Origin of the sequence: Flavicella sediminum (assembly GCF_006381105.1) — a bacterium.
GTDB lineage: Bacteria > Bacteroidota > Bacteroidia > Flavobacteriales > Flavobacteriaceae > Flavicella > Flavicella sediminum.
Window position 1 is genome coordinate 115,344 of sequence record NZ_VDET01000016.1, and the last position, 89,156, is coordinate 204,499.

93 protein-coding genes and 1 pseudogene (1 of these 94 only partly in view) are annotated in these 89,156 nt (G+C 32.7%); 38 read left to right on the plus strand and 56 right to left on the minus strand.

Going from position 1 to position 89,156, the window contains the following annotated elements:
* Nucleotides 1-665: the 5' portion of a hypothetical protein gene (locus FGM02_RS14260; protein ID WP_139959166.1), read on the minus strand. 244 nt of this gene lie to the left of the window's left edge; the window shows 665 of its 909 coding nt (coding positions 1-665); it begins with the start codon at nt 663-665; the stop codon falls past the left edge of the window.
* Nucleotides 666-4,697: a phage tail tape measure protein gene (locus FGM02_RS14265; RefSeq protein ID WP_139959167.1), complete on the minus strand. Its 4,032-nt coding sequence runs from the start codon at nt 4,695-4,697 to the stop codon at nt 666-668. It abuts the gene before it with no gap.
* A 178-nt stretch (nt 4,698-4,875) separates the two neighbouring features.
* Here FGM02_RS14265 and FGM02_RS14270 point away from each other — a divergent pair, with 178 nt between their 5' ends.
* Entirely contained in the window at nt 4,876-5,466 is a 591-nt protein-coding gene (locus tag FGM02_RS14270) for a hypothetical protein (protein ID WP_139959168.1), read from the plus strand.
* Here the strand turns inward: FGM02_RS14270 and FGM02_RS14275 are convergent.
* The 13 genes from FGM02_RS14275 to FGM02_RS14330 form a co-directional block, all read right to left on the minus strand.
* Nucleotides 5,450-6,085: a thymidylate synthase gene (locus FGM02_RS14275; protein ID WP_139959169.1), complete on the minus strand. Its 636-nt coding sequence runs from the start codon at nt 6,083-6,085 to the stop codon at nt 5,450-5,452. The two genes, FGM02_RS14270 and FGM02_RS14275, sit on opposite strands and share 17 nt — an antisense overlap.
* Before the next feature lie 157 nt (nt 6,086-6,242).
* Nucleotides 6,243-6,788: a hypothetical protein gene (locus FGM02_RS14280; RefSeq protein ID WP_139959170.1), complete on the minus strand. Its 546-nt coding sequence runs from the start codon at nt 6,786-6,788 to the stop codon at nt 6,243-6,245.
* Entirely contained in the window at nt 6,785-6,913 is a 129-nt protein-coding gene (locus FGM02_RS18325) for a hypothetical protein (protein ID WP_262711123.1), read from the minus strand. The genes FGM02_RS14280 and FGM02_RS18325 overlap by 4 nt, the downstream gene beginning before the upstream one ends.
* A 68-nt stretch (nt 6,914-6,981) precedes the next feature.
* Nucleotides 6,982-7,425 (minus strand): hypothetical protein, encoded by a 444-nt coding sequence (locus tag FGM02_RS14285; RefSeq protein ID WP_139959171.1) that lies wholly within the window; start codon nt 7,423-7,425, stop codon nt 6,982-6,984.
* Nucleotides 7,426-7,495: 70 nt separating this feature from the next.
* Entirely contained in the window at nt 7,496-8,008 is a 513-nt protein-coding gene (locus FGM02_RS14290; RefSeq protein ID WP_139959172.1) for a hypothetical protein, read from the minus strand.
* A 3-nt stretch (nt 8,009-8,011) separates the two neighbouring features.
* Nucleotides 8,012-8,455, minus strand: coding sequence for a hypothetical protein (locus FGM02_RS14295; protein WP_139959173.1), 444 nt, complete (start codon nt 8,453-8,455; stop codon nt 8,012-8,014).
* Entirely contained in the window at nt 8,439-8,864 is a 426-nt protein-coding gene (locus FGM02_RS14300; RefSeq protein WP_208021520.1) for a hypothetical protein, read from the minus strand. Before FGM02_RS14300 ends, FGM02_RS14295 begins: the two co-directional genes overlap by 17 nt.
* Nucleotides 8,852-9,151, minus strand: coding sequence for a hypothetical protein (locus tag FGM02_RS14305; RefSeq protein ID WP_139959174.1), 300 nt, complete (start codon nt 9,149-9,151; stop codon nt 8,852-8,854). Before FGM02_RS14305 ends, FGM02_RS14300 begins: the two co-directional genes overlap by 13 nt.
* Nucleotides 9,145-9,468, minus strand: coding sequence for a DUF6706 family protein (locus FGM02_RS14310; protein WP_139959175.1), 324 nt, complete (start codon nt 9,466-9,468; stop codon nt 9,145-9,147). Before FGM02_RS14310 ends, FGM02_RS14305 begins: the two co-directional genes overlap by 7 nt.
* 3 nt (nt 9,469-9,471) lie before the next feature.
* Nucleotides 9,472-10,569, minus strand: a complete 1,098-nt coding sequence (locus FGM02_RS14315; RefSeq protein ID WP_139959176.1) for a major capsid protein — start codon at nt 10,567-10,569, stop codon at nt 9,472-9,474.
* Between the two features lie 28 nt (nt 10,570-10,597).
* On the minus strand, nt 10,598-11,128 hold the full coding sequence (locus FGM02_RS14320) for a hypothetical protein (RefSeq protein WP_139959177.1): 531 nt from the start codon (nt 11,126-11,128) through the stop codon (nt 10,598-10,600).
* 18 nt (nt 11,129-11,146) lie between these two features.
* Nucleotides 11,147-11,737 carry a DUF4355 domain-containing protein gene (locus tag FGM02_RS14325; protein ID WP_139959178.1) on the minus strand — a complete coding sequence of 197 codons (591 nt, stop codon included), beginning with the start codon at nt 11,735-11,737 and terminating at the stop codon, nt 11,147-11,149.
* Nucleotides 11,738-11,981: 244 nt separating this feature from the next.
* Entirely contained in the window at nt 11,982-12,245 is a 264-nt protein-coding gene (locus FGM02_RS14330) for a hypothetical protein (RefSeq protein ID WP_208021521.1), read from the minus strand.
* An 88-nt stretch (nt 12,246-12,333) separates the two neighbouring features.
* Here FGM02_RS14330 and FGM02_RS14335 point away from each other — a divergent pair, with 88 nt between their 5' ends.
* Nucleotides 12,334-12,516 (plus strand): hypothetical protein, encoded by a 183-nt coding sequence (locus FGM02_RS14335; RefSeq protein ID WP_139959180.1) that lies wholly within the window; start codon nt 12,334-12,336, stop codon nt 12,514-12,516.
* 1 nt (nt 12,517) lies between these two features.
* On the opposite strand, the gene FGM02_RS14340 is transcribed toward FGM02_RS14335, so the two are convergent.
* Genes FGM02_RS14340 through FGM02_RS14365 form a run of 6 tightly spaced genes read right to left on the minus strand, consistent with a single transcriptional unit; the run spans nt 12,518 to nt 18,400 of the window.
* On the minus strand, nt 12,518-14,344 hold the full coding sequence (locus tag FGM02_RS14340) for a hypothetical protein (RefSeq protein ID WP_139959181.1): 1,827 nt from the start codon (nt 14,342-14,344) through the stop codon (nt 12,518-12,520).
* A 40-nt stretch (nt 14,345-14,384) separates the two neighbouring features.
* Entirely contained in the window at nt 14,385-14,639 is a 255-nt protein-coding gene (locus tag FGM02_RS14345) for a hypothetical protein (RefSeq protein WP_139959182.1), read from the minus strand.
* A gap of 33 nt (nt 14,640-14,672) precedes the next feature.
* Nucleotides 14,673-16,067, minus strand: a complete 1,395-nt coding sequence (locus tag FGM02_RS14350; RefSeq protein WP_139959183.1) for a phage portal protein — start codon at nt 16,065-16,067, stop codon at nt 14,673-14,675.
* Between the two features lie 3 nt (nt 16,068-16,070).
* Nucleotides 16,071-16,373 (minus strand): hypothetical protein, encoded by a 303-nt coding sequence (locus FGM02_RS14355; protein ID WP_139959184.1) that lies wholly within the window; start codon nt 16,371-16,373, stop codon nt 16,071-16,073.
* A gap of 10 nt (nt 16,374-16,383) precedes the next feature.
* Nucleotides 16,384-17,880 carry a terminase large subunit domain-containing protein gene (locus FGM02_RS14360; RefSeq protein ID WP_139959185.1) on the minus strand — a complete coding sequence of 499 codons (1,497 nt, stop codon included), beginning with the start codon at nt 17,878-17,880 and terminating at the stop codon, nt 16,384-16,386.
* Nucleotides 17,867-18,400: a terminase small subunit gene (locus FGM02_RS14365; protein WP_166461188.1), complete on the minus strand. Its 534-nt coding sequence runs from the start codon at nt 18,398-18,400 to the stop codon at nt 17,867-17,869. Before FGM02_RS14365 ends, FGM02_RS14360 begins: the two co-directional genes overlap by 14 nt.
* 437 nt (nt 18,401-18,837) lie before the next feature.
* Between FGM02_RS14365 and FGM02_RS14370 the strand changes: the two genes are divergently transcribed.
* On the plus strand, nt 18,838-19,086 hold the full coding sequence (locus tag FGM02_RS14370) for a hypothetical protein (RefSeq protein ID WP_139959187.1): 249 nt from the start codon (nt 18,838-18,840) through the stop codon (nt 19,084-19,086).
* Between the two features lie 70 nt (nt 19,087-19,156).
* Here the strand turns inward: FGM02_RS14370 and FGM02_RS14375 are convergent, their stop codons facing one another.
* A complete protein-coding gene (locus FGM02_RS14375) occupies nt 19,157-19,828 on the minus strand; it encodes a vWA domain-containing protein (protein WP_139959188.1) in 672 nt (223 codons plus the stop codon).
* A 297-nt stretch (nt 19,829-20,125) separates the two neighbouring features.
* Between FGM02_RS14375 and FGM02_RS14380 the strand changes: the two genes are divergently transcribed.
* The gene (locus tag FGM02_RS14380) at nt 20,126-20,557 is read left to right on the plus strand and encodes a hypothetical protein (protein ID WP_139959189.1); all 432 of its coding nucleotides are present in this window, start codon (nt 20,126-20,128) and stop codon (nt 20,555-20,557) included.
* 1,563 nt (nt 20,558-22,120) lie between these two features.
* Here the strand turns inward: FGM02_RS14380 and FGM02_RS14385 are convergent.
* The 22 genes and pseudogenes from FGM02_RS14385 to FGM02_RS18085 all read right to left on the minus strand — a co-directional run bounded on the left by FGM02_RS14385 (nt 22,121) and on the right by FGM02_RS18085 (nt 33,503).
* Nucleotides 22,121-22,468, minus strand: a complete 348-nt coding sequence (locus FGM02_RS14385; protein WP_139959190.1) for an ASCH domain-containing protein — start codon at nt 22,466-22,468, stop codon at nt 22,121-22,123.
* A 212-nt stretch (nt 22,469-22,680) separates the two neighbouring features.
* Nucleotides 22,681-22,803 (minus strand): hypothetical protein, encoded by a 123-nt coding sequence (locus FGM02_RS18330; protein ID WP_262711124.1) that lies wholly within the window; start codon nt 22,801-22,803, stop codon nt 22,681-22,683.
* Between the two features lie 25 nt (nt 22,804-22,828).
* The gene (locus FGM02_RS18075; protein ID WP_166461189.1) at nt 22,829-22,993 is read right to left on the minus strand and encodes a hypothetical protein; all 165 of its coding nucleotides are present in this window, start codon (nt 22,991-22,993) and stop codon (nt 22,829-22,831) included.
* 12 nt (nt 22,994-23,005) lie between these two features.
* Entirely contained in the window at nt 23,006-23,326 is a 321-nt protein-coding gene (locus tag FGM02_RS14390; protein WP_139959191.1) for a hypothetical protein, read from the minus strand.
* Nucleotides 23,323-23,808, minus strand: a pseudogene (locus tag FGM02_RS14395) (PcfJ domain-containing protein); the annotation flags it as partial. The pseudogene FGM02_RS14395 and the gene FGM02_RS14390, both read right to left, overlap by 4 nt.
* Nucleotides 23,809-23,820: 12 nt before the next feature.
* Nucleotides 23,821-24,621: a hydrogenase maturation nickel metallochaperone HypA gene (locus tag FGM02_RS14400; RefSeq protein ID WP_139959193.1), complete on the minus strand. Its 801-nt coding sequence runs from the start codon at nt 24,619-24,621 to the stop codon at nt 23,821-23,823.
* Between the two features lie 6 nt (nt 24,622-24,627).
* The gene (locus FGM02_RS14405) at nt 24,628-25,056 is read right to left on the minus strand and encodes a PcfK-like family protein (RefSeq protein WP_139959194.1); all 429 of its coding nucleotides are present in this window, start codon (nt 25,054-25,056) and stop codon (nt 24,628-24,630) included.
* Nucleotides 25,057-25,077: 21 nt separating this feature from the next.
* The gene (locus FGM02_RS14410) at nt 25,078-25,860 is read right to left on the minus strand and encodes a P-loop NTPase family protein (protein ID WP_139959195.1); all 783 of its coding nucleotides are present in this window, start codon (nt 25,858-25,860) and stop codon (nt 25,078-25,080) included.
* On the minus strand, nt 25,853-26,629 hold the full coding sequence (locus FGM02_RS14415; RefSeq protein WP_139959196.1) for a Lin1244/Lin1753 domain-containing protein: 777 nt from the start codon (nt 26,627-26,629) through the stop codon (nt 25,853-25,855). Before FGM02_RS14415 ends, FGM02_RS14410 begins: the two co-directional genes overlap by 8 nt.
* Nucleotides 26,630-26,800, minus strand: a complete 171-nt coding sequence (locus tag FGM02_RS18080; protein WP_166461190.1) for a hypothetical protein — start codon at nt 26,798-26,800, stop codon at nt 26,630-26,632.
* Nucleotides 26,800-27,054, minus strand: a complete 255-nt coding sequence (locus FGM02_RS14420; protein WP_139959197.1) for a hypothetical protein — start codon at nt 27,052-27,054, stop codon at nt 26,800-26,802. The genes FGM02_RS18080 and FGM02_RS14420 overlap by 1 nt, the downstream gene beginning before the upstream one ends.
* Nucleotides 27,055-27,384, minus strand: a complete 330-nt coding sequence (locus tag FGM02_RS14425) for an HNH endonuclease (RefSeq protein WP_208021522.1) — start codon at nt 27,382-27,384, stop codon at nt 27,055-27,057.
* Nucleotides 27,353-27,934 (minus strand): hypothetical protein, encoded by a 582-nt coding sequence (locus FGM02_RS14430; RefSeq protein ID WP_139959198.1) that lies wholly within the window; start codon nt 27,932-27,934, stop codon nt 27,353-27,355. Before FGM02_RS14430 ends, FGM02_RS14425 begins: the two co-directional genes overlap by 32 nt.
* Nucleotides 27,935-27,990: 56 nt before the next feature.
* Complete coding sequence (locus tag FGM02_RS14435; RefSeq protein WP_139959199.1) at nt 27,991-28,728, minus strand: MBL fold metallo-hydrolase; 738 nt, start codon at nt 28,726-28,728, stop codon at nt 27,991-27,993.
* Nucleotides 28,729-28,740: 12 nt separating this feature from the next.
* A complete protein-coding gene (locus FGM02_RS14440; RefSeq protein ID WP_139959200.1) occupies nt 28,741-29,610 on the minus strand; it encodes a recombinase RecT in 870 nt (289 codons plus the stop codon).
* Between the two features lie 25 nt (nt 29,611-29,635).
* The gene (locus tag FGM02_RS14445; protein WP_139959201.1) at nt 29,636-31,594 is read right to left on the minus strand and encodes an AAA family ATPase; all 1,959 of its coding nucleotides are present in this window, start codon (nt 31,592-31,594) and stop codon (nt 29,636-29,638) included.
* Between the two features lie 66 nt (nt 31,595-31,660).
* On the minus strand, nt 31,661-31,843 hold the full coding sequence (locus tag FGM02_RS14450; protein ID WP_139959202.1) for a hypothetical protein: 183 nt from the start codon (nt 31,841-31,843) through the stop codon (nt 31,661-31,663).
* 489 nt (nt 31,844-32,332) lie between these two features.
* The gene (locus FGM02_RS14455) at nt 32,333-32,539 is read right to left on the minus strand and encodes a hypothetical protein (protein WP_139959203.1); all 207 of its coding nucleotides are present in this window, start codon (nt 32,537-32,539) and stop codon (nt 32,333-32,335) included.
* Nucleotide 32,540: 1 nt separating this feature from the next.
* On the minus strand, nt 32,541-32,750 hold the full coding sequence (locus FGM02_RS14460; protein WP_139959204.1) for a hypothetical protein: 210 nt from the start codon (nt 32,748-32,750) through the stop codon (nt 32,541-32,543).
* Nucleotides 32,743-33,069 (minus strand): helix-turn-helix transcriptional regulator, encoded by a 327-nt coding sequence (locus tag FGM02_RS14465; RefSeq protein ID WP_166461191.1) that lies wholly within the window; start codon nt 33,067-33,069, stop codon nt 32,743-32,745. The genes FGM02_RS14460 and FGM02_RS14465 overlap by 8 nt, the downstream gene beginning before the upstream one ends.
* Nucleotides 33,069-33,350: a hypothetical protein gene (locus tag FGM02_RS14470; protein ID WP_139959206.1), complete on the minus strand. Its 282-nt coding sequence runs from the start codon at nt 33,348-33,350 to the stop codon at nt 33,069-33,071. Before FGM02_RS14470 ends, FGM02_RS14465 begins: the two co-directional genes overlap by 1 nt.
* Before the next feature lie 3 nt (nt 33,351-33,353).
* Complete coding sequence (locus FGM02_RS18085) at nt 33,354-33,503, minus strand: hypothetical protein (protein WP_166461192.1); 150 nt, start codon at nt 33,501-33,503, stop codon at nt 33,354-33,356.
* A 151-nt stretch (nt 33,504-33,654) separates the two neighbouring features.
* On the opposite strand from FGM02_RS18085, the gene FGM02_RS14475 reads away from it, so the two are divergent.
* From FGM02_RS14475 to FGM02_RS14530, 12 genes are all read left to right on the plus strand, one after another.
* Nucleotides 33,655-34,404 carry an XRE family transcriptional regulator gene (locus FGM02_RS14475; RefSeq protein ID WP_262711125.1) on the plus strand — a complete coding sequence of 250 codons (750 nt, stop codon included), beginning with the start codon at nt 33,655-33,657 and terminating at the stop codon, nt 34,402-34,404.
* 22 nt (nt 34,405-34,426) lie between these two features.
* Complete coding sequence (locus FGM02_RS14480; RefSeq protein WP_139959208.1) at nt 34,427-34,738, plus strand: hypothetical protein; 312 nt, start codon at nt 34,427-34,429, stop codon at nt 34,736-34,738.
* 116 nt (nt 34,739-34,854) lie between these two features.
* Nucleotides 34,855-35,520: a hypothetical protein gene (locus tag FGM02_RS14485; protein WP_139959209.1), complete on the plus strand. Its 666-nt coding sequence runs from the start codon at nt 34,855-34,857 to the stop codon at nt 35,518-35,520.
* Between the two features lie 8 nt (nt 35,521-35,528).
* The gene (locus FGM02_RS14490; RefSeq protein ID WP_139959210.1) at nt 35,529-35,996 is read left to right on the plus strand and encodes a hypothetical protein; all 468 of its coding nucleotides are present in this window, start codon (nt 35,529-35,531) and stop codon (nt 35,994-35,996) included.
* Between the two features lie 464 nt (nt 35,997-36,460).
* A complete protein-coding gene (locus tag FGM02_RS14495; protein WP_139959211.1) occupies nt 36,461-37,255 on the plus strand; it encodes a cell division protein in 795 nt (264 codons plus the stop codon).
* 105 nt (nt 37,256-37,360) lie between these two features.
* Nucleotides 37,361-38,086 carry a hypothetical protein gene (locus FGM02_RS14500; protein ID WP_139959212.1) on the plus strand — a complete coding sequence of 242 codons (726 nt, stop codon included), beginning with the start codon at nt 37,361-37,363 and terminating at the stop codon, nt 38,084-38,086.
* Nucleotides 38,087-38,168: 82 nt separating this feature from the next.
* Nucleotides 38,169-39,194: an HNH endonuclease family protein gene (locus tag FGM02_RS14505; protein WP_139959213.1), complete on the plus strand. Its 1,026-nt coding sequence runs from the start codon at nt 38,169-38,171 to the stop codon at nt 39,192-39,194.
* Nucleotides 39,194-39,559 carry an HIT family protein gene (locus tag FGM02_RS14510; RefSeq protein WP_139959214.1) on the plus strand — a complete coding sequence of 122 codons (366 nt, stop codon included), beginning with the start codon at nt 39,194-39,196 and terminating at the stop codon, nt 39,557-39,559. The genes FGM02_RS14505 and FGM02_RS14510 overlap by 1 nt, the downstream gene beginning before the upstream one ends.
* Nucleotides 39,560-39,622: 63 nt before the next feature.
* The gene (locus tag FGM02_RS14515) at nt 39,623-40,816 is read left to right on the plus strand and encodes a hypothetical protein (RefSeq protein WP_139959215.1); all 1,194 of its coding nucleotides are present in this window, start codon (nt 39,623-39,625) and stop codon (nt 40,814-40,816) included.
* Nucleotides 40,817-41,379: 563 nt separating this feature from the next.
* Nucleotides 41,380-43,041: a UxaA family hydrolase gene (locus tag FGM02_RS14520; RefSeq protein WP_139959216.1), complete on the plus strand. Its 1,662-nt coding sequence runs from the start codon at nt 41,380-41,382 to the stop codon at nt 43,039-43,041.
* Between the two features lie 38 nt (nt 43,042-43,079).
* Nucleotides 43,080-43,859 carry an SDR family NAD(P)-dependent oxidoreductase gene (locus FGM02_RS14525; protein ID WP_139959217.1) on the plus strand — a complete coding sequence of 260 codons (780 nt, stop codon included), beginning with the start codon at nt 43,080-43,082 and terminating at the stop codon, nt 43,857-43,859.
* Between the two features lie 15 nt (nt 43,860-43,874).
* Nucleotides 43,875-44,729 (plus strand): fumarylacetoacetate hydrolase family protein, encoded by an 855-nt coding sequence (locus FGM02_RS14530; protein ID WP_139959218.1) that lies wholly within the window; start codon nt 43,875-43,877, stop codon nt 44,727-44,729.
* Nucleotides 44,730-44,906: 177 nt separating this feature from the next.
* On the opposite strand, the gene FGM02_RS14535 is transcribed toward FGM02_RS14530, so the two are convergent.
* The 8 genes from FGM02_RS14535 to FGM02_RS14565 all read right to left on the minus strand — a co-directional run bounded on the left by FGM02_RS14535 (nt 44,907) and on the right by FGM02_RS14565 (nt 53,310).
* Nucleotides 44,907-45,494: a LutC/YkgG family protein gene (locus FGM02_RS14535; RefSeq protein WP_166461194.1), complete on the minus strand. Its 588-nt coding sequence runs from the start codon at nt 45,492-45,494 to the stop codon at nt 44,907-44,909.
* Complete coding sequence (locus FGM02_RS14540) at nt 45,487-46,854, minus strand: lactate utilization protein B (protein WP_139959220.1); 1,368 nt, start codon at nt 46,852-46,854, stop codon at nt 45,487-45,489. Before FGM02_RS14540 ends, FGM02_RS14535 begins: the two co-directional genes overlap by 8 nt.
* Before the next feature lie 13 nt (nt 46,855-46,867).
* On the minus strand, nt 46,868-47,605 hold the full coding sequence (locus FGM02_RS14545; protein ID WP_139959221.1) for a (Fe-S)-binding protein: 738 nt from the start codon (nt 47,603-47,605) through the stop codon (nt 46,868-46,870).
* Nucleotides 47,606-47,795: 190 nt separating this feature from the next.
* Complete coding sequence (locus FGM02_RS14550; protein WP_139959222.1) at nt 47,796-48,659, minus strand: AraC family transcriptional regulator; 864 nt, start codon at nt 48,657-48,659, stop codon at nt 47,796-47,798.
* A 236-nt stretch (nt 48,660-48,895) separates the two neighbouring features.
* Complete coding sequence (locus FGM02_RS18090; protein ID WP_166461195.1) at nt 48,896-49,060, minus strand: hypothetical protein; 165 nt, start codon at nt 49,058-49,060, stop codon at nt 48,896-48,898.
* Nucleotides 49,061-49,166: 106 nt separating this feature from the next.
* On the minus strand, nt 49,167-50,465 hold the full coding sequence (gene fucP, locus FGM02_RS14555) for an L-fucose:H+ symporter permease (protein ID WP_139959223.1): 1,299 nt from the start codon (nt 50,463-50,465) through the stop codon (nt 49,167-49,169).
* Nucleotides 50,466-50,563: 98 nt separating this feature from the next.
* Entirely contained in the window at nt 50,564-52,003 is a 1,440-nt protein-coding gene (gene aldA, locus FGM02_RS14560) for an aldehyde dehydrogenase (RefSeq protein ID WP_139959224.1), read from the minus strand.
* Between the two features lie 407 nt (nt 52,004-52,410).
* Entirely contained in the window at nt 52,411-53,310 is a 900-nt protein-coding gene (locus FGM02_RS14565; protein WP_139959225.1) for an AraC family transcriptional regulator, read from the minus strand.
* Nucleotides 53,311-53,413: 103 nt separating this feature from the next.
* On the opposite strand from FGM02_RS14565, the gene rhaD reads away from it, so the two are divergent.
* From rhaD to FGM02_RS14650, 17 genes are all read left to right on the plus strand, one after another.
* Nucleotides 53,414-54,211: a rhamnulose-1-phosphate aldolase gene (rhaD, locus tag FGM02_RS14570; protein ID WP_139959226.1), complete on the plus strand. Its 798-nt coding sequence runs from the start codon at nt 53,414-53,416 to the stop codon at nt 54,209-54,211.
* 19 nt (nt 54,212-54,230) lie between these two features.
* On the plus strand, nt 54,231-56,018 hold the full coding sequence (locus FGM02_RS14575) for an L-fucose isomerase (RefSeq protein ID WP_139959227.1): 1,788 nt from the start codon (nt 54,231-54,233) through the stop codon (nt 56,016-56,018).
* Nucleotides 56,019-56,071: 53 nt separating this feature from the next.
* Nucleotides 56,072-57,388, plus strand: a complete 1,317-nt coding sequence (locus FGM02_RS14580; protein ID WP_139959228.1) for an FGGY family carbohydrate kinase — start codon at nt 56,072-56,074, stop codon at nt 57,386-57,388.
* A 24-nt stretch (nt 57,389-57,412) separates the two neighbouring features.
* Nucleotides 57,413-58,414, plus strand: coding sequence for a class 1 fructose-bisphosphatase (gene fbp, locus FGM02_RS14585; RefSeq protein ID WP_139959229.1), 1,002 nt, complete (start codon nt 57,413-57,415; stop codon nt 58,412-58,414).
* Between the two features lie 97 nt (nt 58,415-58,511).
* Nucleotides 58,512-62,657 (plus strand): hybrid sensor histidine kinase/response regulator transcription factor, encoded by a 4,146-nt coding sequence (locus tag FGM02_RS14590; protein WP_139959230.1) that lies wholly within the window; start codon nt 58,512-58,514, stop codon nt 62,655-62,657.
* 403 nt (nt 62,658-63,060) lie between these two features.
* The gene (locus FGM02_RS14595) at nt 63,061-63,870 is read left to right on the plus strand and encodes a T9SS type A sorting domain-containing protein (protein ID WP_139959231.1); all 810 of its coding nucleotides are present in this window, start codon (nt 63,061-63,063) and stop codon (nt 63,868-63,870) included.
* A gap of 308 nt (nt 63,871-64,178) precedes the next feature.
* Nucleotides 64,179-64,553 carry a hypothetical protein gene (locus FGM02_RS14600; RefSeq protein ID WP_139959232.1) on the plus strand — a complete coding sequence of 125 codons (375 nt, stop codon included), beginning with the start codon at nt 64,179-64,181 and terminating at the stop codon, nt 64,551-64,553.
* A gap of 210 nt (nt 64,554-64,763) precedes the next feature.
* The gene (locus tag FGM02_RS14605) at nt 64,764-65,588 is read left to right on the plus strand and encodes a T9SS type A sorting domain-containing protein (RefSeq protein ID WP_166461196.1); all 825 of its coding nucleotides are present in this window, start codon (nt 64,764-64,766) and stop codon (nt 65,586-65,588) included.
* Between the two features lie 184 nt (nt 65,589-65,772).
* Nucleotides 65,773-67,989, plus strand: a complete 2,217-nt coding sequence (locus tag FGM02_RS14610; RefSeq protein WP_139959234.1) for a T9SS type A sorting domain-containing protein — start codon at nt 65,773-65,775, stop codon at nt 67,987-67,989.
* A 384-nt stretch (nt 67,990-68,373) separates the two neighbouring features.
* Nucleotides 68,374-69,768, plus strand: coding sequence for a T9SS type A sorting domain-containing protein (locus FGM02_RS14615; protein ID WP_139959235.1), 1,395 nt, complete (start codon nt 68,374-68,376; stop codon nt 69,766-69,768).
* Nucleotides 69,769-70,013: 245 nt separating this feature from the next.
* The gene (locus tag FGM02_RS14620) at nt 70,014-72,425 is read left to right on the plus strand and encodes a TonB-dependent receptor (protein ID WP_139959236.1); all 2,412 of its coding nucleotides are present in this window, start codon (nt 70,014-70,016) and stop codon (nt 72,423-72,425) included.
* Nucleotides 72,426-72,430: 5 nt separating this feature from the next.
* Nucleotides 72,431-73,237, plus strand: coding sequence for a DUF4249 family protein (locus tag FGM02_RS14625; RefSeq protein ID WP_139959237.1), 807 nt, complete (start codon nt 72,431-72,433; stop codon nt 73,235-73,237).
* A gap of 92 nt (nt 73,238-73,329) precedes the next feature.
* A complete protein-coding gene (locus FGM02_RS14630) occupies nt 73,330-74,574 on the plus strand; it encodes an efflux RND transporter periplasmic adaptor subunit (protein WP_139959238.1) in 1,245 nt (414 codons plus the stop codon).
* Nucleotides 74,575-74,577: 3 nt separating this feature from the next.
* Nucleotides 74,578-75,948, plus strand: coding sequence for an ABC transporter permease (locus tag FGM02_RS14635; protein WP_139959239.1), 1,371 nt, complete (start codon nt 74,578-74,580; stop codon nt 75,946-75,948).
* A gap of 10 nt (nt 75,949-75,958) precedes the next feature.
* Nucleotides 75,959-77,419, plus strand: coding sequence for a TolC family protein (locus tag FGM02_RS14640; RefSeq protein WP_139959240.1), 1,461 nt, complete (start codon nt 75,959-75,961; stop codon nt 77,417-77,419).
* A gap of 79 nt (nt 77,420-77,498) precedes the next feature.
* Entirely contained in the window at nt 77,499-78,311 is an 813-nt protein-coding gene (murQ, locus tag FGM02_RS14645) for an N-acetylmuramic acid 6-phosphate etherase (RefSeq protein ID WP_139959241.1), read from the plus strand.
* A complete protein-coding gene (locus FGM02_RS14650; RefSeq protein ID WP_139959242.1) occupies nt 78,308-78,529 on the plus strand; it encodes a DUF6095 family protein in 222 nt (73 codons plus the stop codon). The genes murQ and FGM02_RS14650 overlap by 4 nt, the downstream gene beginning before the upstream one ends.
* 2 nt (nt 78,530-78,531) lie before the next feature.
* On the opposite strand, the gene FGM02_RS14655 is transcribed toward FGM02_RS14650, so the two are convergent.
* Entirely contained in the window at nt 78,532-79,026 is a 495-nt protein-coding gene (locus tag FGM02_RS14655; RefSeq protein ID WP_139959243.1) for a DinB family protein, read from the minus strand.
* A gap of 205 nt (nt 79,027-79,231) precedes the next feature.
* Here FGM02_RS14655 and FGM02_RS14660 point away from each other — a divergent pair, with 205 nt between their 5' ends.
* Genes FGM02_RS14660 through FGM02_RS14680 form a run of 5 tightly spaced genes read left to right on the plus strand, consistent with a single transcriptional unit; the run spans nt 79,232 to nt 84,874 of the window.
* Nucleotides 79,232-79,918, plus strand: a complete 687-nt coding sequence (locus tag FGM02_RS14660; RefSeq protein ID WP_139959244.1) for an ABC transporter ATP-binding protein — start codon at nt 79,232-79,234, stop codon at nt 79,916-79,918.
* A gap of 2 nt (nt 79,919-79,920) precedes the next feature.
* Complete coding sequence (locus FGM02_RS14665) at nt 79,921-81,150, plus strand: ABC transporter permease (protein ID WP_139959245.1); 1,230 nt, start codon at nt 79,921-79,923, stop codon at nt 81,148-81,150.
* Nucleotides 81,147-82,385: an ABC transporter permease gene (locus tag FGM02_RS14670; RefSeq protein ID WP_208021523.1), complete on the plus strand. Its 1,239-nt coding sequence runs from the start codon at nt 81,147-81,149 to the stop codon at nt 82,383-82,385. The genes FGM02_RS14665 and FGM02_RS14670 overlap by 4 nt, the downstream gene beginning before the upstream one ends.
* 26 nt (nt 82,386-82,411) lie before the next feature.
* Nucleotides 82,412-83,530 (plus strand): efflux RND transporter periplasmic adaptor subunit, encoded by a 1,119-nt coding sequence (locus FGM02_RS14675; protein ID WP_139959246.1) that lies wholly within the window; start codon nt 82,412-82,414, stop codon nt 83,528-83,530.
* A 24-nt stretch (nt 83,531-83,554) separates the two neighbouring features.
* Nucleotides 83,555-84,874: a TolC family protein gene (locus FGM02_RS14680; protein WP_139959247.1), complete on the plus strand. Its 1,320-nt coding sequence runs from the start codon at nt 83,555-83,557 to the stop codon at nt 84,872-84,874.
* A gap of 47 nt (nt 84,875-84,921) precedes the next feature.
* Here the strand turns inward: FGM02_RS14680 and FGM02_RS14685 are convergent, their stop codons facing one another.
* The 3 genes from FGM02_RS14685 to FGM02_RS14700 form a co-directional block, all read right to left on the minus strand.
* On the minus strand, nt 84,922-85,860 hold the full coding sequence (locus tag FGM02_RS14685) for a LamG domain-containing protein (protein ID WP_139959248.1): 939 nt from the start codon (nt 85,858-85,860) through the stop codon (nt 84,922-84,924).
* A gap of 544 nt (nt 85,861-86,404) precedes the next feature.
* Nucleotides 86,405-88,561 carry a peptidase domain-containing ABC transporter gene (locus FGM02_RS14690; protein ID WP_139959249.1) on the minus strand — a complete coding sequence of 719 codons (2,157 nt, stop codon included), beginning with the start codon at nt 88,559-88,561 and terminating at the stop codon, nt 86,405-86,407.
* Nucleotides 88,562-88,717: 156 nt separating this feature from the next.
* Nucleotides 88,718-89,156: peroxiredoxin family protein (locus FGM02_RS14700; RefSeq protein ID WP_139959250.1), on the minus strand; the 439-nt coding region annotated here is incomplete at its 5' end.

Genomic DNA, 89,156 nt, shown 5'->3' on the forward strand with positions numbered 1-89,156 from the left:
TGAAATTGGGCTATTCCTGTTTTTAGATCAGAAAAGGAATCGTGAATAAAAACCAAATCAACATGGACTTTTTGCAGATCTTCTTTTGTTAGTTCAAACCCTTCTTTTCCATAAACTGAAAAGTTTTGTTTTTTTGTTCCTGGTCTATTTAAGTTTTTGTCTGTTTTCTTAACCAAGGCACCAAAGCTTTTAAACGGAATTCCATTTAGGCCAAGCTCGTTGTATTGATTTCCTGTTGGAAGTACCTCATTAGGAACTGCCGCAACAGGCTCACGAAAAGGGATCATAACTTTGCACCAACCTTCAGACAAATAATCAACATTGATTTCTTCTTTTACATAAACCTCAAAAGTTCCATATGGCGTTTCAAAATCCACCAAATCGGTAAAAGCATTTATTACTTTGTAAAATGCTTTCAAACGATAAACTGCACTTGATCTATCAGCTGATTTCAATAATGCATAAAACTTAATATCTCTACCTTCAAACATAATTTCACTTGCCGCAACATAAGGCTCAACACCGTGTTGATCTGGCCATGAATGAAATGTTTTTCCCATACGTTTTGGCATGTCCAAAACACCTGTTACAGCAATGTTACTGTTTGGTGCTTGACTTGCTATAAAACCATAGTCTGAAAGTAATATGTCGTTTAATTTATACATCTAAATATGCCCCATATCCCGAGCTGATTGACTAGGTGTTGTGTTCACTATTAAAGTTTCAGTTTTAGAAATAAGCGTATCAAGTCTAGACACTGTATTGGCCGTATTAATCACTATCTGCGAAAGATGCCTTTCACTATCTTTTGCATACGAATTGGATACAGAATACGCTACAGCTTCTTGCTCCGCTAACGCCAGTAATCTTTTTGTATAATCATTTTGCCCCCTAAACAAACCCTCTAAAACACTTCCTGTTTCTTCTGTAATTTCTCTTCTTACTGAACCTGTTAGCCCTTTTTGTTCGCTACTTCCAAAATCAAGACCTAAATCTTCTGTTGTTTTTTTAATTGCTTCCCAATATTGTTCAGTCTTTTTTGCATTTTCTTCAGTCCAAGCTCTTAATTCCGCCAAATCTTGGTCCGTAAAATCAGCAACCCCAACACCTGCTTGAAGTGCTTCCAACTTTTTTTGCTCTCGCTCTAAACTTCTTTTTAACTCCGCAATTCTTTCCTTTTCTACTAAAACTTCTTGCTTTGTCTTTCTAGATGGAGTGTTCTCCCATTCGTAAACAGAACTTTCGTATTCTTCCTTTATCGCCCTTACTTTTTCTTCTTGGTCGAGTGCCAAGGAAGCATCGGTATCATAGAGCTCTGCAAATTTGTCGAGAAACTCCTTCGATAGCGGCTCGAGGTGTTCCTTCTTAAAAGTTTCAAGAATGGCATTTCCAACAATATCTTCAAAAGCATTAGCAAACGATTCTATTGCACTTTCACCATCCTTTAAGCCTTCAAAAATATTATCCGCAAAAGTATCTCTAGTTGTTGATGTGATAAAAGCATCATACTCTTCTTTTAACTCAATTATTTCTTGTTTAGCAGCGTCTGCATCAGCTTGAAATTGTTCCAGTTTGGCTTGATCCGTTCCACTTCCTGTTCCTTTTTTACCAACCTTAATTCCAAAAACCTTAACAGCTTTTCTCGCTTTACTTTCAGCTTCTTGAGCTGCTTTTAATTTCTCCTCTTTTTCCTTTATACTGTTTATATAATTGAGCTTTTCTTTAGCCTGGTTTACTCCTACTGTGTTTTTTATGTTATTGGAAATCTGAATAGAAATTTTTTCTAATTCTTTAATAGCTTCCTCAAATTTTTCTGTATCAGAAACTACTTCCACGGTTAAAGCACTGTTTAAAACAGCTAAACTTCCTCCAACAATATCTCCACTTGCAATTCTCCCAACACCATCAGCAACACCCGACAATTGCCCTAATAATTCAGCTACACCTTCTTCTCCAAATTTGGAAAATAAACTTTGAGCATCCCCTAAAGCTGAAGAAACTAAACTCATTTGATTTGCCAGCTCTTCACCGAATGACTTAGCTATTCCGGTAACATTATTCTCTAATTGTTTAATCTCATTTTGTGTTGCTACACTGGCTTTTCCTCCAGAGACAGCAGCTTCCTTTTTTGCCTTTTCTTTTGCTGTTTTTAACCTTGCTTCAGCTATTTTCTTTTCATCTCGTAACTTTTTAAGTCCCAACAGGCTTAAAAAATCATAATTGTTTTCTTCTATTTTAATAAGTTTCTCACCAACACCTTTAGCTTGATCCAATTCTTCTTTCTTGAATTGAACTTTAATAGCAAGTTTTTCACGTTCTATTTCATTAGTACTCGATGCTAATTCTTTTTCTAATTGTAGAAGTTCACCATTTAGCGTTTTGACTGATTTCACATAATCAACATATTGTGTAGAATCTATTTCAACCGCTCCTTTAACCACCCCTTCTATTGCTCCTTCTTTTACCCTGGTACCTGCTCCTGCTTCTAAGTAAAGTAGTTTTTCAGCCGTTGTTTTCGCTGCTTCTAACTTTTTATTTAGATACTCTTGATAGCTCGAATACTGAAGATTTAAACCTTCTTTATATTTTTTTGCATCCGTTTCAAAACCATTATGAACGAGTTTTTCATAAGAATCATATGCTTCTTTTTTCTTTGCTAAAGACTCCTTCAGTTTATCAGTATCCAAAAGATTAGTTTTTGGATCTTCACCTCGCTCAACCAATTCAATTCTTTCCTTAGCAAATTTTCTAGCTGCAACTTGTACTTCTGACAAATCAGAAATAGCTTTATCCTTATTTAAGAATTTATCGAATATTGATTTATCCTTTGCATAATCAACAGAACTTATTTGGAATATTTCTTTTTTAGTTTTTTCTATTTCCTCTAAAATTACAGTTCGTTTATTCGAAGCATCAACCAATAATTGATTTGAAGAACCTTTAAAAAGTTTTATGAAATTTTCATCACTTGATGATAGAATTTCTTTGACCACATTGTCAATATCAGTTCTCATTTCATATAAGGATAGTTTCAATTTATCCCTTTCTTTTTTTCCTCTTTCTATTGCTTTTTCAAAAGTATTCTTCAAAAACGAGTTCACATTTCCTTCAATAGCATCATTGGAAAAACCAGGAATACTAATTGTCCCTCCAATTCCTTTGGTTCTAAAAATATCAGAATTGTAATTGGTTAGAATTTCTTTAACCTTCTTGCCTTTTTCGATTACATCTTCTTGACTCGAAAGGACCTCTTGCAATTGATCTCTTACTGGATCATATTCATTCCCTTGAAAATCTCCTATCTGAAATTCGACAATATCTTGATTCAGCTTGTTTTTAAATTCTAAAATACCTTTTATCGCGTCTTGATATAACTTTTGATGCTCGGCAATATCTTCTTCTTTTTCTGCTATAATTTTTCTTTCAGCAATTAAAGTATTGTATTGATTTATATTATCTGATAAAACTTTATAAGCTTCAGCCTCATTATTAACTCCCTCAACTAATGACGGACTAATAGATTTTAACTCTTTAACAATCTCAATTCTCTCCTCTGCAGATGAGTTTGCATCATTGTATTTAAGAAACAAACTATTTACTGTTACCGCCTCTTTTTCAATTGACTTTATCGAATCATCAACAGATTCTATAATAGAATTCAAATCTCTAGCAATGCTAGTGCTCATTTTCAAAACAGAATTACCAATTCCAATTGTACTAGCTTTAATTCTATTTCCAAATATCTTCCACTGATTCTCATGATCATTCAACATTATATCGGCAGCTCTCTGAGTTGCTCCCAAAGTATTGTTATAAGTTTTCAAATCTGCTTTTGCTGATCTGGCATTTTTTCCAGAAACAGCCAAAATTGCTTGTACCGCTTCAATAGATCCAACTTGCTTCTTTATTGCTGTTTGACTTCCATTCATTTCATCAAACAATGCGCTCATGTTTTGTTGAAATGTTTTAGTACCATCTAACTTACCTGCCTCACTTAAACCAACTATTGCTGCCCTAATTTGTGTCATAGCTTGAGCCGTAGGAACACCTTGTTTGGTTAGTGTCGCAACAGTACTCAAAATCTCATTTAATGGAATATTTGAAGCCGCTGCAATTGGAGCTACTTGAGAAATATAAGCGGCCAATTCGGTAAACGTTGTTTTACCTAATTTCACAGTGTTAAAAAGCGCATCAGAAACTTCCTCTGATTTTTCCGCCTCTATTTTATATGCGTTTAAAACAGTTGTCAGACCATCGGCTGCTGTTATAGTATCGGTAACACCAGCAACTGCCGCCTTAGATGCAACCTCTAATAATTCTAATCCTTTTGCTCCATCATAGCCAGCTGAAACAATTTGGTAATAAGCGTTCGCTAATTCTTTAGGTTCATCTGGACTTATTTTAGACAATGAGAAAACGTCTTCCGAAATTCCCTTAAAATTAGCTTGAGTTGCAACCGAAATAGTTTCAACTTCTTTCATGGCATGCTCAAACTCACTTGCTAGTCTGTATGCATCATTTGCTATTAATGTAAAGGCAGCTGCAGCTCCAATTGCTAAAGCAGCAAAAGGATTTATTTTGGAAATATCAGTCGCCATGGATTGAATAATCCCAACTCCCTCTTCCTTTCCTTTAAGAAGTCCTGAATTATCTAATCCAGTTGAAAAAAACAATGAATTTTCACCCTGTACTGCCATCTAAAACGCTTTAGAATAAAAGTACTTTCACAAGTCTCTTAAAAGAAGTATTTTAGATGTCCAATCCCGTAGTGTCATTTATTTTATGTACTCACTTTCGTTTACTAAAAACAAGTCCAAGAACTTCAAAATCGCTTTAGATTTCGCTAAAGAATTGAACTGTGTTATAAAGGGAGAATTGATTACAATTAATATTCCTGAAGAATCTATCATTAATGCATACGCTATGATTAGAACACTGTTTGGTTTCATCCAAAATTGGAAAGGAACAAAGGCTACTTTTAGAGGTAAAGAAGTTCATCCATATCAATTTATATTGCACGCTCATCAAACTGGTGAATGCGCTTCTATTACTAATTATGACAAAAAAAATTGCCTTACTAACCGATCTTCTGTCGGTTGGTCCTGCAAAAAATTAGATAACATTTATTATGATTTAACCGGTAATGGAAATTATAAGACCAATGGAAAATATTGGTACAATTACGGTTACTTTAAGGGCAAAAAATGGATTATAGACAAACAACAATTGGCTATAAAACTAATGAATCAGGTTTCTTTAAAAGGACTTGATCTTTGCCCACACTTTGACCAGAATAATTTAAGACACGCCATTGAAAATTTGCCTGAATTTATTATTCCAGATGATATTACTTTTAAAATTTTCTATGAGGAAAAATATATCAAAGGAGAAAAAATAATGGTGCCTAATAATATTAGACACCAAACGAATAATTTTAGTAAATTAATCTCTACACATTCAAATTAAACTTGATGTTTTCACCTCTTAAAAGTCTTTTTGTGTTTGTAATATTATTTTGATAAATATGTACATTTCCTAGCATTAGAGTAATACTTTTTAAGGGTAAATTTATCTGCCTAGATATTAAATATAAATGATAAATATCTGAGGGCAATCCCAATGAAGCATCACTACTTCTTTGATATGCCGTCAACACTAACTTATTATTTTCTATCTGAAACTGGATTAAAGAAAGACAGGGTTGCTGATTAGTTTTTGCATCATTTGCTCCTAAAAACAAAACATAATTTTTAGATGTTCTTTTCTCCGAATTTACTTTTTCAATTAATTGAGGTAACTGTTCAAAATAAGTAGGATAACTATTCACTAAAATCGAACCACAATAATCCCACCAAGTGACACCTATTTTATTGTATTCTTCAATATTTCTTTCCCCTAAAATAAATAGTTCCAACTCACTCTTCAACTTATTTCTAGCCAAAGGATGCCCCTCTAAAATATCTAGTAAATCAATTGGTTTTAATTCTAATTTTTGATTGTGCAAATACTTTATTCCTCCTTTGTTATTTTGTTGGCTCTTTCCTTTTTCTAAAATTTTCGTAAGAATTTCGTGATATTTATTCATGTGCTTTTATGATATTAATTATTATATTTGGCCCTCTGACTACTTACTACAAAACCACACAAGCAATCGAAGGTATTTTCCTCCAGCAGCCTGTGTGGTTCTTGTTTAAAAAGTGGTCAGAGATTTTTTAAAGCTGGGGGATTTTTATCCCCCTCTACTATTTCTTGATTTCTATAGCTCCTTCTTGCAAAACAACAAAATCAGATTCTTTGCAAGAAACCGTAACATTGTCCCAAGCTTCAATTCTAGAATACCCTTTGCCTATTATAATTGATTCATTAAAACCTTCCGCCATACAACCGTTCACAGTTGTTTTAGCTTGATCATATAGCTTTACGAATGTAGTATCATAACATTTAGATTCTGATTGCTCAAACTGTACAATTAAACTATGTCCGGAAACTTCAGCTTCTGCTGATCCAAAAAGAATTGCTCTTTTGTTTTTGATAATAACCTTGTCCTTTAAGTAAATATTGTGAGCTGCTAATTCTTCAATCGTAAAATTATTTAGTAAATATTTCGATGAAATTACTTTAGTTTGAATAAGCCATTCCATATTATCAAACATAAGTTCCCAAACCTCTTGTTCATTATAAGTTTCATGCAGCTTTTTAATTTTCAACCAAAACTGAGCACACAATAAATCCGGATTTTCAGACATCTTTTTTAATACTTGGTAAACTCCTAAAAATGCTTCTTTCATTTTGCTTTTCCTAAAATTGTAAATAAATCATTCTTTGCTCCTTCCTTTTCTTTCTTCTTTTCCGTTCTCGACTTAGGAATTGAAGCTGATAACATTAATCCATTCTGAAACGAGATTTCGTACATTACTTCTTTGAATGAAAACCCGAAATGGGTACAAAGCCCACCAATATGAGCAAACGGATTAAACCTATCTATTTCTTCTTGGTCATCATCATCGGATTTGAGTCTTTTGCAATTTGGAAACAACTCAAAAAAAAACCAGGATTACACTTTACAGCGATCTCTTGAATTATTTGTTTTAGCTCAATTAGTTCAACATTTTTTCTAATAAAATCAACGTACCAATCTGGAAAATTTATTTCTTCATGAGCTAAGACTGAAATAACCTGAGCTATTTCCGTCTGAAAACTTGTAATTAATTTTAGATCAACTTCCTTTGAAAAAACATCATCCTGAACATTCCCAAGAATATCTGCACACAAGCCCAGTACATAAGGTGTAGGTGGTTTAATAGTAAAAGAGATTTCTTTTTTCTTCTTTATTTTGCTTGGAAGCATGGAATTATTCCTTACCGATATTTTATAAGTTGTCGGTTTCCGAATGAATGCTTGAATTAAGGCTTGTTCTTTACTCATAAGCTATATTCAAAAAAGCGTGTTGCGCACAATGTCAACACGCTCTTTAATTATTTAATAACTTCTATAACTATAGATCTTCTACTGTGTAAGGACTACCCTCCACACCTGATGCTGTTACTGGGATGTTTGCCGTAAAAGTAATATCTACAGCTGGCAATGCATTTTTGGTAATATTTCCTTGAACTTTAGCTTCAGCATGAGCATAAGGAATTGTAATGACTCTCGTTTTTCCATTGTTTGGAAGCGAGGTCAGCACCAATGACAAATAAATGCTTGATTTTTTCTTTGGGGCCGAATATTTATCATCCGCAAAAGTTCCTCCCATAAGCATTGGATATTCACTTAACGGAACACCTAACAATCTTAGTTTCACTGAAGCTGGAGTAGTTTCCCCATCAACAGTTAGATAGTTTTCGTTATTTTCTGTTTTTAAAATTTCTGTTGCTGTTACTTCCCCTTCGAAACTAACAGAATTTACTTCAACGTCTTTGAATTCTACTAAAGCTGCACTCACAACACCGTCACCAGGTACTCCAATTTCAACTTTACCAACTCCTAAAATATTATCTGCTTTTGACATAATTTATAATGTTTGATATTTTAATTTAATATTTAAAAAATGTGTATTCTCTCTTTCTTGATCTTTCAAAATGACTCCTGGAGAATCAATTTCAAAAAACACGTAGCTATGATCTTCAAACAAACTTTGCTCTTGGCCATTTACAATCATGGTAATATCATAATCAACCGCTTTTTTATTATCTAACAAGGGAAGAATGATATTTGACAACTCTTCAAACCTTTTGGTGTTTGCTAATCCCGATTTCAAATCCTTTAAGTACAAATTCACGTTTAAAACCCCTCTCTGAAGATAATCACCTCCAATAGTTAAAACGTTTATTGTAATATCTTCAAGACCTTTTTTGGGCGCTTCTACTTTGTAAATACTCCCACTAATAGAACTTCTAACTACTTCGACATTCAATAAGTTTCTAGCTGCATTAATAATGTTAAAGACTGATTTCATTCCATATAGATTTTAATTCACTTGCTTCAGGTTCTGAGCCTGAAATAACATCATAGCCTTTCGCTTCTACATATCTTGAGTATTCCATTCCGGCAACTCCTATTAAAACAAATCCTGAAGGATAGAGATCAGACAATTTAGCAGCTACTTCCTTCCCTTTCGAGCTTCCATCATTGCTTCTTTCAAAATTCTCCTCAACAACAACTCCATCTTTTAAAATAATGTAACCAATCGAAGCTCTAAGATTCCCTGTTCTATCTCTGTAAGTATTAAGCAACCTAGCTTTGTTTACAAACTCCTCTCCCAAATACCTCAAAGTCTCCAAAGCTTTCCATTCAGCTCTTTCATTAAGCTGATCAAAAGCATTCAGAATACGAGAATTCTTAAAAACTGCGTCTATTCCACCCATATTTCACAATGTCTTTGGTATGGAAATATTTGAACTACCGTTAATTCTTTTCCTTCATACCTTAAATAATGTCCATCCTTTTCAAATGGACCAATATCAAATAATGGTGTAAAAAACTTTGCTGAATAGTCAAGCTTTTTATTTCCTTCATTTGGTTCATATCTTCCAATAATTGGAATTTCGACAGGCTCTATCTCAACCGCATCTCCATGAGCATCAAGCTGAGTTCCTTTTTCGTTTTCAGCTGTCTTTATTACCAGTATTGCAGAATGTGGATATCTTACCATGGGCTTACTGATTCAATACTTCCTTGAGTATCTTTTAAATCATACAACTTATCATCACCATGTTTAGTGTAAATCTTGATTGCCAAATCTTTCAATAACTCTCTGGGATAAGTGACCGACAAACTTCCTTCTTGAAAATCAGGACTTGTCATTGCCTCCACATACAAATCAGCAGTTACCAATTCAATTTGTTTCAAAGAACTAGAAACATAATTGTCCGCCCCATTTAAGGAGCGGTCAATTAATGCTTTGTCAACCGTAACACTTGGAAACGATTGAAATAATGCCTTAGCTAATATGACATCTTTGTTCGTCATCTATTAGGCCCAAGTTGTTTTCAACGTGTTCAATTGATAAATTGATTCAACGTCATTTAAAACTGGTAAAGCATAAGACTGAACAGATGTGAACTCTGCCAAAGGCTCGTTTGTAGAAAACTTAGACAACAACATAATATCATCTGCTTTCTCATATACAACTCCTGCAACCGGTCTTCTTTCTTCTGCACAAGTACCATAAGCTAAATCTCCAACTTCCATAGAATTTAACAAAGTAACCTTGCCTTCCTCCCATGGAGTGATAGCCGTTTTCTTACCATTTTTCTCTATTTGAACGCTAGAATCCACAATAACAATCTGCATTCCATAATCCTCCAGCATAAACATATTTGCTTTTGACAAAGAAGGGACTATCGTATTTGATCCTGCTAAATTTAAATAAGCAGCATACCTTTCTAAAACCTGGGCTGTTTTCTTGAATTGATTGAAAGAAGTTGGAGACATTAAAATATACTTTAATTTGTCTCCTTTTTTTCTCGCTTTAGTTTGAATTGCTTCTATATCATCCAATGGCTTAGCGGTTGCTGAAGTCTCCCATTTGACAGAAGCTCCTCCTCTATTGGCTGAAGGAATAGCAAACTCCAATCTATTTGTTGTTCCGGTATTATTTTCTGAAGTAATAGAAATTGTACCTGTAGACAAGGCTTGTAGTGCTAATATCTCTAGTCTGGCATGTATTCCATGAATACATTTTTTAACATCTCCAAAAAGTAGTTTTACCACTTCCTTAGTACTTGTACCTCCTGAATCCAAAGCAATCATAGTATCTATGTTGTTCATTTCAGATTCTCTTAGAGACAATTTCATCCCCATTTTTGGAATATCTCCTTCAGACTTAGATATACTATCTCTTTTCTTTAAAGGCAACGGAGAGTCAACAGCAACAACATCGGCAGCAGAAATAGAACCACGACCAATTAAAGATTCAAACTTTAATGTTGGTTCGTACTTCTTTTTAAACAGAGCTTTGTAAAAGTACTCTGGTTCCCCTTTTTTATCATCTATTTTTGTTACTAGTGCTGTTACTAAACCTTTGAAGTATTTCTTCACAAACACTGGAAATAATGATCCTATTTTCATCTATTATTCTTTTATAAATTGTTAATTATTACTCTTGATAGAATCTAATCAATGGCAATGCTGTTTTCACATCAGCATTAATTGGATTTACCAAAGCCGCTTCATTTACTGTTCCTCGAACCATAATACCAACTGAAGGATCTTCAACTGTTTTTGTTCCCAAAACAACACCAACTGCTTTGTCTCCATCATTTACAATTGCCTGATCAGCTGTAACTGCTGTACCGATAGCAACATCTGTAGTTACTGAATCAAAATTTTCATCAGTTGTATCAATTGAAGTAATTGTTCCAGACAACACTTCATCACCTACTCTTAAGTAGTGCCCTTTTTTGAACTTCACAACCTTTACACTGTCTGCAGCATCTTCAAATACTACTCCACTAGAAAGCGGTTTGTAGTCTGGGTCAATGAAAACTACCGGCGTTCCTGCCTGTACTTCTTCAGCTACCAAACCAGCAACGTTTAAAGTCTTTCCTCCTGGAATCCCTTCTAAATTACTAACGATCACTATCGAATCATTTGGATAAGTGATGTCTGTGGTTTTTATTCCTGACATTTGTCTTTATTTTTTAGTTTATAAATCGTCTACAATGTCTGCTAACTCTTGTTCGCTCGCTCCTTCACCAGATCCCCCCATCGGAAATGGACCTCCAACACCACTTGAAGCCACAATTCCTTGTTTAACTTCTGTAAAAACTGATTCCACTCCTTCAATCTGATCCTCTAAAGATGTTTCACTTTCAAAATCAAAATGTTTAATAAAAGCTTTTGGGATTTTTTTACCTTCCAACAGTTTTTCGGCTGTTTTAGTTTTCTTAGATAATGCTTCAGCTGCATCTCTTTTCTTATTGGTTTCTTCCATTTCCCTCACTTTCTTCTCCAAAGGAGTTTCTTCTTTTGGGGCTTTTCCTTTTTCTACAAAATCCCATTGATCTTTCAAATTATCTTCTCTTTTTTGAGTAGCTGCAGTCACCTTTCGGTCAAATTCGCTTTTGAAATTTGGGTTCTGTAAAACTTCATCTAAGGTTGTTGGTAATTTCAATTCAAGTTTATCCGAGATACCCTTGAAAGGTTCGGCAATAACTGCCTTGAATTCTTCTGAGTCCTCAGTTAGCCCTGCCGATAACAGTGCAGCGCTGAGTGCTGCTAATAATTCTGGATTCATGCTACTATGATTTAGTTTGACATTTATATTAACTCAAATGTAAACTCGCAGCATAGGAAAATAAAGGGATTGCAAGGCGCTATCCCGTAGTGTCGTTTATTTACTATAGATTATTCTTTCTAGTGTTCTTTTATTACTAAAGACTAAAAAATCAGACAATTCATTTAAAATCTGTTGTCGATTTATTCCTGGATTTATTTTTTCTTCCCTTTCAATATAACGCTTAACAAACTTTCGTCTATTATCAATTTTTACTGGATCTCTTTGCATTGTTAAATATTATTGATTCCGTTGTTTTCTCAGATAGAAACAAGAAATTATTAGACAATTCGTTTATAATTGTATCAATATCGCACTCTTGAAATTCAACCAAGAACCAGCTTACAAACAAATCTCTTTTTGCTGTAGCCTTGGAAGGCAATCTAATCCCTTGATCACTTACATACCGCTTAAAAGCCTTCATGACCGTTAGTTGGCGCTCAAAAATCTTATCCGACATTGAATTCATTCGTTTTTTTTGTATTTTTGTGTTTATGACTGATGTACAACCTATTAAGAAAAATATCTTCGCATTTAATCCTACTAAACAGGAGTTGATGTACATCTTTGACGTCTATATTTCTCAAGAGGAATACGAACTTAGCACCTCTAAAAATCTTGACAATTATTATATCTGTGTATTGGCTCAAAAACGAAAAGACACAGCTACATTTGACAAGTATTTTGACCTGCTTAGCATTGAATCCAAAAGGAATTTCGAAAGAACTTTTAGTCATTAGTTTACCTATTTATAATTTTAATAAAATACTCTGGATCCTCATTGAAATTATGAACGGTTCTTATATAATCAGTTACATTGTTATCTTTTAAATACTTGACTAATATATCGTGAATGTCTTCATATGGCAAAGTCTGAATACGATCCTTAAAAAATGCCAACGTTTTCTGTTCATCAATTCCAAACTTATTCAACGTATATCTAAAATTTGATAATAGATTAGAATACCCATATCCTTCCTCTATCACCTTAGTTTTATGGATAGCCTTTCCTCCTAATTTTGAAATGAAGTCATCATAAGTATGCCGTGCACAAAACTGATTAATGATTTCCATCGATACGGTTCTTTGATGGTTTTTACGCCTAACATTTGCCCATCCTCTAGCTTGAGAATGTCTTAACTCATGCCACATCGCTTCAAGTGCATATTCTTGGTTAAAAGTAAAGTCCCCTTTATTTTTTATCGTGGTTAATGCTTCTCTAAAGTCTTCCAATGGACTAAATGTATCTCCTTTAGAATTCATTCTAAAAGTCCCTTTCCTTATTCCAATCGAGTTTCCATCTTCTATTGCATACGTCCCCGTTCTAGTATTATATGACCTAGAGTTGTGCATCAAGCCTCTAAAACTTTTTGAAAAACTCACCTTCTTCAATCCTCCATTAAAATTCTCTGGGAATTCTTTCGCAAACTCAAACAAAGTATTTTTCACAGATTTATCATTAAACTCTTTTACGTTTTTAATGAACTTACTTGTATTAGTTTCTAATGGTGCTTCAATCTTTTTAGGAATTACAGCTTTAGGCTTAGGTTTAAGTTTAACCGCTTTCTTAGTAGATCTGGCAGCTTCCTTTTTTAGATTAGCTCCTAAATACTTTGGATTGTCTGAATAAAAATAAGGCTTAGATTTTTTAATTTTATCAAGATTTCCTGCCAAAAACTTAATCGCCTTACTTGGTATTTTGGTAACTTGATACCTACCATCAATCTTACCAGTATTCATGTATGAAATAAACTTATCCTTTGGCAATCGGATAGTAGTTGTGAAACACAGGCAGTTTGGATGCCACCCTGTAAACTTGAAATCCTTTGGATATTTTCCTTGCAATTCATCACAAATATCATAAACTAAATGAGAATTTGAAAGATTGACTTTTACTCCAACTACAAAAGGCATTTGTTGAACTCTTAAAAAATCAGCTGTTCGATAGGCTATATTCGTTTCATTTCTTGAAAGTCTTAATGCATTCTTATAACTAGATCTATAAACGCCTTTTCCTGGGTGATAGTTCTTAGCCGGATTACTCAAAATTAGCTTCCCTGTTTCTTTATCTCGAATTCTTCGGTATCTTCTATTTGGTTCTTTAAGATATTGTTTCAAATCACTTGCCATTTTCACAGCAGAACGCCCCTCAATCACACCAGACGAAAGCAAAGATTCCAATTGACTTTTTGTTTGACTATTCAAATTCCAAACCCTATCACTAAGCTTAAATCCTCCTGCAGTTCTAGTTTTAAAAGCTTCGAGGGCAGCTGTATTCCTTAACATCAATCCATCAGAAGAAACACCGGTACCTTTTAAATAATCTTTTGTTTCTGCATCACTAGCGGCATTAGCAAGGTTCCAGGAACTTTCAATATTGTTACCAATTAGCTTGTGAAGTTTTTCACCATGGGAAGCAATAATCTTATCAATTTCTTTTTCAACCGAGCTGTTCCCTAACCATATCCCTGTAGTTTTTTTAAGCTTGTATCTTTTCAATGCAGCAGCAAGCTGTACCGATGTAATTCGATACAATTTATCCATTGACTTGTCTTGATCAAGCAGCATATTTAAAAGCTTAGTATGATACAGGGACTTTGACATTTAATTAGTTCTTTTTTGATTTTGGGAGATACTTTACGCAGTCTTGTTTAAACTTCTTAAAAGTGGTTCCACCATCAGTGAAAATGATATTCTCCTTTTTCCCTATTCTCTCTACCAATCGAAACCAGTTTCCACTTCCTTCAGCTATCATTTTTGATTTTCCAACTTCACGAATTGTTTCAGCAATTGGAAAATTACTCTTCACAACTACCTTTGCATCTTTAACAATTACCTCTTTAACTTCTTTTGAATTTTCCATTTTGATTTAGAGTTTTTTAATTATCAATTATTATTAAGGCTCAACCACTTCTCCAAGCGAACTTGAACTCTCCTTGTTTATTTTAGAAATCTCTTCAGCAGCATCCTTTACTAATCCACTTTTACTAGCAGCCGTTTCCTTACTAATAAATGGCATACCTCCCGCAGCTTCTGAAAGCATAGAGATGAGCTCTACAATGTTATCCGGTAATATTGATGTAAACTCCACACTTGCTTTAAATCCTTCAAACGTTGATGCTTTTCCATCAACAGAAACTTCAGTTATTCCCTGAACAATCAAAGAAATAATTCTACCGATTGCAGTTGAATAATCACCTTCACTCCATTTAGCTTTTAATATTGGAGCCATGAACATAAATTTGGCTGCTGTTCCAGAAGCTACGTTTCCAGCACCCATTAAATTATTTAAAGAAAGATCTGGTGTATCTGTCAAGCTATGAATCATCGTCTCAGAAATTTCAGCTTCCAATTTGATTGCTTCAGGAGCATGATCCCATGTTAAATATTCCGCATTTCCCGATTGAATTAGTTTTCCATCCTTGTATTCTTGAGGAATTTTAATTGCCTTTCCTTGATCCTGTTTATCCGGCATACTTTCAACCTTTCCAAACAACTTAACTATGGGTGAAGAAAAATAATCATTGGTATCACAGAATTTCGATAGGTTCATTTCAAAACGATCAATCAATTCTTTAACATCAAACCATTCGGGCTCATCTTGTGACATATAGACAACAGGAATCTTTTTAAATAGATTTGCAGCTGGAGGTTCTGTATCAACCCAACCGTCAGAGCCTTTGTGTTTTTTATAGGTATATTCTTTTGTAAAGACCCATTTATTTTCTTGTTTTTTACCTTCAGTATTTACAGAAGAAAAGGACCAAACAAACGCTATCAAATCTCCAAATTCATCAAAAGTTGGTGCATAAGAGCCATTCTTACTGTTATACAGCCGAATCTTTACTGTTTTTTTAGTTTTACCGTCAATTTCTTTGTCTTGAGGAAAAAAGAAGAAAACCGCTTCCGTTTCTGATTTAACCGTTTCACAAAACTTTTGCAATAAATTATCTACTTTGTTATCATCCCATACATCCTTCACCAGATTAAGTGCCTCCTCATTTTCAGAAGTTAAGTTTACAGGTGAACCAAATAAAAAAGCTGCTGCAGAACGGACAATTTTCTTTTGAAACTGCAATGGAATTTTGGCAACAACTACAGTTTTTGCTTTATCACCTTTCCCTATAGATTTGTCTTGTCTTAATCCAACTTGGTTCCTTCCTGCAATCTTTCTGTTTCCTTTATATTCATCAACATATTCAGAAACCTTATCTTTCTTTTTAGCTTCTAAAACATCTATTGCCTTATCAAAGTCTGATATAATTAAGGCTTTTAAATCCTCGTAAATCATGATTTATTTTTGCTTTATTTCGTTAATTCTTTTATTTACTAATTCTATGTAATTATTGAATCCTTTGACTCCATCAACACAAATTGCTTTTTTAAGATTTAGGTAATGATTGATAATTGAACCATCCTTTAACTCCATTTTAGGGAGCTCATTTGCTTTTGATCGCACAATTTGTCTGATTTTACACTTTCTACCATGCAGCTTAACAGTAGTGCCCTTAATTTTGGCCCATGTAGTTTCTACCTGAATAATCAAGGCTTCCTCTGCTTCTCTTTTTTTGCGTTCTTTTCTCGTTTCTGTATTCATTATGTATAGTTTAAAATCCTAATGCGCTTGCTGATTCTGTAGTTTCTGATATAATTACTTTACCGGTTAACTCGAATATTTCCCGTTCTATAAAAGCATCAAATAAATCAGGAGATTCACCTTTGTTTAATTTTTTCATATCGCTTTTGGGAAGGATTCTCAGTTTCCCATCATCATCATTCTTGAATTTCTTAATAGATTTTCTTTCCTGCATCAATCGTTGACGAATGGTTGCTTTGTTATCGTACATTCGATTTGCAACTTCTTCAATGATATATATCCCCCCATTGCTCACTCTATCGGCTGACTTGTAATAGCATTGAGTTTTTAAATTTGCATAGTTCTCTCCGTTTTTAGCTGTTGATCCATTCTTAAACTCAATTGAACCTTCAATAAACCCATCAACAAAACCACCTACTCCATCATTATCAAATGTGATATTGGAATTCGGAACACCATGCTTATCTTTTAGAGTGTTAATTGCATCTATGACCTCTTTTCCATTTGACTTGTCAACAACCAAGACATCAATAATGATAAAACCATCCCATACCCAAAGAATCATTTTATCACTTCCTTTTAAAGCTATATCGGCTGTTATGTATTTCGAACCTCCTTTTACATGAGTATTGGTAAAAACATCTCTAAACTTGTAGTAATCGTACAAATCCTTATCATCCAATCTTATTTTCCAGTTTCCATCCAATAGTTGAGCTTTTGTATCTTCATCCTGTGCTAAAAGATTGGCCAAATATTCAGGGTTGCTTTCTAATAATTTTTTATTACCATAAATATCACCACTAATAAAAGTGATAGACTTTACCATAGACCTTGGATCTATATCAGTTTTAGCAATAATAGGCTCAAGTAAATACATAGCTTTCTTTATTACTTCATCTGGAGAATTTCCCCAAATGTATGTATCACCATCCCTCATGAAATAACGTAAAACTCCTTCCCTTTCTGGAATCGGAAATCCTGTCTCCTGGTCAATCCACCAACTAATCAAATCAGCTACCCAGCTGTCAGGATCCGGATTGCAAGTTGCCCTCACATATGGTTTAACTCCACAAGTAGATCTGTTCCTAGAGAGCATGTAAAAAAACATTGTACTTGAAAAGTGTGTTAACTCATCGAATCCAATAAATGGAATCTGAGCTCCTTGCCAATCATAAATGTTTTTTTCATACTCCAAATGATTGAACTTTAAACGGGAACCACTTGAATAAGTCCATGAAGAATTCGTTTCTTTTGGAGTGGCATCCAATAAAGAATATAAAGACATAGAAGTATCCCATAAACCACCTTGAGCCTTAATTTGGGGGCTTGTTCTTCTAAAAATAACACCTCCAAAGTCAGAATTGTCTTTATGTCGAATAGGTTCAAGCAACAGTGAAAAGGTTTTCCCAACTCCTGCAGCTCCTCCTCCAATGACAATATCAGCTGGACTAGCCAACGCCATCATTTGATACCCTTCTTGTGGTTTTATGACGTTAACCTCTTCCATTGTCAGGTATTTCAAATATCGTTACAGCAGAAGTGCTTTTTTGCTTATTGTCCTTCTCATAGCCTCCTAGGTGTTTCATTAACTCAATAAGATTTGCTCTTCTACTTGAAAGCTTCACTTTCTTTGTGTTACCAATTACAACATCATTATGTCGAATTTCATCTGAATCAATACCTTCAATGACAAGTCGTACATCTTTAGGTATTTCTTTTATGGGCTTTAGGGATCCATCATCATTGTACAAATCGGCAATATCAAACCTTGCCATCTTAGCTAACAAGGAAACACACTCATCAATGGTAATCTTGTTTCTTTCCTGGATCTCTTTCTGTAAATCAGAAATGTAAAGAAGAATGTTGGGTTTTGTAAGGTTCTCACAACCAATAGACCTAGCTGTTTTTTCAGAATAACCGGCTCTAATAGCCGCCTGTGTCGCGTTCTGATCAACAACGTATTCTTCGCAAAATCTCTTTTGCTTCCCTCTTAGATTGTAAGTTGTTTTTGTTGATGTTTCCTTCAATTCCCCTTTAGAAATTTGAACTAAGACAAAAGTCTACCATTTCAGGCAGTGTCTTTTTTCGGAAATTTCACGTTTGTTTCTCCTGTGATCTGGATAGCTTATTGCTGAAGTTCCTAATTTAATCTAAGCTTAGGTAGGCCGAGAACTAGCGTTCTGAATAAGAAGTAAATATACGATTATTCGCAATCAGAACAAAAAAAGCAAGAGTTTATGGCTCTTGCTTTAAACGTAGTTCTAGATGTCACTCGAGAATCGTTACTACAAGCTAATCAAAAAAGTTCATCTACTAGAGACGTCTTTACCCCCATCACTTGCAAGGGTTGGTAAATTCTTATTGAACTTATTTAATCTGATACAAATATAAAAAGTTTTGGATTAACTTCATTTTACTACAATAATTGGCAAGACTCAATTCAATTAGGTTTTAATTTTGCTGAATGAAATACACTCAACATTTTAAAACCATGAAAGTCGCTAAGGGAGTTCCTATACTCTCATTTGACCAACATAGTAGGTACTTTAACATTGTTGCCATTGAGTTTCATATTGACCAATTAGAAAAATTGAATCTACATTCTGCAACTATATTTAAACACATAGAATCCTACAAAAATAAATTGGCCCACATTACTAAAGGGTTGGAACCTGAAGAATTACTCCAGGAACTTGTGGAGCTTTCGGAATAAAAAAAGCAGCCTTATTTCGACTGCTTTATATAGATTATTTTCTAAAATCTTATTGAACAACTCTCATTGCTTATGGAGTATGTTTTTTCACAAAATTGAATATAAAATCAACAACTCCTAACTGTGCAACATTAAGCTTACAGTATTTGCCATCAGTAACACCATTGGTTTCGTTAGTTATTATCGTGGCCTGATTACCAGTACCTGGATCGCCAAGATATTTATGATTTAATCTATTAGTAGGTGCCATACTAAACGCACAAACAAAAACATTTGTATGTAGCAATGCATTATACGTACTTAATGTGTCACATGTCGTTGAGTTAATGGTAATTGGATCATGCCCTGGTTCGTCTCCAAACCAGCAAATAATTCTTGTAGCACCTGGACGCCACCCTGAAACAGTTCTATCAGCTAATTGTGTAAGAGCATAGAGCTGACCTTCTGGTCTATCTTTACCTCCTTTTGGGATTAATTTGTTTACAGAACTTTGTAAATTAGTTGTGTTGTCTGTTATTTGTTCAAGGACAACAAAAGGATCATAATCAGTACTATCCTTGTAATAAGAAACTCCAACTTGTGCATCCCACTCTGTTGATGTTAAAAGGGCTGTATACGCACTAATAAAGTTTGCTTTTACATCATCGATTGCAGTTTTCATACTTCCTGTACAATCAGCCAAAAGCATTATGTCTACTTTAAACCCACTACCTGAACCAATATTTAAATGTGGTCTTTTCATAACTTTTTTTTTCATTTTTCTACTCTATTTAAAACTGGCTTTTCGAATTCCGCCATTGTAACAAAAACTAATACCCGATAAACAATCAAATACTTTGTTTTGGCTACTTCTCAAATATCTAACGATTCTATGAGTTTTACTAGAGTATAAATACTGCTTTTAGGAAAAGAAACCCTAAAATTTCTTGAGATCTAAAAAAGCAGGTCTTTATACTTGCTCGATAGTAAGGAGATTAAAAACTCCCTTAATCTAGGTATTGTCGCCTTGTACCATATAAAATATATTTGCGAAAAAAATATGAAATTAAATTTCATCAAAAACAGCATAGGACTATTTTTATTAAGTATGTTATTATGTGCTGTGGATTGTTCAGATTTACCGGAACATACATACACCCTTAAAAACGATAGTGAAAAGACAATTAGAATTAAGTCTTTTAAATCTGATATTCTCGATAATGAAATTAACTTGGAAAAAGGGGAGATTTATATTAGGAAAGTTAAAAATCAAACGGTAAATTTTTCTAATATTTTTTCATCAACACTTTTACAAAGTATTGATTCTTTAGTAGTAATTTACGATGAAACAAAAATGAATAGTTTTGTTTCTTCCAACGAGGACATAAGAAATCCAATTGGTCACTTTAATAGAGATAATGATATTATTACATTTATTTTCACCGAAGAAGATTATAATAATGCTATAAATTGTGAAGGGAATTGTGAATAAAATAAAAATTATAATACTCATTTTGTTATCCATTACATACAGTGGATGCTCAACCGATTGTTGCATCTATAAGACAACTGCAAAAATTTATTTGATAAATGAAAGTTCCTCTGTTGTTAAGTCTTCAGATAGTCGTTGTTTTGACTATGAGATACAGCCTGGAGAAACTATTATTCATGAAGAGTCATTTGAAAATGAATATTCAAGTAAACCAAGTATTGAAAATTATCAACCCTTTCCAACATGTTATCTTTTTTACTATTTAGCTAATTCAAAATGTGAAACTACGCTAACGGATTTAAATAGTTATGAGGATGTAAAGGAAATATCTGATTTAAATTTTGAACTTACCTTTCGTTTTACAGACGAGAAAATGAACCTTGCTCAACCATGTAATTAATAATAAATAAGTACATTTTCTAAAAGCTTATTGAAAAATAGCAGTTAAGCATCTTTTTAATTACAATTTGTGTAAATTCTTAATTAAATGAACGAGCATTACTACTTCTGGACTTTTTTGTATTGAAATTCAATTGTAATTTGTTTAGATCAATAAGTTTTAGTTCAATTTACTTCTCGATTTCTTTCTCTAGAAACAATCAAACACTTGACTTACAGTAAAATATATTTTTTGTTGAAAACTATTCTGTTTTAGTAGGGCACTAAACTTACATAGTGTTAAAAATTGAATTAAATTTGAAAATAATTAACAAAATAATTTATTTTAATTAAAATTTAAACTATGGGTAAAAAAGCCAAGAAAAAATTAGCTAAAAAGTTAAACAATTGCTACAAAGGATTACTGCTCCTTATGAACAACCCAATAATCATATCACTATATGGTTATTTCACTATCAAGTAATTATCTTAATAACCTGGACTGGTCTAAGAGTTCAGGTTATTTACTTTACAAAGATATATCTTTTTTACAATACACAAAGTTTTTTTGTGTTTTTTTATTTATTTTTTGATCACGAAATAAACATACATAAAATTATAGTTAATTTATAACTGATACAATTTCATTTCCTTTCATAATATTTATTTTCCTCAGACTTATAAAATATATTAATTCACTCGAAATGCATTAAAAAAGTTAATTTATAAATATTGAAAAAAATGCTATCCATCAATAAAATAATGAATAGCTTTGCTTGAAATATTTTTTACTATATAGTAAAAAGTACATCTTCAACTAGGTTTATTGAAGAGCTTAAACATAATCTAATCGTTTATATAAATCTTAGATTTAAAACCAACAAACTATGAAGTTAATATATTTCTTAGTTGCTGTAATCATACTAGTAGCAATGTTTATACTAGCAGATTATCAAGAAGTTAATATTGAATTCATTGACCTGATAAAGGTTCAAGGAATAAGATAAAGATTTCTACTAAAAATCACTCTCAAATGAGGGTGATTTTTTTCTCATAATAGACGAAAAAAAACATTTAATAAAAGGAAACTTGCTACTTATTCACTTTTACTAGCCAATAACGCAAATCAACACCAATTGACTGTTTTTAGATTTTTCTAAATTCATAGCGCTATTGACTTTTGTTTTACAAGTTTAACGTATTAACCCAAATGACTGCTCCTTGTGGGTGTTTATATGGAATAGGTTTATCATATCGTTTGGCATCTGATAATATCCAAGGGTATTTCCATTTTTTGAGTAGTTCAGTATCTTCAACTTTATGCTTCTCAAAATATTTATTATTTGGCTTTATTGGTATGTGTGAACAGCCAATTAAATTAGCTTCTCCAACTATCAATCCAGTACCAGCTTCAATTAATCCTATTCTACCATTAACTTTAGTTTTAGTACTTCTCATTTCCCAAACCTTACCTTCATCAAATATTTTATCAAGCCAAACCTTTTTGACTATTAATGATTTTGATATTGCCATAATTCATTTTTAGTTTTCGTCAATTACAAATTTGCAATCAAAACTCTGTTTGCTCTACCCCCCCCTTTTTACTTCCGTGTTTTTGTGTCAATACTTGTGTTTTGTTTATATTTGCGATTCTTAAGGAATTTATTCCTTTTTCATAGCAATTTCCCACCTCTTATTTTATCTTAGTCGATCTACATTACTGAGGTGGGTTTTTATTGATCTAACTACAGTTTTACGATTCTACAGTTATTTATATTGGTTTTTACTTTTGGATCCTTGTAATCACCTGCATCATCTAATTTTTTAGCTATTAAAAAAGCTATTCCAATTGCTATTACTCCGAACATAGTTTCTACTGATTTATAGATTCGATTATTTGATTAAACATTGTTTATTGAAAATTCCTGAAATTCTTTCTTTGTTGAATTTGCACCAAGTACTCCAATCATCTAATAAATCTTCATGAAAAGGACAATCTTCACAGTACAAAGCTTTTTTTATCAGCTTTTTTTTCTTTCTAGGTATGCGGTATTTCATGTTCTACAATTATTATATCTGTTTGGAATTTTTATGCTTAAATCCAAAAGCATCAATAGCAGCCCCTGTTAAAATATTATTAATCGACACTCTGTTTGCTCTAACAATTGTATATGTCATTTTAAGAACTATTTTTAATTGGTTTTCAAATTTCATCTTCTTAATCTGAGGGTACACAATTTGATGTGAAAGCATCATATCAGCGACACTCTCAAGATTACCTTTTTCAAAAATATCCGAATATCGAAATGTCACCCAATTTTTATACTCAACAGGATCTGAAAATTGAATTTCAGATTGCACATCATTAAATAATTTTGGAAAATCTTTCATACTGCAACTTTCTCTACTTCCTGTTCTTTATAACTCATCCTTTTATTGATCAAGTTTAAATTGCTATTCAATAATTTTTTTATTCTCTTATTATATTCAGAAGCTTGGTTTCCCTTTCCTCTAGATTGAATAATTTTCATTTCAGATAACGACACCTCAATAGTTTCAATTGGAACACCATCTAAACGAGCAGAAAGAATTAATGAATCTTGCTTTCTATAATAGCCATTGGCAAACAAGCAATGTTTCAACAAATCTCCTTCATGTAAAAAATCTTTGACACTCTCTAGAACTTTAATTGTAATCTGATCATCTGAAAATTCTAATCCAAAGAATTTTTTCTTTTGTTCCTGGTACAACTTATCAGCTTTTATAATATCAGCTCTTTGTTTTGCTAATTTTTGTTTCCGTTGGATATTTCGTTTTTTCTCAACTAACCTATCATGGTCCTTTTTGAGATTGGCCGGACATACATATTTTTTATTCCTTAGGTCCTAATTGAAATACTCCAATAATTCTAAATAATCAATCCACAAAGAAGCATCTTTGACTTTGTATTTATTCCTTAAACAAATTTTAACAGATGGCCAGTATTCTTGGAGTTGATATTTGTTTCCTAAACTAGCTAATGCGTATTGTTTTGCCTTTAACAAAGTTTCTACCTTTGGAATGTTTGGGGCCATCTTTATAGCTTCAATAAAAAGCAAATCCTTTAAATTATGATTGATACCATACTTAAGGTATTCTTTTTTGAACTTAGATTTTGGATAATAATACCTCGGATAAACCTCATACTTGTTTTGGTACCAACCTCTTTCTTTTCTTATGGCCCAATCACCACCCCATGAATCACAATAGCCTTGCAGGTTATGATTTTTACCTACTAGAATGTATTTGTTGTCTGGTTGGATCCATTGCTCTAATATTGGTTGAAGAAAATATCTAACCGCTTCTCCTTTTTTGTGATAAGAAACCAATTCAAAATTTCTGATCACTTGAAACTCTTCCACAATTTCAGCAATGGCAAAAAACGTATGTTGTTTATTAGATCTTAACCAGTTCTTTTCAATTTTCAATTTAGTTTGACAATGAGGGCAAGTGGCTCTTTTTCTTTTGATCAGCTCATGTGAAAATGTTTCTCCGCAATCCAAACAAAATGCACTTGTGTAATTAGCGTATCCTTTATGATCTAAGCAGCTTTTATAAGCCCATTCTTTTTGGATTTTATCAATTGGTGAAATAACGTTTAAACTCAACTCTAAAATCCTGCGTTGTAATTTGTTTGTTGGTTTCATAATCCATTAAAATAAAGTTGGTGTTTCAGTTTTCTCTACTTTTTTAACAGGTTTTTTCTTAGTTCTAAGCCGTAATTTTTCCTCTTCAATAACTTTGTCTATTGCCTGTTGTTTAGCTGCTTCAAGCTCCTTGGTTGTTAGCTTTACAGGTTTATTCACAGTAGGTTCGATAGATTGATTGACTACCACTCTGGCGTTTATTGGTTTGATATTTTTTATATCATCTTCATCATAGTAATGAATAGCCATTTGAAATATTTCTTCATCTGCAAAACCATTGTTACCACTGGCTTTCACTGTTTGAAAAATGTAATTGATACACTCATCAATTGATTTGTTTTTCTTTTTAAGAGTTTCTGCAAATAGTGTATCCTTTTCTCCAATACTTGCTAAATGATTTTCAATCGTTTTTTTAAAGTCGTTTGATGCTTTCATGAATATTTTTTTTTTAGATTCTTATTTCCTTCTAGAGTCTCCTTCCCATTTGATGATATTGAACATTTCTCTTAGTCTATCATCAACTTGCTTCCCATATCTTTCGCCTATTTCTGAAGGTTTTAAATTTGTTGTTATATATGTTTTTCGTGGATTTGATTTAGATTTTATATATCGCTGTTGAAGAATATCTGCGATTACTTCTTGGGTAAAGAACTTTGGTTCGGTACCTACATCATCGATATAAATATTTCCTTTTTCAAAATCTATTCTTATAAAATCAGTATCTCTTTCATTTGCCTTTTTTGAAAGTTCAATTTTATTATTCACCAAGTCTTTAGCGGTATGTGATTTGAAAAACATTTGCATATATCCATACCCTGCAAGGAATTTTCCCATTCTTCGAAATACTTCGAATAAATCTGATTTCCCTAGGCCACATTCTCCAAATAATAAAATTCCCTTATCCAATGAAGCTTGATTTCTTACTAACTTTCCAAACTTATTTGATCTACTGAAATAGGCCAATAATTCTATAACTACAGCTCTGTTTTCATCATCTATGACAAAGTGTTTTCCAGGTCCATAGAAATTAGCACAAGTCTTCATGAAAATATTTAGCAAATCTTTTTTATCCACCAATTTCTCTTTCTTACTGGCTTCTTTTTTTGAGTTTTTGAAGTACTTTTTCAATGCTTCTGACATTGGAATTGCCTTGTGAACACCCCTTCTGTCTGGAGCTCCTTGCGCTATCTTTAATTTTTCAAAATCATACTTGCTTGTGTCTGTTTTTTGATTAGTCAAAATTTGTGTTTTTTCCTGTTCCATTGCTTTTTGGTGATTTTTTGATCTGAATTTTTAACCAACTTGAAAAATGTGATTTAAAATCTTGATCTGTTTTTGAAAATTGCCCCTGGCTTTCTAGGTGCTTTTGGAATTCTAACAAGTAATTTTCTAATTCTTTTTTGCTGATTTTTTGACTTCCGGTAATTGCTTTTACCAAGCGTTCATTTTTTAAATAATTTTCAATAATCAAATCGATGGTGACGAAAACATCTTCTGAAGTTTTTTTTACTTCATCATCTACTTTTCTTTCCTTTACTTTACTCTTCTCTTCTTTACGGCTAACTTCCGCCTTTATTCCGCCTACTTCTTTCAATCCTCCGCCAGTTTGACTTGTTTTGATGCCTAATTGCTTCAATAAGTCGGAGTATTCAAGAATTTTTGATTTTCTTTTTCTGTAGGCATCTTTTACACTTTCAATGAATTTTTGGCTGTAAATTATCTTATGATTTTCATATAAGAATTTATCAATTGCGCCTAATTTTGATAAATCATTTAATATTGATAATGCTGTTTTTTCATCAACTTTAAATACCGAAACCAGGAACATTAAATTCATTTCGTCAGATATATCTAAATAATGAAAATTAGCCTTTCCTAGCTGCTCTAATAACTTAAACCATGTTGCATATCCATCATTACCATATTTTGTCTCTATGATGTGCATTTTACGTCCATGAATACAGTCATGAGGAAAATAATCTACATCGTGTCTTTGCTCTCTAGCCATTTAACTTTGGTTTTTATAAAATTCAAGTAGTCTAATTGCAGCCTTTAAATCTTGTGTTCTTGTTTGTTGAATCTGATCAGAATCTGTCTGATTTCCATTCCTCAAACAATGAACCTGAATCTCTTCAATTTCTCTTAATTCATCTTTCAATATTTCAAGTGAATAACACATTAAAACCCTAGAGGAGTAATCTCTTTTAGTATTAAATTATTAATCCTTGAAACGCCTTCTTTTTTTACTACTTCTGATAAATCTGTTTGATAGTAAACTCTTACGATCTGGCTTGTATCTATGGTGACAAGCTTTATCACTTCTTTAGAGCGAACTTGAAAACAAATTTGATTTCCGTTTTGCTCATCAATAATTATTTCAGCTGATTTATTTTTCAATTCTTTCTTTAGAACTTTTCCGACTACTGATAGCATTTATTTACTTGTTTTAAATTGATGAACATTTACTTTGTTTTTGTTCTTTGGATTTAACTGGTGAAATTCATCTTTATGTATTTCAACGTGACAATCTTCACAAACCGTGGCCATCCATTCAATAAATTCTAGTTCCTTTCCTACAATACTTTCACCATTTACATAATATGTTATATGATGAACTTCTAAGTAAAGAGGTGAGCTGCAGCAAATGCATTTGTGTTTATCTCTAAGCTTAACCGTAACACGTACATTCTGCCAATTATCATCTTGCTGCAGCTGTTTCCTATAATTTGACTTACGCCCCCTTTTGTTCCTTAATCTCCCCATTAATTAGTTTTTCAAAAGCTTCCTCATTTTTAAGCAATGAATTGAAAAGATCCTTTCTGTCATATTCTGGAATATCCATAACATCACACAGCACCAGTTCAAATCTATCTGTAAATACATAAGTGTAGTATTTGTTATGAACAGCCAGTCTATAGGATCTAGAAGCATCAATGGCCACCGTTGTAGTTCTTTCTCTAATTTGGCCTGAAATATCCTTCACCTTAGTCATTGATGCTCTTAAAGCTTCTTCTGCATCGTTTTTATTTTTTTTAGCCTGTTCAAATAAAATTGTGGCTGTATCTAATTTTTTCTTTAGTTCAAACTGCTGCTCTTCCAACTCTTGATGAACTTCACTTCTCATTTCTTCAATTTCAGCTTTGGTGAAAAAACGAGTTGCAACCCCTTTTACATGTTCAGAAATAAAATTCTTACTAATAAAAAGTTTCGCATCGTCTACAGTTTCAAAGTTTCCTAAAAATTCAGGTAAATTATCTTCATTACCTGTTACTTTGAAATCATGGATAAATGGTTTTGTTTCTGCTATTTTCATTTTTTAATTATTTTTTAGTTTTGTTTTATCTTCTAATAAAGTTGAATTGAAAGCCATTAAAAAGGCCTTTTATCAAAGTCTATTGTCATTCCGGCATTTGCCGCATAAACATTCTTACAAGTCAATTCTTTTACCTCTTTTACAAATTGAGTTTCATCACTGTTCCCATCTGATAAATGAATAAGCACAATGTTATTCACCTTTGACAAGTCATTTGATTTTAATAGTTTTTTACAAGTCTCCAGGCTCATGTGAGATTTTAAAATACGATCGCGTAGAAATGGAGCTATTGACCCCTTTTCCATTTTGGAATCAATAATTTTCTCGCTGAAATTTGCCTCTACGATGATGTTGTTTAGATTGTCAAAAATGTAAGGACAGTAATAAGAATCCGTAATAAAAAGAACATTTCCGGTTTCAATATGATTTATTAAAAATCCTAAAGGTTCAGCTGCATCATGTTTGGCATCAAAAGGTAAAACCTTAAATCCCCCAACCGAAAAAGGAGTTTTTGAACTAATAACATTTGCTCTATGGCCGGAGCAGTTCAAAATATCTAAAGTCCCTTTTGATGCATAAACATCTACACCTGCTTTCATCACCTCCTTAATAGACACACAATGATCTTGGTGCTCATGTGTTACAATACATCCAAGTATTTTTGAAAGATTATAGTTTATTGCTTTTTTTATGACAGGAAGCTTCACCCCACATTCAATCAACAATGCTTCGTTGTCATTTTCCAACAAATAACTATTCCCTTTACTGTTGCTGCCTATTATTTTTAATTTCATCTTACCCTTAGTTTAAAATGCTCTATCAATAGTTCCTGCAGGAACTTTATCTAAATTCACTTCCTCCTCTTCAACAATTTCAGCATCTTCTACATTGTTAAAAGAAAGAGATTCCTTGTTTGCATTTTTTTGAATTTCATCAGCCACATCCGCTTTTGAAACATCAACTTTGGCTTCATCCAAAGGATCATACAAAACAGAATCATCGGAGCTACTTATTAATAATTTACAGGCCCTGTTTAAAACTGTTTTGATTGCCATCTGATCTGGAAAGTTTTTATGAGCTGGTGAATTCCCTTTCGAACCTCCTTGATTCCAAGCCATTTTAATTTGAGAAATATTCATCACTTCAAGATCTCTTGAACCATCATTCATTTCAACCATAGCATAAGCTCCTATTACAACACCAGACCCAACACTTTCCAAAGTTTGTTTGTGCTCTACCAGTTTTCTTCTTCCTGTTTCCTGGTCCACTTGAAATTCAAATGTGTCTCCTTTAAAAATTGCATTTCCTTTAATGCTCTTTAATTGGCCATATCTTTTAGCAATTGCTACATTTCCGGAATACGAAATAGAACATTCCAACTTATTTCCATAGACAATGAAATAACACTGTTTCTTAATTGGTGAAACACCGTAAACAACCATTTTTAACAAGGCTTCTGCTATACTTTCTTTAGAGCACACCTCTAATGCTAGTTTATTGTCCTTGTCCTTGGTTTCACTTAAAATAATATAGGCCGATTTCAAAGCATTTTCGACCTTGTAATCTTTTGGCAAAGTCAATTCTCCTGTTTCCTGAAAGGATTCTATTTTTGATAATACCTGTACGGAAATATCTTTTTTCACGTTAGCTACTGCTGTTTTGTTTTCTGTTGACATTGAAAAATATTTTATAGTTAATGTTTTAGGCTATCCTTAAGTTTAAATCTGGTTTTGATACGATCAGATTGATTATTTGTGAATTACAATCAATTATATCCACGACACTCTCTCTATTATCAATAAATATTGGAGCCGATACTTTATAGAAACCACAAAGCGTATTAATTATATCAATCCCTGCATTTATTCTAGCTGCATTGTTTAGATCTGTAAATGGAACCCCATCAATTAATGCTTCACAACATTCTGTTTCTCCTCCATTAATTTGAACATCAAAAAGCTTGAATTTTACTAGTTGAAACTTCTGATTGATTTTGTTTTCTAAGGATTCTATTTTTGTTTTAATGAAAGATTCAACCGTGAATTCTGTACTTTCTAATTCAGAAATTTGTTGTGACAAATTCTTCTCCTCTTCTTTTAATTCAGTCATTCGTTTTTGCCCCTTAAGAATTGTACTTTCAGCATTTAAACTTTTATTCAAAACGGCTATTTCACTTGTCAATCGATTCTTTTCACTTAACAACTCTGTATTGTCAACTCTTGGAACTTCAACAACTTTCCCTTCCAACTCAACCAACTCACTTTTCAAAGTTTTGTACTCGCTACTCATGGCAAGTACTGTTTCCAATGAAACAACCCCTTCTGAAGAATTTAATTTTTCGGTTTCCTTCTTTAATTTTTGTTGAAGCAATTCTGCATCTTCTCTATCTGTTTTTAGTGATTTTTCAGCCACAGAAATTTGAGTTTCCAGTTCTTTAATTTCAGCCGTTACTCCTTTTCCATCAACGTTAATAGCTTGTAGCCTATCAGACTTATTTTTGTTGAAATTCGTCTCTAATTCCGATCGCTTTTTTGCTATATCGTCAGCTTCAAATGCTCTTTTACATGTTGGACAGGCACAATCATTTTCATTGAAAATAAAAGTTTTAGAATTCTCAGAATCCCACTCTTTAGCAAGTCTATTTCTACGCCCAGTAAGCAGTTCTAATCTGCCTTTTTTTGAATCAATTAATCCCTCCAATCTAACAACAGTAGATTTCTTATTATCTAATTCAATTTTTACGGTATTGTATGCAGATCTGTTGTTGTTATTAAGACTGTTTAATTTTTGCTGTTCGTCAAACTCAAATTTTTGGATTTTGTTTTTTACCGCATGCACATCAGCTTGAGCAGCGGTTTGTTTGTTCTGAGCAATAGTTAATGCTTTAGATTTATCAGACAAACTTTCTTCAATAGCTGCCAATTCTCCTTCCAGAACTGCTATTTCATTTCTCACTTTATTAAAGTCAATTGCTTCTGGAAGGTTTCTATCTACTTCATCAATTCTTGTAGGAATGGCTTTTAAATCGGCATTTAATTTTTTCTTTTTTGAAGCAATTTCTCTTCGGTACTCCTCAATGGTTTTGTTTTGAAGTCCGGTAATTAATTTAATGTAATCCTCATTTCCTTGAGCAACTTCATCATCTGTCAGATTTCCACAAATTCTGATCAAAACCTCTCTTCTATCTTGCCATTTCAAAGAATTGAAATACAAAGGATTTGTTATCAACTTAAAAACTCCTTCATCAAGTAACCCGTTTACTTTCCCTTGAAATTCTTTGGCCAACATTGGCACATCATTCCAATAATAAAGGGTTTCATTTCCGTTAAACTGTGGTTCTGGAAAACCTCTTTTCTTAACCCATTTCTCTTTCAAAATTCTTTTGATCACAATAGTTTGGTTGCTTGTTTCAATTTCAGCAGCCACCTCATGTTCTAACTTTGGAATGACATTGTTTTGAGTGTCCAATGTTTTTACCTGGAACTGACTTCTACCGGTGCTGTCTTTTCCAAAAAACAGGAAAGTAAAAGCATCAAAAACGGTTGTTTTTCCAACTCCGTTTTTGCCATAGATAAATGTCTCTTTTTTAAAGTCGATTGTTAGATCTCTAATTCCTTTAAAATTTCGGACGGTCAACTTTTTTAAATTAATTGTTTCCATTACTTTTGATTTTAATTATTACTTAAACTTCGGTTTATAATTAGCCACTTTGCCGAGTGGCTTTTTTTATTTAGGAACTGCAAAACCAACTTGTGATCGCTTTCCTTTTTCATCTATTTTGTATAAAGGGTATTGGTAACTTCTTTTTAGAGTTGCAAAACTGTAAGCTTGCTCTTCTGTATCAAAAACTTTGGTTTTCCCTTCCTCAATTCTTTGGGTAACGTCTACTCCTTCTTGTGTACAATACATCGTCTATTCGCTTTTAATTTTTCGTTTCTTTCGATTACTACGTTATAAATCACTTTTACAACTAATACTGATATTGCTAATGCAAACAATAAGAGTAAGTAATGCGTTATGGTATTTTCATTCATCTTTTTAAGATTTACTGGTTAAACATTGCTTTTATTAAAATCGGATTTGAAATAATCTCCTCCGATTTTCTCTTTATATATTGGCTTTCATTGCTACTAAATTTTTAAAGGTGATTTTATGATCTTGCAACTTTCTGAAATCACATAATCGAAATGTTGCCGTACTTTTCCTTCTTTAAAAACCCATTACTAACCTTCTTTAATGGTTCTTGTAAAAAAACCCACCCCTAGTGAGAAGATTGACTAGATAAAAACATCTAGAGGTGGGAAAAATTGCTATGAAAAAGATGTGGTTTTTGCATTGGGCCACCCCAATCAATGAACTCTTACGTATAGGTTCGCCAACCACTCTTTACTAATACCCCTATGAGAAAAGAGATTCTTTTGGAGGATATTTTAAAACATGAGTTTTTAACCACTCTATTTGTTTTAAATTATCTTTTTCTTCCTGTGTCATTTGCGTAGCAGCGTTTTTCAACTCCCCAATATCCTGTGTAAGCTTAACCAAAAGCTTTTCTTTCTCTGCCTTTGATAAGGTGTCGACAAGTGGATAAAGGGTTTCTGCTATCATTTTAAGCTGCTTGCTGGTTTGCTATATAGTTTTGCATGAATGCAATTAAATTGTCTTGTACTTTGTATCTTTTCGGTATCTCAAAACGAGTAAACCAACCGGTTCTGACCGATGTTATTTCCATTCCAAATTCATCAGCTACTTTTTCGTAGAATTTTTGCTTATCATTTATCAGGTCAAACAGGTTTTTAATGTTGTCTATTTTAGCCATTGTTTTTTCTTGTAGTTTTTACTTTTACTATTCTTCTTCCACGTTTTACTCTTCTCATATCTGCTCCAAAATCGTCATAGATGATTCCTATTTGAAGCAATAAAAAAAACATTACTATGTACTGCCTTGGATCTCCAAACTCTAACACAAACTCTCTGGTTATTTCTGCTAAATTTTTTAAACCGTTTCTAACTCGGATTGCTTTGATGTGACTTGCTGCAGTATGGTACGATCTGTTCATTGCTACTGCAATTTCCTTTACATCATACCCAGAGCCGACATAAGCTGAAACTTTAAATTCTGTTTTTGATAATTCCATTATGCTACAATTTTTAAATCTGCTTTTAGTAATTGAATACCCCATTTTTCCTCTGCCTGCAAAAGCGCCTTTTTAAAGGCTTTTTTACGTTCTCTGATGTCGCAATATGTTTCAATTATAGATTCTTCCATTACCCAAACATTTACGCACTCATGATAGAATTCTTTATAGATAAAAACTCCTCTTCTGCTTCCCGTTTCTACAACTTTATCACTTAGAAGTATTCTGTACTGCTGACCACCTTTCAACTCTCCTCTTAAATTATTAGCGATTAGTTTCATGGCTTAAAAAGTTGATGCATATGCGTTATAAATCATGTTTCTATATTGCTGAATAGGACTCGCAATAATTTTCACAATCTCTACCTCTCCTTTTGGATTACAAACAAAAACTGTTTGTAGTGGAGACACTTGAACTCTTTTGAAATGTGACATAGTTTCTAATTTTTTAAGCGTTTGTAAATAATCCTAATACCTAATATTTGGTATTCTTATATTATTTGTTTGCTACCCTTGGCTTTTTCATTAGCTTTGTGTAGTAGTACATCACAAATGTAACAAAATGTTACATTTTAACAAAAGAAAAATGAAACTTTTAGTTACATTATGTAACTTTTTGTTTCTATTCTTTTATATTCATTTGATTTTGAAAGGTTTAGAATTTAAAGAAATTAGAAAAAAACTTGGGTATACTCAGATTGAAATGGGCAAAAAAATGTCCGTAACAAGAAAAACCATTGGAGAGTATGAGAAGAGTGATAAAATCCCAAATGACAAAGCCATATTTATTGAAATGCTCCTAGAACAAACAATAAATAACAACTCTAATACTTCACCATCTAAATCAAAGCCAATAAAAAACTCCAACGGAAATAAATTTGTAGAGAAAGAAGATGGCACATTTAACCTAACCGTAGATTTGATGCCCTTTGAAGCCTATGCTTCTTATACTGAAGCTATGGAAAACGCCATTCCTATTAGCGACTTTGAAGAAGTGACCTTTAATGTTGATCAGTTTGGCTTAGGTAACTATAAAGCTTTTAAAGTAAAAGGTGATAGTATGAATGGTGGAATGATTAATGACACTCCAGACAACACACTTGTACTAACCAGAGAACTTGGCCGCCAACATTGGATAGATGGATTTAACAAAACTGATTATGGTTGGATCATACTATCAAAACACAATATATTCCATAAAGACATTACTGGTCTAAATAAAGAAAACGGCACGATTACTTGTCACTCAAGAAATCAAAGTCCGGAATACTCAGATTTCGAATTGAAACTAAATGATATATATCAAATATTTAAAGTCATAAAACGGACTTTCTAAAACTTAACTAAAAACCAACGCTATGGAAATTAATTTAAAAAATGTAAAAGGAAAAGGAACTAAAGACACTGGTATCACAATAATTATAGTCTCTATACTACTATTTATTACACTTGAAATTGCCGCAGTAAGCATTTCGTCAGATTACTTTTCTTCAGAATCTGAAAAAGCAACCGCAAATATATTATCCAATTTAGCCCCAAATCTCTTAGTACTTGGGGTTCTTGTTGGAATAATAATAAATGCATTGGGCCAAATCGTTATCAACACTGGAACAACAGCTAAAATTCAAGAGGAATTAGCAAAACAAGACGGTCATACAATAAAGTTTTAGTGGCATATTAAATTGCTTTGGATAAATAGAAACTTAATTAGTTTCAATAAGCAGGAGCTCTTTTAAAAGAAGGTTGCTTTCTAATTTAGTACAAATACATTTACCTAATAAAAAAAATGCTCGAAGAATTTACAAGAAACCCATGGATAATAATTTTAGCCGTATTTTTTATATGGAGAGTTTTGATTTTTTTATTAATCAAAAAATCTAACTTAAGTAAAAAATCTTGGGCTTCTTTAGAATATATTTGGATAATAATAGGCTTTATGGGAGTAATTTCTATCGTTATAAAAAATGATATAAATGCTAAAAAAAGAAACTTAGAAAGTTCCGAAAGATGGATTGAACATCAATTTAAAACACTATTAAAATTTACTAAAGGACAAACTATATGCTTCCAACTTAAGCGAAGTGATTGGCTGAAAAATGAAGAGTTTGACAGAAGACAAAATGAATCTGATAAGATTTGTAATTGGGTTAAACAAACAATCATCCCAACACTTAAGGAATCTGAAAACAAAAAATACTCAAAAATAAAAGAGTATCCCAATATTGAATTAGATTACTACAAGGATTCCTACACAACTAATCGAATCGAAAAAGATATAAAAAAAATCAATGAAGATATAGTTCATAGAGATAACTTAAAAAAAGAAATCAGTAATAATTATTGGGGCTATTTTCAATCTTCAATTGGACTTATCTTTTTAGTTTTTGCTTTTGGACTAAGATTAACTTTAATCACTAAAAAAGTAAAAGATTCAGAAATACACGCACAATAATATAATTTATGAGTTCTAGTCTAGAAAACACGAAAAATGAATTAATCAAATGGATAAACACATTAGATGATTTTAATACTATCCAACAAATTAACGACTTGAAAAAAAGCATTGAATATACCTCCCTAAAAAACTCAGAGAATGTCATGACTAAAAAAGAATGGCAAATATTACATGATGAACTGAAAAGGTATCACAAGGATTTTCTGAAAGACTATAAAAACTCAGTAAATCTTTGGGCAAATTCAATAAGCAGAAATAAGTCAATTAAATTGGTTCAATTAGCGATAACTAGAACTTTACCTTGTTTGACCGCAAAATCAGAAATTTTAGAGCTTCTTGATGGATACAAGGATAGCAAAGAATTTAGCGAACCAATAGATTTTTATGCCTTTATTGAGCCGAAAACATATGATAAATGCATGAAACAATTTTTATCAAGAATTAAGCTAAAAATTATTAGTCTAGATCAATAACGCGTTGAAACACACTATAGTTTTATAAAAATAATTAGATAAACACCACATAAATTCAACAAGAGTTTTAAATATCCTTAATATTTGTAATCATACACTACGAATCTTACAATTATTTAAGTATTTTTAAGTCTAAAAAAAATCACCGCTATGAAAAAACTTTTAGTACTATTTATCTCTACTACTTTATTAATTTCCTACTCTAATATTGAGAATATAATTACAACTTAAAAAGTTGTAATTATGGTTATAGTCAACAACAAAACACAAACGAAAGATTATCTTCAAAATCTAATTCAATCGAAGGAGTTATAAGTTAACATTTATTAAGAATTAATATATTTCAAATTTAGACTACTTGTACTCTAACCTCTATATTAATACTTCTTGAAAAACTTAATAAAACTGACCCTAATTTTTTCAAAAAAATAAAGAGCACTATTTTAATATAAAATATTTCAATCATGACTACAAATTCTTCAAGAAACATTCCTTTACCTATACAAAGAGAAGTAAGAAAGCGATGTGGCTTTGGTTGCGTTATATGTGGATTACCCTTATACGAGTACGAACACATGGAAGAATGGGCTAAAGTAAAACGACATTTAGCAACGGAAATAACATTACTTTGTGACAAACACCACAAAGAAAAAACTAATGGATTATTACCAAAAAAAGTTGTAGTCGAAGCTAATAAAGATCCATTCAACTTAAGAAAAGGTGTCACTAAGCCCTATAACTTATACTATTCTGGTGATACAGCAAAAATAACTCTAGGAAGTTCCTCCTTTTCTCTTGAAAGAGTAAAAGATAAAACACAATTAGTACCGCTTTTAATCGACAACATACCTATTATCGGTGTTATATTATTGGACGGACACTATCTACTAAATTTGATTCTATTTGACGAATACAACAATTTAATACTTCATATTAAAAACAATCAACTGGTTCTTACTACTGAACTATTCGATATACAACTCATTGGAAAAACTCTTACCATTAGAGAGGCAAAAAGAAAGATATTTATTGTTCTAGAATTTAAAACACCCAACGAAATAGTAATCTCACGAGGAACCTTTTTACTAAACGGCGTGAAGATAATTATTAATAGTAATCAAATTTTAATCAAAAATACAGGACATATAATTGAAAACATTCAAGTTATCAATTCTAATTTAGGAATCACAATAGGTAAAAACCCTGGAGCGTTTAATTCAATTATTGCATTAGATAATATTAACAGATACAACTTCTAACTAGAATTTATTATTTACAAATTGCCTTTCTAGAATAACACTAATCAGCTTCTATTTTTTTTATAATCTCATTAACCTTATCCAAATCATTTAATATACCATTCTATGAAAATTTTAAATACAATATTACTTATTATACTATTAAGCTGTAATCAAAAAGACAATGATAATCTAACCGAAAAAGAATCATTTATACCTCAATTTAACTATCCTTATAATTGCTATTTAACAAATGTTATTTTTAAACGATCAAATGGGTCTCAAGACGAGTGGAAAATAAAATATGACATAAATAATAAACCAATATTATATCTAATTGGAGATTCGGACGAGAGCCAATTATATTATGATGATGAGGATAAAATAACTCATATGATTGTCAAATACCCTCTTACCGAATATTACCACGAATATAATTACTCAAATGACAAAGTTATAATCGATATTTCTGAAGACGGAATTATCTTTGGCCAATTCGTTTATACATATAGTAACAATGAAGTTAATACTATTGATTATTTTCAAATGAAAACTGAGAGAAAATTTAAATATAAAAAGAAGATTTATTGGAATAATCAAAATATTTCAAAAATAGAATTATTTGATGAATATTATAAAAAAGTTCTTACTACTGACTATAGTTACGATGATAAAATTAATCCATTTTACATTTTGAAACCTTTTAATATTGGTAAACCAAGATTTGCAAGTTTAAATAATGTGACCGCTTATTCAAATTTAAATTGGACATATAAATATAATAATGATAAATTCCCAGTAATGGCTGATGTAGCTTCTCACAATTACACATTTACTTATAAATGTGAATAACGTCTTACTTAAAAGAAAGTAATCTACGCCAATAATAACAATATCCTTTTATCTATATTTTAAAGTCTAAATAAATAAAAAAATGACTGAATTTCAAATAAATGACCCGAGTTTAGAATCCCAATGGAGGGCATTAATTTTATTTGGAAAAAACAGTGCTACATACAAATTTGCATTTGCCAAAAGTCTTTTAGAGCTTGTTAATAAGGAGACAACAAAAATTTCATTAACTGATTTGTCTCAACCATTTTCTAAAAACATTATTGAGCATTTAAAAGAAAACGATAAACAAGGAAACTCAAAATCTAGCAGTTTCTTAAATACCTGTAGGAGCCATATAAAAGGAGAAATATCAGATAATGAATTATGGCATAAAACTGAAAAATTAGGTTTTGTTAATGTAGTTGATGCCTTTCAAAACATTAATGGAGGTCAAATTACTGATGTTTTTTATGAAAAAAATTATACTTCAGGTAAAAAAGAAATAATTATAAAAGACAGTCTTTTAAAACTTAAAGAATCTTTTCATTTTGAAAATTTCAATCAAGAAGTTGAAGCTCGTTGGAATTTAGTAGAGACAGCTTGGAATCTTAATCTAAACCCAAAACTTCTCGAAGTTAAATATGATGATGATGCATCCTTATTCTTTTTAGAAAATAATTTTTTGAGAAGAACCAATATTACATCTGTACGAGATTCTTTAAACGGATATCAAAAAGGTAAATGTTTTTATAGCTGTCAAGATATTTCGGTTGTAAGTGGCTCTCCAAAATTATGTGAAGTTGATCATTTTTTACCTCACGTAAACAAAACACTTCATAATGAGCATGGAGCCAATATAAACGGTGTTTGGAATCTTGTTTTAGCTGACAAAGATGTAAACAGGAATAAATCGGCACGTATTCCTGAAAAAAGATTTTTGCAAAAATTATTTAACAGAAATGAATTCTATATTCAAAGTAAACATCCTTTAGCAGAAACAATAATCAATCAAACAGGAAAAACAAAACAAAATAGAATTGCTTTTTTAAATAAGCAATATCAAATATCCTTAAATTCAACCATAATTACTTGGAGCCCTGAATTTGAATTAAATGGAAATATATAATGAGTGTATTTAGTAGAATAGAAAAAAATAAAATTATACATCAAGGAAAATATTTTTTCTTAATTAAAGATGGATACCCTGTTTCACCTGGTCATATTTTAATTATATCAAATAAAGAAAAAATTGATTTTTTTGAGTTAGATGCAAATGAACAAATAGAATTGACGGATCTTATTCATAAGGCTAAAGAGATTATAGAATGTGAATCCAAGCCAGACGGTTATAATATTGGAATGAATTGTGGTGAAGTTGCAGGACAATCAGTTATGCATTTTCATTGTCATATAATACCGAGGTTTAAAGGTGACATGAAAAACCCTAAAGGAGGAATAAGACATTGCATCGAAGGAAAAGGAAATTATTAGGCGTATTAAAAGAATAATTCGCTAAGTAACTTAGTTCGATTAAAAAAATATAAATAAAAGAAAATGGATGAACTAAAAGAGGCTAAAGATTCAGTAAAAGATATATTCAATAATCTGTTTAAAAACATTAAAGAACGAAGTGGAAGCCCTTTCGTTTTCTCATTTATTATTGCATTTATTGCCTACAATTGGAAGCCCATAAGCATTGTTCTTAAATCAGAATCCAAGATTGAGGAGACAATTCTATACATTAAAAACCTACAATACGAACATATTGATGGCTATATCATATATCCATTTCAGATTGCTTTAATATATGCATTTGGAATTCCTTTATTAGATGTCTTACGCAGTATTGTTTTAGGTGTATATAAATCAATCCAAGATTTAGTTCTATCTTCATTTGAGTTATATTATTATGAAAAGAAAATAAAACTTGAAAATAGAAAAAGTGATTATGAAAATAAATCAGAACTTAACGAAAAAATTGAATCTCTTCAAGAGCAACTTAACGAAGAGTTAAAAAAGTTGGACAAATTTAAATCCGAGAACAAGAACTTGACACTAGAGCTTGACAGGAGTAAAAACTTAATTCAATTAAATGAAAAGACAATTGACGAAACGCATGACGAAATCACCCAACTAAGCGCAGAGCTTTTAAAAAAAACTAAAGAAAATGAGAAGCTTAAAAACTCTTTTACAAAGGAATTAATTAAATTTGAGTCAATGGAATCTCTTCTTGTTCAAAAACGAACCGATTTAGATAAACTCCAAACCGAATACCAAAATTATATTACCAAAAAAACAAAAGAAATTCAAGAACTTCAAGAAAAATATGCATTTGATAAATCAAAGACATCAGCTACAATAACAGTGCTTAATAACAAAGTAGAACAAATTGGAGAATTAGAAAAAGAAGCGGAAGAAAATTACGTTAAACTGACCCAGCTGAAACATAATATATCTCAACTAGAGCAAAAGTTATTAGAATATGATGAATTCAGTGATGAAGAATTAAAAGAATTCTCGCTTGACTATTTTGAGATTGCTAAAGACAACAAATTTATTAAAGAATTTATTGGTTTGGTCAATGAAATCAACTATCCTAGGTTGCCCGAAAATTATAAAAACATTTCGAAAATTAAAAACAATGACTTATTCACTTCGTTCATACTTGAAGGAAGGACCATGTATAAATTATCGAAAAAAGGGCTTTACTTTTGGCACAGAATTAGCAACACAAACAAAACATCATAATAAATTGCTATGCTAAATAAAAAATACAAATATTGTTATTACATAGAATAAACATAATATTAAAACAAACAACTAAAACATAACCGCATTTTTATTGACTTTTTTTTGTATCAAAGGGAATAGAAAACAGCATATTTCAGGTGTAAAAACAAGCAAAACGGAACGTTCAAAGCCTTGATTTACGCTAGTAAATACGGCCATGTTAAATTCATAACCCGGAGGTCTGCAGTTCAATTCTGCATCACGCTACAAGAAAAATCCCTAATTTTTATTAGGGATTTTTTATTTTTAAATACTTCTGATTTTTTTGTTTCTGCAACATTTAATTGCACAACAATTAATTATTTTTTTTGCTCACCACCCATTAAATATCTGTTCCTTTTCAACGTATTGAACATCTCCTCTTTCCTTTCACTTTTATTCTCATTAGTTGATTCATTGCTTATATTTCAAAAAAAACGACTCAAATGCAATAATAGTATCAATATGGGTAAAATAATAGATAGATTCACTCTTAAATAACCAATACTATTGTAGTCTATTTAACCTGTAAGAGAAGATTCGTGGAAAAACAACAAAAAGTACTTCGTATACACCCTAAAGACAATGTGTTGGTGGCACTAACCGATTTAAAAAAAGGAACTCAAATTTCGTTTGAAAACGAAACTTATGAAATTCAAAATAACATCGATGCCAAACACAAATTTGTAACTGAAGATCTTTCAAAAGAGGATCAAGTTTATATGTATGGGGTTTTGGTAGGAAAAGCCAAGAAAGCCATTGCCAAAGGTGATCTTATTAGCACCACTAATTTAGTGCATGATACAGAAACCTATGCCGTAAAAGATTCAAGTGAACAGGAAGCTTGGAAAGCTCCTGATCTTTCAAAATTCACCAACAAAACCTTTAATGGTTATCACAGAGAAGACGGAAAAGTAGGGACTGAAAACAATTGGTTAATTATTCCTTTGGTTTTTTGTCAAAATAGAAATGTTGAAGTTTTAAAAAGTGCCTTGGTTGAAAAATTAGGTTTTGGAAAACAACAGCATTTAGGTTTTGATGTATCCTCTTTAATAACAAGCTACAATGCGGGAGAATCAAGTGACGCTCTTTTAAACAAAGACATCATCACTCCTGCAGAAGAAAAAACAAAAAACCCACTATTTCCAAATGTAGATGGAATCAAATTTTTAACTCATGAAGGTGGTTGTGGTGGTGCTACTTCGGATTCTATTACTTTGTGTAACTTATTGGCAGGATACATCAATAATCCAAATGTGGCAGGTGCTACAATTTTAAGTTTAGGTTGTCAGCATGCACAAGCAAGTATTTTAACACAGGCGCTTAACCAAATGTCTCCTGATGTTAAAAAACCTATTTTCGTTTTAGAACAACAACAAAGTGTTTCTGAAAAAGAATTATTGGCAGAAGCCATCAAAAAAACTTTTGTCGGACTGATAGAGGCCAATAAAATTGAAAGAAAACCAGCTACTTTAGATAAACTTACGATAGGTTTAGAATGTGGTGGTTCTGATGGATTCTCTGGAATCTCAGCAAATCCTACTTTAGGTTATGTTTCTGATTTAATTGTTGGTTTAGGTGGAGCTACTGTTTTATCTGAATTCCCTGAATTAAACGGTGTAGAGCAAGAATTGATCAACCGTTGTACGGAGCCTCGTATTGCAAAAAAATTCTCAGACATCATGTCTGTTTACAGTGCCAAAGCGGATGCCTTGGGCGCAGGATTTTATGCAAACCCTTCACCTGGAAATATTAAAGACGGTTTAATTACAGATGCCATCAAATCGGCGGGCGCTGCAAAAAAAGGAGGAAGTTCTCCTATTGAAGATGTATTAGATTACACCGAGCAAGTAACAAAACCAGGGTTAAATTTATTGTGTACTCCTGGAAATGATGTAGAATCGACTACAGGTTTGGCTGGCTCAGGAACAAATATTATCTTGTTCACCACAGGACTAGGAACTCCAACCGGAAATCCTATTACGCCTGTCATTAAAGTTTCATCAAACACAAAACTGACAGAGAAAATGAAAGATATCATCGATTTTAATACAGGTGGTATTATTGAAGGAACAGCTAGTATTGCTGAAACTGGAGAAGCTTTGTTAGATCATATTATTGAAGTTGCCAGCGGAAAGCAAACCAAAGCAAGAAAATTAGGACAAGATGACTTTATTCCATGGAAACGTGGTATGTCGCTTTAAAAAAAATAAATAAAAATTTAGTTTAGTACTTATATATTATGAAATTTAGTTTAGAAAATAAAGTTGCCATAGTAACTGGTGGAGGAAGTGGTATAGGAAAAGCCATCTCTTTAACTTTTGCAGAACAAGGTGCTCAAGTTCATATTTTGGACTTCAACTTAGAGGCTGCTCAAGAAACTGTTCTAGAAATGGAACAAAAAGGCGCAAAAGGATTCGCACATCAATGTGACGTATCTAACCAAAAAAATGTTGAAAGCATTATTGCCACCATAAGAAAAGACAACACAATTGACATTTTAATAAACAACGCAGGAATTGCACATGTTGGAAATATTGAAACCGTTGAAGAAGCTGATTTAGATCGTCTTTACAATGTCAATGTAAAAGGAGTATACAATTGTATCAAAGCTTGTATTCCTTCTTTAAAAGAAAACGGTGGTGGTGTTATTTTAAACTTGGCTTCTATTGGTTCGTCTGTTGGATTAAACGATCGCTTTGCGTATTCAATGAGCAAAGGAGCAGTATTAACCATGACTTATTCTGTTGCCAAAGACTATATCAACGATGGTATTCGATGCAATTGTATTGCACCAGGAAGAGTGCATACGCCATTTGTAGATGGTTTTATCAGTAAAAATTACCCAGGCCAAGAAGAAGAGATGTTTGAAAAACTATCTAAAACACAACCAATTGGTAGAATGGGAACAACACAAGAAATTGCAGATTTAGTCTTATTTTTGTGCTCTGATGAAGCTGGATTTATTACAGGATCAAATTACCCAATTGACGGTGGGTTTATAACATTAAACGGAAAATAAATAAACAACAACAATATGAAACTTATAAGATTTGGAGCAATTGGCCAAGAAAAGCCAGGAGTTCAACTTGCAGATGGTACCAAAATAGATGTATCTGGATTTGGAACAGATTACAATGAAGAATTCTTTGGAAACGAAGGAATCGAAAAATTGTCGGCTTGGTTAAAAGACAACCAAGAAAGCTGTCCTAAAATTGGTGATGAAGTTCGTTTAGGAGCTCCTTTAACACGTCCTTCTAAAATTGTATGTGTCGGGTTAAACTATGCTAAACATGCAGCAGAAAGCGGAATGGAAATTCCTAAAGAGCCTGTATTGTTTTTTAAAGCAACATCTTCTATGATTGGACCTAATGACGATATCATTATTCCTAAAGGAAGTACGAAAACAGATTGGGAAGTTGAACTTTCTATTGTTATCGGTAAAAAGGCATCTTATGTTGAAGAGGCTGATGCTGTTTCTCACATTGCTGGTTATGTTTTACACAACGATGTTAGTGAACGTGCTTTTCAATTAGAAAGATCTGGACAATGGGTAAAAGGAAAAAGTTGTGATACATTTGCACCTGTTGGACCTTTTATTGCTACTACTGATGAAATCCAAGACCCTAACAACTTAAACTTATGGTTAAAAGTAAATGGAGAAATGATGCAAAATAGCTCAACTTCTGATTTTATTTTTAATGTACAGCAAGTAGTAAGTCATATCAGTCAATTTATGACTTTATTACCTGGAGATATTATTTCAACAGGAACGCCATTTGGAGTTGGTTTTGGACTAAGACCTGAGGTGTATTTAAAGCCAGGAGATGTTGTTGAGTTAGGTATAGAAGGATTAGGTACCTCTAAACAAAATGTAAAAGCTTATTCTTAAGGAACAGAACACTGCCCTAGAAATACAAAAACCTGTATTTAAGTTAACTTAAATACAGGTTTTTTATTTTCTTTTTTTGCTTTCTCTTTCATCCATAAAAAAGTCTAGAAGTCTTGCTTATGAACAGCCAAACTTCTAAACTTTTTCCTATAAATTAAGAATTAATTACGTTCCTAGTTATTTTAAAACAACCGTTAAGGTCATTGCTCCATGAGCCCCAATAACCAAAGACTGTTCAATATCTGCAGTTTTTGAAGGTCCTGAAATAAACACCCCAAAATCGTTATCCTTCTTTGCTAATATCGGATAAGCTTGATGTAAAAAAGGAACGATATTTTCCTTCTTTAAAACAATAACCAAATGGTTTGTTATAAACGGTAAAACTCGAATTGGAAGTTGTCCATCAGACAACCAAACAGCACCATTTTCAGCAACTCCAAGGATACTTTCTAAAATCAACACATCCAAATTCTCTAACTCATGTGGTTTTTTTAAGGCTTCTAAAGAAACCGTATTAAAATCTCCTGCTCCTTCTAAAGTTGCATAATTAACCTTAGCGTCTGGGTACATTTTTGAAACTTGACTAAAAATAGTTTCTGAAACGTTTTGTTCTACAACATTCCCTCCTACTACTTCTACTTTTTTTGTGAATTCCTCCAGCAAATCCTTACCATCAGCAAACACTTCAACATTAATTACCGGAAGCTCTAATAAATCTGGTTTATTAGCCTTCGCTCTTGACAATATATTTTCTCTACTAGTCATTTTTTTCTCTGTTTTTATACCAATCATCAAAACTTTCTTTAGGCCCTAATGGCAAATCTCGCTCTTTACCCCAAACATTTGGCTTAGAGTTTATGACCGATTTAGGTAAATTCCTTAACGACCAACGGGCAACTTTTCCTACACGTTCAAACTGTGATGGTTTTGAAAATACTTTCCCCATCATTTTCATGGAAGCTTTTTTAACAAGGGGTTGTGGTGTTTCCTTTGTTATAATTTGTCTCCATTTATACAACTGACTGTGAATATCAATTTTTACTGGACAAACATCAGAGCAAGAACCACACAAGGTTGAAGCAAAAGGCAAAGTACTATGCTTTTTCAAATCTTTTCCTGGTGATAAAATAGAACCAATAGGTCCTGGAATCGTAGCGTCATAACTATGCCCACCACTTCTTCTGTAAATTGGGCAAGTATTCATACAAGCACCACAACGTATACAATGCAATGAAGCTCTAAAATCAGGTCTGCTTAATTGTTCTGTTCTTCCATTGTCAACAATAACAATATGCATTTCATTTCCTTCAATAGGTTTTTTGAAGTGCGAAGAATAAGTCGTAATAGGTTGTCCTGTAGCACTACGCGCTAACAATCGTAAGAAAACACCTAAGTATTCTTGTTTTGGAATAATTTTTTCAATTCCCATACAAGCAATATGTACTGGCGCCAAATGAGCACCCATATCGGCATTTCCTTCATTGGTACATACCACAAAACCACCCGTATCTGCAATGGCAAAATTGACACCTGTTATGGCTGCATCAGCTTCCATAAATTTTTCTCGAAGATGCTTTCTCGCTTCTCCTGTCAAATATTGAGGGTCACCTCCACAAGGTTTTGTTCCCAAATGCTCTTGAAACAACTCATCAACTTCTTCTTTGGTTTTATGAATTGCTGGCAATACAATATGACTAGGCGGCTCTTTGGCCAACTGAACAATTCGTTCTCCTAAATCGGTATCAATAATTTCCATACCATCAGCTTCCAAATACGGATTTAAATGACATTCCTCTGTAAGCATCGACTTACTTTTCACAATTTTTTTGGCATTGTGTTTTTTCAGTATGCTATGTACTATTTTGTTATGTTCTTCTGCATCGGCTGCCCAGTGAACCTGTACCCCGTTTTTAATAGCGTTTGCTTCAAATTCGGTTAAATAATGGTCTAAATTTGAAAGAGTATGTGCTTTTATTCCGTGTCCTAAACTTCTTAAATTCTCCCAACCTTCAACGGCATGAACTGATTTATCTCGTTTATGTCTAACAAACCACAATGCTTTATCATGCCAATTGACCTTTTTTTCATCTGTATTAAAAATAGATGCTGCTTTTGAATGACTCATGTTTTTCGTTGAATTAAATATTACTATTCAAAATTTCTGCAATATGCAGTACTTTTAAAGGTTGCTCATTTCTATTGATCAAACCTTCCAAATGCATCAAGCATGAAGTATCTGTAGCGGTAATAACCTCTGCTCCATTGTCTAAATGATCTTTTACTCTGTCTTTCCCCATCTTTACAGAAATAGCTTCTTCAGTTACAGCGAAAGTACCTCCAAATCCACAACACTCATCTTTTCTAGTCAATTCAATAAGCTCTACTCCCTTCACCATTTTCAATACATCTTCAATACTAGAAAAAGAATCTCCTACCACCTCTGAACAAGAACCTAAACGTAAACCACGTAAGCCGTGACAACTTTTATGTACCCCTACTTTAAACGGAAAACTAGCTGTAAGTTTTTCTATTTTAAGAATATTTACAATAAAATCACAAAGTTCGTAAACATTGTCTCTTACTTTTTTAACAGCTTCTGTTTGTGGAATGATGTTGTAATGCTTTTTTACATGGTACGCGCAACTTCCAGAAGGCGTAACGATGTAATCAAAATCTTTAAAATTTTCAACAAAATTGTTGCAAGCTCCTACAGATTCATATTCATACCCTGAATTGGCCATTGGCTGACCACAGCATGTTTGACCCGAAGGATAAACAACATCTACATTTAGTTTTTCTAACAACTCTAAAGTTGCTTTTCCTACTTGTGGATATAATTGATTTATATAACAAGGAATGAATAGTCCTACTTTCATTTAACTTCTTTTTATATTAGTATTGATATTTTTTTAGTTGCAATTCGTGTGTTACAAATTTACAGGGAACAAGTAAACAAAACTTCCTAAAATTTGATTAACGCCAATACTATCTTTGCCTATTTTAGTTTTAAACACAAAAATATGCAATGATAACACTTAATAAGTTTTCTAAAAAGAAAAAAAATTCCTAACGCAAGTGCTCGTTTAAATATACGGTAGGAGAACAATTCATAATTAATTTGAACTGCCTGTTAAAATTGGATATGTTGTTAAAACCAGACTCATAGCATATAGAAGAAATATTATGCTTGTTTTCTAAAAGCAATCGACAGGCATAACCTATGCGAATTTCAGCCAAATATCTAGAAAATGTTTTTCGATTTACCCGCTTAAAAAAACGACTAAAGGCTGTGGTATTCATATGTGCAATTTGAGCGACTTCTTCTAAAGTAATGACTCTATTGAAATTTTTAAAAATATAAGCTTGAACTTTATCTTGCGTAACGTTTCTTGTGGCTTTAAAAGAATTTAGGAATCCTTCACTTGTCAGTTTTTTGACGTCCTTATATTTTGCCAGTTCATTCAATATTTTTAGAAAGCACATGGTTTTCTCAAAACCTTTTAATTTAAGCATCGATTTTATTTCCTGAATCAATTTTTTATCCACTTTTAAAAACTTCAATCCGAAACGAGCTCTTTCAAACAAATCTAAAATATGTCGCATTTCTGGAGTTTCAAAAAAGGTAGCTCCTAAATAATCTTGCTTAAAATGGATGGCAATAGCCTTTGCTTGCTGTTTGGAATCTTGCTGAAAATAATCTTCTTCATTGAGCCACATATGTGGTAAATCTTTTCCTAAAAGCATGACATCTCCTACTTCAAATTTTTCAATGCCATCTCCAACAAAACAGGTACCAGCACTTTTTAACACAACCACCAATTCCAATTCTGGATGATAATGCCAAATTTTCAAAAAATAAGGGTAATCATTTACTTTGGTGGTAAAAGATTTATTATCAAGACTGCTTCTATCTAGTAAGTGAAGTTTCATAGGTCGAAATGGTCAATGAAATTAAGGTTAAAAAACTACTGTAGTTACAAAAATACCGCAAAATAATTAAAAACGAATACTTCTCTTTTTTTATTCATTAATTTATTCGTGACTTATTATCGTTTATTTCTTTGATGCAATCTTCTTAAGAAACTTCGATAGAAAATCACATAAATTTAAAACCCAAAAAAAGGAGTCAAACCTAATTGACTCCTTTTTCTTATAATTTTAATGCCTTACTCATTTACAGCAATTGCATTGTAAGCTTGTTGATAAGCATCCACTCGAGATAACTTTGAATTGGAATGCATTAAGTGTAATACTTTTTCTAGAACACGTAACCTCATTCCATTTTTGTCTGATTTGTGTAGAATTTCTATAATAATTTCTTCTGTAGTCATAGTTTTCTATTTTTTATTAAGTTACATAAATTATATAAATATTAAAAAGATTTGCCATAAAGAATAATTTCCTTCTTATTCCATACTCAAACATGTTTCAAAAAACCTAGGCATGAATTCGTACGGTTCTATAACCATAGATGGCAATAAAACAGAAACAGAAAAATGGCAATAGGAACGATATATTTACCGCAGCAAACGAACCAATTGTTCCCATATCAATAATTAAACCTTGTAATATTGGCATTAAAGCCCCTCCTACAATTGCCATTACTAACAATGCTGCTCCTAATGTTGTATCCTCTTCACTTAAGCCATTTAGGGCAATACCGTAAATAGTAGGAAACATTAACGACATAAAAGCCGAAGTCGCAACAAGTAAATAAAGCCCTACAATTCCTTCAATAAAAATAGCGCCAAACATGGTACACATAGCTCCTAAAGCAAAAATGAATAGCAATTTTTTAGAGTTGACATACTTCATTAAAAAAGTAGTAATAAACCTACTTCCTAAAAAGATAGACATGGCAACAATATTGTAATTCTGAGCTGTTGCTTTTGAAATACCTAAATTATCTGCATAATGAATTATAAAGGTCCAACACATAATTTGTGCCGCTACATAAAATAATTGTGCCAATACTCCTTCTCTAAATTTCCCGTTGGCAAATAATCTTTTAAAAGAATCCATTACCGAACCATAGTTCCCTTTTTCAGTTCTTTTAGGCATTTTAGAAATAGAAATCACCACAAACATTAAAATCACAACTCCTCCAAGTATGATATATGGATTTCTTATAATCGCTAAATCATGGGTTCTAATAATTGCCTTTTGAGCTTCTTCCAAAGTTGTAAAAATTAACTCTCCTACTTCATTTCTCTTATCAGAATCTAAAGCCGTTAAAATAAATTTAGAAGCCACAAACATTCCGAATAAAGATCCAATTGGATTGAAAGCCTGTGCTAAATTTAAACGCTGTGTAGCCGTTTTAGGATCACCCATAGAAAGAATGTATGGATTTGCTGTAGTTTCTAAAAAGGCCAATCCAAAGGTTAAAATATAAAGTGACACTAAAAAGAAGCCAAACATTTCAAATTGCGCTGCTGGATAAAACAACAAAGCACCAATAGCATAAAGTGAAAGTCCTAATAAAATACCTTTTTTATAACTATATTTTCTTACAAATAAAGCAGCAGGAATGGCCATAGTTGCATACCCACCATAAAAAGCCAATTGCACTAAGGCTGCTTTTCCGGTTGATATTTCCATAACAGTACCAAAGGCAGCTACCATTGGGTTGGTAATGTCATTTGCAAATCCCCACAAAGCAAATAAAGAGGTAATTAAAATAAAAGGAAATAATACTTCCTTAGAAACAACGGGTATTTTTTTAAAATCATTCATAGTAAAGAAAAGTTAGCAAAGCACTTAGGTGCTTTATTGGATTAAAAAAAAGCACTATAGTTATGTACTAACTATAGTGCTTTTCTTAACTAATGATATTATCTGTATTGAGCGTATACAAGTTTTGTTTGTAAATACTCTTCCATACCGTGTTTTCCATCAGCACCACCTAATCCAGATTTTTTCCAACCTGCATGGAATCCTTGAATTGCTTCAAAGTGCTCTCTGTTTACATAAGTTTCTCCAAACTCTAATTCTTGACTTGCATGCATAACCTTGTTAAAGTTTTCTGAGAAGATAGAAGATGTTAGTCCATATTCACAGTCGTTAGCCAAAGCAATTGCTTCATCCAAAGTACTAAATTTCATCATTGGCAAAACGGGTCCAAAAACTTCTTCTTGCATAATTTGCATATCTTGACGAATATTTGTCAACAAGGTTGGTTGGTAGAAATATCCTTTGTCAAACTGACTCGATCTATTACCTCCCAAAACAACTTCAGCACCTTCGTTTTTAGCAAAGTTTACCATTTCTTCAACCTTGTCAATTTGTGCTTTAGAAACCATTGCACTCATGTCTGGGTTGTTTGCAGAAAATGCATCCTCCACTTTAATTGTATTTAATTTTTTAGTTACTTTTTCTAAGAATTGATCGTAGATAGAATCTTCAACATATACTCTTTCAGCACAGTTACAAACTTGTCCACTAAAAATTACTTTAGAGCTTACAATAGCATTTACTGCTAAATCTAAGTCAGCATCAGCACAAACAATAGCTGGTGCTTTTCCTCCTAATTCTAAAGATACTTTTGTAATATTTGGAGCCGCAGCTTCCATAATTTTTTGACCTGCATATACACTACCAGTCAAACTTACAATTCCTGTTTTAGCATTGCTTGTCAATGCATTTCCTACTACAGGACCACTTCCACAAACAAAATTCAAAACACCATCAGGCAATCCAATTTCAGCTACTAATTTAGCAAATTCCATAACGGTATTTGGTGCTACACAACTTGGTTTAATTACACAGGTATTTCCTGTAACCAAAGATGGAGCTACTTTTCTAGCCATTACAAAAAATGGGAAGTTCCATGGCAAAACACCTACCGCCACCCCAATTGGAGCTTTGTGTAAAAACATGTGTTCCTTACGTCTATCACTTTGAATAATTTCACCTTCAATTCTACGAGCCCATCCTGCATTGTAATCAAAATAATCTGCAGTTACATCAATTTCTACTTGAGCCAAACCAATTACCTTAGCTTGTTCTGCTGCTAAAGTTTCTGCCAAAAACACTCTATTCTCGCGAATAATATTGGCCATTTTATTTAAATAATTAGCTCTTTCAATAGCAGCAAAAGATCTCCATTCCTTTTGTGCATGGTAAGCAACGTCAATTGCCATGTTTGCATCCTCTATAGATCCTTTTGGGATTACAGATAACACTTCTTCTGTACAAGGGTTTAAAACTTCTGTTACACCAGAAGATGTAGAATTTACAAACGCACCATTAATGTATTGTTTAAATTGTCTCATGTTATAAGTTATTAGGTTATTTAAATTTAATTCAACTAAGAAATAGCATTCCTTAATTTTTATTAGACATGTTTTGTTCAAACTCTCTAGCAAGTAGAGAAATTAGAGTTCGACAAATTTATAGAATGATGAAACCTTTAGAATTATCTATATTAACCAATTGTATGAATAATTTAAACATTTGGTTTTAAAAAAGAACACTATACCTTGATTAGAAAAGGATTAAGCCATCGCTTATTTTTGTTTTTTTGTAGAAAACAACTATTCCACTGTGATTTTTTATAGATTCTAAAAAATCAAATCACCTATATCGTTACTTGTTTTTTTGAAGATAATTAGACCTTACTATAAGGTCTAATTAGCGTAACACTTTATAAGTATTAAAAATAGCCCTGCAAAAAAGAAATCTAGGTATACCTACCCGACTTATAGACGGCGGGAGTAATTCCCGTGGTAGACTTAAATACTCTAGAAAAATGGTAGCGATCGGAGAAACCTAAATCATAGGTCACGTCTTCAATCGTTTTATCGGTATGTTCAAATAAATCGCAAGCCCTGGCTATTTTTCTTTTTTGAATAAAATTATGCAAGGTAATACTCATTTCTTGTCGAAATAAGCGGGCAAAGGAATTAGGAGCCATATTTACAATATCTGCCAAAGCAGCATTGCTTAGTTTAGAGTCTATATTAATTTCAACATGACGCAACACCTTTAGTACACGCTCGTCTATATTTATTGCTTTCCACAATTCGGACCCGATATTAGAAATTGCTTCTTTGATAAACGATTGTAATTTTAAATTAAAGGTCAGTTTAAAATCGGTATTTTCAATTTTTAAACGTTCTGTTAAATACAACAATCGGTCTTTTAAATAATCGGTCAGTTCAATTTTATAAATTCCTGGATACACATGGTCAAAAGGAACGCCCAAATTAAAATGCGTAAAAAAATGAAACAAACATTTTTCTTCTAAATCGGCCTCCACAATATCATCTGTTAAATGCCTACCTGAAACATGAATCCCATTATTATATACATGGTTTTTTTGAAATTCAGAAGAAAAGGAGGTAAAAGGAGCAATGATATAAATAGAATCTGGACTCATTTCAAAAACATCTTCTTTGTGTTTTAAAGTCCCACCATAATTTTTATTCCAATAAACTCGCCAAAACGGAAAAACCATATCGTGACAATCCCACATATCTAACAACCAATACCTACAACACAATAACTTTATTTTTATATCTATAAAGTTCTGTTTATTAGAGGATGGGTCTCCTAATTCTATGTTTTTGGTATATTTCATTTAAAGACGAATGTTTAAATTAGATACAAAAATACAAATTTTAAATATTTTTAGAAGTGAATTACTGCGCTAAATTTGTCGTATAAATTTTTATACAATAATTATGGCTACACTTAAGCTTCCAGTAGAAGTACAAAAAGAATTGAAAAAAGTTTCTAAAGTTGCAGGTTACCTGTGGCAAAGAGAATGGGCAGAAAGAAACGCCGGTAATATATCTATGAACTTGACTTCATTTTTCACAAAAGAAGAAGTACAAGCTGCAGCTGGTGAACAAATACCTTTTGATTTCCCTAAAGGAGCGGCTGGTTTTGTAATTTACATTACAGGAACAGGTTGTTATTTAAGAGATTTAGTAGATTCTCTTGATAAAGTATCTTGTATATTATATATCAATGAAGAAGCAACAGCATACTCAATCATTTGGGGTGGAAATCGTGAGAACTTTGGACCTACATGTGAGTTGATTTCTCATACAAGTATTCATTTATTTAATTCTATAAACCATCCAGAAAACTTAGCGGTTGTTCATACGCACCCTCTTGAGTTAATTTGTATGAGTCACCATGAATTATTTGATAATGAAGAAGAATTAAATAGACAAATTTGGATGATGTGTCCTGAGGTAAAAGTTTTTGTTCCTAAAGGAATTCACTGTACACCTTATGCATTGTCTAGTACAGCAGATTTGGCAAAAGTTACGATTGAAGCTTTTAAAACAAGAAACGTTTCTTTATGGGAAAAGCACGGAGCTACGGCTACTGCGCCTGATGTAGAGAAAGCTTGGGATTTCTTAGATGTAGCAAATAAAGGTGCTAAGTTATTAATGATGTGTTGGGCAGCAGGTTTTAAACCAGCAGGATTGTCCAATGAGCAATTAGTAGAATTAGAACAATTTACATAAACCAAAAAAAAATTAAACCATGAGTAGATTAATTGGTAGACTACCAAAAGTAGGAATTCGTCCTGTGATTGATGGACGTGAATTAGGAGTTAGAGAGTCTTTAGAAGTTCAAACAATGGACATGGCTAAAGCTGCAGCTAAATTAATAGAATCAACATTACGTTTTCCTAGTGGAGAAAAAGTAGAGTGTGTAATTGCAGATACAACTATTGGAGGTGTTGCTGATGCAGCAGCCTGTGCAGATAAATTTAAAAGAGAAGGTGTTGAAGTTTCTTTAACAGTAACGCCATGTTGGTGTTATGGTACAGAAGTTATGGATACAGATCCTTCTACGCCTAAAGCCGTTTGGGGATTCAACGGAACAGAAAGACCAGGGGCTGTTTATTTAGCAGCTGCCTTAGCAGGGTATTCTCAAAAAGGATTGCCAGCTTTTGGAATTTATGGTAAAGAAGTGCAAGATGGTGGTGATCAAACCATTCCTCAAGACGTTTCAGAAAAAATACTACGTTTTGTAAAAGGAGGTTTGGCAGTAGCACAAATGAACGGTAAATCTTATTTATCTATAGGATACAGTTCTATGGGGATTGCAGGATCTATGGTTGATGTAAACTTCTTACAAGATTATTTAGGAGTTAGAGCTGAGTTTGTAGAATCGGTAGAGATTTTAAGACGTATTGACGAAGGAATTTTTGACCAAGAAGAATATGCAAAAGCATTGGCTTGGACCAAAGAAAACTGTCAAGAAGGAAAAGATTATAACAGTCCTGAAGCTCAAAAATCGGCAGAAGTAAAAGAAGCTGAATGGGAAAAAGTTGTAAAAATGACTTTGATCTGTAAAGATTTAATGAACGGGAATCCTAAGTTAAAAGAAATGGGATTCGGAGAAGAATCTAAAGGTAGAAATGCCATTATGGGAGGTTTCCAAGGACAACGTCAGTGGACAGATTACCAACCAAATGCTGATTATACAGAGTCTATCTTAAACTCTTCATTCGACTGGAATGGAATTCGTCAAGCGTACACTTTTGCTACAGAAAACGACTGTTTAAACGCAATTTCTATGTTGTTTGGACACTTGTTAACTAACAAAGCTCAATTATTCTCTGATGTACGTACGTACTGGAGTCCTGAGTCAGTAGAAAGAGTTACTGGGAAAAAATTAACAGGAATTGCAGAAAACGGAATTATCCACTTGATCAATTCTGGTTCTACAACATTAGATGCTACTGCACAACAAACAGATGCTGATGGAAATCCTACAATGAAACCATTCTGGGAAATTACAGACGAGGAAGTTCAAAAATGTTTAGACAATACAAAATGGCCAGCAGCAATTGCTGAATATTTTAGAGGTGGAGGATTCTCTTCTCAGTTTAAAACAAAAGGAAGCATGCCTATTACGATGTGTCGTTTGAACTTGGTAAAAGGAATTGGACCTGTTTTACAAATTGTAGAAGGATGGAGTGTTGAATTACCTGGTGATATTCACGAAATATTAGATGAAAGAACCAACCCAACTTGGCCAACTACTTGGTTTGTTCCAAGATTAACAGGAACAGGTTTCTTTAAAGACGTGTACACTGTAATGGCAAAATGGGGAGCAAACCACGGAGCAATTTCTCACGGACATATTGGTGCTGATTTGATTTCTTTAGCGGCTATGTTACGTATTCCTGTGAATATGCATAATGTTAGTGAAGATGATGTATTTAGACCAAGTGCATGGTCTGCATTTGGAGAAGGTTTAGAAGGAGCTGATTATAGAGCTTGTAAAAATTATGGTCCTTTATACGGATTTAAAGAATAACTAAAAAAGGTGTTTGGCCTAGGTCAAACACCTTTTTTTAATTTTGATTTGTCATGATAAACGTAATTGCTGTTATTGATATAGGGAAAACCAATAAAAAAATTCTCTTATTTGATGAAACTTTCGAAGTAGTTTACAGAAATGCAACTAGATTTGATGAAGTTTCTGATGAAGATGGTTATCCTTGTGATGACATTGAATCTATAGAAAATTGGATTCAAAACGAAATAAAAAGAATACAAGAAGAAGGCGAATACAGCGTTAAAGCCATCAACTTCTCAACTCACGGTGCCAGTCTTATTTATTTAGATAAGAATGGAGACAGAATTACACCTTTGTACAATTATTTAAAGCCATTAAACTTAGAAGAGTATGAGGAGCTTTATGATGTGTATGGAGGAAAAGAAGAGTTTTCTAGAAAAACAGCATCTCCAGCTTATGGAATGTTGAATACAGGACTTCAAATATTAAAATTACAAAAAGAAAAACCTGAGTTTTGGAGTAAGGTAGATGCTATTTTGCATTACCCACAATACTTAAGTTATCTTTTTACCAAACAAATAACTGCCGATTTCACCTCGGTAGGTGCACATACCGCCACTTGGGATTTTGACAAAATGCAGTACCACCAGTGGATTCAAGATAAAGACATCAAACTTCCGCAACCAAGTAATGGTAGAGAGGCCATTGTTTCCGACTTTAACGGTCAGGCGATTGCTGTAGGTTCTGGTTTACACGACAGTTCTTCATCTATAATTCCTGTATTACAAAATTGTAATAATAAAGAATTTGTATTGCTATCTACCGGTACTTGGATCATTGCCATGAACCCATATAGTACTGAAAAGTTAACACAGCATCAGTTAAGCAACAACTGCTTGTGTTTTATGACGCCTGAAAAGCAACAAATAAAATCATCTATGCAGTTTTTAGGACGTATACATGAGGTGTATTTGGAGCCTTTGGCAAAGCATTTTGACGTAGATATAGATACGCATTTAGAATTAAAATTAGATACTAAATATATTTCTGAATTAATTTCTGCAAACAAAAGAATTTATTTATCAGAAGGAATTGACACCGATTTTGAGGCGAACCCAGTTCTATTAAAACAATTTGACAGCTATAAAGAAGCTTATTACCAGTTGACTTATGAAATAAGTAAAAAAGTAGTAGCGGGTATCGACTTGATTTTAGACGAAAACAATGCTTTAAAAGAAATTTATGTTTCTGGAGGATTTAACAGAAATGAAATGTTTGTAGAGTTTATCGCACAAATGAAAAAAGGTATCGATATAAAAATACCAAACTGTAAAAACGAAAGTGCGCTTGGTGCGGCTTTGTTAATGAAAGATTATTTGAAAAACTAAAACTTAGGTATCTAAAAAAAAACTATGCATAAAAATCAAACATTAGGAGAGTTTATTATTGAAAACCAATCTTCTTTCCCCTACTCTAGTGGTGAATTATCTAGCCTTTTAAATGCCTTGCGTTTAGCTGCAAAAGTGGTGAATCATGAAGTAAACAAAGCGGGATTAGTCGATTTATTTGGAAACTCTGGTGACATCAACATTCAAGGAGAGAGTCAACAAAAGCTAGACATTTTTGCGAATGAAATTTTTATTCAAGCACTTGTTAACAGAGAAATTGTTTGTGGAATTGTTTCTGAAGAGAATGACGAATTTATTGCCATTAATGGAAGCGACAAAAGACACAGCAGCAAATATGTGGTACTGATGGATCCTTTAGATGGTTCTAGCAATATTGATGTCAACGTATCCGTAGGAACTATATTTTCTATTTACAGAAGAATTAGCCCTGTTGGAACTCCCGTTACTCAAGAAGATTTTTTACAAGCAGGTAACAATCAAGTTGCGGCAGGTTATGTCATTTACGGAACTTCTACCATGTTGGTTTTTACTACAGGTGATGGTGTGAATGGATTTACCTTAAACCCAGCTCTTGGAACTTTTTATTTATCACATGCCAATATCAAATTTCCTGAAGAAGGAAATATTTATTCTGTAAACGAAGGAAATTACAGCAACTTTCCACAAGGAGTAAAAGACTATATTAAATATTGTCAAAAAATTGAAGAAAACAGGCCTTATGCTTCAAGGTATATTGGTTCTATGGTTTCTGATGTCCATAGAAATATGATCAAAGGTGGAATTTATATGTACCCTAGTAGTTTTCCTTATCCTGAAGGAAAATTAAGATTGTTATACGAATGCAACCCAATAGCATTTATTGTGGAACAAGCAGGAGGTAAAGCAACGGATGGTAAACAAAGAATTTTAGACCTCAAACCAAATGATATTCACCAAAGAAGACCTTTCTTTTGCGGTAATACTGAAATGGTTAACAAGCTTGAAAACTTTATAGCAAAATACTAATTAGCTGTATCCTTCAAAATTGTAATTTAAAACAAGCCAAAAGCCTATTATTTTTATTAAATTACCCCTCATAATTTTGATTATACACCAATAAGCAATGCAACATAACAGCTATTCATCTAAAACCATACAGGCTTTCCTAGCCTGTATGGTTTTGTTTTTAAATACCTATTTCTTACAGGCCCAAAGAGTAGAAACATTCTCTAATTTAGAAGGATTTAACCAAAACACCGTAAGCACCATTGAACAAGATAGTTATGGTTTTTTATGGATTGGAACACCCAATGGTTTGATCAAATATGATGGCTACGATTTTGAAAATGTTCGAATAGATTTTAACAACTATATCACTACGCTTCACAGCGACAAAAACAACCATTTATGGATTGGAAATAACGAAGGAGCCGTTGTAAAAGTTCTTTCTTTAGAAAAAGAATACAAAGTTCCCATTCCTAAAAACTTTAGAGTAAGCCATATTCGTTCTGATGCAAATGATAACATTTGGATTTCTGGCGAAAACAAATTATTTGTTTGCAAGCTCTTAGACAAACATACCGGAACTTTTGAATTGTCTGAAAATCTATTAGAAAAACACAAAGAAATAGAAACCATCAACGATTTTGTATGGGACAAAACCAATTCAATGATACTGGCCACCAGTGGCGGATTGTTGCAATTAAAACTAAATAATACAGATCAGTTAAGCGCTAAAACAATAACTTCTGTTATTACTTTTGAAGATTTTGATTACAGCATCAACAGCATTCAAACCATAGGAAATAATTTATGGGTGGGTACTACAAAAGGTTTTTTCAAAGTCAGTACCGACGACAAAAAAGTCTACATTCTTAAAGATTTTAATAAAGACGCTTTTTTAGTTAAAAAAAATCTTAAACTCATTATCAAAAACATCTATGAAGATAGAAAAGGAACAGTTTGGATTTGTACTCAAAACGAAGGCTTGTTCCATTATGTTCCTGAAACGGAAAAGTACACCCAATTCAAACCCAACCTCAACAACGACTCTGGCGTAAGTAGTCAAATTATAAATTGTATTTATGAAGATGAATTTGACGTTATGTGGATTGGTACTGGACAAGGTGGATTGAACAAATTAAATAGCTTACAAAAACCTTTTTATTCCTACCAAAGAAACCCTTTTAACAAAAAAGCCTTAGCAGGAAATTTGACCACTGCTATTTTAGAAGACTCTAGAGGTTATTTATGGGTTTCTACTTATAACAATTCCGTTTGCAGAAGTACCAAAGCCGTGAACGACAATAACGTGGCAAACATAAAATTTAATAGTTTAAAAAATATTTTCCCACTCAACACTAAAGAAATTGTAAGATCTATTTACGAGGATAGCTATGGGTATATTTGGTTTGGAACGGAGTTCAGTATAATTTGCTACAACCCTAAAACGGATCGATTTAAAAAATTAACACTTAAGAAAAACAATCGGAATATAAAACTAGGCCTTTGTTTTGCTATTCAACAGTTAGATAAAAACACCCTATTGTTTGGTGGCCATACTTTTGTAACTATTAAAAATCCTTGGGAACAAATTTTAAAACGAAACAAGGATTATTTAGACATTGAAGCGAAGTTAGATTTACCAAACAACAGAGCCTACAAAGTTTTACTAGACAACCAGCAAAAATTATGGTTAGGAACGGAAACAGGTCTAATACTGTTAAACTATGAAAACGAAAAACTAGCCATTAACAAAGATTATAAATATTACCGCTTAAAAAACATAAACCACAGCAAAGTATTTACCTTAAAAGAAGATGCCAACGGCTATTTATGGGAAGGAACCTTTGGTGGTGGATTGAATAAAATAAAGTTTGATGCTCAAAATGAAATCATTGAATACAAATCGTACAACAAAAACAATCTATTAAACGACAATGCCGTCTATGGTATTTTGCAAGACGACAATCAAAATTTGTGGTTGAGTACAGATATGGGGCTTTGTAAATTTAATACAGATACCGAAGAAGTCAATTTTTTTGATGTACGTGATGGTCTGATCAATAACAATTTCCGTCAATCTTCTTATTTTAAAGGAAAATCAGGATATTTTTATTTTGGAGGCTTGAACGGTTTGACCGTTTTCGATCCTGAAAAAATCAACCTAAACCTTCAATTGCCTAAAGTCATTTTTACAAAATTAAAGGTTAAAAATAAAAAAGCAATCATTGAAAATGACCGCTCAAATTCCTCTAATACCATTCTTACAAAATCTATTTCTGAAACTTCGGAAATTAGCATCCATGAAAATGATCAAATTTTAGCATTAGACGTTATTGTAGATCATAGTGCCAATCCTACAAAAAATAAATTGGCCTATAAATTAGAAGGCTTTAACAACGATTGGATTATTGAAAACACAGGAAAAGCCACCATCACCTATACCAATTTATCACCTGGCAATTACGAATTAAAAATAAAAGGAGCCAATAGCGATGGAATTTGGAGTGAACAAATAAAAAGCCTAAAAATTAAAGTATTACCTCCGTGGTATAAAACCTGGTGGAGTTATTTACTTTTTGTTTTACTGATTATTTTAATTTCTGTTGGAATTACCATCTACTTTGTACAACATGAAAAATTAAAACAGCGCTTGCTGTATGAACAGCTAGACAAAGAGCGTTTAGATACCATCAACCAAGGGAAATTTAGATATTTTACCAATATATCTCACGAGTTTAGAACTCCTCTTACGCTAATTGCCGGGCCTTTAGAACATATTATTTCTATGAACAAGGATGCCGACAACACAAAGTATTTGGCCATTATTCAAAAAAACACCAAAAGACTACTTAGTTTGGTAGATCAACTTATTACTTTTAGAAAAGCAGAACAAGGACATGTAAAATTAAAACTAAGTCAAAATACCTTAGGCGATTTTATATACCCTACTACTGAAGCTTTTGAAAATTATGCGGTAGAAAAAAACATCAACTTCTTTTACAAGGTAAACTCGCCAAATGAAAATATTATTATTGATACCGAAAAAGTAGAACGTATTATTTTTAATTTACTATCCAATGCATTTAAAAACACACCTGCCAACGGAAGTGTTAGTATTGAATCGGACATTATAACCAATGGTGATACAAAAATGATACAAATAGATGTGATTGACAACGGTAAAGGAATACCTGCAAAAGATTTAGACAATATTTTTGAACGTTTTTACCAATTAGGAAATAATGAAGAAAGTGTAAGTGGCGGTGGAATTGGATTGGCCTTTTGCAAATCATTGATCAATTTATTGGAAGGGCAAATTACTGTAAAAAGTGAACCTTTTGTAGAAACGAGATTTTCAATTTTAATTCCTGCCAAAACTATTGAGGATTATAAAAACGAAGAAGTCAACACCCATAAAAAATCATTTATCAAAGATTGGGTGCCACTTTCTACAGAATTTAAAAACGAAACATTCAACAACGAATTAAACAATACACAAAAAGAACATCATTTATTAATTGTTGAAGACGAAGAAGATGTGCAACACTTTTTAGTCAGCCGACTTTCAAAACAATATAATATTACCATAGCCAATAACGGATTGGAAGGTTTGGAAAAAGTAAAATTAAACGAACCTACTTTAATTATTAGTGATGTCATGATGCCTGAAATGGACGGATTTGCCTTTTGTGAACATATAAAATCGACACCAGAAACCTGTCATATTCCTGTGGTTTTATTAACGGCTTTGGGTGAAAACGAAGACGCCATTAAAGGACTTGAATTTGGAGCAGACGAATACATTAGCAAACCCTTCTCTATAAAACTTTTAGAATTACGTATTAAAAAACTTATTGACAACAATATTCGTTTAAAAGAATATTTCTCAAAAAACAGTGTGGTTCCCAAAAAAGGAATTGAAATATCAACAAGAGATAAAGAGTTTTTAAATGAAATTATTGCAGTTATTGAAGAAAACATTGCAGACTCAAATTTTGGGGTAGAAACACTATCTGCTAAAATGAATTTAAGTGCCTCTCATTTTTACAGACGCTTGAAACAATTAACTGGACAAATTCCGAATGCGTATATCCGAAATTTCAGACTGCAAAGAGCTGCTGAATTGATGAGTAAAAATGATGGAGCCAATGTTACGGAAATCATGTATCAAATTGGAATTGAATCGAATTCCTACTTTTCTACTTCCTTTAAAAAATTACATGGGGTTTCTCCTTCTGAATTTTTGAAAAATCTTTCTAACTAAAATTTAGTACTCCTAAAAAAGAGCACATGATTGGAACCATTATGTGCTTTTTTTTGAACCATTACCGCTTCTAAAAAGCAAAAAAACAAGTAACTATTTATTGAAAACAAAACTCCATTGTTGCTGGTGTTTTGCTTGAATAAAATACTTAATTAAAAAAATTAGCATTTTTTTTACTCCTATAAACCTTAAATAGAACAAGATTCAACACGTAGAATCTGTCTCAAAAAAGTAAAACCGCCTTAAATTACCTAAATACACAAAGTTAAAAACACCTGTACCCCCCTGTTTTGCAACAAATGGTAGAATAACAAAAGTTTTTAAAAGATTAGAGCAAAGCCTAAAAACAGATGCTTCCTAATTTTGACAAAACAATTAACATTAAACCAAATCATATACTATTATGAAAAAACAATTACTTTTTACATTAGCATTTTTTACAGCTGTAACTTTTACTTCAGCGCAAAGCGGCGTATCGGTTGATCATACAAATACCTCAACTCCACAAAACTTCTTATTTGGATCTGATAAAGATATTCGAGATGCATCTGTTGTTACAGTCACTGCCGGAAGTGGATCTGCTCAAACTAACAAACCGAACTGGTTAGCCATTATAGGAAGTCAGGATGATTTAACAGAAGGTAAGTTTGAGTTTACCTTACAATCAACTGGTGATAATTTATTGACAAGTTTATCTATAAATTTCGCAAAAAGAAAAGGAAGTAGAGTTGGAGGAACTATCAGTATTCCTGGTAATGCTAATACAGATTTCGTTTTAGCTTCGGATAATACGGACAGCAAAACTATCGAAGCAAAAACTATAGCCTTTGAAACAGACGTAATTTTAACTAGTTCACCAAAAACTGTTACAATAACAATAGATGATATCTCTATGGCTACTTTAATTGCTACTAGTACTCCTAATATTAGACTTACTGATATGAATATTTCAGTACTTTCTGTTTTAGATGTAAATGACATTGTTGAAACAACTCAAGAAAACACACTTTTCCCAAACCCTGTAACTGGAAGTTTTCAAATTTCTTCAGAAGAAGCGATTCAAAACGTGCAAGTATATGGTATCAACGGAAGCTTGTTAAGAACTTTTAACGCTCAAGCTAGTTATGACATTAGCAATTTAACTGCAGGTGTGTATTTTGTAAAAAGCAACACAGCTTCTGGTTCTAAAACAGTAAAAATCGTAAAAAAATAATCTGGCTTAAAACACCCTATTTATAAAAAAAGCACATGATTCTAACATCATGTGCTTTTTTGCTTTCTATAAATTCTTAAAACACAGACGGATTAAACAGACCTCATCTTCAAAAGGAATTTACTTACTAAGAACATACTTTGAAAACGGAACCACTGAAATATAACGCATTAGAACAAAAACAACAACTACAATAATGCATTAGAACAAACAAAAGGTTAAAATGAGGCAATAGCATTGTATTTAAAATTCGTTATTTGTATTCATACGACAAGAAAAAATTCATAAACACACGTAAACTTCAAAAAATGAAAAAAACAGTATTTACATTCGCCTTAAGTCTATTACTAAGTTTAGGAGCTATGGCTCAATCTAAAAATGAAGCACGCGCTCTAAAAACTAGCAAAGCAAAAATTGAGCTAATTGAAAAAACAGTTAAATTATCAGATTCTGAAAAAGAAACCTATATAGAATTAAGCAAAGCTTATGTGCTAAATCATTTAAGCTTAAGAGATTTAAAGCAAAGTGACCCAGCAGCATTCAAATCAGGTATAAAAGAAAACAATGCCGACTTTAAAAATAAATTGACGGCTGCCTTTGGAAAAGAAAAAGCAACTGAAATTATGGATGCAAGTAAGAAGAAGAAGAAGAACGGTAAAAAGAAAAAAAACAAGAAAAACTAAATTCTTGAATTTCATATCCTAACAAAATGCATTTACATTAATTTGTCTATGCATTTTTTTTTTAGTATAATTTTCATAACTTGTAGTCTCATTTAAATATCTATTTGCCTGTTTAAGTGAATAACAACCTTTTAAAAAAAACATTGTAACCGAAGTATCGGTAGACTAACAATGTTCATGAATTATTATTTAACCCCTAAAATTTTTAGCATGAAAAAAAAATTACTATTTACAATTGCATTTTTTGGAAGCTTATTTATAACTTCCGCACAACTTAAAACTTCGGTAACTGTTGATGTTTCGAATACTTCTACAGCACAAAACTTTACTGTAGGAAAAGAGGCTACTGATGACCTCAATGATGTTTCGAATTTTGTCACACTATTAACGGGAACTGGTGCCAATACATCTGAAAACAATAGTTTTTTCGGTATTCTTGCAGGTGCAGAAGCCAGCGATGCAACCGGGACATTTCAATTTTCAGTAAAAGCAGATGCAGGTACTGCAAACGCAAACATTACTATTAATGCAGAAAAAAGAGGTGGAAATATAGCTACTTATAGTATATCTGCTACAACCGGAGGAACTACAGTAACTGATGCCGTTGCTCCTTCAGCAGGTGCTACAAAAGCAATCTCAAGTCACGCATTAACATTTTTAAACGTTCCACTTACAACTTCAGACAATACGATAACTTTAGCCTTAACAGAATTACTAAAAGGAGACGTACCTGATGCGGGTAATAGACCTACTTTTAGAATTGCTTCTATAGCGATACAAGTTGAAGAGCCTGCATCTATTGATCAGATTTCAACAGAAAAAAATAGTTTGTACCCAAATCCCGTTACAAGTGCATTTCAATTGTCTTCAAATGAAACAATTGAAAGCGTACAAATATTTGGAATTAATGGTAGCTTATTAAAAACATTTAAAGCCGCTGCAAGTTATGACATTAGCGACTTAGCTTCTGGTGTTTATTTTGTAAGTAGCAATTCTGACAATGGAACTAAAACCGTTAAAATTGTGAAAAAATAGTTTCACCTAAATTATCATCTTTTAAAAACTGCGTTAACATTCATTTGTTAGCGCAGTTTTTATTTTTAGTACTTGCCTGTTGATTAAGAGCAAGACAATTCAAGATTAGAGAACAGCATAATCGCAAAAAAAGTAGTCCTTTGAGAATCCGTTCATCACAAAACCTTTAAGCATTCAAAGAATAATGAAAAAAGCGATATTAAATACCTTACTCCTAATTTTAACATCCCCCATAGTTGCTCAAAACTTAATTGATAGGAAACCGTCGACTGCTTTGGATGCTTCTTTTTTTAAATTCATTCCCGCTATTAATTATGATCATATCCTAGACCAAAGTGGTACAACAAGTTTTACTACCAACTATTCCCCTTCGGGCAGCTATTGGCTAGATCCTACTGCTGCAGATGAAGCGCATGTATATTTAGCAAAACTACAACATCAGGCAGCTACTGCAGAAAATTCGTGGGAACTTCGAATTGGACAAGGGGGACAAATTTACTCCTTTAAAAGTGCTTATGGTGAAGGAATCCCTCCACAATCTAAAGAACATTCTACTTGGAATGATGAAGTTTGGCAACCTGTAAGTGTATCTTCTTTAAATAACAGAGATTTTACTTCTGCTTTTTATTTCATTCATGGAGCAGGAGCCTATAATAACGACGGTATTGAAAAATCGTGGTATAGTCCTTTAATGGCTTCCTATTATAACAGCAATAAAAAATCGTATTCTGTAACCAACTGGGGAACACAAGCGCATATTCCTTCATTGTATAAATCAGAAATTTTATATACTACTAAATACAAAGAAATTGGAGAAGGTATTTTGGAAGTTACCTATAGCATTCAAAATTTTGGAGACGAAACCATGGTTCATATCAATTCACCTTGGGGTGGAGTTCGGAGCTCTAGTTTACGGGGGAAATTTGTCGGATTACCAGATGGCAGTCTTGAAATTTCAGAAGGGAACACAGGTACAAATATTGGAACCGACTCTCGAGATATTGATGAAACTGGTGGTTTCGTGATTTGGTCTAAGGATACAATCAGCAGCGATGCAGCTTCCCTAGGAATCGTATTTGGAAAAGAAGTGAAAACAGCTGAATTAAGCAGTCATGGTTTTAGAAATGTATTTTTTAGACTGGCACAGGTTGGTGGAGATTCAAATCCACGAGATTATACTTTATTTACGGTTATTGCACAACTTGATATAAAACAAGGGGAAACCTTCTATTACAGAACCTATTATATAAATGGCAAAAGAGATTTTGTTCAAGAAAAGTCAATTTTACTAGCTCCTTATTGCGATTATGGTTTTATAGAACCTAATGCAGAGGAAACTCCAAAAGTAGCAATTACTGCATCAGATTCTAATCAGGGACTCTCACAAACAATATACTTAAACACAAGTTTTACGAAAGACATGGTGCCAGTATTTCTTATGAAAAATACAGAAACCGGGAACGTATACATTTCACCAGATCCTTATTACAATGTAGCCACAGAACCTATGGTAAACCCATATAGCATGGGAGAGTCGGAATACGAAACCTACCAAAATAGATTTGTTTATAAACTGCATAAAAGTCCTATTGAATATGTTCGTCTTTTGGGATATGCGTATGACAAGGAAATGTCTGACAATGCCTCTTTTTCACTTCTAGATGACTTGATTTTAGATACTACAAAAGTTGTTCTCACAGATCCATACATAAACAAACTATGGGTTCAAACCATAGATACCTCGAACAATCTTGCCTTAACAGGAACAGCAACGCAGTCGTCAACAATAAATGATGGAGATGCTTCTAGGGCTATAGATGGAAACACAAACGGTGCCTATTCAAGTGCATCCGTTACACATACCGGCTCAGATAACAACAGCTTTTGGCAACTCGAACTAGATTCAGAATATGCTATTGGACTCATGAATGTTTTTGGAAGAACTGATACTTGTTGTTTAGAACGACTTTCAAATTTCACCGTGTTAATTTATGATGTAAATGGAAATTTAACTGCTTCTAAAACATTTAACGAATATCCCAACCCTTCTATTTCAATGAACCTTGAAGGTGCATTGGCAAAAACAATAAGAATACGAAATAATACAGGAAAGCCACTATCTTTAGCGGAAGTACAGGTTTTTGAAGCTTCTCTAAAAACAACAGATTTATCTCTGAAAAAGGACATCCTATTGTTTCCAAACCCAGTAACAACATCGTTTCAACTAAATACAAGCAATATTGTAAGTATCCATATTTATGATATTTCAGGAATACTAGTAAAAACCTTTAACAAACCAGAAGATAAATACATGATTAAAACGCTAGTATCGGGAGTTTACTACGCTAAAATAATGGACACAGAAGGAAAAATAATTATTTCAAAGTTAATTAAGTTATAAGTACAAACAACTATTCAATTTAAGTATAGAAAATCTTCTACGAACTACTTTGTATGTAGAAAATAAATTATCTTATTTATCATCAACCTATTCTACTATAGTAATAGATAAAAGAATTCAAATAAGACAAATTGGAAGGCATAATAAATACAAACAATATCTAGTGATAAATGTTTATTTGTAGAACTCAAAATTGGCAACCTCTACAATTTCAAAAAACAAAAGCACTTTTCGATAGTCTTCTAAAAATCATATACTAAGTAGAAATCCATATTTTACTAAAAAAAGTGAGTCTACAAAAGCTTTTAATAGAATAGAGCAAAGCCAAACAGACCTTTACTTCTATTTTTGAACACACAATAAGTTCAACTTTAAAAAAATAGAATGAAAAAAACATTACTTACACTCACATTAGCGCTAACCTCCTTATTTGGGTATTCACAATATATTTACCACTCAGTAGATGAATGTAAAACACTTACAAATGTTACTACTTCAGAAAACATCACTTATACGGTTTCTGTAGCAAATCCAGATACAACAAATCCGATAGCTGAACCAAACACCTCTACAAACGTAAGTCGAATAGAAACTACTTCGAACAATGCTTCTTTATTATATGCATTGCCAAACCCAATAGCTGTAGGAACCAGTTTTTCTCTTAGCATGCGTATTTATTCTGCAACCGAAGGAGGCAATGGGTCCGGTTCAGGAAGAGTCGTTGTGCGATTGTTCAATTCTGTAAAAGGCACGGGTAATGGGAATCGTGTTAATTTATTTACAAGTACTAAAACAGCAGGCGAATGGGTTACGCTTTCCTATCCTGCAACTGTTTTACCAGATAATACAGACGAAGATATTGACAGTAATGGTGGTTACGACAGACTACTTATTATACCTGTAAACAATCCAGAGGACAAAAATGATTTATCAAACGTTAGCCCATTATTTATTGATGATATTCAATTGAACATAGAACCAACAGCTCCAACAGTCCTTGCCGATGATACCGCTGATTTAGACACGGATCACTTATGGTTTTATGACAACAGTCCTGATGCCTTTAACGCTACAATTTCTAATACAGGAGGCGCTATGTATGAAGAAGCTCAGGCCACTCCAACAACAGATGGAAATAGCAGTCCAACAGTTTTAAAAATTACTAGAGGAGATGATTCTGCCAATTCTGGAATCGTATTTTTAGGTCATAAATTTGATTATACAACAGGAAATTTAAAATTCAGAATCTATCCAGAATGCAATCCAAATGCAACTTCTAATGTTAGAATTCGTGTACGAATTAATGGTGCCGAAGACACCTCAGAACAAATATCATTTGCTTCAATAGACCTTGTGGAAAATATTTGGAATGAAGTGACAATCGATTTATCCTCTGTTACTCCAAATCCAGTTGCTCCAAATAATGTGTACGATACTTTTGTGTTTTTATTCAACCAAGGTGATGCAACAGCTGCTTCAAATGGTGCTGTTTTTTATGTAGATGCTGTTCAAGCTCCTAAAGTTGCACTTCTATCTACAAACGATATCAAAATTCAGGATGAAGAATTAAGCGTTTCTCCAAATCCTGTAAACAATAGTTTTCAATTAAATACTCAAAATGCACTTGAAAGTGTTCAAGTATTTGGAATTAATGGTAGCTTGTTAAAAACATTTGACACCGCTGCTAGTTATGATATTAGTGATTTAGATGCTGGTGTTTATTTTGTTAGTGGAAATTCTGCCAAAGGAACCAATACAGTTAAAATTGTAAAAAAATAACTAATTGCTTTAACAAATATTGCTTATTCTAATAAGTAACAAAAGTCGACAAAAAAGGCTGTCTGAAAATTACTTTTCAGACAGCCTTTTTTATTTTTAAATTTTAACAGCTTCAGAAGCAACCTTTCTATAAAAGCTGCAACTACTTAACATACATAGTTAAATAATTATTAACGTTCCAAATTCAGTTTATTTTAAAAAACAGTTTCCTACTTTTACAACAAATTTTTAGTTAAAAACACAAAATGAAAAGAAAATACAGCTCCCTCCTCCTATTTTTACTTTTTTCAAATTTCTTAGTTGCACAAGAAATGTTTACCTTAAGTGGTATTGTTTCTGAAGAAAGCAGCGATGAAACATTAATAGGCGTCAACATTATTCTTCCTGACTTAGTGAAAGGAACCACCACCAATGGTTATGGATTTTATTCTATTACCTTACCCAAAGGAACCTATAAAATTGAGGTTAGTTATTTGGGATATAAAACAATTGCACAAGAAATAAACTTAACAAACGATACCAAACAAAATTTTAGTTTGGCCTTGCAAAGTGAGCAAATAGATGAAGTTATTGTAAAAAGTAACAGCACTATTATCAACTTAAGAAAACCTGAAATGAGTGTGCACAAAGTAAGTGTAACCACTATTAAGGAAATGCCGGTTGTGTTAGGAGAAGTGGACATCATCAAATCCATTCAACTATTACCAGGCGTTACAAGTGCCGGTGAAGGTGCCTCAGGTTTTAATGTTCGTGGTGGCGCCGAAGATCAGAATTTAATTCTTTTGGATGAAGCAACCTTGTATAGTTCGTCTCACTTTTTTGGTTTCTTTTCTATCTTTAATGCAGATGCCATCAAAAATATTAAATTATACAAAGGCGGAATTCCTGCTAAATTTGGAGGAAGAGTTTCTTCTGTTTTAGACATTCATCAAAAAGATGGAAACAAGCAAGAACATCATTTTAGCGGTGGAATTGGACTTATTTCTAGTAGATTAATGGCGGAAGGTCCGTTAGCAAAAGGTAAAAGTTCTTATTTAGTAGCGGGTCGTACTTCGTATGTCAATGTTTTTCTAAAAGCCAATCCAGATACCAAAGACAATGGTTTGTCATTTTACGATTTGAATGCCAAATTAAATTTTGATTTAAACGACGACAATAAGCTTTATTTCTCTGGTTATTTTGGTAGAGATTCTTTTAATATCGGAAACTTATTTGTGAACTCTTATGGTAATTCTACCTTTAATGTTCGTTGGAATCATTTGTTCTCGGATCAATTATTTTCAAATCTTTCGCTTATTTATAGTGAATACAACTATTTCTTAAATTTAGATTTTATTGGAATGGATTGGGATTCTGGAATTCGCAACTTTCACTTAAAATATGATTTTAAAAATTATATCTCAGACGACTTTAAATTGAATTATGGTTTAAGTGCCATCAATTACAATTTCAATCCCGGTGAAATATCTCCTAGTAAAGAAAATTCTGCAGTTAATCCTGGGAAACTAGAACAAAAACGTGCTATTGAGCCTGCTTTGTATATAGAAGCTGAACACAATTTAACCGACAAAATTTCAGTAAATTATGGATTAAGAGCGAGTTCATTTTTCAGAATGGGTGGACAACAACTGTATACCTATGAAAATGACCAACCGATTACATACAATTCAGAAACCAACAATTACGAAGAAGGGGTTATAAAAGACTCTATTTCTTATGGAAAAAGTGAAAGTATTAAAAACTTTTGGGGACTAGAACCTAGACTGGCTATTTCGTACAAAGCAGATGAAAACAATGCCTTTAAAGCAAACTACAACAGAACCTACCAATACATTCACTTAATTTCTAATACCGTATCAGCAGCTCCTTTAGACGTTTGGGCACCTAGTGGAAAATTTATCAAACCACAAATTGGTGATCAAATTGCACTTGGCTATTATAGAAATTTCAAAGATGAAATGTACTCTTTTGAAACAGAGGTCTATTATAAAGAAGTACAAAACAGATTGGATTATAGAGATGGTGCTGATTTAATTGCGCAAGAACAAATTGAAACAATTGTATTGCCGGGTAAATCTAGATCCTATGGTTTGGAACTTTCTTTAAAAAAGAATATTGGAAACTTAAAAGGTTGGATTAGCTACACCTTGTCTAGAGCAGAAATGCAAGTCAATGGCGACCCTATTGCCAATTCTCCTGGAATTAATAATGGAGAATGGTACAAAGCGAATTACGACAAAACACATGATTTATCGATTACTGCTTCCTATACACTTTCAGACAAATGGCGATTTGGAACGAATTTTATTTATCAAACGGGTAGACCAGCAACCTATCCTAACGGTCAATTTACCACCAACGTTGGGGGCAATTATGACGACGCAAATGAAAATATATACGTTCCCATTTATGGAAATAGAAACGAAGAAAATTTGCCTGCCTACCATCATTTAGATATTGCGGCAACGTATACACCAAAACAAAAAAAAGAACGACGTTGGAAAGGAGAATGGGTATTTAGTATTTACAATATTTACAACCGAAAAAACGCAGCCTCCATTAATTTTAGACAAAATGAAGAAACGGGTGCTAACGAAGCCGCTAGAACTTCAATTTTTGGACTGGTACCTTCTTTTACTTATAATTTTAAATTTTAATCCCCATGAAATATTTATACATACTACTGTCAATCCTTGTATTTGCTTCATGTGAAGATGTTATTGATCTTCCTTTAACTGAAGGCCCTAAACGCTTGGTGATCGATGCCAATATCAATTGGGAAAAAGGAACCGCAGGAAATGAACAAGTTATTCGTTTAACTGAAACGGCTAGTTATTACGACAATTCTATACCCGCAGCCACAGGCGCTACGGTGGTTGTAAAAAACAGCAAACTTGATGAATTTATCTTTGCTGAAGAAGGAGCTACAGGTCTTTACAAATCCACCAATTTTGTGCCTGAGCTCAATGAAACTTACAACTTGGAAATTGTTTACAAAGCTGAAATTTTTAAAGCTACGGAAACCCTAATGCCTGTTACTATTATTGATAGTATTAGTCAAACGGAACAAAATATTTTTGGTCAAAATGTAGTTCGAGTAGACTTTGCCTATACCGACCCTGTAGAGCAAGAAAATTATTATTTGGGTGAATTTACCTCTGATGCCTATTTCTTAAATGTATACAGAACTTGGAGCGATGAATTTATCAATGGAAATGTTGATACTGTTTTTGAAATTGATGAAGAGCTTGAAAAAGACGATACACTTACCCTACGTTTTTATGGAATTTCACGAGGTTACCAAAATTATTTTAGTTTATTGCTGCAACAAATTGAATCAGGAGGGCCATTTGCTACACCCCCGGCAGCCGTTAGTGGAAATTGTTTGAATACCACAAGCCCTGAAAACAAACCTTTGGGCTACTTCCGCCTTTCAGAAGTAGTTATTACTCCGTATACCATTCAATAAATATCTCATTTATTGCTCTTTGTAAATAATTTAACATAAGCTTAGTTAATTTTCTTTTTCATTATCCTTAGTTTTGAAAAAAATCAAAAATAATGAAAAAGAAAATCCTATTAGGAATAGGATTGCTGCTTGCAATCGTACTTATTTACCAATTTGCCTTTAACAACAGTTCAAAAAACATAACAACTTTAACTTCCAAAGTAAAGAAAGGAGATTTCAAAAGTGAAATTGTCATTTCAGGCGAACTGCAATCTACTTCTTCTATAAAAATAAAAATCCCATCGGGTTTACGACAACTTCGTATTTACCAAATTAAAGTACAACATCTTATACCTGAAGGAACTTTAGTGAAAAAAGGTGATTTTATTGCCAAACTAGATCCTTCCAGTCTGAATGAAAAATTATTAGATGCTAGAAATGATTTAACCAAAGAAAACTCTACCTACATACAACAACAAATTGACACCACGCTTACGCTAAAAAAAGAACGTAACGCCATCAAAGATTTAAGATTTAGTGTTGAAGAAAAAGAATTAGAGCTAAAACAATCCAAATTTGAATCTCCTACTACCATTCGTCAATTAGAAATTACACTTCAAAAATTAAAACGAAATTTACAACAAAAGGAAGAAGACTACCATATCATAAAGCAAAAGCAGCAGCAAATTATGATTCGTGTAACCGCAAATCTTTCGAAAATAAAAAATAGATTAAAAAATACGGAAGAACTTTTAAGTAAATTGACCATTATTTCTGAAGGAGATGGAATGTTGACCTATGTTAAAAGTTATAGGGGAACCATTAAAACTGGTTCTGAAATTAATACTTACGACCCAGCTGTAGCGGTTCTACCAGATCTTACCAAAATGGAATCGAAAACATTTGCCAACGAAGTAGATGTTCGAAAAATAAAAAAAGGACTTAAAGTAGAAATCGGTTTTGATGCTTTTCCTGAAATGAAAATTGGGGGTGTTGTAACCTCTGTTGCCAATATAGGCGAGAAAAAACAAGGCTCTGACATCAAATTATTTAAAGTACTAATCAAACTAGATGAAACAAATAAGGACATACTTCCTGGTATGACTTCTTCCAATAAAATATTGACTTTCAAAAAAGAAAATGTGTTAACAACACCATTAGAAAGTATTTTCTCAAAAGATTCTACAGTCTATGTTTACAAAAAAACAGGAATTTCCATCGTGAAAAAAGAAGTGAAATTAGGTGAATCTAATGACGATGTGGTTATTATAGAAAAAGGAATCAATGAAAATGATGTCGTTTATTTGTACAAGCCTCAGGGCTATGAAAAAGAAGCGATCATTCCTTTAGAAGAATAAACTATGGACTTCAAAAAAAATAATGTCGTCTTAGAAAAATTTCTTACCAATATAACAGAAGCTGTTCGTGTTATAATTACAAATAAAGTAAGAACACTTTTAACTGCTTTGGGAATTATATTCGGAGTGGCGGCCGTGATTACCATGCTGGCCATAGGAAAAGGTGCCGAAAAAGAAATATTAGACCAGCTAAAATTAGTTGGGGTCAACAATATTGTCATCACCCCTATTATTGATGAAATAAAAGACGGGGAAGAAAACGAAGAGGAAAACACAAGCTCTGAAACGGTTAGCTTTTCAAAGGGTTTGGACATGATTGACAGTGAAAGTATTTTAAAATACATTCCGTCAGTAAAAGCCATAAGCCCGGAAATTATATTAGACACTTATACCATTTTAAAAGGTCGTCAAAACCCTGTAAAACTTGTAGGTATTGCTCCTTCCTTTTTTAAAATCTCAAATATTGAAATTGAATCTGGAGAAAATTTTTCTGAGAAACATGGCAACAATGCCTTACCCGTTTGCATTATTGGGAAAAAAGTTGCTCAGAAATTATTTACAGGAGAAGATCCATTAGGAAAACAAGTCAAAGTAAAAGACGTTTGGTTAAAAGTTATTGGAATTATTGAAGAGAAAACAATTTCTCAACAAGCCCAAGAAAATTTGGCTATTCGCGACTTAAACCGAGATATTTACATTCCTTTAAAAACTTTTTTGGTTCGTTTTAAAGATCGAAAAATAATGACGCTGAACGATTCTGGAAGAAGAGGGTATTATAGCCAAAATCAAACCGGTCCTAAAGTCAGAATCCCTAGAGGAAACTACCACCAGATCGACAAATTAACCATTCAGGTTAGCGATTCCAAAGAATTAAAAGCAACGGCAGATATTGTAAGTAGAATGCTGAAACGCAAACACAATAACCAACTCGATTTTGAAATAAAAATACCGATCAACGAATTGAAACAGCAGCAAAAAACAAAACAAATATTTAATATTGTTTTAAGTCTTATTGCGGCAATTTCATTATTAATTGGAGGAATTGGAATTATGAATATTATGCTTGCTTCTGTATTAGAACGTACCAAGGAAATTGGAATTATGCGTGCCATTGGAGCCACACAGCAGGATATTATTTTACAATTTCTTTCGGAGTCTATTTTAATTAGTTTGGGTGGAGGAATTTTAGGAGTACTGCTCGGTGTTTCTGCAGCAATCTTTTTAGAAAAAGCAACAGACATACAAACCATTTTGTCTATAGACTCTATTTTACTTGCTTTCTTTGTCTCAACTTTAATCGGGCTAATTTTTGGTATTGCCCCTGCAAAAACCGCTTCAAAAAAGAGTCCTATTGAAGCCATGCGCCATGAATAAAAAAACAACTATGAAACATATACTTTTACTTTTGTTCCTTTTGCCTTTGTTTTCTATTGGACAAGCAAAAAAAATTAGTTTGGAAGAAGCTATTTTATTATCACAAAAAAAATCTCCAGACTACCAAGCGGCAGTCAATAAATTTAGATCGAGTTATTGGAAGTATAGAAATTATAAATCTTCCTTTTTACCACAGGTAAGTTTAAGTGCAACCATACCTAGTTATTCTGAAGAAATAAAACCCATAGAACAAGATAATGGAACACAAAACTTTCAAAACATTAGCCGTTTAAACACCGACCTTCGTTTAAATGTTTCACAAAACGTTTCTTTTACAGGTGGTACTTTGTCTCTTTCATCAAATATCAATAGAATCCGAAATTTTGGTGACAGTGAATCTACTTCATATTTTTACACGCCTTACTCTATTCGATATTCTCAAAATTCTATTTTTTACAATCGTTTTAAATGGGATAAAAAAATTGAACCTTTGTTAAATGAGGAGGCCAAACGAAACTTTATTGAGGCTATGGAAAATATCTCCTTAAAATCGTGCAACCAATATTTCACCTTATTAAAATTGCAAATACAGGCTAAAATAGCCAAAACAAATTTCGCCAATTCTGACACCCTATATAAAATTGCTCAAGGAAGATTTCACAGTGGTAAAATTGCAGAAAATGATTTGTTAAGAATGGAATTGCAATACTTGAATGCCAAAAACAATGTGACAAATAATTCCATTTCTTTGAAAAAAGCTTCACAAAACCTTGCCTTGTTTTTAGGCTTTGAAACTGAAAACTTGGAATTAGAAATTCCACAAAATTTAGAATTGTTTGATGTGAAATTATCGAAAGCCTTGAAAGAAGCTAAAAGCAATAGAAAATCTGTGATTCAATTTAGAAGACAACGCTTGCAAGCAGAAAAAGAATTGGCAAGAGTAAAAGGGACCAATAAAATAAACCTCACGTTAGATGCCAATTTCGGACGTTCCTCAAGATCTTCAACAGGAATTGATGCTGTATTTGACAATTACACAAAACAACAAGGTGTTGTATTGAGTATGCGTATTCCAATTATTGATTGGGGACTTTCTAAATCTGCTCGGAAAATTGCGGAGGCCAATTTGGACTTGACAAATACCAACATAAACCAAGACAAACGAAACTTTGAACAAGAAATAGAACTGCATGTTTTGAATTGGTCTAACCAAAGAAACCTTTTAAGTATTTCTAAAAAAGCACAAGAAATTGCCATTAAGAGTTATGAAATTACAAAAAACAGGTATTTATTAGGGAAAATTGAAATTACCGATTTAAATATTTCTCTTCAAGAAAAAGACAAAGCCATTGTTACCTATTTAAATTCTTTAGAACGTTTTTGGAGTGATTATTATACTTTGAGAAAACTAACCTTATTCGATTTTAGAACCAATAAAAAAATCAAAGCCGAGGATTTACTTTTTGATTAAATGCAAAACAGGAACATCTTAATCTCAAATTATACAAGCTTCTTGCAGGGACTTTAGTATTTTTGAAAAAAAATAAATTTTGGACTTTACAAAAACAACAGAACAAAATTCTTCCTACAATCATTTGGAAAAAATGACGGTGAAAGATGTATTATCTAATATCAATCAAGAAGACAAAACCGTTCCCTTGGCTGTTGAAAAAGCCTTACCTCAAATAGAAGCCTTAGTTGAAGAAATCGTTTCAAAAATGAAAACTGGCGGACGTTTATTTTATACAGGTGCTGGAACTAGTGGCCGCTTAGGCATTTTAGACGCTTCTGAATGCCCCCCCACTTTTGGTGTTCCTTTTGACCTAGTAATTGGATTGATTGCCGGTGGAGATACCGCCATTAGAAAAGCCGTAGAAAATGCAGAAGACCATGTGGAACAAGGTTGGATTGATTTAGAAAATGAAAAAATAACCTCCAAAGATGTGGTAATAGGAATTGCTGCTTCTGGAACCACTCCTTATGTTTTAGGTGCTTTAAAAGAAGCGAATAATAGAAATATTTCCACGGGTTGTATTACCATGAATGAAAACAGCCCTTTGCATCAATTGGCTAAATTTCCTATTGTTGCCGTTGTAGGACCAGAATTTGTTACCGGTAGTTCTCGCATGAAAGCAGGTACTGCCCAAAAATTAATTTTAAACATGATCAGCACATCTGTCATGATTCAATTAGGAAAAGTAAAAGGGAACAAAATGGTGGATATGAAATTGTCCAACGATAAATTGATCAAACGAGGGACAAAAATGATTGCGGATACGCTTGAAATACCTTCAGAAAAAGCTTTAGAACTTTTAACAAAATACGGGTCAGTAAGAACTGCTATAAACAACTACAAATTATGAGTACCGATAAAAATGAATTTAAAAGAGGCTTAAAATATGTATTCGGTGCCATTCCCCTATTTGTACTAGCACCTGTTATCTTAAATATTGGATTTTCAGCCTTAAAAAAAGACAACACTTCTATTTTTTTAATTATTGGAATTATTGCCGCTTTTGCTGGTATTCTTCTTGTCTTTAAGGGAATAAAAATTACCTTGGCAGCACTTTTCAATAAATAGAATTACTCTTTTAAAGCGGCCACAGGAGTTGTTGGATTAAACCCAAAAGCATTGTCTGGCAACTCTATTCCCAATTGAAAAATAATATAACCAATACTGGCGTAGTGATGTGTTGCATGACTGTGAGATTGGATCAAAAGAGCAGACAAGGTATAGGTCGCTTCAAAAACACCTTCCCCCAAATCATCAGATACTTGAACTAATTTTTGAAAATCATCAGAATCTAATCCTTCTACTTTTTCAATAATTTCCTGTATATAAGCAATCCCATAATTCAACTGTTGTTCAGCCATAGGATTTCTTTTTCTAGCAGTTAAGTCAATAGTTCCAGAAGGCAAACCTTCAAATACACAATCGTAAACATCCATAATATGACGTATATGTCCACCGATACTAGAATAATAAGGTGCTACAGAAATATCTTTGTATTGTTCTTCGGTAATGGTGTTTAATAAGTAAATTCCTCTTTGTAAATTTTTAACTATGGCTTCAATCATGTACTATTTTTTAAAATAAAAAAGCTTTGTCGTAAATATACTAATTCGATTACGCTTTTACCTAAAAAAACCACGAAAACCTACTAAAACCTTTCTAAATGAAATGATTAATCCTGAATAAAAGTTTAATTTTAAGAGTATTTTTAACATTTAAAAACAACTAATTGTCTCAAAAATTCATTACTTCGTAGCACAAAAATTCAATATGATTCAGATAAAAAAACTACACAAATCGTATAAAGTTGGTACGGATGCTTTACATGTTTTAAAAGGATTAGACTTGCATGTTAAAGAAGGAGAATTTATTTCAATTATGGGTTCTTCAGGTTCTGGAAAATCTACCTTATTAAATATTCTTGGCCTACTAGACGAACACGACGAAGGTCAGTATTTTTTGAATCAACAAGCTATTGAAGACTTAAACGAAAAAAAAGCAGCCAAACTCAGAAATGAAATGATTGGTTTTGTCTTTCAATCCTTCAACTTAATTTCTTACAAAACCGCTTTAGAAAACGTTGCCATGCCATTATTTTACCGAGGTGTTAGCAAAAAAGAACGTCAAGAAAAAGCCTTAGAATATTTAGACAAAGTTGGTTTAAAAGATTGGGCTAAACATTTGCCTAATGAACTTTCTGGTGGACAAAAACAACGAGTTGCTATTGCCAGAGCTTTGGTTACGGAACCAAAAATTGTTTTGGCTGATGAGCCAACAGGAGCCCTAGATTCTACAACCACACAATCTATTATGAAGCTTTTACAAGATATTCATGATGAAGGAATGACCATTGTCGTTATTACCCATGAGGAAGACATTGCGGAACAAACAGAACGATTGGTACGTTTAAAAGATGGTGTTATTGTTAGTGATGTTTCTAATAAAAAGTTAGCCTAACTATGTTCGACAAAGAACTTTGGTCTGAAATATTTCAGAGTATTGGTAAAAACAAATTAAGGAGCATCCTTTCTGGTTTTACCATCACTTTTGCCATTTTAATCTTCACCTTACTTTTTGGTATTGCCAACGGCTTATCAAATACTTTTGAAAGCTTTTTTGTCAACAATGCCTCCAACTCTATTTTTGTTCATGCCGGTAAAACCTCCAAACCTTACAAAGGAAAGCAAACGGGGCGACGTGTAAAATTATCCAACAAAGAGTTTGAATATATCAATGATGAAAACGGTGAAAAAATAGAATATTCAACAGCTCGAATTTATAAAAACTTCGATGTCTCTTACAAAGGAAAAAGAAACAACTACAGCATTAGAGCCGTTCATCCCGACCATCAATTTGTAGAACAATCTATTGTAACTGGCGGTCGTTACCTAAATCATGGTGATATAAAAGATCATTTAAAAGTAGCCGTCATTGGAAAACTGGTTCGAGAAGATTTATTTCAAAACAAAAGAGCCGTTGGAAAATACATCAATGTACACGGAATTGCTTTTAAAATTGTTGGGGTTTTTGAAGAAGAAACGGACGATAATGAAAATAGAATTATTTACATACCCGTTAGTACTGCACAAAGTTTGTATCAAAAAAACGATTATATCAGTGCTATAAATCTGACCTACAATCCTAAAATGAATTATGATGAAGCCATTAGTTTTGGGACGTTAATTACAAACCAACTTAAAGAACAATTAGAAATTGCACCAAAAGATCAAAGTGCCATCCGAGTGCGGAATTATGCCGAAGCAAAAAAAGATTCCGATCAAATGATGTTTATTTTAGGTATCCTTATTTTGTTTATTGGAATGGGAACCTTGATTGCAGGAATCGTTGGAATCAGTAATATCATGGTGTATATTGTTAAAGAAAGAACCAAAGAGTTAGGCATCCGGAAAGTATTAGGAGCCTCCCCAAACTCAATTGTAGGATTGATCCTATTGGAATCAGTAACCATTACTTCCTTAGCGGGTTATTTAGGAATGCTAATTGGTATGGGAACTTTACATCTTATTGGAGATTCTTTTGAAAAATATTTTATTACCGACCCCAGCGTTGAAAGATCTGTGGTTATTAGCGCCGTTATTATTTTAATAATTTCTGGCTGTATTGCAGGCTATTTGCCCGCCAAAAAAGCATCACAAATAAAACCAATTGTAGCACTAAGATCCGAATGATAAAATTTTTATTTGCACCCGATACCTGGCAAGAAATTTACGAAAGCATTCGTAAAAATAAACTACGTACCGCCATTACGGTAGTTGGGGTTACCTGGGGAATATTTTTATTGGTCACCTTACTTGGTGCGGCCCGAGGTATGGAAAATTCATTTAATCGACGCTTTGGTGATTTTGCAACAAACAGTGTTTTTATTTGGGGACAAAGAACTGAAAAACCTTTTAAAGGATTTCAGGAAGGCAAAAGAATTCGCTTAAAACTAAGTGATGTCCAAAAAATTGAAAACGAAATTGAAGGCTTGGAATTTGTGGTTCCTAGAAATGATAGGAATGGAACCATTATCAAAAACTTTCAAACAGGTGACTTTTCTATAAATGGAGATTTTCCATTGTTAGACAAAGTGCAAAAAATGGACCTTATTTATGGGCGTTTTATAAATGAAAAAGACATTCAAGAAAAAAGAAAAATTGTTGTAATTTCTGAAGATTTATTCAAACAATTTTTTGAGAAAGGCGTCAATCCGATTGGAGAACTATTAGAAATAAATAGCATCAATTTTAAAATTGTTGGGATGTTTAAAAATGGTCAAATTAATCGACCGACCAACGTGCATATTCCTTTTACAACCTTTCAACAATTATTTAACACAGGCGATAGGATTGGTTGGATGATGATTACCGGTAAAAAAGAATATGCCATTTCTCAAATAGAAATTGACACCAAATTATTGATAAAAAACTTACATAATATTCACCCTGAAGACAAAAGAGCTATAGGTAGTTTTAATTTAGGTGAAAAGTTTGATCAAATGAATGGCTTTTTAAAAGGCATGCAATTTTTGACATGGTTTGTTGGAATTGCAACGTTGATCGCTGGTGTTTTTGCCATTGGAAATATTCTTTTGATCACCGTGAAAGAACGTACCAAAGAAATTGGAATTAGAAGAGCTTTAGGTGCCACACCTATTATGATTATACGACAAATAGTTTTAGAAGCCTTAACACTTTCTTTAATAGCCGGTATTCTCGGAATTATTGGCGGTGGTGGTGTACTTATGCTTATTGACCAAATGTGGGGGCAAGGAGAAGATGCAGCTTTGGTAAATGTATCGGTTTCCATTCCAATCGTATTAGTTGCCGTAGCCATATTGGCAATACTTGGCACCCTAGTCGGCTTAATTCCTGCCACTAGAGCTACAAGAATAAAACCTATAGCTGCTCTGAACGACGAATAAATTCAATAAAAAATAAATAGTAGAAAATGAATAAAACTGTAAAAATAATCCTGATCGTTATCTTACTTGGTGCCCTTGGCGCAGTAATGATTTATTTTGGAAAGAAGAATTCGAAAGAAGCCCAAGAATTTACCACAAAACAAGCCTTTACCACAACGATAGAAAAAAAATCGGTGGCTACTGGTAAGGTAATTCCTGAGGATGAAATTGCTATCAAACCACAAATTTCTGGAATTATTGATAAAATATTTGTTGAAGAAGGAAGTTTTGTAAAAGCGGGTGACCTGATTGCAAAAATCAAAGTGGTGCCCAATGAAAAAAACTTGTACAGTGCACTGGGTCGACTTAAAAACGCGAAAATTCAATTAAATAACACAGAAATTGAATACAACAGAAATAAAAAACTGTTTGACAAAGGTGTTATTGCTAGTCAAGATTTTAATACCATTGAATTGCGTTTTCAAAAAGCACAACAAGAATTAGAAAACGCAGAAAATGATTATCAAATCATCAAAGTTGGTTCAACTAGCGGATCGTCTTCTACCAACACAAATATTACGGCTACAGTTTCTGGTACTATTTTAGAAATCCCTGTAAAAGAAGGGTACCAAGTTATTGAAAGTAATAATTTTAATGCCGGGACTACCATTGCTTCTATTGCCGATTTGAATAAAATGATTTTTGAAGGAAAAGTAGACGAAGTAGAAGTTGGTAAATTAAAAGAAAATACAGTTTTAGAAGTAACCATTGGCGCTATTGAAGGTAAAAAATTTAAAGCAAATTTAGATTTTATTGCGCCTAAAGGTGTCAACGAACAAGGTGCTGTTTTATTTATTATTAAAGCGTCTCTTGAGTTAGACAAAACTTATGTACGCGCAGGATACTCTGCCAATGCCGAATTGATCTTAGACAAAAAAGAAGACATTTTAGCCATCAAAGAATCTTTAATTCAATACGACAGAAAATCTGAAGAGCCTTATGTTGAAATTGAAACGGGTGAACAACAATTTGAACGTAAAGAAATAAAATTGGGGATTTCTGACGGAATTAATGTTGAAATTATTTCTGGAATTAGCGCAGAAGACAAAATTAAGGTTTGGAACAAAGCTTCTAAAGACGATAATGACGACAAAAAAGACAAATAATTAGCCTTCAAAAAACACCTACAAATGAAAACTAAAATTTCAATCTTCTTCTTATTTTGTACTGTTGCCTTGAGTGCTCAACAAAAAAAATGGACCCTAAAAGAATGTATTGCTTACGCAATTGAACATAATATTTCTATTCAACAATCTGAATTAGATATTGAAGTAGCTGAAATCAATAAAAACGATGCCATAGGGACATTTTTACCAAATTTAAATGCCAACGTTCGTCATTCTTGGAATACAGGTTTAAACACCAACCCTGTTACCAATACAAATGTAACGGCCACTACGCAAAACACAAACTTTGGTATCTCATCAAGTGTTGTACTTTATGACGGTTTAAAAAATATAAACAGACTACATAGATCGAATCTTTTACTATTGGCCAATCAGTACCAATTAGAAGATATGAAGGACAATATCTCTTTAAGAATTGCCAATGCTTACTTGCAAATATTATTTAACAGAGAGTCGTTAAAATCCTTACAAGTTCAAAATTCCTTGAATGAGAAGGAATACGAAAGAACCAAAGAATTGGTGAAAGAAGGTGTCAAACCTAAGGGTGATATTTTAGAAATTGAAGCAACCATGGCAAAGCAAGAACAGGACATGGTAGCCATGGAAAATAATTTAACCTTATCGAAATTATCCTTATTCAATCTTTTGGCACTTGACAATTTTGAGGGTTTTGACATTGCGATTTCGGATGTGACCATGGAAGAAAATTCCATCATTTTTGAAAGCCCTACATCTGTATTTAACAAAGCTGTAAATTTCAGAAATGACATCAAACTTTCGGAAGTGCAAATTCAACTAGCTAAAAATGATTTAAAAATTGCCAAAGCCAGTTATTTGCCAACCCTAACAGGTTCATTTGGATTTAGCACCAATTACTTTCAATCAAAACTTTTAAACTTGCCTAGCTTTAGAGATCAAGTAGACAATAACAAAGGGCATGCTTTTGGACTTGGCTTATCGATTCCTATTTTCAACAGATTTCAAATCAGAAATTCTGTAAAGCGAAATAAAATCAATGTTAAAAGTGCGCAACTGAATTTAGAACAGTCAAAAATAAACTTAAGAGACAAAGTTCAACAAGCCTACAATGATGTACAAGGCGCTTTAAAAACGTACCAAGCCAACGAAAAAACCTTAATCGCTAGAAAAGAAGCATTCAAATATTCTGAAGAAAAATTTAATGTTGGTTTGTTAAATGCCTTTAATTATAACCAAATAAAAACCACTTTGGAAAATGCTGAGATAAGTTTGATCAGAGCAAAATACGACTACCTATTTAAAATAAAAGTATTGGAATACTATTTTGGAGTACCCCTTCAATAAAAATAAATCTCGAAGTTTCCTTCGAGATTTTTTTTGATAGTATACTTCTAGTTATCTTCTAATTTCCATGTCCGTACCCAATCAATACGCATGGTGTTTATGTTATCATCTAATAAATCTTGCTTGGCAGCCTCGCCTCCTACCCAACTAGAATCTTGTGTCCACAAATCCCAAATTAAAAATTGCTCTAGGGTAAATGCTTGTGTTGTGTTTACACTACCAGAAGGCTCTCCGTTTAAATAGAATTGTACGGTATGTGCGTCTTTCCACCAGGCTCCTACTACATGATAAGCTTCATTCCAAGGCACTCCTTTTAAAGTATTTCCTTCAGAAAGTTCCTTGTTGGTAGAATTTCCATGGTGCCGTTCAGTAACCCCATTTTTCACAATAAAATATTGAGAATTCATTTGCCAAGGATATTCTGGCTGACAACCACATGAAGGTTTAGAATTGTTTTCAATAATATCTATTTCATCTCTGTCATTGCTATTTCCATTGTTCAACCAAAAGGTGTTAAATGCAGAAATATGAGCCGTTTTGATACAGCTTTCAGTATACATTGGAAATTTTATTTTTGCTTTAGAGCGCACTCTTGACGTTTCAAACCACAAATCATTTGAATTGTCTAAAGTTGCTTTGATCCATAAATTACCATCTGCAACCCCAGAATTTTTCTCTTTCATATTTACCGGAGTACCTCCATAATTCCAAGTAGTTTTTGTCCATTTTGCAGTATTCCATGTATCAAACTCATCTGATAAATTTTCAACTCTCACCCATTTTTTTCCAGTAGGTGTGGTGTCGTCGAAAGAAGTAAAAGTTGGTTTTGACGGATCTGCTTTATTTACATCTATTACCGTTGGTTTGGGAGTTTCTTCAATGGGTTCCTCAACTTCTTCTACAGGAGGAGGTGGCACAAACACATCATCTCCACTACCGGAGCAACTACAAAAAATAATACAGGCATAAATAAAAAGTGAGCTCATTTGTTTTAGGTTTTTAAATTTCATCGTTTCTATACTTCTATTTAGATTTCATGAATCTTTAAAAATAACCCAAATAACAATTAGGTCCTTTTAATACACTGCCTTGTTCATGTTTTTTCTAGGTTTAAAACCTATGCTATTTCTACTTGTCTAGATTATCTAGACAGTTCGTTTTCAATTTACAAAAACAGCATCCTAAGATTTCTTTAACATTTCAAAAAAAAATGACTGGTTCACTGGAATTCACCTTGTAAGCGGATACCGCAAAGCAACTAGAGTAGGTTATTTAAATTTGAACATTATGAAACTGAAAACATGAATTATCACAATAATTTTGTTCGTGTCTATTTCAACAGATGCATAGAGCACCTCCTACTAATCTTTTTTTAGACCAATTGAATTTGTGTAACGAGGAATGTAACTCCGCACCTACTATACCATTTTTTCCACATCAGTTAAATCTCATGACAAAACAAGAAATTATTACAATCAACTCTACATTAAAACACCGCAATAATAACTGTGTAGATTTTCTTATTTTTCATCAAAAATAGAGTTCTTTCCAAAACTGACTATAAAAATTGTTTTTTTCAATAAGTTCGTTGTGCATCCCTTTGTTTTGTATCGTTCCATTTTCTAAAACATAAATCCTATCTGCCCTATTCTTTAAACTGTGCAAGCGGTGAGAGACAAACACAATTCCCATTTTATTTTTTAATTTTTGCAACAAATCTAAGGTGAATCGTTCCGTATTTCTATCCATTGCTGAGGTTGCTTCATCCAACAGCAATAATTGGGGCTTTTTATACAAAACCCGAATCAATGCAATGATTTGTTTTTGCCCTCCTGACAAATTAATTCCTTCTTCTCCAACTATGGTTGCAAAGCCCTGTGGCATTTGAGTAATAAATTTTTCAAACCCATTTTCTTGACAAAAATCAATCATTAATTTAGGAGCGTCTTCACTTCCTAATAATAGATTATCTATCAATCGACCATTAAAAATAGAAATTTCTTGAGGAATCACTCCAATGGTATCTCTCCAACTATCCAATCCTATGTTTTCTAACTCTATTTCTGAATTGATTAAAACATTTCCTGTTTCGAACTTATAAAAACGCTGTATAATTTGAGTCAAAATACTTTTCCCTCCTCCACTCTCTCCTACAATTGCAACCAACTCTCCTTTTTTTACAGACATATTAATTCCTGTTAACAATTGCTTTCTTCCTGCAAATCGAAAGGAAGCATTTCTAATTTCTAAACTGTTGAACTCTGTAAGCACTATCCCTTCTTGTTTTTCTTTTTCAATTGTAGTAAATTCATACATTCTATCAAAAGCTATTTTTGCTTCATTAATGGGAATACTTACCAGTGCCAAATTAGTTATAGATGGCAATAGCGCTCCTGCAATTCCTAAAATAGCCATTAACTCTCCTAATTTTAGCGTTTCATCAAAAACTTGAAATGAAGTGTAAGATAATATCGCTATCAAAAATAGGCTTCCCGCAACTCCTGAGAATAACGACAAATGGATATTTACCTTTCCCAAGTCAACTATTTTATCTTGATAATTTCCATAAATTATTTTGTTTATTTTTTGAAAAAATGACTGCTTATTGTCATTTTTAATCGTTGCAATTCCCTGCATGGAATTTATATAATTACTTTCATTCAAAGCATAGCCATACATTACTTCCTTTTGTGCTGCTATAATTTTTGAATTGAAGCGATAGATCATGAAAAAATAAACAGGCAAGCTTAACAAAGCAATACATCCTGTTTGCCAAGAATACCAAAATAAAAAACCGGAAGAAATAAATACATTTAAAAAATCAATGACCATATTTTTTGTCATAAACAGGATCACTTTTTGTATTCTACCCGTATCATTCAAGCGAGCTACCAATTCTCCTATTTTTCGAGTATCAAAAAAAGGCTTTGGCAAGTGCAATAAGGAAGTATAAAAAACATCAATTATTCGGTTGTTAAAATTTTTAGATTGTTGCAATAATAAAAATTGACGCAATGCTGTAAAACCTATTCGAATCAATAATAAAAAACTTAATAAGGCAATTCCTGTAATTAATTTTTTAATGTCTTGAGAAGGCAATATATCATCAATCAATTTTTGAGAAAAAATAGCCATTGCCATTCCTAATAAAGCTATTCCTATCCCCAAAACAACACTTAAACCTAATAATTGCTTGTCTTTTCTTAAAAGATTGAAAAACCATTTTCTCTTCGCAGATTTTAGTTGTGTAGCTTTTGCAAAAGAACTACTTGGTGTTAAAGTCAAACAGTATTTGGATTTCCAAATGGTTTCCAATTCTTCTTCGGAATAAAAAAGAATTCCTTTTGCAGGATCTCCAATACAAAATTTGTCATTTTCATACCCATAGCATATCACATAGTGCTCCAATTTTTCTTCTATCAACACATGTAAAATCAATGGAGAACCATGTTCAATCAAGGCCTGTATATCTGCTTGATTCCCTACCGACCTGAATCCTATCCCATTAGCCGCTTGTAAAAGTCCCAATAAGGTTGTACCCCTTTGATTGGTTCCACTTAATTTCCGTAGTTTTTCTAAAGAATTTTCACCTTTATAATAACGCACTACCGACAACAAACAAGCCGTACCACAATCAGTCTGGTCATGTTGTAAAACATGGGTGTTTTTTATATGTTTAAGGTTCATTTTTTTGATGAGCGGAGATTGGAGGTTGGAGGTTGGAGGTTGGAGGTTGGAGGTTGGAGGTTGGAGGTTGGAGGTTGGAGGTTGGAGGTTGGAGGTTGGAGGTTTAAGTGTAAAAAAATTATTATTCTTAACAGCTTTATTTTTTTTAAAATATTTTCAATCTACTAAAGTGTTAATATTTAAACTTTTTAAAATAGCATCTATTTTAGTAGCTCCTTTAAACTTCTTTAAAAGCAGTTTGTTTCCATCATAAATAAAAATAGCGGGTATGCTTTGCGCACCAAATAAGGTAGAGAATTCCAATTTTTCATCTTCTAAAAACATGATATTTTCTACCTCAAATAATTGGTGATGTTTTGCAAAATCTACTATTTTTTCTCTTGCTTCAAAGGAGACAAAAATTAATTCTGTGTTTTCAAATTCCGCCAATCTTTCTTGAATTTTTGTCGTTTCTGACACACAAAAGTCACATTCGGAATTGAAATATATAAAAACCGTATTTGTGCCCTCTTTTAAATTGCCTTTTGTAAAAGCAGTTCCTTCTAAACTGAGAAAAGAGAAATCTGGGAGTTCTTTTATTTGATCTTCAAGTTCT

What these genes read in the sequence shown, in the direction of transcription:
- FGM02_RS14265 (WP_139959167.1), bottom strand. Translation starts at nt 4,697, where the DNA reads ATGGCAGTACAGGGTGAAAATTCATTGTTTTTTTCAACTGGATTAGAT.
- FGM02_RS14275 (WP_139959169.1), bottom strand. Translation starts at nt 6,085, where the DNA reads ATGAATAAATATCACGAAATTCTTACGAAAATTTTAGAAAAAGGAAAG.
- FGM02_RS14280 (WP_139959170.1), bottom strand. Translation starts at nt 6,788, where the DNA reads ATGAAAGAAGCATTTTTAGGAGTTTACCAAGTATTAAAAAAGATGTCT.
- FGM02_RS18325 (WP_262711123.1), bottom strand. Translation starts at nt 6,913, where the DNA reads ATGTACGAAATCTCGTTTCAGAATGGATTAATGTTATCAGCTTCAATT.
- FGM02_RS14285 (WP_139959171.1), bottom strand. Translation starts at nt 7,425, where the DNA reads ATGAGTAAAGAACAAGCCTTAATTCAAGCATTCATTCGGAAACCGACA.
- FGM02_RS14290 (WP_139959172.1), bottom strand. Translation starts at nt 8,008, where the DNA reads ATGTCAAAAGCAGATAATATTTTAGGAGTTGGTAAAGTTGAAATTGGA.
- FGM02_RS14295 (WP_139959173.1), bottom strand. Translation starts at nt 8,455, where the DNA reads ATGAAATCAGTCTTTAACATTATTAATGCAGCTAGAAACTTATTGAAT.
- FGM02_RS14300 (WP_208021520.1), bottom strand. Translation starts at nt 8,864, where the DNA reads ATGGGTGGAATAGACGCAGTTTTTAAGAATTCTCGTATTCTGAATGCT.
- FGM02_RS14305 (WP_139959174.1), bottom strand. Translation starts at nt 9,151, where the DNA reads ATGGTAAGATATCCACATTCTGCAATACTGGTAATAAAGACAGCTGAA.
- FGM02_RS14310 (WP_139959175.1), bottom strand. Translation starts at nt 9,468, where the DNA reads ATGACGAACAAAGATGTCATATTAGCTAAGGCATTATTTCAATCGTTT.
- FGM02_RS14315 (WP_139959176.1), bottom strand. Translation starts at nt 10,569, where the DNA reads ATGAAAATAGGATCATTATTTCCAGTGTTTGTGAAGAAATACTTCAAA.
- FGM02_RS14320 (WP_139959177.1), bottom strand. Translation starts at nt 11,128, where the DNA reads ATGTCAGGAATAAAAACCACAGACATCACTTATCCAAATGATTCGATA.
- FGM02_RS14325 (WP_139959178.1), bottom strand. Translation starts at nt 11,737, where the DNA reads ATGAATCCAGAATTATTAGCAGCACTCAGCGCTGCACTGTTATCGGCA.
- FGM02_RS14330 (WP_208021521.1), bottom strand. Translation starts at nt 12,245, where the DNA reads ATGAATTCAATGTCGGATAAGATTTTTGAGCGCCAACTAACGGTCATG.
- FGM02_RS14335 (WP_139959180.1), top strand. Translation starts at nt 12,334, where the DNA reads ATGTACATCTTTGACGTCTATATTTCTCAAGAGGAATACGAACTTAGC.
- FGM02_RS14340 (WP_139959181.1), bottom strand. Translation starts at nt 14,344, where the DNA reads ATGCTGCTTGATCAAGACAAGTCAATGGATAAATTGTATCGAATTACA.
- FGM02_RS14345 (WP_139959182.1), bottom strand. Translation starts at nt 14,639, where the DNA reads ATGGAAAATTCAAAAGAAGTTAAAGAGGTAATTGTTAAAGATGCAAAG.
- FGM02_RS14350 (WP_139959183.1), bottom strand. Translation starts at nt 16,067, where the DNA reads ATGATTTACGAGGATTTAAAAGCCTTAATTATATCAGACTTTGATAAG.
- FGM02_RS14355 (WP_139959184.1), bottom strand. Translation starts at nt 16,373, where the DNA reads ATGAATACAGAAACGAGAAAAGAACGCAAAAAAAGAGAAGCAGAGGAA.
- FGM02_RS14360 (WP_139959185.1), bottom strand. Translation starts at nt 17,880, where the DNA reads ATGGAAGAGGTTAACGTCATAAAACCACAAGAAGGGTATCAAATGATG.
- FGM02_RS14370 (WP_139959187.1), top strand. Translation starts at nt 18,838, where the DNA reads ATGAAATACACTCAACATTTTAAAACCATGAAAGTCGCTAAGGGAGTT.
- FGM02_RS14375 (WP_139959188.1), bottom strand. Translation starts at nt 19,828, where the DNA reads ATGAAAAGACCACATTTAAATATTGGTTCAGGTAGTGGGTTTAAAGTA.
- FGM02_RS14380 (WP_139959189.1), top strand. Translation starts at nt 20,126, where the DNA reads ATGAAATTAAATTTCATCAAAAACAGCATAGGACTATTTTTATTAAGT.
- FGM02_RS14385 (WP_139959190.1), bottom strand. Translation starts at nt 22,468, where the DNA reads ATGGCAATATCAAAATCATTAATAGTCAAAAAGGTTTGGCTTGATAAA.
- FGM02_RS18330 (WP_262711124.1), bottom strand. Translation starts at nt 22,803, where the DNA reads ATGTTCGGAGTAATAGCAATTGGAATAGCTTTTTTAATAGCTAAAAAA.
- FGM02_RS18075 (WP_166461189.1), bottom strand. Translation starts at nt 22,993, where the DNA reads ATGAAATACCGCATACCTAGAAAGAAAAAAAAGCTGATAAAAAAAGCT.
- FGM02_RS14390 (WP_139959191.1), bottom strand. Translation starts at nt 23,326, where the DNA reads ATGAAAGATTTTCCAAAATTATTTAATGATGTGCAATCTGAAATTCAA.
- FGM02_RS14400 (WP_139959193.1), bottom strand. Translation starts at nt 24,621, where the DNA reads ATGAAACCAACAAACAAATTACAACGCAGGATTTTAGAGTTGAGTTTA.
- FGM02_RS14405 (WP_139959194.1), bottom strand. Translation starts at nt 25,056, where the DNA reads ATGAAAGCATCAAACGACTTTAAAAAAACGATTGAAAATCATTTAGCA.
- FGM02_RS14415 (WP_139959196.1), bottom strand. Translation starts at nt 26,629, where the DNA reads ATGGCTAGAGAGCAAAGACACGATGTAGATTATTTTCCTCATGACTGT.
- FGM02_RS18080 (WP_166461190.1), bottom strand. Translation starts at nt 26,800, where the DNA reads ATGTGTTATTCACTTGAAATATTGAAAGATGAATTAAGAGAAATTGAA.
- FGM02_RS14420 (WP_139959197.1), bottom strand. Translation starts at nt 27,054, where the DNA reads ATGCTATCAGTAGTCGGAAAAGTTCTAAAGAAAGAATTGAAAAATAAA.
- FGM02_RS14425 (WP_208021522.1), bottom strand. Translation starts at nt 27,384, where the DNA reads ATGGGGAGATTAAGGAACAAAAGGGGGCGTAAGTCAAATTATAGGAAA.
- FGM02_RS14430 (WP_139959198.1), bottom strand. Translation starts at nt 27,934, where the DNA reads ATGAAAATAGCAGAAACAAAACCATTTATCCATGATTTCAAAGTAACA.
- FGM02_RS14435 (WP_139959199.1), bottom strand. Translation starts at nt 28,728, where the DNA reads ATGAAATTAAAAATAATAGGCAGCAACAGTAAAGGGAATAGTTATTTG.
- FGM02_RS14440 (WP_139959200.1), bottom strand. Translation starts at nt 29,610, where the DNA reads ATGTCAACAGAAAACAAAACAGCAGTAGCTAACGTGAAAAAAGATATT.
- FGM02_RS14445 (WP_139959201.1), bottom strand. Translation starts at nt 31,594, where the DNA reads ATGGAAACAATTAATTTAAAAAAGTTGACCGTCCGAAATTTTAAAGGA.
- FGM02_RS14450 (WP_139959202.1), bottom strand. Translation starts at nt 31,843, where the DNA reads ATGTATTGTACACAAGAAGGAGTAGACGTTACCCAAAGAATTGAGGAA.
- FGM02_RS14455 (WP_139959203.1), bottom strand. Translation starts at nt 32,539, where the DNA reads ATGATAGCAGAAACCCTTTATCCACTTGTCGACACCTTATCAAAGGCA.
- FGM02_RS14460 (WP_139959204.1), bottom strand. Translation starts at nt 32,750, where the DNA reads ATGGCTAAAATAGACAACATTAAAAACCTGTTTGACCTGATAAATGAT.
- FGM02_RS14465 (WP_166461191.1), bottom strand. Translation starts at nt 33,069, where the DNA reads ATGGAATTATCAAAAACAGAATTTAAAGTTTCAGCTTATGTCGGCTCT.
- FGM02_RS14470 (WP_139959206.1), bottom strand. Translation starts at nt 33,350, where the DNA reads ATGAAACTAATCGCTAATAATTTAAGAGGAGAGTTGAAAGGTGGTCAG.
- FGM02_RS18085 (WP_166461192.1), bottom strand. Translation starts at nt 33,503, where the DNA reads ATGTCACATTTCAAAAGAGTTCAAGTGTCTCCACTACAAACAGTTTTT.
- FGM02_RS14475 (WP_262711125.1), top strand. Translation starts at nt 33,655, where the DNA reads ATGAAACTTTTAGTTACATTATGTAACTTTTTGTTTCTATTCTTTTAT.
- FGM02_RS14480 (WP_139959208.1), top strand. Translation starts at nt 34,427, where the DNA reads ATGGAAATTAATTTAAAAAATGTAAAAGGAAAAGGAACTAAAGACACT.
- FGM02_RS14485 (WP_139959209.1), top strand. Translation starts at nt 34,855, where the DNA reads ATGCTCGAAGAATTTACAAGAAACCCATGGATAATAATTTTAGCCGTA.
- FGM02_RS14490 (WP_139959210.1), top strand. Translation starts at nt 35,529, where the DNA reads ATGAGTTCTAGTCTAGAAAACACGAAAAATGAATTAATCAAATGGATA.
- FGM02_RS14495 (WP_139959211.1), top strand. Translation starts at nt 36,461, where the DNA reads ATGACTACAAATTCTTCAAGAAACATTCCTTTACCTATACAAAGAGAA.
- FGM02_RS14500 (WP_139959212.1), top strand. Translation starts at nt 37,361, where the DNA reads ATGAAAATTTTAAATACAATATTACTTATTATACTATTAAGCTGTAAT.
- FGM02_RS14505 (WP_139959213.1), top strand. Translation starts at nt 38,169, where the DNA reads ATGACTGAATTTCAAATAAATGACCCGAGTTTAGAATCCCAATGGAGG.
- FGM02_RS14510 (WP_139959214.1), top strand. Translation starts at nt 39,194, where the DNA reads ATGAGTGTATTTAGTAGAATAGAAAAAAATAAAATTATACATCAAGGA.
- FGM02_RS14515 (WP_139959215.1), top strand. Translation starts at nt 39,623, where the DNA reads ATGGATGAACTAAAAGAGGCTAAAGATTCAGTAAAAGATATATTCAAT.
- FGM02_RS14525 (WP_139959217.1), top strand. Translation starts at nt 43,080, where the DNA reads ATGAAATTTAGTTTAGAAAATAAAGTTGCCATAGTAACTGGTGGAGGA.
- FGM02_RS14530 (WP_139959218.1), top strand. Translation starts at nt 43,875, where the DNA reads ATGAAACTTATAAGATTTGGAGCAATTGGCCAAGAAAAGCCAGGAGTT.
- FGM02_RS14535 (WP_166461194.1), bottom strand. Translation starts at nt 45,494, where the DNA reads ATGACTAGTAGAGAAAATATATTGTCAAGAGCGAAGGCTAATAAACCA.
- FGM02_RS14540 (WP_139959220.1), bottom strand. Translation starts at nt 46,854, where the DNA reads ATGAGTCATTCAAAAGCAGCATCTATTTTTAATACAGATGAAAAAAAG.
- FGM02_RS14545 (WP_139959221.1), bottom strand. Translation starts at nt 47,605, where the DNA reads ATGAAAGTAGGACTATTCATTCCTTGTTATATAAATCAATTATATCCA.
- FGM02_RS14550 (WP_139959222.1), bottom strand. Translation starts at nt 48,659, where the DNA reads ATGAAACTTCACTTACTAGATAGAAGCAGTCTTGATAATAAATCTTTT.
- FGM02_RS18090 (WP_166461195.1), bottom strand. Translation starts at nt 49,060, where the DNA reads ATGACTACAGAAGAAATTATTATAGAAATTCTACACAAATCAGACAAA.
- fucP (WP_139959223.1), bottom strand. Translation starts at nt 50,465, where the DNA reads ATGAATGATTTTAAAAAAATACCCGTTGTTTCTAAGGAAGTATTATTT.
- aldA (WP_139959224.1), bottom strand. Translation starts at nt 52,003, where the DNA reads ATGAGACAATTTAAACAATACATTAATGGTGCGTTTGTAAATTCTACA.
- FGM02_RS14565 (WP_139959225.1), bottom strand. Translation starts at nt 53,310, where the DNA reads ATGAAATATACCAAAAACATAGAATTAGGAGACCCATCCTCTAATAAA.
- rhaD (WP_139959226.1), top strand. Translation starts at nt 53,414, where the DNA reads ATGGCTACACTTAAGCTTCCAGTAGAAGTACAAAAAGAATTGAAAAAA.
- FGM02_RS14575 (WP_139959227.1), top strand. Translation starts at nt 54,231, where the DNA reads ATGAGTAGATTAATTGGTAGACTACCAAAAGTAGGAATTCGTCCTGTG.
- FGM02_RS14580 (WP_139959228.1), top strand. Translation starts at nt 56,072, where the DNA reads ATGATAAACGTAATTGCTGTTATTGATATAGGGAAAACCAATAAAAAA.
- fbp (WP_139959229.1), top strand. Translation starts at nt 57,413, where the DNA reads ATGCATAAAAATCAAACATTAGGAGAGTTTATTATTGAAAACCAATCT.
- FGM02_RS14590 (WP_139959230.1), top strand. Translation starts at nt 58,512, where the DNA reads ATGCAACATAACAGCTATTCATCTAAAACCATACAGGCTTTCCTAGCC.
- FGM02_RS14595 (WP_139959231.1), top strand. Translation starts at nt 63,061, where the DNA reads ATGAAAAAACAATTACTTTTTACATTAGCATTTTTTACAGCTGTAACT.
- FGM02_RS14600 (WP_139959232.1), top strand. Translation starts at nt 64,179, where the DNA reads ATGAAAAAAACAGTATTTACATTCGCCTTAAGTCTATTACTAAGTTTA.
- FGM02_RS14605 (WP_166461196.1), top strand. Translation starts at nt 64,764, where the DNA reads ATGAAAAAAAAATTACTATTTACAATTGCATTTTTTGGAAGCTTATTT.
- FGM02_RS14610 (WP_139959234.1), top strand. Translation starts at nt 65,773, where the DNA reads ATGAAAAAAGCGATATTAAATACCTTACTCCTAATTTTAACATCCCCC.
- FGM02_RS14615 (WP_139959235.1), top strand. Translation starts at nt 68,374, where the DNA reads ATGAAAAAAACATTACTTACACTCACATTAGCGCTAACCTCCTTATTT.
- FGM02_RS14620 (WP_139959236.1), top strand. Translation starts at nt 70,014, where the DNA reads ATGAAAAGAAAATACAGCTCCCTCCTCCTATTTTTACTTTTTTCAAAT.
- FGM02_RS14625 (WP_139959237.1), top strand. Translation starts at nt 72,431, where the DNA reads ATGAAATATTTATACATACTACTGTCAATCCTTGTATTTGCTTCATGT.
- FGM02_RS14630 (WP_139959238.1), top strand. Translation starts at nt 73,330, where the DNA reads ATGAAAAAGAAAATCCTATTAGGAATAGGATTGCTGCTTGCAATCGTA.
- FGM02_RS14635 (WP_139959239.1), top strand. Translation starts at nt 74,578, where the DNA reads ATGGACTTCAAAAAAAATAATGTCGTCTTAGAAAAATTTCTTACCAAT.
- FGM02_RS14640 (WP_139959240.1), top strand. Translation starts at nt 75,959, where the DNA reads ATGAAACATATACTTTTACTTTTGTTCCTTTTGCCTTTGTTTTCTATT.
- FGM02_RS14650 (WP_139959242.1), top strand. Translation starts at nt 78,308, where the DNA reads ATGAGTACCGATAAAAATGAATTTAAAAGAGGCTTAAAATATGTATTC.
- FGM02_RS14655 (WP_139959243.1), bottom strand. Translation starts at nt 79,026, where the DNA reads ATGATTGAAGCCATAGTTAAAAATTTACAAAGAGGAATTTACTTATTA.
- FGM02_RS14660 (WP_139959244.1), top strand. Translation starts at nt 79,232, where the DNA reads ATGATTCAGATAAAAAAACTACACAAATCGTATAAAGTTGGTACGGAT.
- FGM02_RS14665 (WP_139959245.1), top strand. Translation starts at nt 79,921, where the DNA reads ATGTTCGACAAAGAACTTTGGTCTGAAATATTTCAGAGTATTGGTAAA.
- FGM02_RS14670 (WP_208021523.1), top strand. Translation starts at nt 81,147, where the DNA reads ATGATAAAATTTTTATTTGCACCCGATACCTGGCAAGAAATTTACGAA.
- FGM02_RS14675 (WP_139959246.1), top strand. Translation starts at nt 82,412, where the DNA reads ATGAATAAAACTGTAAAAATAATCCTGATCGTTATCTTACTTGGTGCC.
- FGM02_RS14680 (WP_139959247.1), top strand. Translation starts at nt 83,555, where the DNA reads ATGAAAACTAAAATTTCAATCTTCTTCTTATTTTGTACTGTTGCCTTG.
- FGM02_RS14685 (WP_139959248.1), bottom strand. Translation starts at nt 85,860, where the DNA reads ATGAGCTCACTTTTTATTTATGCCTGTATTATTTTTTGTAGTTGCTCC.
- FGM02_RS14690 (WP_139959249.1), bottom strand. Translation starts at nt 88,561, where the DNA reads ATGAACCTTAAACATATAAAAAACACCCATGTTTTACAACATGACCAG.